105 protein-coding genes, 3 tRNA genes, 3 pseudogenes and 1 riboswitch (1 of these 112 cut by a window edge) are annotated in these 113,004 nt (G+C 57.6%); of the genes and pseudogenes, 51 read left to right on the top strand and 60 right to left on the bottom strand.

Features of this window, described 5'->3' with window-relative positions; all coding sequences use genetic code 11:
• Positions 1-147: 147 nt before the first annotated feature.
• Genes ACXAGD_RS13665 through ACXAGD_RS13645 form a run of 5 tightly spaced genes read right to left on the bottom strand, consistent with a single transcriptional unit; the run spans position 148 to position 3,522 of the window.
• Positions 148-792, bottom strand: a complete 645-nt coding sequence (locus ACXAGD_RS13665; protein WP_475211399.1) for an energy-coupling factor ABC transporter ATP-binding protein — start codon at positions 790-792, stop codon at positions 148-150.
• Entirely contained in the window at positions 789-1,568 is a 780-nt protein-coding gene (gene cbiQ, locus ACXAGD_RS13660; protein WP_475211398.1) for a cobalt ECF transporter T component CbiQ, read from the bottom strand. Before cbiQ ends, ACXAGD_RS13665 begins: the two co-directional genes overlap by 4 nt.
• On the bottom strand, positions 1,568-2,125 hold the full coding sequence (locus tag ACXAGD_RS13655) for a cobalt ABC transporter permease (RefSeq protein WP_475211397.1): 558 nt from the start codon (positions 2,123-2,125) through the stop codon (positions 1,568-1,570). Before ACXAGD_RS13655 ends, cbiQ begins: the two co-directional genes overlap by 1 nt.
• Entirely contained in the window at positions 2,122-2,733 is a 612-nt protein-coding gene (gene cbiM / locus ACXAGD_RS13650) for a cobalt transporter CbiM (RefSeq protein ID WP_475211396.1), read from the bottom strand. The genes ACXAGD_RS13655 and cbiM overlap by 4 nt, the downstream gene beginning before the upstream one ends.
• Positions 2,734-2,736: 3 nt before the next feature.
• Positions 2,737-3,522: a DUF4198 domain-containing protein gene (locus tag ACXAGD_RS13645; RefSeq protein ID WP_475211395.1), complete on the bottom strand. Its 786-nt coding sequence runs from the start codon at positions 3,520-3,522 to the stop codon at positions 2,737-2,739.
• Positions 3,523-3,652: 130 nt separating this feature from the next.
• A riboswitch (cobalamin riboswitch) is annotated at positions 3,653-3,859 on the bottom strand.
• A gap of 511 nt (positions 3,860-4,370) precedes the next feature.
• Between ACXAGD_RS13645 and ACXAGD_RS13640 the strand changes: the two genes are divergently transcribed.
• The gene (locus tag ACXAGD_RS13640; protein WP_475211394.1) at positions 4,371-4,577 is read left to right on the top strand and encodes a hypothetical protein; all 207 of its coding nucleotides are present in this window, start codon (positions 4,371-4,373) and stop codon (positions 4,575-4,577) included.
• A 909-nt stretch (positions 4,578-5,486) separates the two neighbouring features.
• On the opposite strand, the gene ACXAGD_RS13635 is transcribed toward ACXAGD_RS13640, so the two are convergent.
• Positions 5,487-7,406: a DUF3604 domain-containing protein gene (locus tag ACXAGD_RS13635; protein ID WP_475211393.1), complete on the bottom strand. Its 1,920-nt coding sequence runs from the start codon at positions 7,404-7,406 to the stop codon at positions 5,487-5,489.
• A gap of 128 nt (positions 7,407-7,534) precedes the next feature.
• Entirely contained in the window at positions 7,535-8,971 is a 1,437-nt protein-coding gene (gene pdxR / locus ACXAGD_RS13630; protein WP_475211392.1) for a MocR-like pyridoxine biosynthesis transcription factor PdxR, read from the bottom strand.
• A 60-nt stretch (positions 8,972-9,031) separates the two neighbouring features.
• Between pdxR and ACXAGD_RS13625 the strand changes: the two genes are divergently transcribed.
• Both ACXAGD_RS13625 and ACXAGD_RS13620 read left to right on the top strand, forming a co-directional pair.
• On the top strand, positions 9,032-9,682 hold the full coding sequence (locus ACXAGD_RS13625) for a pyridoxamine 5'-phosphate oxidase family protein (RefSeq protein WP_475211391.1): 651 nt from the start codon (positions 9,032-9,034) through the stop codon (positions 9,680-9,682).
• A 9-nt stretch (positions 9,683-9,691) separates the two neighbouring features.
• Positions 9,692-10,438: a pyridoxine 5'-phosphate synthase gene (locus ACXAGD_RS13620; protein WP_475211390.1), complete on the top strand. Its 747-nt coding sequence runs from the start codon at positions 9,692-9,694 to the stop codon at positions 10,436-10,438.
• A 101-nt stretch (positions 10,439-10,539) separates the two neighbouring features.
• Here the strand turns inward: ACXAGD_RS13620 and ACXAGD_RS13615 are convergent, their stop codons facing one another.
• Positions 10,540-12,792, bottom strand: a complete 2,253-nt coding sequence (locus ACXAGD_RS13615) for a CHASE2 domain-containing protein (RefSeq protein ID WP_475211389.1) — start codon at positions 12,790-12,792, stop codon at positions 10,540-10,542.
• Positions 12,793-12,883: 91 nt separating this feature from the next.
• On the bottom strand, positions 12,884-13,699 hold the full coding sequence (locus ACXAGD_RS13610; protein WP_475211388.1) for a FecR domain-containing protein: 816 nt from the start codon (positions 13,697-13,699) through the stop codon (positions 12,884-12,886).
• Positions 13,700-13,736: 37 nt separating this feature from the next.
• On the opposite strand from ACXAGD_RS13610, the gene ACXAGD_RS13605 reads away from it, so the two are divergent.
• Positions 13,737-14,024 carry a hypothetical protein gene (locus ACXAGD_RS13605; protein ID WP_475211387.1) on the top strand — a complete coding sequence of 96 codons (288 nt, stop codon included), beginning with the start codon at positions 13,737-13,739 and terminating at the stop codon, positions 14,022-14,024.
• A gap of 137 nt (positions 14,025-14,161) precedes the next feature.
• Here the strand turns inward: ACXAGD_RS13605 and ACXAGD_RS13600 are convergent.
• The 3 genes and pseudogenes from ACXAGD_RS13600 to ACXAGD_RS13590 all read right to left on the bottom strand — a co-directional run.
• A pseudogene (locus ACXAGD_RS13600) lies at positions 14,162-14,425 on the bottom strand (GMC family oxidoreductase N-terminal domain-containing protein); the annotation flags it as partial.
• Positions 14,426-14,454: 29 nt separating this feature from the next.
• Positions 14,455-16,077, bottom strand: coding sequence for an AMP-binding protein (locus tag ACXAGD_RS13595; RefSeq protein ID WP_475211386.1), 1,623 nt, complete (start codon positions 16,075-16,077; stop codon positions 14,455-14,457).
• A 35-nt stretch (positions 16,078-16,112) separates the two neighbouring features.
• Complete coding sequence (locus tag ACXAGD_RS13590) at positions 16,113-17,288, bottom strand: acyl-CoA dehydrogenase family protein (protein ID WP_475211385.1); 1,176 nt, start codon at positions 17,286-17,288, stop codon at positions 16,113-16,115.
• A gap of 103 nt (positions 17,289-17,391) precedes the next feature.
• Here ACXAGD_RS13590 and ACXAGD_RS13585 point away from each other — a divergent pair, with 103 nt between their 5' ends.
• Both ACXAGD_RS13585 and ACXAGD_RS13580 read left to right on the top strand, forming a co-directional pair.
• Positions 17,392-18,273: a LysR family transcriptional regulator gene (locus ACXAGD_RS13585; protein WP_475211384.1), complete on the top strand. Its 882-nt coding sequence runs from the start codon at positions 17,392-17,394 to the stop codon at positions 18,271-18,273.
• A 246-nt stretch (positions 18,274-18,519) separates the two neighbouring features.
• Positions 18,520-18,609 (top strand) — tRNA-Ser (locus ACXAGD_RS13580).
• 127 nt (positions 18,610-18,736) lie between these two features.
• On the opposite strand, the gene ACXAGD_RS13575 is transcribed toward ACXAGD_RS13580, so the two are convergent.
• The 20 genes from ACXAGD_RS13575 to ACXAGD_RS13480 form a co-directional block, all read right to left on the bottom strand.
• Entirely contained in the window at positions 18,737-19,639 is a 903-nt protein-coding gene (locus ACXAGD_RS13575) for an FAD:protein FMN transferase (protein ID WP_475211383.1), read from the bottom strand.
• Positions 19,636-20,151: a nitrous oxide reductase accessory protein NosL gene (locus tag ACXAGD_RS13570; RefSeq protein ID WP_475211382.1), complete on the bottom strand. Its 516-nt coding sequence runs from the start codon at positions 20,149-20,151 to the stop codon at positions 19,636-19,638. Before ACXAGD_RS13570 ends, ACXAGD_RS13575 begins: the two co-directional genes overlap by 4 nt.
• On the bottom strand, positions 20,148-20,969 hold the full coding sequence (locus tag ACXAGD_RS13565) for an ABC transporter permease (RefSeq protein ID WP_475211381.1): 822 nt from the start codon (positions 20,967-20,969) through the stop codon (positions 20,148-20,150). Before ACXAGD_RS13565 ends, ACXAGD_RS13570 begins: the two co-directional genes overlap by 4 nt.
• Complete coding sequence (locus ACXAGD_RS13560; RefSeq protein WP_475211380.1) at positions 20,966-21,859, bottom strand: ABC transporter ATP-binding protein; 894 nt, start codon at positions 21,857-21,859, stop codon at positions 20,966-20,968. Before ACXAGD_RS13560 ends, ACXAGD_RS13565 begins: the two co-directional genes overlap by 4 nt.
• Complete coding sequence (locus ACXAGD_RS13555) at positions 21,849-23,105, bottom strand: nitrous oxide reductase family maturation protein NosD (protein WP_475211379.1); 1,257 nt, start codon at positions 23,103-23,105, stop codon at positions 21,849-21,851. Before ACXAGD_RS13555 ends, ACXAGD_RS13560 begins: the two co-directional genes overlap by 11 nt.
• Positions 23,106-23,108: 3 nt before the next feature.
• On the bottom strand, positions 23,109-25,016 hold the full coding sequence (gene nosZ / locus ACXAGD_RS13550) for a TAT-dependent nitrous-oxide reductase (RefSeq protein ID WP_475211378.1): 1,908 nt from the start codon (positions 25,014-25,016) through the stop codon (positions 23,109-23,111).
• A 15-nt stretch (positions 25,017-25,031) separates the two neighbouring features.
• Positions 25,032-27,155 carry a 4Fe-4S binding protein gene (locus ACXAGD_RS13545; RefSeq protein ID WP_475212594.1) on the bottom strand — a complete coding sequence of 708 codons (2,124 nt, stop codon included), beginning with the start codon at positions 27,153-27,155 and terminating at the stop codon, positions 25,032-25,034.
• 44 nt (positions 27,156-27,199) lie between these two features.
• Entirely contained in the window at positions 27,200-27,664 is a 465-nt protein-coding gene (locus ACXAGD_RS13540) for a DUF2946 family protein (RefSeq protein WP_475211377.1), read from the bottom strand.
• Between the two features lie 142 nt (positions 27,665-27,806).
• A complete protein-coding gene (locus ACXAGD_RS13535; protein ID WP_475211376.1) occupies positions 27,807-28,070 on the bottom strand; it encodes a hypothetical protein in 264 nt (87 codons plus the stop codon).
• Positions 28,027-29,580, bottom strand: coding sequence for a cytochrome D1 domain-containing protein (locus ACXAGD_RS13530; protein ID WP_475211375.1), 1,554 nt, complete (start codon positions 29,578-29,580; stop codon positions 28,027-28,029). The genes ACXAGD_RS13535 and ACXAGD_RS13530 overlap by 44 nt, the downstream gene beginning before the upstream one ends.
• Positions 29,555-30,769, bottom strand: coding sequence for a heme d1 biosynthesis radical SAM protein NirJ (gene nirJ, locus ACXAGD_RS13525; protein ID WP_475211374.1), 1,215 nt, complete (start codon positions 30,767-30,769; stop codon positions 29,555-29,557). Before nirJ ends, ACXAGD_RS13530 begins: the two co-directional genes overlap by 26 nt.
• A 3-nt stretch (positions 30,770-30,772) precedes the next feature.
• The gene (gene ahbB / locus ACXAGD_RS13520) at positions 30,773-31,255 is read right to left on the bottom strand and encodes a siroheme decarboxylase subunit beta (RefSeq protein ID WP_475211373.1); all 483 of its coding nucleotides are present in this window, start codon (positions 31,253-31,255) and stop codon (positions 30,773-30,775) included.
• A complete protein-coding gene (locus ACXAGD_RS13515) occupies positions 31,252-31,701 on the bottom strand; it encodes an Lrp/AsnC family transcriptional regulator (RefSeq protein WP_475211371.1) in 450 nt (149 codons plus the stop codon). Before ACXAGD_RS13515 ends, ahbB (ACXAGD_RS13520) begins: the two co-directional genes overlap by 4 nt.
• Positions 31,698-32,687 carry a siroheme decarboxylase subunit beta gene (gene ahbB / locus ACXAGD_RS13510; RefSeq protein ID WP_475211370.1) on the bottom strand — a complete coding sequence of 330 codons (990 nt, stop codon included), beginning with the start codon at positions 32,685-32,687 and terminating at the stop codon, positions 31,698-31,700. The genes ACXAGD_RS13515 and ahbB (ACXAGD_RS13510) overlap by 4 nt, the downstream gene beginning before the upstream one ends.
• 3 nt (positions 32,688-32,690) lie before the next feature.
• Positions 32,691-33,836: a cytochrome D1 domain-containing protein gene (locus ACXAGD_RS13505; protein WP_475211368.1), complete on the bottom strand. Its 1,146-nt coding sequence runs from the start codon at positions 33,834-33,836 to the stop codon at positions 32,691-32,693.
• Positions 33,833-34,129, bottom strand: a complete 297-nt coding sequence (locus ACXAGD_RS13500; RefSeq protein ID WP_475212592.1) for a c-type cytochrome — start codon at positions 34,127-34,129, stop codon at positions 33,833-33,835. The genes ACXAGD_RS13505 and ACXAGD_RS13500 overlap by 4 nt, the downstream gene beginning before the upstream one ends.
• A 121-nt stretch (positions 34,130-34,250) precedes the next feature.
• Positions 34,251-35,012 (bottom strand): uroporphyrinogen-III C-methyltransferase, encoded by a 762-nt coding sequence (gene cobA, locus ACXAGD_RS13495; protein ID WP_475211366.1) that lies wholly within the window; start codon positions 35,010-35,012, stop codon positions 34,251-34,253.
• A 201-nt stretch (positions 35,013-35,213) separates the two neighbouring features.
• Positions 35,214-35,615, bottom strand: coding sequence for a cupredoxin domain-containing protein (locus tag ACXAGD_RS13490; RefSeq protein ID WP_475211363.1), 402 nt, complete (start codon positions 35,613-35,615; stop codon positions 35,214-35,216).
• Positions 35,616-35,670: 55 nt separating this feature from the next.
• Positions 35,671-37,458 carry a NapC/NirT family cytochrome c gene (locus ACXAGD_RS13485; protein ID WP_475211361.1) on the bottom strand — a complete coding sequence of 596 codons (1,788 nt, stop codon included), beginning with the start codon at positions 37,456-37,458 and terminating at the stop codon, positions 35,671-35,673.
• 124 nt (positions 37,459-37,582) lie between these two features.
• Entirely contained in the window at positions 37,583-39,259 is a 1,677-nt protein-coding gene (locus ACXAGD_RS13480) for a cytochrome D1 domain-containing protein (RefSeq protein ID WP_475211360.1), read from the bottom strand.
• Between the two features lie 234 nt (positions 39,260-39,493).
• On the opposite strand from ACXAGD_RS13480, the gene ACXAGD_RS13475 reads away from it, so the two are divergent.
• The 7 genes from ACXAGD_RS13475 (at position 39,494) to ACXAGD_RS13445 (ending at position 46,154) form a co-directional block, all read left to right on the top strand.
• Entirely contained in the window at positions 39,494-40,675 is a 1,182-nt protein-coding gene (locus ACXAGD_RS13475) for an NnrS family protein (protein WP_475211358.1), read from the top strand.
• A gap of 99 nt (positions 40,676-40,774) precedes the next feature.
• Positions 40,775-41,224 (top strand): c-type cytochrome, encoded by a 450-nt coding sequence (locus tag ACXAGD_RS13470; RefSeq protein WP_170332381.1) that lies wholly within the window; start codon positions 40,775-40,777, stop codon positions 41,222-41,224.
• Positions 41,225-41,240: 16 nt separating this feature from the next.
• A complete protein-coding gene (locus tag ACXAGD_RS13465; RefSeq protein WP_475211357.1) occupies positions 41,241-42,608 on the top strand; it encodes a cbb3-type cytochrome c oxidase subunit I in 1,368 nt (455 codons plus the stop codon).
• 5 nt (positions 42,609-42,613) lie between these two features.
• On the top strand, positions 42,614-43,423 hold the full coding sequence (locus ACXAGD_RS13460; RefSeq protein WP_475211355.1) for an AAA family ATPase: 810 nt from the start codon (positions 42,614-42,616) through the stop codon (positions 43,421-43,423).
• A gap of 9 nt (positions 43,424-43,432) precedes the next feature.
• Positions 43,433-45,355, top strand: a complete 1,923-nt coding sequence (locus ACXAGD_RS13455; RefSeq protein ID WP_475211352.1) for a nitric oxide reductase activation protein NorD — start codon at positions 43,433-43,435, stop codon at positions 45,353-45,355.
• On the top strand, positions 45,352-45,900 hold the full coding sequence (locus ACXAGD_RS13450; RefSeq protein ID WP_475211351.1) for a cytochrome c oxidase subunit 3: 549 nt from the start codon (positions 45,352-45,354) through the stop codon (positions 45,898-45,900). Before ACXAGD_RS13455 ends, ACXAGD_RS13450 begins: the two co-directional genes overlap by 4 nt.
• Before the next feature lie 5 nt (positions 45,901-45,905).
• The gene (locus tag ACXAGD_RS13445) at positions 45,906-46,154 is read left to right on the top strand and encodes a cytochrome C oxidase subunit IV family protein (RefSeq protein ID WP_475211348.1); all 249 of its coding nucleotides are present in this window, start codon (positions 45,906-45,908) and stop codon (positions 46,152-46,154) included.
• 56 nt (positions 46,155-46,210) lie between these two features.
• Here the strand turns inward: ACXAGD_RS13445 and hemA are convergent, their stop codons facing one another.
• Entirely contained in the window at positions 46,211-47,434 is a 1,224-nt protein-coding gene (gene hemA / locus ACXAGD_RS13440) for a 5-aminolevulinate synthase (protein WP_475211345.1), read from the bottom strand.
• A 176-nt stretch (positions 47,435-47,610) separates the two neighbouring features.
• Between hemA and ACXAGD_RS13435 the strand changes: the two genes are divergently transcribed.
• Positions 47,611-48,303 carry a Crp/Fnr family transcriptional regulator gene (locus tag ACXAGD_RS13435; protein WP_475211343.1) on the top strand — a complete coding sequence of 231 codons (693 nt, stop codon included), beginning with the start codon at positions 47,611-47,613 and terminating at the stop codon, positions 48,301-48,303.
• A gap of 283 nt (positions 48,304-48,586) precedes the next feature.
• Here the strand turns inward: ACXAGD_RS13435 and ACXAGD_RS13430 are convergent.
• Positions 48,587-48,661 (bottom strand) — tRNA-Thr (locus ACXAGD_RS13430).
• A gap of 83 nt (positions 48,662-48,744) precedes the next feature.
• On the opposite strand from ACXAGD_RS13430, the gene ACXAGD_RS13425 reads away from it, so the two are divergent.
• From ACXAGD_RS13425 to ACXAGD_RS13380, 10 genes are all read left to right on the top strand, one after another.
• Positions 48,745-48,900 carry a hypothetical protein gene (locus ACXAGD_RS13425; protein WP_475211340.1) on the top strand — a complete coding sequence of 52 codons (156 nt, stop codon included), beginning with the start codon at positions 48,745-48,747 and terminating at the stop codon, positions 48,898-48,900.
• A gap of 6 nt (positions 48,901-48,906) precedes the next feature.
• Positions 48,907-50,175, top strand: coding sequence for a UDP-N-acetylglucosamine 1-carboxyvinyltransferase (gene murA / locus ACXAGD_RS13420; RefSeq protein WP_475211338.1), 1,269 nt, complete (start codon positions 48,907-48,909; stop codon positions 50,173-50,175).
• Positions 50,172-50,648, top strand: a complete 477-nt coding sequence (locus tag ACXAGD_RS13415; protein WP_475211336.1) for a DUF2948 family protein — start codon at positions 50,172-50,174, stop codon at positions 50,646-50,648. Before murA ends, ACXAGD_RS13415 begins: the two co-directional genes overlap by 4 nt.
• Before the next feature lie 46 nt (positions 50,649-50,694).
• Positions 50,695-51,162, top strand: coding sequence for a GNAT family N-acetyltransferase (locus ACXAGD_RS13410; RefSeq protein WP_475211335.1), 468 nt, complete (start codon positions 50,695-50,697; stop codon positions 51,160-51,162).
• A 53-nt stretch (positions 51,163-51,215) separates the two neighbouring features.
• A complete protein-coding gene (gene hisD / locus ACXAGD_RS13405; RefSeq protein ID WP_475211333.1) occupies positions 51,216-52,517 on the top strand; it encodes a histidinol dehydrogenase in 1,302 nt (433 codons plus the stop codon).
• Between the two features lie 122 nt (positions 52,518-52,639).
• Positions 52,640-53,440, top strand: coding sequence for a glycosyltransferase family 32 protein (locus ACXAGD_RS13400; RefSeq protein WP_475211331.1), 801 nt, complete (start codon positions 52,640-52,642; stop codon positions 53,438-53,440).
• A gap of 69 nt (positions 53,441-53,509) precedes the next feature.
• The gene (locus ACXAGD_RS13395) at positions 53,510-53,989 is read left to right on the top strand and encodes a UPF0262 family protein (protein WP_475211329.1); all 480 of its coding nucleotides are present in this window, start codon (positions 53,510-53,512) and stop codon (positions 53,987-53,989) included.
• Positions 53,990-53,992: 3 nt separating this feature from the next.
• On the top strand, positions 53,993-54,445 hold the full coding sequence (locus ACXAGD_RS13390; protein ID WP_475211327.1) for an arsenate-mycothiol transferase ArsC: 453 nt from the start codon (positions 53,993-53,995) through the stop codon (positions 54,443-54,445).
• Positions 54,446-54,447: 2 nt separating this feature from the next.
• Positions 54,448-54,846 (top strand): ketosteroid isomerase-related protein, encoded by a 399-nt coding sequence (locus ACXAGD_RS13385; RefSeq protein ID WP_170403287.1) that lies wholly within the window; start codon positions 54,448-54,450, stop codon positions 54,844-54,846.
• A complete protein-coding gene (locus ACXAGD_RS13380) occupies positions 54,839-55,438 on the top strand; it encodes a GNAT family N-acetyltransferase (RefSeq protein WP_475211325.1) in 600 nt (199 codons plus the stop codon). The genes ACXAGD_RS13385 and ACXAGD_RS13380 overlap by 8 nt, the downstream gene beginning before the upstream one ends.
• Here the strand turns inward: ACXAGD_RS13380 and ACXAGD_RS13375 are convergent.
• Positions 55,435-55,668 carry a hypothetical protein gene (locus tag ACXAGD_RS13375; RefSeq protein WP_475211322.1) on the bottom strand — a complete coding sequence of 78 codons (234 nt, stop codon included), beginning with the start codon at positions 55,666-55,668 and terminating at the stop codon, positions 55,435-55,437. The two genes, ACXAGD_RS13380 and ACXAGD_RS13375, sit on opposite strands and share 4 nt — an antisense overlap.
• Before the next feature lie 149 nt (positions 55,669-55,817).
• Between ACXAGD_RS13375 and ACXAGD_RS13370 the strand changes: the two genes are divergently transcribed.
• The 7 genes from ACXAGD_RS13370 (at position 55,818) to ACXAGD_RS13340 (ending at position 60,233) form a co-directional block, all read left to right on the top strand.
• A complete protein-coding gene (locus ACXAGD_RS13370) occupies positions 55,818-56,693 on the top strand; it encodes a carbon-nitrogen hydrolase family protein (RefSeq protein ID WP_475211320.1) in 876 nt (291 codons plus the stop codon).
• Positions 56,694-56,784: 91 nt separating this feature from the next.
• Positions 56,785-57,003, top strand: coding sequence for a translation initiation factor IF-1 (infA, locus tag ACXAGD_RS13365; protein WP_005978431.1), 219 nt, complete (start codon positions 56,785-56,787; stop codon positions 57,001-57,003).
• Between the two features lie 11 nt (positions 57,004-57,014).
• Positions 57,015-57,593 carry a Maf family protein gene (locus ACXAGD_RS13360; protein ID WP_475211317.1) on the top strand — a complete coding sequence of 193 codons (579 nt, stop codon included), beginning with the start codon at positions 57,015-57,017 and terminating at the stop codon, positions 57,591-57,593.
• On the top strand, positions 57,590-58,612 hold the full coding sequence (locus tag ACXAGD_RS13355; protein ID WP_475211315.1) for a ribonuclease E/G: 1,023 nt from the start codon (positions 57,590-57,592) through the stop codon (positions 58,610-58,612). Before ACXAGD_RS13360 ends, ACXAGD_RS13355 begins: the two co-directional genes overlap by 4 nt.
• Positions 58,609-58,791, top strand: a complete 183-nt coding sequence (locus ACXAGD_RS13350) for a DNA gyrase inhibitor YacG (protein ID WP_475211312.1) — start codon at positions 58,609-58,611, stop codon at positions 58,789-58,791. Before ACXAGD_RS13355 ends, ACXAGD_RS13350 begins: the two co-directional genes overlap by 4 nt.
• A gap of 79 nt (positions 58,792-58,870) precedes the next feature.
• Positions 58,871-58,945 (top strand) — tRNA-Phe (locus ACXAGD_RS13345).
• A 61-nt stretch (positions 58,946-59,006) separates the two neighbouring features.
• On the top strand, positions 59,007-60,233 hold the full coding sequence (locus tag ACXAGD_RS13340; RefSeq protein ID WP_475211310.1) for a DUF6538 domain-containing protein: 1,227 nt from the start codon (positions 59,007-59,009) through the stop codon (positions 60,231-60,233).
• A gap of 181 nt (positions 60,234-60,414) precedes the next feature.
• Here ACXAGD_RS13340 and ACXAGD_RS13335 read toward each other — a convergent pair whose 3' ends face one another.
• On the bottom strand, positions 60,415-61,500 hold the full coding sequence (locus ACXAGD_RS13335) for an endonuclease/exonuclease/phosphatase family protein (RefSeq protein ID WP_475211308.1): 1,086 nt from the start codon (positions 61,498-61,500) through the stop codon (positions 60,415-60,417).
• 520 nt (positions 61,501-62,020) lie between these two features.
• On the opposite strand from ACXAGD_RS13335, the gene ACXAGD_RS13330 reads away from it, so the two are divergent.
• The 5 genes from ACXAGD_RS13330 (at position 62,021) to ACXAGD_RS13310 (ending at position 67,255) form a co-directional block, all read left to right on the top strand.
• Complete coding sequence (locus ACXAGD_RS13330; RefSeq protein WP_475211307.1) at positions 62,021-62,980, top strand: helix-turn-helix domain-containing protein; 960 nt, start codon at positions 62,021-62,023, stop codon at positions 62,978-62,980.
• Positions 62,981-63,046: 66 nt separating this feature from the next.
• The gene (locus tag ACXAGD_RS13325) at positions 63,047-64,198 is read left to right on the top strand and encodes an efflux RND transporter periplasmic adaptor subunit (RefSeq protein WP_475211305.1); all 1,152 of its coding nucleotides are present in this window, start codon (positions 63,047-63,049) and stop codon (positions 64,196-64,198) included.
• Complete coding sequence (locus ACXAGD_RS13320; protein WP_475211304.1) at positions 64,198-64,908, top strand: ABC transporter ATP-binding protein; 711 nt, start codon at positions 64,198-64,200, stop codon at positions 64,906-64,908. The genes ACXAGD_RS13325 and ACXAGD_RS13320 overlap by 1 nt, the downstream gene beginning before the upstream one ends.
• Entirely contained in the window at positions 64,905-66,047 is a 1,143-nt protein-coding gene (locus ACXAGD_RS13315; protein ID WP_475211302.1) for an ABC transporter permease, read from the top strand. The genes ACXAGD_RS13320 and ACXAGD_RS13315 overlap by 4 nt, the downstream gene beginning before the upstream one ends.
• Positions 66,048-66,052: 5 nt before the next feature.
• Entirely contained in the window at positions 66,053-67,255 is a 1,203-nt protein-coding gene (locus ACXAGD_RS13310) for an ABC transporter permease (protein ID WP_475211300.1), read from the top strand.
• 247 nt (positions 67,256-67,502) lie between these two features.
• Here ACXAGD_RS13310 and ACXAGD_RS13305 read toward each other — a convergent pair.
• Both ACXAGD_RS13305 and ACXAGD_RS13300 read right to left on the bottom strand, forming a co-directional pair.
• A pseudogene (locus ACXAGD_RS13305) lies at positions 67,503-68,134 on the bottom strand (tyrosine-type recombinase/integrase).
• Positions 68,135-68,394: 260 nt separating this feature from the next.
• Entirely contained in the window at positions 68,395-69,312 is a 918-nt protein-coding gene (locus ACXAGD_RS13300) for a DMT family transporter (protein WP_475211299.1), read from the bottom strand.
• 75 nt (positions 69,313-69,387) lie between these two features.
• Between ACXAGD_RS13300 and ACXAGD_RS13295 the strand changes: the two genes are divergently transcribed.
• The 3 genes from ACXAGD_RS13295 to ACXAGD_RS13285 all read left to right on the top strand — a co-directional run bounded on the left by ACXAGD_RS13295 (position 69,388) and on the right by ACXAGD_RS13285 (position 72,748).
• Positions 69,388-70,266, top strand: a complete 879-nt coding sequence (locus ACXAGD_RS13295) for a LysR family transcriptional regulator (RefSeq protein ID WP_475211297.1) — start codon at positions 69,388-69,390, stop codon at positions 70,264-70,266.
• A 267-nt stretch (positions 70,267-70,533) separates the two neighbouring features.
• Positions 70,534-71,856 (top strand): DUF3300 domain-containing protein, encoded by a 1,323-nt coding sequence (locus ACXAGD_RS13290; protein WP_475211295.1) that lies wholly within the window; start codon positions 70,534-70,536, stop codon positions 71,854-71,856.
• Position 71,857: 1 nt separating this feature from the next.
• Positions 71,858-72,748, top strand: coding sequence for a DUF2950 family protein (locus tag ACXAGD_RS13285; protein WP_475211294.1), 891 nt, complete (start codon positions 71,858-71,860; stop codon positions 72,746-72,748).
• Positions 72,749-73,119: 371 nt separating this feature from the next.
• Here ACXAGD_RS13285 and ACXAGD_RS13280 read toward each other — a convergent pair whose 3' ends face one another.
• Positions 73,120-73,425 carry a winged helix-turn-helix transcriptional regulator gene (locus ACXAGD_RS13280; RefSeq protein WP_475211293.1) on the bottom strand — a complete coding sequence of 102 codons (306 nt, stop codon included), beginning with the start codon at positions 73,423-73,425 and terminating at the stop codon, positions 73,120-73,122.
• Positions 73,426-73,551: 126 nt separating this feature from the next.
• Between ACXAGD_RS13280 and ACXAGD_RS13275 the strand changes: the two genes are divergently transcribed.
• Together ACXAGD_RS13275 and ACXAGD_RS13270 are read left to right on the top strand one after the other, a co-directional pair.
• Positions 73,552-74,472 (top strand): SMP-30/gluconolactonase/LRE family protein, encoded by a 921-nt coding sequence (locus ACXAGD_RS13275; protein WP_475211291.1) that lies wholly within the window; start codon positions 73,552-73,554, stop codon positions 74,470-74,472.
• Positions 74,472-74,624, top strand: a complete 153-nt coding sequence (locus ACXAGD_RS13270) for a DUF1989 domain-containing protein (RefSeq protein ID WP_475211290.1) — start codon at positions 74,472-74,474, stop codon at positions 74,622-74,624. Before ACXAGD_RS13275 ends, ACXAGD_RS13270 begins: the two co-directional genes overlap by 1 nt.
• A gap of 96 nt (positions 74,625-74,720) precedes the next feature.
• On the opposite strand, the gene ACXAGD_RS13265 is transcribed toward ACXAGD_RS13270, so the two are convergent.
• From ACXAGD_RS13265 to gcvA, 7 genes are all read right to left on the bottom strand, one after another.
• Complete coding sequence (locus ACXAGD_RS13265; RefSeq protein ID WP_475211289.1) at positions 74,721-74,858, bottom strand: hypothetical protein; 138 nt, start codon at positions 74,856-74,858, stop codon at positions 74,721-74,723.
• Positions 74,859-75,291: 433 nt separating this feature from the next.
• Complete coding sequence (locus ACXAGD_RS13260; RefSeq protein WP_475211288.1) at positions 75,292-75,951, bottom strand: FMN-dependent NADH-azoreductase; 660 nt, start codon at positions 75,949-75,951, stop codon at positions 75,292-75,294.
• 95 nt (positions 75,952-76,046) lie between these two features.
• Positions 76,047-77,318 (bottom strand): amidase family protein, encoded by a 1,272-nt coding sequence (locus ACXAGD_RS13255; protein WP_475211286.1) that lies wholly within the window; start codon positions 77,316-77,318, stop codon positions 76,047-76,049.
• Positions 77,315-78,202 carry a polysaccharide deacetylase family protein gene (locus tag ACXAGD_RS13250; protein WP_475211284.1) on the bottom strand — a complete coding sequence of 296 codons (888 nt, stop codon included), beginning with the start codon at positions 78,200-78,202 and terminating at the stop codon, positions 77,315-77,317. The genes ACXAGD_RS13255 and ACXAGD_RS13250 overlap by 4 nt, the downstream gene beginning before the upstream one ends.
• Positions 78,203-78,217: 15 nt before the next feature.
• Positions 78,218-79,729 carry an amidohydrolase family protein gene (locus tag ACXAGD_RS13245; protein ID WP_475211282.1) on the bottom strand — a complete coding sequence of 504 codons (1,512 nt, stop codon included), beginning with the start codon at positions 79,727-79,729 and terminating at the stop codon, positions 78,218-78,220.
• Positions 79,719-80,402, bottom strand: coding sequence for a DUF1989 domain-containing protein (locus ACXAGD_RS13240; protein ID WP_475211281.1), 684 nt, complete (start codon positions 80,400-80,402; stop codon positions 79,719-79,721). The genes ACXAGD_RS13245 and ACXAGD_RS13240 overlap by 11 nt, the downstream gene beginning before the upstream one ends.
• A gap of 97 nt (positions 80,403-80,499) precedes the next feature.
• On the bottom strand, positions 80,500-81,426 hold the full coding sequence (gcvA, locus tag ACXAGD_RS13235; RefSeq protein ID WP_475211279.1) for a transcriptional regulator GcvA: 927 nt from the start codon (positions 81,424-81,426) through the stop codon (positions 80,500-80,502).
• A 133-nt stretch (positions 81,427-81,559) separates the two neighbouring features.
• Here gcvA and ACXAGD_RS13230 point away from each other — a divergent pair, with 133 nt between their 5' ends.
• From ACXAGD_RS13230 to ACXAGD_RS13215, 4 genes are all read left to right on the top strand, one after another.
• Positions 81,560-83,119: an ABC transporter ATP-binding protein gene (locus ACXAGD_RS13230; RefSeq protein ID WP_475211277.1), complete on the top strand. Its 1,560-nt coding sequence runs from the start codon at positions 81,560-81,562 to the stop codon at positions 83,117-83,119.
• A complete protein-coding gene (locus tag ACXAGD_RS13225; protein WP_475211275.1) occupies positions 83,116-84,201 on the top strand; it encodes an ABC transporter permease in 1,086 nt (361 codons plus the stop codon). The genes ACXAGD_RS13230 and ACXAGD_RS13225 overlap by 4 nt, the downstream gene beginning before the upstream one ends.
• A gap of 3 nt (positions 84,202-84,204) precedes the next feature.
• Positions 84,205-85,137 carry an ABC transporter permease gene (locus ACXAGD_RS13220; protein ID WP_475211274.1) on the top strand — a complete coding sequence of 311 codons (933 nt, stop codon included), beginning with the start codon at positions 84,205-84,207 and terminating at the stop codon, positions 85,135-85,137.
• Between the two features lie 89 nt (positions 85,138-85,226).
• Positions 85,227-86,180: a BMP family protein gene (locus tag ACXAGD_RS13215; protein WP_475211272.1), complete on the top strand. Its 954-nt coding sequence runs from the start codon at positions 85,227-85,229 to the stop codon at positions 86,178-86,180.
• 742 nt (positions 86,181-86,922) lie between these two features.
• Here ACXAGD_RS13215 and ACXAGD_RS13210 read toward each other — a convergent pair.
• From ACXAGD_RS13210 to ACXAGD_RS13190, 5 genes are read right to left on the bottom strand one after another with little or no spacing between them, the layout of a single operon-like run.
• Complete coding sequence (locus tag ACXAGD_RS13210; RefSeq protein WP_475211271.1) at positions 86,923-87,297, bottom strand: nuclear transport factor 2 family protein; 375 nt, start codon at positions 87,295-87,297, stop codon at positions 86,923-86,925.
• A complete protein-coding gene (locus ACXAGD_RS13205) occupies positions 87,294-88,190 on the bottom strand; it encodes an alpha/beta hydrolase (RefSeq protein ID WP_475211270.1) in 897 nt (298 codons plus the stop codon). Before ACXAGD_RS13205 ends, ACXAGD_RS13210 begins: the two co-directional genes overlap by 4 nt.
• Entirely contained in the window at positions 88,187-88,669 is a 483-nt protein-coding gene (locus ACXAGD_RS13200; RefSeq protein ID WP_475211268.1) for a flavin reductase family protein, read from the bottom strand. Before ACXAGD_RS13200 ends, ACXAGD_RS13205 begins: the two co-directional genes overlap by 4 nt.
• Positions 88,669-89,346 carry a glutathione S-transferase family protein gene (locus tag ACXAGD_RS13195; RefSeq protein ID WP_475211267.1) on the bottom strand — a complete coding sequence of 226 codons (678 nt, stop codon included), beginning with the start codon at positions 89,344-89,346 and terminating at the stop codon, positions 88,669-88,671. Before ACXAGD_RS13195 ends, ACXAGD_RS13200 begins: the two co-directional genes overlap by 1 nt.
• Entirely contained in the window at positions 89,339-90,529 is a 1,191-nt protein-coding gene (locus ACXAGD_RS13190) for an LLM class flavin-dependent oxidoreductase (protein ID WP_475211266.1), read from the bottom strand. The genes ACXAGD_RS13195 and ACXAGD_RS13190 overlap by 8 nt, the downstream gene beginning before the upstream one ends.
• A 102-nt stretch (positions 90,530-90,631) precedes the next feature.
• On the opposite strand from ACXAGD_RS13190, the gene ACXAGD_RS13185 reads away from it, so the two are divergent.
• Positions 90,632-91,249, top strand: a complete 618-nt coding sequence (locus ACXAGD_RS13185) for a helix-turn-helix domain-containing protein (RefSeq protein ID WP_475211265.1) — start codon at positions 90,632-90,634, stop codon at positions 91,247-91,249.
• Between the two features lie 385 nt (positions 91,250-91,634).
• Here the strand turns inward: ACXAGD_RS13185 and ACXAGD_RS13180 are convergent, their stop codons facing one another.
• The 3 genes and pseudogenes from ACXAGD_RS13180 to trhA form a co-directional block, all read right to left on the bottom strand.
• On the bottom strand, positions 91,635-94,169 hold the full coding sequence (locus ACXAGD_RS13180) for a cation:proton antiporter (protein ID WP_475211263.1): 2,535 nt from the start codon (positions 94,167-94,169) through the stop codon (positions 91,635-91,637).
• 483 nt (positions 94,170-94,652) lie between these two features.
• A pseudogene (locus ACXAGD_RS13175) lies at positions 94,653-95,286 on the bottom strand (tyrosine-type recombinase/integrase).
• Between the two features lie 199 nt (positions 95,287-95,485).
• Positions 95,486-96,133 carry a PAQR family membrane homeostasis protein TrhA gene (gene trhA / locus ACXAGD_RS13170; RefSeq protein ID WP_475211262.1) on the bottom strand — a complete coding sequence of 216 codons (648 nt, stop codon included), beginning with the start codon at positions 96,131-96,133 and terminating at the stop codon, positions 95,486-95,488.
• A gap of 321 nt (positions 96,134-96,454) precedes the next feature.
• On the opposite strand from trhA, the gene ACXAGD_RS13165 reads away from it, so the two are divergent.
• Positions 96,455-96,790 carry a hypothetical protein gene (locus ACXAGD_RS13165; RefSeq protein WP_475211261.1) on the top strand — a complete coding sequence of 112 codons (336 nt, stop codon included), beginning with the start codon at positions 96,455-96,457 and terminating at the stop codon, positions 96,788-96,790.
• Positions 96,791-97,060: 270 nt separating this feature from the next.
• On the opposite strand, the gene ACXAGD_RS13160 is transcribed toward ACXAGD_RS13165, so the two are convergent.
• The 4 genes from ACXAGD_RS13160 to ACXAGD_RS13145 form a co-directional block, all read right to left on the bottom strand.
• Entirely contained in the window at positions 97,061-98,341 is a 1,281-nt protein-coding gene (locus ACXAGD_RS13160) for a serine hydrolase domain-containing protein (RefSeq protein WP_475211259.1), read from the bottom strand.
• Between the two features lie 750 nt (positions 98,342-99,091).
• Positions 99,092-101,008 (bottom strand): reverse transcriptase family protein, encoded by a 1,917-nt coding sequence (locus tag ACXAGD_RS13155; protein WP_475211258.1) that lies wholly within the window; start codon positions 101,006-101,008, stop codon positions 99,092-99,094.
• Positions 101,009-101,324: 316 nt separating this feature from the next.
• Positions 101,325-102,977, bottom strand: coding sequence for a hypothetical protein (locus tag ACXAGD_RS13150; RefSeq protein WP_475211257.1), 1,653 nt, complete (start codon positions 102,975-102,977; stop codon positions 101,325-101,327).
• On the bottom strand, positions 102,974-105,817 hold the full coding sequence (locus tag ACXAGD_RS13145; RefSeq protein WP_475211256.1) for a hypothetical protein: 2,844 nt from the start codon (positions 105,815-105,817) through the stop codon (positions 102,974-102,976). The genes ACXAGD_RS13150 and ACXAGD_RS13145 overlap by 4 nt, the downstream gene beginning before the upstream one ends.
• 613 nt (positions 105,818-106,430) lie before the next feature.
• Here ACXAGD_RS13145 and ACXAGD_RS13140 point away from each other — a divergent pair.
• The 4 genes from ACXAGD_RS13140 (at position 106,431) to ACXAGD_RS13125 (ending at position 111,106) form a co-directional block, all read left to right on the top strand.
• Complete coding sequence (locus ACXAGD_RS13140; RefSeq protein ID WP_475211254.1) at positions 106,431-107,381, top strand: ABC transporter substrate-binding protein; 951 nt, start codon at positions 106,431-106,433, stop codon at positions 107,379-107,381.
• A 77-nt stretch (positions 107,382-107,458) separates the two neighbouring features.
• A complete protein-coding gene (locus ACXAGD_RS13135) occupies positions 107,459-108,496 on the top strand; it encodes a quaternary amine ABC transporter ATP-binding protein (protein ID WP_475211252.1) in 1,038 nt (345 codons plus the stop codon).
• Entirely contained in the window at positions 108,489-110,078 is a 1,590-nt protein-coding gene (locus ACXAGD_RS13130) for an ABC transporter permease (protein WP_475211250.1), read from the top strand. Before ACXAGD_RS13135 ends, ACXAGD_RS13130 begins: the two co-directional genes overlap by 8 nt.
• Positions 110,079-110,131: 53 nt before the next feature.
• Positions 110,132-111,106, top strand: coding sequence for an arginase family protein (locus ACXAGD_RS13125; RefSeq protein WP_475211249.1), 975 nt, complete (start codon positions 110,132-110,134; stop codon positions 111,104-111,106).
• Here the strand turns inward: ACXAGD_RS13125 and speB are convergent.
• The gene (speB, locus tag ACXAGD_RS13120) at positions 111,103-112,071 is read right to left on the bottom strand and encodes an agmatinase (protein ID WP_475211248.1); all 969 of its coding nucleotides are present in this window, start codon (positions 112,069-112,071) and stop codon (positions 111,103-111,105) included. The genes ACXAGD_RS13125 and speB overlap by 4 nt on opposite strands.
• 69 nt (positions 112,072-112,140) lie before the next feature.
• Positions 112,141-113,004, bottom strand: the 3' portion of a protein-coding gene (locus ACXAGD_RS13115; protein WP_475211246.1) for a trimethylamine methyltransferase family protein. It continues 657 nt past the right edge of the window; only the last 864 of its 1,521 coding nucleotides appear in the window; its start codon lies off the right edge, out of view; the stop codon is at positions 112,141-112,143.

Here is a 113,004-nt window from a genome sequence, read left to right as displayed (position 1 = left end):
GGAACTCCTTGCCGCTTGGCCATCGGCGAAGAGCGCTAGGATGCGGCTGTCCTAATGGCCGTTGTAGTGTGGCCTTACAGGTGTTTCCAATCTGCGGAGCAGCCGATTTGTTGACGCCTTCGGGAGTGGGGGTGCGTCACGCTTGATCTAAACAAGCTGGCCGTTTTGTAAGTCCAACTCGTCCGGTGTCAGCGCGGAGCGGAAAGCGGGGGAGTGGCTGACCAAAAGGATGGCCTGTGGCAGCGATTTCAGGATTTCCAGCAGACGCGCTTCGTTCTTGGTGTCCAGCGCGTTGGTGGGTTCGTCCAGCAACAGCACTTCAGGCTGCATCGCCAGAACCGTGGCCAGTGTCACCAGCCGTTTTTCCCCTCCCGAGAGTTTATGTGTGATGCGGTCTTTCAAGTGCATCAGGTCCAGATCACCCAGAACCGAGTCGACTATAGCCAGCGCTTCGTCCCGCGTCTTGCCTAGGTTCAAAGGACCAAAAGCGATATCTTCGGCCACCGTGGGGCAGAACAGCTGATCGTCGGCATCCTGAAACACAAGGCCCACCCGGCGGCGCACTTCGTGAAAATCGGCCTCGGCTTTGCGCTGTTGCCCAAAGACAGTAACCGTGCCCGAGGTCTGGCGTTGCAGCCCCAGCGTGATGCGCAACAGGGTCGATTTGCCGGCACCGTTCGGACCTGTCAGCGATAAGCGTTGTCCGGCGCTCAGCGTTAGGCTGGCCCCGTTCAGAACGGGGGCCTGGCCGGGATACGCAAAGCAGATGTTTTCAAGCGCGATCAGGGTCATGCGAAATCCAATATAACCAGGCCAAGGCAAAGGATACCCATACCCACTGTAAAAACGATGTCCCTGCGGGTCAGGGTAAAATCCTGCAGCAGCAGCATACGCCCCGAAAAACCCCGGCACTTCATTGCGCCGAGGATGCGTTCCGACCGTTCGATTGCGCGCACAAGCATCATGCCAACCAGATAGCCAAAACTGCGATAGGTGTGCCAGTTCGTTCCCGGTCGAAAGCCGCGCACTTTCATTGCAGAACGCAGGCGCAGGTATTCTTCTCGCAGAACTTCGATGTAGCGGATGGTGAACATCAGCAGGTGCACAAGTTTCTCGGGGCAGCGCAGCTGGTGCAGGGCGTGGCCAAGCGTGACGGGCTCCATCGTACCGACCAGCACCATTAAGGACAGGATCACTGTATTTGCGGTCAAGGCGATCTCAATTGCTTTCCACAGACCCTGCCAACTGGCGGGAAAGCCCCAGACAGTAAATATGGGATCACCGGGCATGGAAAAGGGCAGAAGGACCAGCATGAATATGATGAACCCGTCCATCATGGCCATGCGTTTCAGCGTTTTCCGCCAGGGTAGGCGTGACATCAACAATAGGGAAAGCGACACTGTCAGCGCAGCACAGAGTGCGGGGATGGACGACAGCGAAACGGTCACGATGCCAAAAATCACCGCGGTCACGATCCGAACGCGCGGATCCAGCGGGCTGATCAGGCCTTCGCGCTGGACACCTGCCTCGGAGAGTGTCTTTTCACGAGGTCCCAGCGCGTGTGCCATCAGGCAGCCAACTTCCGGCGCGCGGCCAGATAAAAGCCCAGCCCGAACAGCCCGACAATATAGCCGATCCCGCCGAGGATGGTCTGAAGATCGTTCTGTTCGCGATAGGCCGCAATTTCTCGGCGAAGCGGGCGCATCTCGTCGCGGACGACTTTGGCAATCACCTGTTGCTGTTCGGCGTTGAAAGACGCTGCATCACCTGTGGTGGTCGCGGCAGGCGTTTCAATGGCTTCGACACCCATGATTTCGGCCACTTCCGCGGCAGGCATGGTAATTTCAGCGATGTGGCCCGCGCCGAGATCCGCGAAGAATGTATGCGTAACGGCTGAAGTTGGTGTGTAGATAAAGAACCCGTCCGCGTCTGTGACCACGCGACCCAACTCGGTCCCGTCCGGCCCGGTTACGACAACCTCGGTATCGCTTGCCATATCGCCGTTTGAAAACCCAAGTTCACCTTCAATGGCGTCGCCCGATGCAAAGACACCTGCGATGACCTTATGGGCCAGCGCGGGCAAAGGCGCGCAGCAAAAGGCCAGAATTAGAACCAGATGCTTCATGTGGTTGCCCCTTTGACAAAGAGTTCCGGCTTAACCTTGCGAGCTAGTAAAACGGCGAACCCGGTCAACACCGCTTCGATCACCATGACGGGGATATGCGCGAAAAAGACAAGCTTGGCGGCGGGCAGGAATTCATCGCCGGACAAAGCCAGCGATATGGCAACCATCCCGGTTGTGGCGGCGATAGCGAAAGCGCCCCCAACACCACCCCAGATCGCGCCGTGCAGGGGTGAGCCACTTGCGATCAGGCGGCCAAACACCATACCTGCCAGAACGGCAGGCAGTGCGATATTAAGGGTATTTATCCCCAAAACCGTCAGCCCGCCAAAGCCAAAGAAAACAGATTGCAGCAAAAGCCCGACGAACAACGCCGGGAAGGCGGCCCAGCCGAGCAACAGCCCGGCCAAGCCATTCAGGATCAAATGCACCGACGACGGACCAATGGGGACGTGGATCAGCGAGGCCACAAAAAACGTGGCCGAAAGCACCCCCGCAGTGGGGATGCGATCAAGGTCCAGCGACCTGAGACCCATTGCTATCCCACCCGCGGCAGCAACTGCGCCGCCAATGACAACCGGGTTGGACAGGGCTCCGTCGACGATGTGCATTTCTTACTCCATGTCCCAGGCGCGGATCCAGATGACCGCATCCTGGCTGAGTTCTTTGCCCTCATGCTCTGTTGCCCGGCCTGCACCAAGTGCGGCAAAGCCCCAGTAGCCGGCCTTTGGTACGCCGAACGAGAAATAGCCGTTGTCGTCAGAAATGGCGACCACAGCACCGCCGGGCATCGGCGAAACGGACGGAGTGGAGGACGCAGCGCTGTCCATGTCCGGCTCGGCGGCCATGTACTCGATCTCGATCTCGGCACCTGCAACCGGCTGGCCATCGGCCAGAACGCGTCCGGTGAAGGTCGAGCCCGCGATGACGTTGGTCGGCTTGTTCAGCGGAATGATCTCGGTCGGTAGTCCAACCGGGTTCATCCAGTCGGTCGGCAGCTCGTTGCGGTTCAGGAACGCTTTGGTGAGCTGCTGGATGTAGATATCCTCGGATTCTTCATAGTAAGGCTGAGGAACGGTAACCAACACGTAGTCGCCGGAACGTTTCACAGGAACCGAGCCCTTGAACGCCGCCCCTTCGTTTTCACCACCGGTGAAGCGAACGGGTTCCAGTGTGCCCAGCAGGTCGGTTTTTTCACCGTTGTGGATCACATAGAACTCTTGCGGCTTTTCCAGATCCATGACGTGGCCGTTTTCGAACGGGTGCCAAAAGATCAGTTTGACCGGCACATCGCCCGGTTTCTCGATCATGGTGTTGGTGGTGTATTCCAAAAGGAAATGCGCCTGCGCCATGGCAGGAATTGCCAGCGCAGCGGCAGCCGTGCAGAGCAGCTTTTTCATAAGGTCTTGTCCTTGTCCCGTTGTGCCAACCCCGGCACATAAATTTTGTTTGACGACGGGATAAACGGGACCTTGTGCCCTTTTGTGGGCACCGGCCCGACGCGCACCCCGGCATCGGTGACGCACCCCTTCCGGGGGTGCATGTCTGGCAGGTCTCCTGACTTGCAGGTCAAAGCATCGGACTGGCCTTCCCGGGAAAAAATCCCAGTGGCATATCAGCCTTGCTCGCCGCTCACAGTTGCGGGGGCAGTTGCGGCATTGGGTTGTCGTTTGACAGAACCCGCACCGCATTCCCTTTTATCCGGGCGAACCCGGAACCAAACATGCAAAAGCGCATGCCAGACTCATCCGTCGTCAGTCAACTCAAATTTTGCGGCACCTCAACGATTGCTATCTTGCACACTTTCGCGTTGCCCCTCTACCGCGAAGCCTCGCGTTCCGGTCTGGGGGCCTTGAGGATGCTGTTGGTTTTTTAGGGAGCGGGCGGAATTCAGCCGCCTTACAAGCAGCGCGACTATCTATGCCCTCTAAGAAACGCCTGACGCTTTCGTTCAGAGCCTCACTCTTTTGCGCCTGCGTCATGTTGTTCGAAGACAAAGTGGCCCGTGCCTCAGGCGCGCTATTCCCGCATTTTCTCACTCTTTTAACCCGGCTCATGGGAGTGCCAACAAATGGCGCATCCAGCGGCTGATGCTTGGGATACAACCTCGCATCCCGGGGAACGGAGAATAGCCAGATAGGGCAGAATTACATGCAGATCGAGCTAAGAGATTGTGCGTTCGAGCGCGGGGGCAAGTGGAAAGGTAGAGTAGCGAGTATTGCGCCTTCGCTCTTGCTGGGTTTTGTCGGTGGTAGCCGTCACGGCAACGACGGGGCATGCCGAGGTGATCGATAGCGCGCGGACGTCTCCGTTCATCAATGTGGTGGATGAAGACCTGGTTATCAGAGACGCCGGATCGATCGAGGCGAAACCATTGGCCGGACTGGGTTTGGTCGTCTTTGCCCTTCCGGATTGCACAAGCACCCTGACCAACACCGGCGCAGTCCAGGTTTAGGTCAGGGGCAACACCAATGCCGGCAGAGACGTCATCGAGTTGCTGGGCCTGTCTGACAGCTTCGAGAATAGTGACGCGCTGAAGATAGACGTGAATACTGCGAACGGCAGCGCGTTTTTTAACGTGGTTGAAGTTTCAGGCGCGGGTGGGATCACTGGCAGCGCGAGCAGCTCCGGGGCAGTCTTTGGGCGTGCGACAGGCAACAACGCATTCGTAGACGGGGCTATTCGACTGACGTGGGCGGCGGCAGCCTGACCGCCTCCTTGGTAGCGGTACCAATACAGTCGGCGAGGTTGGTTTGAGCTATGAGAAAGCCTTTAATCACGGGGGCAACCTTCGCCTTAAGGCGAGATCGACCCTTGGTGCCGACATATCCACACGGGCTTTGTAGGCCTCCTACGAGTGGCAGTTCTAACCCCGCGCGGGTCCCTGAAGCCGTGTGAAGGCGCACTGGCGGAATTGAGGCAGGTACGCCCCAGAAAACCTCAAGACCGCATCGTTAGCTGTTTGGACCAGTACTGCCGTGCAGACTTTTCGATTGATGGGATCCCAATGAGAAAACCAAAAAGTAATGCAATACTGCTTGGCCTCAAACCCGCTAGTGACGCCAGCTTACTTATGGACCCCGAGTTCTGCGCCCCACGTGTTGCCACGTTACAAAATCCGGACGGTCGAGGTTTTGAAGATCCGGGCCTGAAAGCGGTTCGCGACGCAAAACGTGCCGCGGACTGGTAAGCTTCTACCGGGCGTAGTCCTTGGCGCTGCTTTTTGCGGGTGGTGATCGTGGCGGTGATCTGAGGTCGATTGGAACTCTGCGGAGCATGCGCGCGGGTATTGGGCCTACGGCGTGGGCGCCTGCCCCGAGGGACAGGCTAACACATCGCTCGGACAGTCTAGCTTTACTGCGGTTTAGCCGGGGGTGTACCAGATCGGCGAGGAATAGGCGCGTTCCTGATGGATCAACTGTGCCTCTTTTGGCAGATCGATGCCAAAGCGCAGCTTGTCATACAGCACCCAGCGCGGGGTGGGAATTTCAAGAACCCGCACATAGTAGAAAGCTCGCTCGTTCGGATCGAAGTCAGGATCGGTCCAGACCGTGACCAGTTCGGATGCGCCGATTGTGTTGCTCCAGCTTGCGGTGTCCAGATTTACGGTGTTGCCGACCTCGGGCAGGTTGCCATCCGCGTCCATCTCACGATCATCAGACCAGACCACATTATAGACTTTTTCCTGCAGCGCTCCCTCGGCGTCCAGCCAGCCCTTGACCACCTGAACCCGGTCCAGATTTGCGCCAATCGGGTCGCGCAGAGCGCCGATCAAGAATTTTGGGGCACCATCCCCTTCGCGCGGGCGCAGGTCGCTGCCCATTGGGACGCCTTTAGTGTAGCCGACATCAGCAACAAGCCGGGTCAACAAGTCTTCTTCAGTGAAATCCCAACCGCCAAAGAACCGCAGTCCGATGCGGGGGCCGGTGGTTGCATAAGTTTCCCGGCGTTTGAACGCATCGAAAATGGCCGCACGTGTGTTATCGGCCGCCCAAACAGCAGTGTAACCCGACGCAACCAGCGTATGACCTTCAAATGCCCCCAGATCGCTTTCCACAAACGGGTGCAAGACCCGCGTGGCCGAAGGTTCCGCGCTGACGGACTTGCCGAAATAGTTCTCTTCCTCGGCGGTGGCCAGTGACGTATGGCTGTCGGTCGCTCCACCCATCCCGAACTTATAAGGGTTCACGCCGAACTTTTCTTCCAGCGCCAGACCGCGTTTCAGGGCCTCGCGTGCGTATTCCCCGGCCAGCATGTCTTCGGTTTTCAATTCGGTGATATCCAGATTGCCGACATCCCAGTTTTCATAGTCGGCAAAGGCATCATCGGGGCTAAGGAACGGGTGCGCCTCGCCATCGCCTTTGATTTGTGTGACTTCGTAGTGAGGCTCCCACTTGGCGCGGTTCTGAACATATTCCTCGTCGACCTTGCCACCGTGATAGGTGTCTTCGGTCGGGAACATCCATCCGTTCGACAGGTTGCCGTTATGGGCAAAAGCAACGGCGCGGCCGCCCGTTTTCGACTGATACTCCTCAAGCCAGGCATAGAGCGCTTTGGGATCGGTATCCCCATAAGGCGGTTGCGTCACCGGTGGCACCATCTGCAGCGCCCGGATTGGTCCATCCCTCAGCATCACGTTGCGATGCAAGTTGAACCCCTTAGGAACCGAGGTCCATTCAAACCCGATAAAGGCCGTGAAATTGCCGGGGTCGTTGTGGCGCTCCGCGGCCAGAACGATCTGTTCCCAGGTAAAGGCAAAGGCATCCGCACCGGGGCTGTAGGATTCAAGCAAAAGCTCGGGCAGGGTCATCTGCGAAAAGTTGGTGATGATATCAAACGCCGCTTTCGCCGCGTCTTCGCCACCGGCTTTGTAACCCTCATACCACTCCAATCCCTTCGGTTCGGCCAGAACACCGGGTTTGCCCGCCTGCAGATCGGGGGCAAAACCCATCAAATCGGTGTGGTCGGTTAGCACCATCCAGTCCAGCGGCCGGGCCAGCCTGACGGGTTGGCCAGTCGAGGAAATGACCTGCTCACCTTTGGCGAACCGCCACGCATCATCGGGCAGCAAAGTGTTGCCAAACGCACCGGCGTCTAAGGACAGCCCGGTGTGCAAATGGGTATCGCCCCACAGCGGACGTTCCGGGAAGGACCGATTGGCATAGGGTGAAAATGGTCGTTCAGCAAAGGTCCCCTCGGCGGCTTCCTTGCTGGGGACAGCGTCAGCCATCACACTTGCTGGCAGGAATACCAAAGTGAAAAAGCAGAAAGACAGTCGAAGCATGTGAACCTCCCCCTCACAGACACCGCGATTAGAGTTAAGAAAATATATATCTTGTTTTTACGATATCATGTTGCTTGGCGCATTTGTAAAAAACTTCGAGGGGCGTACGCGCTGCTTTGCGAGGCAGTTCAGGCTTGTGTGCGAAGGATGGTGATCAATCGTTCTGCTGCGTCCGAAAGTATCTCCTCGTCGAAGGCTGCGTATCCCAGCAAGAGCCCTTGCAGTTTTTTAGGAAGTACGCAGTGGTCCGACAAGGCACTGACGCGCAGACCGTTTTGGTCGGCCTGTTTGCTGATCTCAAGATCGGACATCCGAGCAATAAGAGGATCCTTTGCCGACACGCATAAGTGCATTCCGGAGGAATCGGGTTGAAGGTCCAGTAGGTCCGCAGCAGGGGATAGTGCATCAAGAAGGTGGCTCTGACGCTTGGCATAGACGCGTCGCATTCGACGCAGGTGCATTGCAAACTCACCACTGTTCATGAACGCCGCCAATGCGGGCTGCGGGATCAGTGAGGCGCGGGGACCGACGCGGCCAAGATAGGCCAATGTGCTGGGCAGAAGGCGTTTGGGGACCACCAGATAGCCGATCCTAAGCGCTGGGCTGACCAGTTTCGAAAAACTGCCCAGGTAAATCGTGTTGTCCAGACCGTCCAGCCCCGAGAGTGAGGGCAGGGGTTGCCCGCGATAACGGAATTCACTGTCATAGTCGTCCTCGATTACGACGGTTCCGGTCTGCTGAGCACGCTCAAGCAAGGCGACCCGGCGGGACAGGGGAAGGCTCACCCCCGTTGGATAATGCCGCGAGGGGGTGACGATCGTGGCATGTATTCCGTTCGGAATGCGCTCAATATTCATTCCGTCTTGGTCAATGCGGACGGGATGGGCGTTGTTGCCTGTGTCAGCAAGAATTGTGTGCAGTTTGGGCCAGCAGGGGTCCTCAACCGCGACCTGCTTGCCCACGCCCAGCAGGCCATGGAAAATCACCTCGAAAGCCTCTCGTGCGCCAGAGGTGATCACCACCTGACCGGGATCACAGGACAGGTGACGCCACGCAGTAAGGTGGTCCGAGATCGCTTCACGCAGCGGATACCAGCCCAGCGGGTCCGGGCGGGCCAAAAGCGCTGGCGTTGGGGTTCGCCATGCGCGTTCAAGATGACGCGCCCATTGTCGGTGTGGCAACAAGGTTTGATCGGGCAGTCCGGTTTGAAAGGTGCGCCATTCCGCGGTCATCGGACCGGCCGGACGCGGGATAGGCCGTGGGTGTGACAGGTGCGTGATCTCGCTGGCGATAAAGGTTCCGCTGCCTTGCCGGGTGACCAGATATCCTTCGCTGATCATCTGGTCATAGACCGCCTGAACCGTCGTGCGAGAAATTGACAGCTCGGACGCAAGAGCCCGGCTGGCGGGCAGACGTGCGCCGGCCAGATCCGGAGACTTTGAGACGACGGACCGCAGCGCCTCCAGCAACTGGGCCTGCAACGGTGCCTTCAGCGACGCATCCAGCGAGATCGCAAACAGGTCACGGTGCAAATTGGCCTTAGAAAAAGTTTCAAAATTGGACATTTGAAAACATCCAATACCCGTGCACTACGGGCATAGCAAGAACTAACCCGAGCTATGACTATGAACGAGACACTGGAAGTAACCGACAGAACACGCTTGCGCAGATCGCATGAGCGGGGGCATTTCGACCGTGCTACGATCAACCAAATTCTGGACGCGCAGCCCATGTGCAGCGTGGGATACGTGATTGATGGCAAGCCCTTTGTCACGCCAACCCTGCAATGGCGCGAAGGGAATCACGTTTATTGGCACGGCTCTTCGGCCAGTCGCGCCTTGCGCAACGCACGCGACGCGCAGGTGTGCCTGTCAGTCGCAATCCTTGACGGCTTTGTGCTGGCGCGGTCGGGGATGCACCATTCAGTCAACTCGCGCTCAGTCACGCTCTTTGGGACCGCTGTCAAAGTCGAAGATCCAGAGGAGAAGCTGGCAAAGCTCGGCCGGTTCGTGAATGGCCTTTTCCCCGGGCGCTATGAAAGCCTGCGGCCGGATCACGCGCAGGATCTGAAGGCGACCATGGTTCTTGGCATGGAGATTTCCGAAGGCAGCGCCAAGACCCGCGCCGGCGGCCCCAATGATGAAGAAGAAGATTATAGTTTGCCGATTTGGGCCGGGGTCATTCCCGTCAGAACCACGGTTGGCGATCCGATCGCCGATCCCCGGAATATCGATGGGGTCCAGGTACCCGAGCATGTGCAGTCTTTTCGGTTGTAGGGCGGCGGCATGACGGACCTTTCGGTAAATCTGAATGTTGCGGCCTTGCTTCGGAACCGGCGCGAGCACCCGTGGCCGGATATCCTGGATCTGGCCCGGATCGCCCTTGCAGCCGGGGCGGCGGGGGTGACGGTGCACCCACGGCCAGATGAACGCCACACCCGACCCGGCGATGTGCGGGCGCTGCGTGCATTGCTTGATGCCGAGTTTCCGGATCGGGAGCTGAATGTCGAAGGTTATCCCGACGCGCACTTCTTGTCGCTTGCTCATGAGGTTCGTGCGGATCAGGTAACGCTTGTGCCGGATGATCCGGCGCAGGCGACAAGTGACCATGGCTGGGAATTCGAAGCACAGGGCGCGATGCTTGCAGACGTGGTGGGTGGACTGAAGAAAAAGGGTCATCGCGTGTCGCTGTTCAGCGACCCGGAGGCGCTGTACATGACCAGCGCAGCGCAGACAGGGACGGATCGGGTCGAGTTCTATACTGGCCCCTTCGGTGGTGCCTACAACGATCCGATCACCGAAGAACGCGAACTAGAGCGGCTGGCCGATGCGACTGCCGAAGCCGAGGCGCAGGGCTTGCAGGTCAACGCGGGGCATGACCTTACGGTCGGCGGCACGCGCAAGCTGATCACCCGCATCCCCTCGATCTCAGAGGTTTCTATCGGTCATGCGCTGTTCTGCGATGCGCTGACATTCGGGATGGCCGAAACCGTTCGTCGCTATCTCGAGTCCTGCGCGCCGTCCGAGGGATGATGACTGTCGGGAAAAGAGTTTGGCAAAAAGGGCAATGCTGACAACAAGATCGTGCCCCACCTTGTACATCTAAACGCTCCATACGCTGTGTACGGGCATGATCATCTGTTCGAAACACCTCGGACGGATGGAGTTGTTTTGCGTTTGTGGTGGCTGAAAATTAATTGATTGGACTGGAACTCCGACCTGAAGTCCGCCGCCCGGCCGGACAATGCGCCATAGAATGTCAGCAAGCCGGGTTCGATATGGCGCGCCTGTGCTATACAATCCTCGCATATCGCTTCGACACGTTCCGCAGGCTGGCGATCACGAATGGCTGCAATCAGCACCTTGTGAGTTGCTTCCAACTTTTGAAACGCGGGTGTGCCTAGCATGGTCTTGTTACCAACCAGAACAAAGACTGGTTCCAGATCGGTTCTCCCTTTTAGATCGACATACCCGGCTTCGAGCATGGCCATGTCATACCTGGTTTTCTCGTAAACCGAATATGAAACCAGAATGTCATAGTCGACGTGACGGCAGCTCTGCTCGATTCGCGCGGCGACGTTCACCACATCCCCGATCACGGTATAGTTGAACCGGCGCTTGGACCCTATATTGCCGACACAGGCACGACCGGTGGCGCAGCCGGTGGCCAGCGCAATCGGTGGCCGACCCTTCATAACGTCCGAGGCATTGAAGTCGATCAGCGCTTGCCGCATCAGCAACGCTGCCTGTGCCGCGCGGCAGGGGTGATCCTCGACCGGTACCGGCGCATTCCAGAAAGCCATAACCGCATCACCGATGAACTTGTCGATGGTGCCGCGTTCCAGCAGGATCTGATCGCCGATCTGCGAAAACAACTGGTTCAACAGGGCGACCAGATCAGTGGCCGATACCGACTCGGACAACGGGGTGAACCCCCGGATATCGGAAAACATGACGGTGATTTCCTGCGTTTCGCCACCCAGTTGCAGCTGATGGCCTGTTCCTTCCATTTCGTCCAGAATTTCGGGAGCAACATAGTGGGAAAAGACCTGCCGGATCACCCGCTTTTCCCGCTCGGTCGAAATAAACAGATAGCCCGCCAGCAAGCCGAAATTGGCCATTCCGCCCATCAACGGAAAGGTGACATCGAACAGGATCAACTGGTTTTGGAAAGCAAGCCAACTGATGCCAAGCACGACCGCTGCTGAGGCACCTCCTGCCACGAATGAGGCCACCGCGCCGAACCGGGCCATGACTGCGATGACAACGAGGCCGAGGGTGACGAAAGAAAGCAACTCAAGCGCCGCGGTCACATCCGAGCGGCTCATCATTTCACCAGTCAGAATCTGTTCGAGGACTTGCGCGTGGATCGATACACCGGGAACAGATTCACCCAACGCCGTCTGGTGCATGTCGAACAGACCGGCGGCCGAAGTGCCGACCAGGATAATCCGACCCTCAATTTCGGCGCGCAAAGCGGGGTTGTCCGGTTCCTGCATGATATCGGCCGCCGATAGATACAGATCTGGATTGTCGCGCCTGTACCGGACCCAAACCTCGCCGTTTTCGGTGGTCGGCAGCCGGAACTCTCCGATCTCGACGGCCAGCATGATGCCAGCTTCGTCCGGCGTGCCCTCGGCAATGATGATGGTTTCGCCCAACGCGACCCTAAGCGTTTCGATGCCCAATCCCGGAAGTGCCCCGTCCGGGCCGCCCCACAGGACGGGAACACGGCGTATGATCCCCATGCCGCCCAGAGGCGAAACGTTGACCCCACCGATACCCGCTGCGCTGCGATCTAATGGCGGAGCAGGGGGCGTCCAATGCGGGACTGTTACCAATCCGGCGGTTGGCGCTTCGCCGATTTCAACGATGCCAGCGTGGGGAGTGACGGCCCTGCCATCTCCGGATTGCCGGGCAGCGGCGCCCAAAACGACCGGCCAGTTGGCGATTTCGAGCGCGAACAGCACATCGTTGTCGAGTTTTGTGGCATGACGATCCACCGAGACCACACCGGAAAGGGCAGGGTCGTTCAAAAGCCGCGCTGGCGAGAACCTGTCGGGCTCGACGAACAATATGTCGAAAGCGATCGCGGCAGCGCCGTATTCGCCCAGGTTTTTGACCATCTGTGCAAGCAGGGTTCTGGGCCAGGGCCATTGCCCCCAATTTGCCAGCGACTGCTCGTCGATATCCACCACACGTATGGGAAGCTCGGGGTTGTACTCTCGCGGTGAAATGCGTTGCAGAAGGTCAAAGTAGATCAGCCGCGTCATCCGCACCGGGTAGGGGTCAAGAACTCGGATGAAACATCCAAGCAGGATCAGGCCGAGCCCTACAAGCTGAAAGGCACGTCGCCGCCCTGTTCTTTCCCTGGGCTTTCCGATCACGTTAGCCTCCGACTGCCGAGGTTGTCCCTGCGCGTGCAGGTGTCACCACGCCATCGCCTGAACTGGTGTCATCAAATGGCGCCCGTTTGTTTTAGCCGCCGCTGTTACCGCCATTCCCGCCAGCGCCACCGCCGTCAGGAGAGCCCCCGAATCCATCCGTATCCCCGCCGCCGATTGTGCCGCCGCTTCCAGGGCCGCCGCTGCCAGAGCCGCCACCAATCGAGCCGCCACGTCCATCCCCGCTGCCGCTGTTGGCACCGATATTGCCCCCGGTGCCGTTGTCGCTGCCGGTTGTGCTGCCGATGTTGCCTCCATTCCCCTGACCGACGCTTTGCGCCGAAGGGGGATCACTGCGCGGTGCCGAGGCTGCGGTGCTTTGAACCTCACTGCGTTGGGTGGGCTCCGACCTTGTTTCCCGCGGCTCGGATCTTGGTGGTGGCGGCAAGGGGTCCGTTCCGCAGCCCCTGAAATCAATTTGCAGAGGGGTCAGCAACTGTTCCTGCGATTGAGCAAAAGGAAACCCGTTTGCAAGTGCGTTGTCGTAGCTTTCCTGGTCGACAGGGCGCCCAACGTTACCGGCTTGAGTCGTTGCCAGAAGACTGCATTGAAGCCCGGCTTCACGGCAGTTGCCGCTTTGGCCGCACATTTCCACACGACCTTGAAGAACAAGCATGGCGCTTTGCGTGCCGGGCACGACCCAAAGATCGAAGGTTGTGCCCCGCACGGCCATGGTTGCGGTCGGTGTTTTGATGGAATAGGCGCGCTTTTTGCTTTTGCCAGAGATGAACCGGAAACTTCCACCCAAGGCCTGAACCGCAAAGTTCTTGGCCTTTCGGTTTCCGCGCAGCATCGTCACATCCAGCATCATGCGCGCGTTTGGTCCGATGGCGATCTTGGTTTCGTCCACGAAAACAAGCTGCACCACACCGCTGCGGTCGGTCGATATGGAATCGCCAGAGGCCACCCCCATACCAGTCCGCAACGGCTGGGTTATTCCCGCGCGCGTGATTTCTGCGCCTTGTTTAACGCCTATGACTTTCCCGATTTCAGCTAAAGCCTGCGATGCCGGCAGAAAAAAACAGCAAATAAAAAGTAACGATCTCAACCAAGCAAAAACCAACATACTTCCCCCACAGGTGGTTCAGGGCGCGGAGCGCCCGCTGCTCGGCTTTGCCTCTATAAATTCGATTGTATTAATCTGTTTTTATAAAATATATACAAATATGCCTTAAAACCTGCTCTTCTTGCAAGTTTTCTGTGTTAGACGTGTCGATGCCTGCGTGAAAAGACATCGACCCTGCCATGTCAGAAGGTCAGTTGGGTGGATTGCCGACCCCGGAATACAGCGCGCGGCTTTTTCTGCGATCATCAGGGTCATGGCGCCATCCACTTTGAACACAGTACGAATCTGCAGGTGGTCTTGCAGGTTTTCACCAACAGCGGGTTGGTCCAGCACCACATCGATGCCATGGGACTTCTGGAACTCGCCGTTGCCAATACCTGACAGCTGCAGGATTTGCGGCGAGTTGATGGCACCGGCCGACAGAATAACCTTGGCCGAGGCCTTCACGGTCACCGGCTGTCCTGCACGACGCACGACGGCGCCGGAACAGCGCGTCGCGCCATCGGCGGTGGTGATCGAACGACTAGAGGTCGGGTTCTTCAGGACTCTGCCGTCTTCATCTTTTCCCTGAGTTGGAATTTCTGGATTTTCCCGGTCGAGGTCTTGGGCAATTCAGAAAAAACAATAGCCTTGGGGGCTTTGAACCCGGCCAGGTGTTCGCGGCAGAAGGCTATGATCTCATCGCCTTCTGCCTCATGACCGGGGCGCAGTTCGACGAAGGCACAGGGCACCTCGCCCCATTTGGGATCGGGCTTAGCCACGACTGCGGCGGCCTGTACGGCAGGGTGGCGGTAGAGAACGGCCTCGACTTCGACCGATGAGATGTTTTCACCGCCCGAGATGATGACGTCCTTCAACCGGTCCCGGATCTGTATGTAGCCATCCGGGCTGACCACGGCAGCGTCTCCGGACCAAAAGTGCCCGTCTTCAAAAGCCTCGGCAGTGGCGGCGGCGTCCTTATAATAGCCTTTCATGACCGTGTTGCCGCGAATGGCGATCTCACCTTGCGTTTCGCCATCCCGGGGGACGGTTGCCCCGCTGTCGCGATCAACAACCGCAACAGATTCAACCATTGGAAATGCGATGCCTTGCTGAGCTTGCAGGCGCGCCTGTTCGGCCGGGATTTCGTTGGCCCAATCCTCTTGCCACAGGCACTGAGAGATGTGGCCATATGTTTCCGTCAGGCCATAAACCTGCATGACGTCCAGACCCATCGCCTTGGTCTTTTCCAAAACCGAAGGTGGCGGTGGGGCACCGGCGGTCATCACTTTGATGGCCGGGTCGAAGGGCTCTGCTCCGGTGTTGTCCAGTTCGGCCAGCATCTGCAGCACGATGGGCGCCGCGCCTAAATGGGTTACGCCATGTTCGTGGATCGAAGCCATGATCTTGTCTGCTGCGGGCACTCGGGTGAATACCATGGTGCCGCCTTGCATCGCCATCACCCATGGGTGCCCCCAGCCGTTGCAGTGGAACATCGGCACAACGGAAAGGTAGACCGGATAGCTGGGCATCTGCCACGCGGCAACGGTGCCAAGCGCCATCAGGTAGGCTCCGCGATGATGATACACCACACCTTTCGGGCGCCCGGACGTGCCCGAGGTATAGTTCAGCGCGATCGCATCCCACTCGTCGTCGGGCAGGGCGGGGCCAACGTGATCGCCAGTGTTCAGAAGCTCGGAATAGTCCTTTCCACCAAGGCTGTCCTGAGCGGCTGCGTTTGGATCGGAGATTTCCATAACCGGGATGTCACGACCCAGCAAGGCAAAGGCCTTTGACAAAAGCGGCACCAGTTCACGGTCGACAATCACCAACCTGGTGTCAGCGTGGTCCAGAATATAGGCAATCGTTTCAGGCTCTAGCCGTGTGTTCAGCGTGTTCAGAACAGCACCAGACAAGGGCACGGCAAAGTGGAGCTCGAACAGTTCGGGAATGTTCGGGCAGAGAACAGAGACCGTGTCGCCCTTGGAGATACCCATTTCAACCAGCCCACGCGCGACCGCGCGCGACCGCCGGACAACTTCGGTCCAATCGCGCCGAAGGTCTCCGTAGATAACCGCCGTGCGGTCACCGTGCAGCGCTGCCGCACGGTACAGAAAAGACAGTGGGGACAGCGGTACATTGTTTGCCGCTGTCTTCTCCATTGCTTCAAAGTGCTTTTGCATGGTCAATCCTCCCCAATAGACCTGCGTGACCGAGTTTAGGTTTCACCGAAACCCTTGGGAACAGGTAAGTCCGGAAGGGTTTTTGCCCGCTTGGCCAAACTACGCCCGATCACCACCCGGCTGATTTCTGTCGTGCCGTCCACGATACGGAGCATCTGGCTAAGCCGCGACAGGCGATCCAGACCGTAAGGTTTGAGCAACCCCATCCCCCCAAGAACCTGCGTGCAAGTATTGGCTGCCTTGACCGCCGCATCCGGAACAAACCGCTTGGCGTGGGCCGCCATAACCGGCCCTTCAGGCGTTCCCAGCGCATGAGCCGCGGCGCGGTACAGCAGGCGCGAGGCTTCCAGTTCGGTCGCGACATCGCCCAGCATCCACTGAATGCCGTCCAGATCCAGGTTCTTGCCGCCAAACATCTTGCGATTCTTGGAATAGCTCAGCGCCGTGTCCAACGCGGCCTGCATCAATCCGCAGCAGCCCGAGGCGATGGATACACGGGCGATGTCGATCGCCATTAGCGACCCTTGCAGCCCTTGCCCGACCGGCAGGATGATATTGTCTTCCGAGACCACGACGTCTTTCATGTACATCTCGGACAGGGGCAGGAAGTTATAGCTGGGCGTTTCATAGCGCGGCCCAAAGCTTAGGCCCGGTGTGTCGGCAGGAATGGCGATCATCGCCATATCCTGGTGCCCGGGTTGGTCGGTCGTCTTCACGACGGTGAAATAGATATCGGCCTCGCCTGCAAGGCTGACCCAGGCTTTGGCACCATTGATTGTCCAGGTTCCATCCGAATTGATCACGGCGCGGCTGTACATGTTGGTCGCGTCAGAGCCCGATTGAGGTTCCGTCAGTGCGAAATTCGCCAGCTTTCGACCGGATGTCAGATCGCGCGCCCACTGTTTCTTGAACGACTCGGTGCCGTAACCGCATCCGGCGAAGGTGCAGATATTGTGCATCGACAGCGCAAACGCATAAGCCCCATCGGCGGTTCCCAGTTCCTCATAAACCCGGATGCCGTCGCCCAGGGAAAGTCCTTGTCCGCCGTATTCTTCGGGCGCATAGAGGCCCGTAAGCCCCTCAGCCCCTGCTTTGTCCGATGTGGCACGCGGCCAAACCCCTGCTTGGTTCCAGGCATCAACGTTTGGGGCGACTTCAGTAGCGGCATGTTCACGCGCCACATTCAAAATTTTTTCAATATCGGTAGACAAGCAGGACCTCCCAAATTCCGGCGTTTGAATTATTTTGCCTGTTTAAACGAGTTTTTTCTTCTACAATATGTCGAAAATTCTGAGCAAGGGATTGAATATTTCAATGGCTGACAGTCTGCCGACACTCAAGGGCCTGAGAGCTTTCGAAGAAGCCTACTGGCATGGCAGCTTCACGCTAGCCGCCAAGGCGCTGAACGTGCAACAGCCTGCAATAAGCTATCAGATCAAACAGCTTGAGCAGGATTTGGGTGCCGTTCTTTTCGAGAAAACGCATGGGCGTCTGGTACCGACCCCCGACGCCAGTGAGCTGTATGAAACAGTATCGCGAGCTTTTCGAAACATACGAACGACGGCGGCCCGGATTCGCGCGAAGGAGGGCGATGGGGTCTTCACAATCGCTACCTATCCGGGAATCGGCACGTATTGGCTATCGTCGCGTTTACCGGAACTGTCGGATCAAATGGGAGCTCAGGTGAAGGTAGTCACTCTGGTCAAGGATGCGGACCTGTTTGTGGAACCAGCTGATTGCTGGATTCTCTTCGGTCAGGGTCAATGGCCTGGGTTCGAGGCCCGAAAGCTGATTGATGAAAGCGTTTGCCCTGTCGCGTCTCCCAACCTTATCGAACGATACCGGCAACCGGACGGCAGCATTGATGTGTCCAACATCCCGCTGATCGAACAAGAAGATCCTGAGAGACGCTGGCTGAGCTGGGAGGCATGGCTGGATCGTTCTCAGGATGACTGGCGTCTGTCCGACAATCGTGTCGTGGTCAATGATCACGGAATGGCGCTGCATCTGGCCCTGACCGGGGCTGGCGTTGCGCTTGGCTGGACCGGCATTATTCAGGACCTGATCGACGGGAAAAGCCTGATCCCCATGTCGACCCACCATGCGCGGTCGGATTTCGGGTATTGGGTTCTGGGCCGCGAAGGGTTTTGGGAAACGACCCAGGGCCGGTTGGTCATCGACCTTTTGAAAGGCTGACAGTGAAATCCAGAATTTCAGTCGCTGTCCGGCTAGGGTTGGCGTGAAGCGTCCGCGTGTTTCGCGAATCCAGTGCCCGTTCTGTTTCCTTGTCGATGGATTTGGTCGATCAAAAACTGCCCGAAACCGTTGCAAAACAGCACGATTTGGTGCGATTTCAAGAAGTTCCGGGGTTTCTAAGAAATCTGCCAAACTGTTGTGAATTGGCCTTGTATTTCCAGCGTTTGCAAGGATATACCCGTCGGCGGAGACGTGGCCGAGTGGTCGAAGGCGCTCCCCTGCTAAGGGAGTAGGCGGGAAACCGTCTCGAGGGTTCGAATCCCTTCGTCTCCGCCACCTACCATTTCTGTAGATTTGGCGCGATCAAAGGCTTGCCTTGCGCGTCTTTGGCAAGCCCTTGTTTTAGTTTCGTTGTTCTAGATACGCCTATAGTGCGGACTACGGGCAGAGTTGGCCTGTACGATCAGATCAACATTTCCAGCCGCACTTCCGGGAAAGATCCGAGCGCTGTTTCAAATTCTGTTTTGGGCATAGCACACAGGGCTGTTGATAGCCCGTCGGCGATGGCCGCGCTGGGCGCGGAAACCGAGACGACATGCGACGGGCGCACATCGCCCGCAGGGTTCAGGATGTGCCCCTGATCACCATTCAACATGAAGCTGCGCGCGTCCGACGTTGCCACGGCGCGGTCCCGCAGTTCGATGGACTTTTGCACCTGACCTCCAGGCCCGGCCAGTCCGACTTGCCAGGCCCGTCCGTCTTTGCGTTCGCCCAGGGCGGAGATTTCTCCCATGTTCACCAGCACGTTCCGCAGGCCGTGTGCAGTCAAAAGCGCACTGATACGGTCGGTGATGGCACCCTGCGCGATACCGTTCAGGGTCAGTGCAGAAATGCCGGGTTGTGGCAAACGGATCACGTCCGCCTGAACAATCACGCTTGCCCATCCGACAGAGCGTCGAGCTGCGTCGATCTTCTCGGGGCTGGCGCTGATTGCCAGAGCGGACCAGAGCGGTTGAACACTTGGGTCGAAAGCACCGTCTGTGGCCTCGTGCAGCGCTGTGCACAGGCTGAGAACGTTCAGCAATTCGTGCGAAGGAGCCCTCAGGTGCCCGTCACGGTTCAGACGATTGAGTTCAGACTGAGGGCGGTACAGGCTGAAGATGTTCTCCAAGCGGTCCATCTCGGCCTCAACTGTGGCGATGATCGGCGCGGCCTGGGCATCGGTCAGCCCCTCCAGCCGCAAACTGGCCGCAGCGCCCAGAGCAGCCCCACGCCAATGGGCCGTCGGGGACGGTTTCGCACCGGCTGGAAAAGCCGCACATGCGGCGGACATGGTCAGGAACCGGCGGCGGGAGAGGAGAGTCATGAGGGGGTCTCCAATTTCAGGTCCAGATCAACGGGGCCTAGAACCTCGGCCGCGGGAATGTCGGACAGTGACATCTGCGCGCCGCCATATTGGGTGATAAAGACATCGGCGTCCGTGGCGTTAGCAAAGGGCACAACTTCGGGTGCACCCATGCCGCCAGCAACCTTGGAGCCAACAACAAAGATTGCACCATCCGCTGCGATCCAGTTTGAAATACCCGGTTGCCGCCAGTTCGGGGCGACGCCCATATCACTGACGTACACGGCGGTGATCTCGGCATCACGTTCGGGGCTTTTTAGATAGGCCACCATGTCGCGTACCTGAGCAAAGAATAGCGGCGCGGGATAGCCTTCAAGATGAATCTGCCCCTTTGGCCCGCCATGTTCGGCGATGTTCATCTGACAGAAAAAACTGAGCGCATCCGGCGTCAGGTCAACCGGATCTGGGGCGTCGGCAACTTCTTCCTTGCAGGCCGCCAGCGCGACCAATGCGATCAGGGCAAGTCGTTTCATGGCTCAACCCTCCGGAAAGCGAGCCGCGCAAGGACAAAGCCCAGCACCGGCCAGATCAACAGCGAGGCGGGCGCGGCCCAGACGGGCAGGGCCTGCGCGGCTCCGGTCATGCCGGATGCCATGGCGACGCCTTCGGTTGCGGCGATGTTCCACAAACGGAATGCGTCGGCCGGGTTGGCTACCATCACCCATGGAAAGACGGATTGGGTGAAGGTGCCGCCCTTGTCCATGACGACGGCTCCCAACAAGCCCAGATCATAGAGGACGACAAAAACCAGCCAGAGCCCGGCCGACAGACCTGCCGCCGCCGTAGCGCCCCGTGCCAGGGCGGACAGCAGGTAACCCAGCGCCAGAAAAACAGCGCCCAACAGGATGGACGTGAGAATGAGGCGGGCCAGAGCCATCAGGCTTTCCGGCCCGGCACCGCCAAAGAAGGCGGCGACGGCACCTGCGGTGCCGAAGCCCACGGTCATGGCAAAAGCCAGCGCTGCCAGATGGGCGGTGAACTTGCCCAGCAGGATTTCTCCGCGCCCGGCTGGGTAGGACAGCAGCAGTGACAGGCTGCCCCGGTCCACGTCTCCGGCGATGGCGTCGAAGGAGATCATCAGCGCCAGCAAAGGCGCGAGATAGACCGACAGGGTGGTCATCGAAGCGACCGAGACGGTCAACATATCGACGCCCAGCGTGCCAGTCGGTGCGCTGCCTGCAAAGGTCAGCGCCAGCGCGAACAGCACCATGATCAGCGTGGCGACCAGCAGCCAGCGGTTGCGGCGCAAGATCAGCATTTCTGTGCGGGTGATGGCGAGGAAGCGGGTCATTGCATCTCCTCCTGTGCGTAGTGGCGATAGAGGTCTTCCAGCTTGGGTGGAGTCATTTCCACATCCGCCACGGCCTCGCCCAACCCGGCGATCCGGCGCAGGGCCTCCATCTTGTCATCGGGGGTGCAGAGCAGTTCCACGGATGCCCCGTTGATCCGGTTGCCACCCAATTCGGCGGCCAGCGCGTCAGGGTTGGCACTGGCACGGACTTTCAGGCGGATCGGCAGACCGGCCAGCGCCGATAGATTGTTCAGCGTGTCGTCGGCGACCATCCGACCCTTGCGCATGATTGCGATCCGGTCGGTGCGGGCTTCGACCTCGGTCAAAGCGTGCGAGGCGATCAGAACAGCGGTGCCCTGTGCGGCCAACTCGTCGATGATCGCATAAAGATCCTGCCGGGAAATCGGATCCAGCCCGGACGTTGGTTCATCCAGAAGGGCCACCTTAGGCTGACCCAGTAAAACCTGTGCTAGACCCAGACGTTGCCGCATCCCTTTGGAATAGGTTCCGATCCGACGGTCTAGTGCGTCGCTCAGACCAACTCGATCCAACAGGCCGGGCACATCCGCCTTGGCCCCGGACAGTTTTGCAAACAGGGTCAGTTGTTCGCGACCAGTCAGAGCCGGGTGGAACGAAACCGCCTCAGGCAGATAGGCCGTCTCGCGCCGGGCCTGCGCGCTGCCGGGGGTGGCGTCTCCGATCCGAATGGCTCCGCCATGGATCGGTGTCAGGCCGAGGATGGATTTGATCAGGGTCGACTTGCCCGCACCGTTATGGCCCAGCAGCGCCACGCGCTGACCGGGGGCAAGAGATAGAGGGATATCGTCGAGAACGCGGGTTTTGCCGCGGTCTTTGCTGACATGGTCGATAGTCAGGGCCTTATCCGTCATGAGGTACCTTTTTCATAGCTGGGGGTTCAGGGGCTTGCATCAATGGGTTGCTGTCCATCACACCCCCCGGCAACAGGGCCGGGAAGGCAGATTGCGACCAGCGCACCAGCTGCACGGCAGGCGAGCCGAGCAGCAATTTGGCTGCGGGTTGGGTCCACAGCACATGGTCCATACTGTCATTGGGGCGGTATGGGGCATCGGCGATACCGTTGCCGTCCACATCATAAGCGGCAAAGTCGGACCAGTAATTGCCGCGCCCGTCTTCCGACCACTCGACCCATTTGGTCGAGACGTATTTCACCTGCGTCCGGTTCCCGATGAAAGTATTGCCAACGATGCGGTTGCGTTCGCTGCCGGCGGTAAAGTGGATGCCGATGCCGCATCCCTGGAACCAGTTGTCGGTGAATTCGTTCTTGTTCGAGTTATAGAGGAAGGTGCATTTCTCTTTCGCACCTTTCACCACGTTGCCGGTAATGGTGCTCTTGTTGGCGTAATTCAGCATCACGCCATGTTCGCGGTCACCGATTGAGACATTGTTGGCCACGGTCACATTGGTCGTGAACATCACCGCATAGCCCAGATCGTTGCCGATCGAGACATTGTCACTGACTACCGAATTGTCCGCATACATGTAGTGCACGGCAAAGCGCAGATCACGGAACAGGTTGCCGGTGAAAATGTTCTTTTTCGACGAGTTCACAAAGATCCCATCTCGGCCGTACCGGATGTCGTTGTCTTCGACCCGCGCGCCCGGCGCGTTCCAGACATAGACGCCATTGCCGCGGTCATTCATCCGCTGGTCCAACCGACCTTCGATCCGGTTGCCACGCACGACACTGTCCTTGGCCCCGTGAATGTCGATGCCGTAGAGGTTGCCCAGCAGTACATTATCTTCAATCAACGGCGCGTGGGCCGTTTTGGTCAATTGGATACCGCTGTCGATCCCGTCATGGCTGGAGCCCGAGCCAATCACAGTCACACCGCGCACGGTTACGCCCGGCCCTGTCACGGTAATGACACTGCCGTTTCCTTGTCCGTCGATGGTGGCCTGGCCCAGTCCGTCGATGGTGACGGGCCGGTCCAGAACCAGTGTTTCGGCGTAGATGCCGGGGCTCAGGCGGAGAGTGTCCCCATCCGCCGCCTGTGCCAGTATTTCATTGATGGCCCCCGCCCGGTTGGGCACATCCCAGTCCGCCGCCCAAAGGGGCGAGCCGAGCAGGAGCGGTATCAGCAGGGGCCAACGCATGGGTTACGCTCCCGCCGGTTCGACCAGCATCCGGCCGCGCATTTCCATGTGCAGCGCGTGGCAGAACCACTGGCAATAGAACCAGTGCACGCCCGGACGGTCAGCGGTGAAGGTGACCGAAGCGGTTGCCATCGGTGCGACTTCCATCGCGATGCCGTAGTTGCCCAGGCAGAAGCCATGAGTCACGTCGTCCACGTCATCCAGGTTGGTGATGTAAACCGTCACCTCGTCACCTTGTTTGACGGTGAACTTCTCAAGGCTGAAGGTCGGGGCCTGCGAAGTCATGTAGACCCGCACCTTGTTGCCGTCCCGGATCGGTTCTTCCGCGCCTTCTTCCAGATCGATGCCATCGGCTTCGGCCTGTTTGCGGGCGTCTTCCCAGGTGACATCGGCACGGTCCCAGACATTGACTGGGTTGACGATGTCGGCGCGAACGATGATCGAGTCATGGGGTTCCGCAAAAGTCGGACCGTCGTGTACCACCTTCATCTCGTTGGACGAAATGTCGATCAACTGCTCGTTCTCGGGCTTCAGTGGGCCTACGTTCAGGAAGCGGTCTTTCGAGAATTTGTTCATCGAAATCAGCCACTTGCCATCGGCATCTTTGGTTTCGCCCATTGAGGTCGAGTTGTGGCCAGGCTGATAGTGAACGTCGACCTTCGAGATGATCGGGTCCACATCTGCACCACCGTAGGCTTCGATTGCCTTGTCGATGTTCCATTTCACGATCTGGCTGTCCAGGAACAGCGTGGTGAACGCGTTGCCCTGACCGTCATAGGCGGTGTGAAGCGGGCCAAGACCCAGCTGCGGCTCACCCACGATGCAAGACCGCGGATCGGCATCGCTTTCGAACAGGGCGTCCAGTTTGGTCACATCCATGATGGATACGGTCGGCGACAGCTTACCGTTGATACAGACGTGCTTGCCGTCGGGCGCTGTGTTGATACCGTGCGGTGAGTTCGGGATCGGGATGTAGCGGGTGTATTTCTTGTTCTGACCCTTACGGCCGTCCAGAACCTTGACACCTTTCAGCTCTTGGTAGTCACCGGCTTCGATGCCTTTTTCGATCTCAGCGAGGTTGAAGACAACGACGTGGTCCAGCTCGTTCTCGGTCATCTCCGCCAGGTTCATACCCATTTCCGAGTTGTATGAGGTCGAATAGGCGTACTTACCCTGATAGTCGCAGTCGGTGTTGTCGAGGTTACCCGAAACGATCACCTGCCATGCCACTTCCATGGTGTCGCCGTCCAGCGCGGTGAAGATGTTCACGTATTGCGACGGATCGTCCAGCACGCTTCCGTCGTTGACCAGCGGTGTTTCATCTTCGCCATTGGCAAAGACATATCCGGTGCGCGGGAACTTCTGCGGACGCAGGCCGTGGATCGCCTTAGCGTTCGGGATCTCGGTGATCTTGTCGCATTTCATCACATCGCAGCGCACACGCGCGACGCGGGTGTTGGCCTTGTCGTTCATGAACAGATAGCGGCCATCATAGGTGCCGTCGGTGAACGACATGTGCGGGTGGTGAAGGTCGCCGTTGTCGTAGGTTTTCAGGCCGCGCTTGGCGAGAAACTCTTTGGTTTCGGGCAGTAGGCCATCGGTCATGATCTTCAGCGATTCATTGGTCTGACCCCAACCGGTGGCCGAGCAGCGGTTGAAGACAGGCACCCTCATCAATTCGCGCATGGACGGGAAGCCCAGGATGCGCAATTCACCGGTCTGACCCGATGACCAGAAGCCGTAGTATTCGTCCAGCTCCCCGGGCTGCAGATTGGCGTTAGCCGCAGCGCTGGCCTCTTTCGCGGTCATCAGGGTCGAGCCCAGACCGGTCCCGGCCAGTACAGCGCCGGTTGCGGTTGCACCCAGCATCCCGCGGCGTGTGATGTTCAGTTTGTTTTCGTTGTCCGACATGATCGTTCCTCCTTTTTAGGAAACGGATTGCGGTTTGGCGTTCGGATGGTTCGCCGGTGGTTGTCCGAGGGGGGTCTTAGGTGTGACCGACCCTGTCTTGGCCCGCCGTTTGAGCTGGCGGATAACGACGGGACATTTGTCCTCGGACTGGTAGAGCACCTGACAATGCAGGCAGGTGACGCACTCGTTCGGGTTGATCTCACCAGTGGGGTGGATTGCCTGAACGGGGCATTCGTTGGCGCAGGTCTGACAGGGGGTGCCGCAATCCTTGTAGCGGCGCAGCCAGTCGAACATGCGAATACGGGCGGGGATCGCCAGCGCTCCGCCCAGCGGGCAGAGATAGCGGCAGTAGAACCGTTCGATGAACAGCCCGATCCCCAGCAAGAGCAGCGCAAAGACCACAAACGGCCAGTCGCGCATGAATTTCAGGATGATCGCGGTCTTGAACGGTTCGATCTCGGCGTATTTTTCGGCCAGCGGGATCGAGACAAAGCTGATGCCGAAGAGCACGAGGAAGATCATGTATTTCGCAGGCCAAAGCCGTTCGTTCAGACCCCAGGGCAGGGTCCATTGCGGCACCTTCAGCGCGCGGGCGATCTTGTTGGTCAGTTCCTGCAGGGCGCCGAACGGGCAAAGCCAACCGCAATAGGCGCCCCGTCCCCAGAACAGCAGTGCGGCAGCGACGGCAAACCACTGAATGAAGACCAGCGGATCAAGCAGGAAGGCGTCCCAGCTGAACCCGGAGCGCAGGCTGCCTGCCAGCGCCATCAGGTTCACGACGCTCAGCTGCGCATTGGCGTACCAGCCGATGAAGAACAGGGTCATCGTCAGGTAGCCAATGCGGAACCAGTAGAAGACCCGCGCATTCATCGTCGCGTGAAACTGGAAGAAGAACGTGGCGGTCAGCACCAGCAACATGACGCCCAGAACGCCGATCTCGACGGTGCGGTCCTTCCAGATACGCTGCCACAAGGCGGCCTTGGCGGCGGCTTCACCGGTGGCGTCATCGACTACCGAGGGGGCAGCAACAGGCAGCAGGTATTGTTCCGGCAACTTGTATCCCAGATCGAAGGTCAGGAAGGTTTTCTCGACCGCACCCACGGCTCGTTGCACTAGCAATTGTAGGCGGAAGGGTTCGGCCGGGTCGAACTCGGCATCAGCAGGGATTTTGAAGATGTCCAGCTCGGTAAAGCTGGGCGCGTCGGACGCTGCAACCTGACCCAGACGGCGTTGTTGCTTATCGAAGAAGCGTACCGAGCTGTCTCCATGGATCAATTGGATGCGGTCAAAAATACCGCCCCTCACATAGCCCGAGCCCTTGAAGCTGTACGCCCCGCGGCCCAGCACCAGAATGGCCTGCTCACCTTCGTCCAGCCAGTTGGTCAGGTTCTGATATTCGGCGTCACCCAGCAGCGATTTGCCGATCGAAGGAACCGAGACCAGTGCCACGTGCATGTCGATGAAGGTGTCATCAGGCTCGCCCGGTTCGGGCCGTTTGATGGCGCGCTGATCGCCTGTGGCCTCAAATGCCGCGTTGACCTGGCCGACATCCAGCGTCAGCCGCCGGATCGAACCGTCGCCAGACAGGGTGGTCCAGTCATGGACCGCATCCTGCGCCATATCAACTTCGCGTTTAGGCCCATCAGCCTGCAGCGGAGACAACCCACCCAGACCCAGCGCACGAGCGACCTTGATACCGCCGCGCACAAGGCTGTCGTCGATCACCATGATCGTGACCGTCGCACCCGAGATGATGTCGAGGTCATGCCCCTCGCCACCCGTCGCGGCCTCATGCTTGAGGTCAAGACCGGTGTAGCCCTCGGTTAGTTCAACCATGCGCGCGTTGGGAATGCCGATCAGAACGATGGGTTCTGAGTGCTTGACCAGTTTCACGCCAGTCAACACCGCATCATCATCGATGGCAGCAACCACGTGGATGGGTTTGCCGGAATAACCGGTGGTGCCCACGAAATCGGATGTCAGAAAGGCCCAGGCGATGGTTTCCCCGCCCTTCAATACGGGGGCGACGGGTACGTCATCGCGCACCGGACCAAAGGCATCGGCACCGGGGGCCAGATCGGCGGGCTCGATTTCAGGCAGGAAGCTGGCGAGGCTGTCGGCATGAGCGCTGATCGCCATCAGACAGGACAGGGCAAAGGCCAGCAGGAAATGGATTGCGCGACTTACGACCACGGCGCACCTCCGATGACTTGGGTGGACGCCACGGACGCGCGCGGGGCGCGTTCAGCTATTTCTTGGGTCGCGCGCGGGGGGCCGCGGGTTTCAGGCCACAGGCGTTTTATGCTGGTGACATTGACCAGATCGCGTGTTTCGCAATGTGCGGCGTGAACAAGGCCCTCCCGTTGCAACACAGGCAGATTGGGCACCGGGGCCGCTGAGGTGACGGCGCACAAAGCGCAGTCGGCGCATTTCGGACAGGGCGCGGTTGGGTCTGTGGTGTCCTCCTCAAGGTCCACCTGAACCCAGACCGCCCCTGCCTCCGAGCAGATCTCCACCCACATGCTTTCCCCGGGACTCGCCAGCGCCGGGCCAAGCAGCTGCAACAGCAGAAGGAAAATGCCCGCCACAGCACAAGCCGCGCGGGACGCGCAAACAGCTGACATGTGCAGAGGGTTGAGGGCGGGCATGGAGAATCCAACTCGGCAATCTTTCCTGAGTCGTAGAACCGTGGCCCGATTCGATACTTGACTTATGTCATTTGTTTTCAATCTGCTCAAAAATTAATCTTGGGAGATTTTCGGTTAAATCACAAAGCACTAGAGTCTCAGTTCAACTGTCAGCTTCATCCATCAACCCGCGTACCCAGCGCCCGGCCAGCCAGGATGTGGGCACGCCCAGGGGGACCGACCACAGGATCGCGGTGACCGGTTCGATAATGCCAAAACCGGCGCTGTTGGCGATCAGGCCGGCCAGAAACAGGTTGATGGCCACGGTCAATGCCGTGGCCGGATAAAGCAGAATGGCCAGCTTCCAGACCGGCCATTTGCCTTCAGTGGCTGGTGCCTTCCGAGAAGGTAATTTTGTTCCAGACATTGTATTTTCCCGAAGGTTTACGCATCGGCAGGCGGCGGACCTCTTCCAGCGTCTGTGCATCATAGACAATCACCGCGCCGTCATCTTCCCAGATCGAAACCAGTGCGTGCCTGCCGTCTTTGGTGAATTCCACATGGGCCACGGTCTTGCCGGGGGCTGGACGCAGAGTTTTTACGATCTCAAGGCTTTGCTTGTCGATCACATGCATCGCGTCCTTGTTCGGTCCAAAGAACACATCGGCCCAGACGTAGGGTGAGTTTTCATGGCTGCGCATGAAAAACCCCGGCCCTTCGGTCTTGATCCGCTTGACGGTCTCCCAGGTTTCCATGTCGATCACCGACACGGTGCCATCGGTCAGGTGCGGCGTGGCCATTACGGTTGTATCGCCGTGCTGCCAGGTGATGCCTGATCCCAGATGCGGCATCCCCGGCAGGTCCAGATCGGCGACTTTCTGACCGATGACCAGATCGATCACCTGACCGCCCTTGCCATCGCGCGAAGCGCCCATGACGTACTCATAGCTCTGGTCGAAAAAGAAATCGTCCAGATAGTCGGGCGTGGTAATCTTGCGCACCGGGAAAGGGTCGGGGTTCTTGAACTGGCCCTCGATGCGGAAATCATGACCCAGCCCGGATTGTGGTGGGTTAGCGCCGTAGAAGACCTCCCAGATCTCGGGTACGTCTTTGAGAGCCAGTACAAAGCTTTCGCGCGGCGGGGCCTGATAGACGGCCGAGACACGGCTGGGGACGCCCTTCTTGCTTTTGACATCGACGACCTTGGCGACCGAGAGGTCTTCGGTCGACAGCAAAGTCAGGCTGTTGGGCAGATAGTTCGCCACCGCCACCCATTTGCCGTCGCCCGACATGGCGATGTTGCGGCTGTTCAGGCCTGCGCGCACGCGGCCTACCTGTTTCAGCGCCCAAATGTCGTATTTCTGCACCCAGCCATCGCGGGACATGATGAACACGTAGCGGCCATCGGGGCTGAATTTCGGGCCACCGTGCACGGCAAAGGGGGTTTCGAACCGGTCCAGAACCTCGAACGTGTCACCGTCCAGCACGCTGACATGGTGGTCACCGGTTTCAACCGCCAGCGTGATGTTCATCGGATCGCTGTCCCAGACGGGTGCGTCGACCGGGGTATAGTCCTCGTCCAACGTGCGGCTGGCCATGATATCGGCCTCACCCCATTCGGGGTCGGTCTCCAGCGGGGATTTCAGCCAGCCGGCCAGTTCCTCGATCTGCAACGCGTCGAGTTCGTGCGAGAATGCAGGCATCTGGGTGGCTGTGCGCCCCTCGGCGATCACGGCGGCCACGCGCGGACCGCGCATCCGTTTCAGCGTTTCGGGGATCAAAGCAGGGCCAACCCCGCCCAGACGGTTTTCGCCGTGGCAGGAGGCGCAGTGTTCAGCATAGTCGGCTGGGGCGTCGGCCCATGCGGTGCCTGCCAGCAGAAGCGAACAGAAGGTACCGATTTTCAGAGTATCAAAAGAACTGATGCGCCGGGTCATGGCTTTTTCCTCGGAACGGCGTCACCTGCAGGCGCTCACCCGCATCCTCGACGCCGATTTCTTGATTTGTCAGATAACAGGCCGGATCTTCGGCCCAGGGGTCGCCGGTCAATTGCAACGCTCGAATCCGGGTATTGCCACCGCAGACTTCTTTGAGCTGACAGGCCCCGCAGCGCCCCTTCAGCGGACGCGGGCGGGTGCGCAGCATGGCAAGCATCGGATCGGCGCTGGTCCAGAGCTCGGAAAACGGTTTGGTCTTCACATTGCCGACCGTGTAGTCCGACCAGTAGGTGTCGGGATGGACCCGACCCAGATTGTCGATATTCGCAACGCCCAAACCACTGGAGTTCCCACCCCACGCGGCCAGATGTTCGCGCACATGCATGGCTTTTTCGGCCTCGAAACGCGCGCGGACCCAGTTCAGGAAGTACCCGGCATCCGCGTCATTGTTACCAGTCACGATATCCAGCGGACGACCGCCCGAGGCGGCCTCCCACGCGCGGTCTAGCAAAAGGTCCAGCCCATTGCGCGTGCGCAGGTGTTCGGCATCCTCGCCCCGGTTCTTGTCGCCACGCCCGGCGTAAACCAAGTGAGACAGATAAAACTTATCGACGCCCTCGTCATCGCACAGTTGAAGCAGGTCGGGCAGGTGATGCTGGGTTCCTTCGGTCAGGCAGAAACGGAGGCCAACCTTGATGCCGCGTTTCTTGCATTCGCGCACGCCGCGCAGGGCATCGGCAAAGGCGCCCTCGACACCTCGGAACCAGTCATTCGTCGCCCCGATCCCGTCCAAGGAGATGCCCACGTAGTTGAACCCAACGTCAGCAATCATATCAGCGGTTTCGTCGTAAATCCGCGTGCCATTCGTAGACAGCGCCAGCATCGGAACCAGGTCGCGCGCGCGTTTGGCGATATCGAAAAAATCGAACCGATCCAGCGGCTCCCCACCCGAGAGGATCAGGGCCGGGACGCGAAACTGGCCCAGATCCTCAAGGGTTACCATGGCTTGCTCATGGCTGAGCTCACCCGGGAAGGCCACATCCGCCGAAACGGTGTAGCAATGGCGGCATTTCAGGTTGCAGCGTCGCGTCAGGTTCCAGATCACCACCGGTTTTACCGGTCCGGGGCGGCGTTTGCGCACCGGGGTCGGGGTGACGAGTTGATGCATGTATTCGGTAAGGCGGAACATGTCTCAGCCTTTCGTTTTCAGGCGCAGCCCGGTCTTTTTGAGGATGCGCGTGGAATAGAGGATATCTTTAGCCCGGCAGGCATCGCCTAGTATGGCAGTAATCTCGGCGCGCTTTTCTTCGACCTCGTCGCGGTCTGTGCCATGGACCATGGCGAACAGGTTATACGGCCAATCTGGCAGGGCGCGCGGGCGTTCATAGCAGTGGGTCACAAAGGGCAACAGACCGATCTGAGTGCCCAGTTCAGACACGCGATCGTCTTCGACGTCCCACACGGTCATGCCGTTCGAAGTCATGCCCAGTTTGTAGTGGTTGGGAGCAGCAGCGATGCGCCGGATCACGCCGCGTGACTTCAAGTCGGCGAGACGAAACAGAAGCGCGTCTTCGTCCATGCCCAGATCCGCAGCCACCTGCGCATAGGGCGCGGGCACCAAGGGCAGGCCGCCTTGCAGCGCCTTGATAATCTCTCTGTCTTTCGCGTCGATCATGCCGCTACCCGGAAGCCGATGAAAAATTCCTGCAGTTTGGGGAAACGGAGAACCTGAATCCCCGTTTCCCGTTCGATGGCATCGGCGGCGGCCTCGATCCCCTCGGGCGTTTCAGTGGCCAGCACGAACCACATGTTCAGCCGGTGCGTACGTTCATAATTATGGGCAACCTCGGCGTGCGCATTGACTTTGGTCAGGACGGTTTCGAAATTCTCGGGCGGAACGGCCATTGCGCACAGACAGAACGCGCCACCCATCGCAGCGGCGTCGAAGAAGGGACCAAAACGGGTGATGATGCGCTCGTCTTTCAGACGTGTGAGACGGTTCAGGAGCTCGCGTTCCGATAAGCCCAGTTCGGTGGCAATGTCGGCGTAGGGATGGGTGGTCAGCGGCAGGTCATCCTGCATCCGGTTCAGGATTGCGCGGTCGGTTGCGTCCAGCGTCATGCTGCAGCCTCCTTCGGTTGGATCAGCGCTCCGGTCTGTTTGAAGCAGCGTGTCGAGAACAGCACCTTGTGGCGCGCACCGGCCAGTTCAGGCAGGGTGGCAGCCGCTGAAAGGGTCTCCAGCGCTTCGCTGCGAGACCGGGCGTGGATCATGGAATAGAGGCGATAGGGCCAGATATCCTCGACCGGGTTGCGTTCATAGCACAGTGTCACGCCGGGATGTGCGGCTAGGGCCGGGCCGGCAGTACTAACCTGATCAGCGGGCATGTCCCAGACCACCATCGCATTGGCCGACCAGCCAAGCGCCCGGTGCCGCACGATGACCCCCAGACGCGAGATGATGCCCGCATCGTGTAGGATCTCGACCCGTGTCATCACCTCCTGCGTGGGCCGATTCAGTGATTGTGCCAATTCCGCGAAAGGATCGATGACCAGCGGCAGGCCCGAACTGAGTGCTTGTAGCAAGGCGCGGTCTCCGTCCCGCATGGCCGAGCAATCCACTTTGCGCGGGCCCGGCACGTTGCGGTTTTTGCCCGACATGCGGAAGCCGAGATCGACGTTGAACGGGCGCACCAGCCGCAGGTCCAGCACCCGCAGCCCGGTGCGATGACTGATCCGCGCTAGCGTGTCATTAACATGCGCGCGGTCCGGGCCGGTGGCGACAAACCACAGGTTCCAGTCATCCTCGCGCTGGTAATTGTGGTTCACGCCGGGTTCCGCATCGATTATCGCGGCGACCTCTTCCAGTCGCTCATCGGGCGCGGCGACGGCGGCTAGAGTGCTGGCCGAAACCGCGCCGGGGGCAATCGTTGCGCCCACGCGCGTGATCCGTCCGGTTGCGCGCATCCGGGTCAGACGGTCGATGACCTCGGCCTCATCCAGGCCCAGCAGGTATCCCAGAACCTGAAACGGGCGGTCGGTGATGGGGAAATCGCGCTGGAACTCATCCAGCAGGCGGCGGTCGATCGGGTCGGTGATATGATCCATCGGTCACAGCCCCGTTCTGTGTGCACGAGCAGTAAAGAAAATGCCCGAGGGGCTGTCCGCATCAATCTCGCGCAGTTTTTCAAAGGTTTGCGTGTCGTAGACCATAACCTTGTTGGCATCGCGCACGCTGATCCAGACCTCATGCCCTCGGGGCGTGAACTCCATGTGCAGCACGGCCGGTCCCGGTTTGAATTCGTGGATGATCTCTTTGCTGACGCTGTCGATCACCTGAATCGTGTCGTTCAGCGGATGGGCGAAGTTCACCCAGACCTGCCGCCCGTCGGGCCGGGCCATAGCAAAGACCGGCTGACCGTGGGTTTTGGTGCGCCCAGTCTCAGACAGGGTGTCAGAGTCGATCCACAGAACTTCGTGATGGCCAACGGCGGGCAGGACGAACTCGCGCCCTGTCAGCGCCCAGCCTTCTAGGTGAGGCATCTTGTAGACAGGCATCTCTTCCTGCCCACGCCCGTAGTCAGGCAGCACGCGGATCGGTTCCGGGTTTTCAGCCCACAGGTCCAGAGCGGTCAGGCCGTCCTCGCCGAACAGGCCAGTGATATAGGTGCGGCCATTGGCGGTGATCAGCGCATCATATGGGTTTTTGCCCATGTCGGTGATCTTTGTGATCTCAGGCTCGCCCTTGGCGAAATCGGCAATCCAGGTCTCGCCTGTGTCCCACATTGTAAAGACGAACCGACGACCGGGCGCATCGACCAGACCGATGGTTTTGCTGTCGGTGGGAATGTCAGCAACCATCTCGAGCGTGTCGGCGTCAAAGACTCGCACGCCGCCGGGCTCATAGTTCGACACGGCGACCAGCTTGCCATCATCCGAGATCGCGCCTCCGATGGCGTTGCCCGCCTGCACGACGCGGTTCACGATCTGGCGGGTGACGATGTCGACCTTGGTCAGGCCGCCATCGCGTCCGAACACATAGGCAAAACGTTCATCCGGAGAATAGACCAGCGAGGCATGGGACAGATCGCCCAGCCCCTCGATCCGGGCCAGCGCGGCGCGATCGGATTGATCTACCAAAAGGACAGAACCTTTGGCCCGTTCGATCACCAGGCCCAGATCGCCGGTTGCGGTGAGTTCGGCATTAGCCGTGGTCATCATCAGTGTGGCTGCAATGCCGAGGATGAGATGTTTCATTGTTCCTCCTGTTCCAGCAGGTAACGGGCGATCCATTCGGCCTCTTCTTCGCTGATAAGGGGCCGCCATGGAGGCATCGCGGTATCGGGAATGCCATCGAGGATGACGCCGCTCAGAACCTCGGGGTCATAGTGTTCCAGCGTCTCGGACCGCAGATCGGGGCCGAGGCCGCCTTTCAGTGACAGCCCGTGGCACGAGCCGCAATCTTGATGGACAAGTCGTTTAAGGGCGTTTGGATCGATGACATCAGCGGCAAAAGCGGACGTGGCCAGAACCACGGCGGATGTCAGCAGGGTATGCACCGCCCAGCCCGGACGTTTTACAGACTTGCGAGGCTGCGCCCGACCCACCCCCCGGTAGGGCGTCTGGCGCCCCGCCGGGGCCGGGCGCTGCCTCAGGCTCTTTTGACCAAGCTTAGCCATGAGCCTGTTCCAGCAAATCTGCCAGCGGCCGTTCTGCATAAAGCGACACCACCTTGCCAATGATGAACAAGGTTGGTGCTTTCAGATCGGCTTTACGGACGTCTGCCGCCAGTTGATCCAAGCGAGAAATCAGGCGGCTTTCATCGGGTGTGGTGGCTTTGCCCACTGCCAGAACGGGGGTCGATCCGGGAAGGTTCTCGGTCATCAGGCCCATAGCGATCTGGCCGATATTGGCCACGCCCATATAGACCACCAAGGTCGAGTCTGGATCGGCCAGGCGTTTCCAGTCCAGATCCAGCACCTTGTCGGCCTGCCGGTGCCCGGTGACATATTGAACCGAGGTCGCCAGACCGCGATGGGTCAGCGGCACACCGGTCGAACAGGATGCCCCTTGTGCTGCCGTGATGCCCGGCGCGTATTCAACGGCGACACCGTGTGCCATCAGATAGGCGGCCTCTTCCGAGCCGCGGCCAAAGATCATCGGGTCGCCGCCCTTCAAGCGCGCGACAGTGTGACCGGCCAAGGCCTCTTCTTTCAGGATTTCGTTAATGCGATCCTGCGGAACGGTGTGGCATTTGGGGGCCTTGCCGACCGGGATCAGCCGCGCGCCTTCGGCATGGAGTTCGAGGATGTCGTCCGAGACCAGCCGGTCGTAGACAACCACGTCGGCCTCTTGCAACATACGCAGGGCGCGCAGGGTCATCAGCTCGGGGTCGCCGGGACCAGCGCCAATCAGAAAAACCTTACCGCTCATGTGCAAACTCGCTTGTTCTGAATGTCTTCGGAACCCGGACTCGTCGGCAGCTTCCACGCGCGAATGGGGGACGTTGCTGGGTGAACCGGGCGTGTCATGAAGGCAAGTTGGCGCAATCCTAAACCAACCTCCTTGACATAAGTTAAGGAGCGCGGGATTTGCTCCCGCGCTCCTTTGATTTGCCTGTATTTTTGCCTCGGCTCAGGGTTCAACGGTGATCATGCCGATCATGTCCTGCGTTTCCCAATGCGGCCCGCACAGATATTCCTGCGGGCCGGGCGTGAGGAAGGTCAAATCGACCGATTCCTCGGGGAACAACCGGTCGCTTTCAGGCTCGCTGCCGTCTTTCAGCAAAACCGAATGGCTGGTGCGTTTGTCCACGTTCACCCAGCGCACGGTGGTGCCTGCCTTTACGGTCAACTCACCGGGGCAGAAATTGTATTTGTACATCAGTACCACCTCGGCGTCCTCGACAGCGGAAGACGGCTGGCCGAACATCTCGACGTAGCGCCTTTCAGCCTCGGTGCAGATATCGGCGGTTTCATCGGCCCAGGCGGGCGCAGCCAGAAGCAGCAGCGCGGGAAGAAGGCGGTGGGGTTTCATTATCCATGTCTCCTTTCCATAAGGAAAAGGGGCCGGATGATCCGGCCCCTTTCATTTATTGTTTTACCACATTGATGTTCGCTGCATCGTCGTCCAACGCAAGGCTGGTGTTCAGCGTCACATGGTGGAACCGAGCGGCGGCAAAGTCGTCGTGGATTGCAAAGCCGACCGTGTAGGTCTTGCCAGCCTCCAGCGGTACGTCTCCGGGCGCGCCAGAGTTCAGCGGGCGGCTAAAGACCACCGTCCACATGCCTCCGGACAGCTCGGCCGAAGCGGCGATCTCACCGTCATTGACCACACGCTGTTCCAGCAGGTAGCCGTTGGTGGCGCTGCCATCCGCATAGACACGCATCAGATCAAGATAGGTGCCGTCGGCCAGATACTGTTCGATCTGCTCAGCGGCCTGCAGCTTGTCCCAACCACCCAGAGCCTTGCCGCGGCGGCCTTTGACTTCGACCTCGGTCCGGCTTTCGCTGATGTACTTGGTCACCGTGTCCTGCGTGGCCAGACGGTCCGATACATCACCGTTGGCGGCAATCGCCTCTGCGCCCGGATCAAAGGGCATATAGGAGTTGTCGGCGTGGCACGAGGCCCAGCAGCCCACCTGATCGCCCAGTTCGATGCCGGTGCCGGTGATCATCATGGCAACCTTGATCTGGTTGTCGGGGTCCATCTTGCCACCGTCCACAAACGGTGCAGGGTTGTGGCCCGCATCCGGCCATTGCATGCGGATATACAGGTTCTCGTCGTCATGCGCGGCTTGCACGGTTGCGTCGATCACACCACGCTTGCCGGGGATCGGCGTCGGTTCCAGATCACCACCGGCCACAATCTTGTTGCCGATCGTATCCAGTTCCTTGGCATGGCAGGTCGAGCACTGATCGCCGCCCTTGGTCAGCGGACGGGCACCACCGTGGAACTTGCCGTTCTGCACCCATTCAAACGAAGCCTGACCGGGGTAGAACAGTTTCAGATCTGCACTAGCGACGGCATTCCAGTCGACGTTGCCCGGGACTTCGCCGCCACCGCCACCCGTGGGTGCTGCGGCTTCTTCACCGTTTGACTTGGCGCGCTCTTCGGCAACGGCTGCGTCTACAGCGGCTGCGATCTGGGCCTGAACGGCCTCTTGTTGCGCGGTTTTGGCCGCTTTCTCAGCTTCTGCGTCGGCGGCTTCCTGCGCTTCGATCTTGGCAAGGCTGGCCAGATATTCCGCTGGGATCGGGCGGATGAAGTCCGGATTCGGGGCTTCAAGCTCTTCCAGATACTCTTCGTCGGCCCGGTCACGGGCGTCCGAGTGCGCAATACCCTTGTGACAGTCGATACAGGTCTGACCGATCTCCATCGCGTTCAGGTGTTGCTGACGCGCGCGCGGTTTCTGGAACTCGGGCATCATCGATTCAAAATCGTGACAGTTGCGGCATTCGCGTGAGTCGGTGGCTTTCATCCGTTCCCACTCGTTCATGGCCAGGTGCACGCGCTTGGCCTCGAACTTTTCGCGGGTGTTGATGGTGCCAACCATCTTGCCGTACAGCTCTTTGGACGCTTTGATCTTGCGGATGATCTTATGAGTCCAGTCCTTGGGCACGTGGCAGTCGGAACAGACCGCACCCACGCCGGACCGGTTCACGTCGTGGATCGTGCCGGTGTATTCCTCATAGACGAAATCGCGCATCTCGTGGCACGAGATGCAGAAATCCTTGGTGTTTGTAGCTTCCATGGCGGTGTTGAACCCGCCCCAGAAGATGATGCCGGCGACAAAGGCCGCGGCGATGCCGGCCACGGGCATTCCCCACAGGAAATACCGGCGCCAGATCGGTGGTTTTTTATCCGGTTCGGAGGTCATATCCGGGCTCCGTTATGGCTTTATTGACTGGCCCGGTGTGTCGGGCGGGCGTGTTTGGCTGAACTGTCAAACGAGGAAAGGGCGGGCGAGGGGCCCGCCCTTTCAGGTTTTGGTCTCAAACCCGTCAGGTGACGTGGTTCGAGCGGTTGTAGACATTGAACTTGCCGGTCGGAGCAAACAGTCCGTCGATGCGGCCGATTTCTTCCAGCGTCTTGGCATCAAAGATCACGATCTGGCCGTTGGGTTCTTTCGAGTCCGAAAGATTCCACTTGGAAACCCAGACCTCGGTGCCATCCGCGTTGAACTCGAAGTGTACAGCAGCGCTGCCTTCATCTTCGGTGATCTGGATGGTTTTCACGATCTCGCCGGTCTCTTTCGAGATGACCTGCACCGATTGCTGAATTTCAGGCTCGGGGTGCTTGGTCTGGTCCGCCCAGATGTAATCCGAGTTCGGGTGGGTCCGAACAAACAGGCCGGGGCCGTCGGTTTCGGTCTCGTAGCAGACTTTCCACGCCTGATCCGGGTGACCTTCCGGATCGTTACCCCAGACCGTTACGGTGCCCACGCCGAGGTGAGTTGTACCGGCCACAGGGCCACAATTCGGGTCGATCCAGTTCGCACCTGGACCGGGGTGCGGCAGGGCAGCGGTGTCGATCATCGCTTCGAGCTTGTGCGTCTCGGTGTCGACAACGACCATCTTGTTCGACGCGTTTGCGGCGATCTGGAAGAACCGGCCAGTCGGGTCAAAGAACCCGTCATGCAGGAACTTAGCGCTGTCGATCTTGTCGATCCGCAGGTTGTCGAGGTCGGTATAGTCGACCTGCCACAGCTGGCCGAGCTCTTTGACGGCGACAATCCAGGTCGGCTCGTTCGGGGTGGTGTAGATAGCGGCCACACGGGCTTCTTCCACATAGTCCCCGTCGACGTTCACACCGCGTGTGGACACGACTTTGACCGGTTCCATAGTCTGCGAGTCGACGATCGCAAAGTGCGGCGGCCAGTAACCACCACCAATGACGTACTTACCATCACCGGATACGGCCACGTCGCGGGCGTCATAGGCGATCTTGACCTCGGCCACGAGCATGTTCTCGGGGTTCTGCCACAGGTCGATCTTGGTCATCTTGCCGTCGCGGCCCATGGTGTACCAGAAGCGGCCCGGGTTTTCCGGCTCTTCCAGTTTGTGGTGCTCGGACGCTTTCAGAACGTGCACCGCGTAACCGGTCGGGATGTGCGCCAGCACTTCTTTGGTGTCGCCGTCGATCACGGCCACCTTGCCTACGTCACGTTCGATGACGACAAAGAAGTTCTCCCAGTTGCGGCCGTGCAGCGGCTCGGTCGGGTAGTCGGCTTCTTCGACATAGACCTTACGGGTGGCCTTCATCTGTTCCAAAGACATTTCTGGCGGTTTCGGCGGCTCCATCATGATGTAAGTCGCCATGTCTTTGATTTCCTGCTCGGTCATGATGTCCGAGAAGTTGTTCATACCGCCTTCGGTCCCCCAGGCGATGATCTTTTCTAGGCGTTCCTGCCCCAGTTTCAGGGTGCCGGATTCGGTCACGGTACCATCGTCGCTCTTTGTTTTGACCACCGGTTCAAGACTTTTCCCGGTGGCACCTTTACGCAGAACGCCGTGACAACCTGCGCATTGTTCGAAATAAAGCTGTTTGGATGATTCAAACGCTTCCTCGCTGAGGGTTGGCTCTTCGGCGAAGGCTGGTGCAGCGACGCTGCCCAGCAGCATCGCCAAACCGGCCCCAAAGGCGCGGCCAGTTTTGTTGTAGCTGATTCCAAGTGACATGATCACTCTCCATTTGCGTGGTGAGGCGGGTCCAAGGGTGAGATATCGCGCGTTGGTGTTCCTTGACGAAAGTCAACACAAGGGGCGCAATTCGGGTGGGCAACTGGAAAAAACGCCAAAAAAACCTCGGGAAAATCTGAGTATTAGGCACATGTTTTCCGCGGTTTTGATTTTGGTTAAGTCGCCGGTCCGGTTGCGCTGCTACGACTTGGAAAACCGTCAAGGAGAGCAGCCATGCCCGCAATCGTCACCCGTGTTCTTGGTGAGGGTTTTCGTGTTTTCTTTCTGTCCGCCGGTCTTTACGGCCTGTTTGTTGGCCTGGTCTGGGGGCTATGGCTGGCCGTGCCCTATATGGCGCCGGATTACGGCATGACGCCACCGATGTGGCACGCGCATGAAATGATCTTTGGTTATGCCACCGCCGCGCTGGGCGGGTTCTTTCTGACGGCCGTGCCCAACTGGACCGGTGCCCCCGAGGCGCGTGCGCGCTTCATTACTCTGGCCGCCGGACTGTGGCTGGCGGGGCGAATGGCCATGTGGTTTTCAGGAATGCTGCCGCCTGCGTTTGTTGCAGTGGTCGATCTGGCGTTTGTTCCTGTTCTGGCAGCCAAGATACTGACTCAGCTGATCCGTCGCCCGAAACCGCAGAACATGATTTTCCTGCTGTTGCTGAGCCTGATCTGGGTCGCGGATCTGCTTACTCATCTGGAATGGATGGGGATCACGGCGGATACGTTGCAAACCGGGCTGCGCGCTGGGCTGCTGAGCCTGTGTGCGATGATCTCCATTCTTGGAGGGCGCATCACTCCTGCCTTTACTCGCAATGCGATGAAGCGCGAGGGCGTGCCCGAGGCGGATTGGCCGGTGTCGGTCGCTGCCCTGGATAAGGCAGGAATGATTCTGGCCTTGATTCTGCCGCTTTGCTCTTTGGTGTTTGGTGTCGGGCCTGTGGTCGGTCTGGCGGCGCTGGTGTTGGGCGTGGTGCAGGTATTGCGCATGGCCCGCTGGCGCGCGCGCTGGGCCGCACGGCAGCCGATTCTGCTGGCGTTGCATCTTGGGCTTGGGATGCTGGCAGCGGGATTGGTTCTCTGGGGTCTGTCAGTACTGGGTCTGGGCAATGAGGTCGCCGCCCTACACGTTCTGGGCATCGGGTGTGTAGGTGGCATGACTCTGGCGGTCATGAGCCGCGCCGCGCTGGGCCACAGTGGTCACGCGTTAATCGCGCCTGCGCCGATGGTGGTTGCCTACGGGCTGATGGCCGTGGCTGCTTTGTCGCGCTGGGTCGGGGCCGAATTGAACGCAGGCTACATGGTGGCGATGCTGCTGTCCGACGGTCTGTGGGTCTGTGCCTTTGCTCTGTACCTGATCGCCATGTGGCCCGCCCTGACAGGTCCCCGCGCGGCGCGGGCGGGATGAATTCCAATTACTTCCGCCAGTCTTGACTTTCGTTAAGGAGACCCCACGGCCCAGCCGCCATGGTGTTCAGACTAGCTAATCTGCGCAAAGGAGAGCGCAATGCGAGAAGTCATGACCAAGAGCATGGCCCGCAACATATTCTATGGCGGGTCACTGTTCTTTATCCTCATCTTCCTGGCCCTGTCGGCCCATTCCCACTGGTATATCGTGAATTCCGAGAACTCGGCAAAGCTCGATGAAAGTGTGGTCCGGGGCAAACACGTCTGGGAAAAACACGCCTGTATCAACTGTCATACGATCATGGGTGAAGGTGCCTACTTTGCGCCCGAAGTCGCGAATGTAATGACCCGCTGGGGCGTCCTCGACGACCCGGAATCGGCCTTTGAATCCCTTAAAGGCTGGATGGAGGCGCAGCCGACCGGCATTCCCGGTCGTCGGCAGATGCCACAATTCAACCTCAGCGACGAAGAACTCCGCGACCTGACCAACTTCCTGATTTGGACGGACAACATCGACGCTCAGGGCTGGCCGCCCAACGAGGCAGGCTGAGAAAGGGAACGGAGCAATGAAATACGAATCCCAAAAAATAGCCTACGCCTACTTTGCGGTGGCAATGGCCCTCTTTGCGATACAGGTGATCGGCGGTCTGCTGGCCGGTCTGATCTATGTATTCCCAAACTTCCTGAGTGAGCTTCTACCGTTCAACATCGTGCGGATGCTGCACACCAATTCGCTGATCGTCTGGCTGATCCTGGGCTTCTTCGGCGCCGCTTACTTCCTGATCCCGGAAGAGGCCGAACGCGAGATTCATTCGACGAAGCTGGCCTATCTGCAGCTAATCATTCTGGTGGTCGGTACTTTGGGCGTGGTTGTGACTTATGTGTTCAACCTGTTTGAAGGCAACTGGCTGCTGGGTAAAGAGGGGCGCGAGTTCCTTGAGCAGCCGAAATGGGTCAAGGCGGGTATCGTCGTGGCTGCGCTGATCTTCCTTTACAACGTGTCGATGACTGTTCTGAAGGGCAAGAAGACTGCGATCACCAACATCCTTCTGTTGGGGTTGTGGGGCTTGGCGCTGCTGTTCCTGTTTGCCTTCTACAACCCGGGCAACCTGGCCCTGGACAAGCAATACTGGTGGTATGTCGTCCACCTTTGGGTTGAAGGCGTGTGGGAACTGATCATGGCCTCGATCCTGGCCTATCTGATGCTGAAGTTGACCGGTGTTGACCGTGAGATCGTCGAAAAATGGCTCTATGTCATCGTCGCCGCCGCGCTGTTCTCGGGCATCCTAGGTACAGGTCACCACTATTACTGGATCGGTACGCCTGCGTACTGGCAGTGGATCGGTTCGATCTTCTCGAGCCTCGAAGTGATCCCGTTCTTCGCGATGATGGCCTTTGCCTTCGTCATGGTCTGGAAAGGTCGTCGTGACCACCCCAACAAGGCCGCGCTGCTGTGGTCGCTGGGCTGTGCCACGCTTGCCTTCTTTGGTGCCGGTGTCTGGGGCTTCCTGCACACGCTGCACGGGGTGAACTACTATACCCATGGCACGCAGATCACCGCGGCGCACGGACACCTGGCCTTCTACGGTGCCTATGTCTGCCTCAATCTGGCGATTTTCAGCTATGCGATGCCGATCCTGAAAAACCGTGATCCGTACAATCAGGTGCTGAACATGGGTTCCTTCTGGCTGATGACCAGCGGCATGGTCTTCATGACCTTCGTACTGACCTTCGGCGGAACCGTGCAAACGCACATGCAACGTGTGGTCGGTGACTATTTCATGGACGTGCAAGACCAGATCGCGATCTTCTACTGGATGCGTCTCGGCTCTGGTGTTGTCGTAGTCCTCGGTGCGCTGCTGTTCATCTACTCGATCTGGGTTCCCCGGAAAGAGGTTATTGAATCCGGCGCTGCTGAAACCCCTGCGGAGTAATGGATATGGACGGCTCCATAAAACTAAACGAGGGGGCGGCAAACGCCCCCTTCTACCTGCCCCAGAGCGATGAATGCGATGTGTTCACCGCCGCCTTTAACAACGATCTGCCGGTTCTGCTGAAAGGGCCGACAGGCTGCGGCAAGACCCGCTTTGTCGCCCATATGGCCGCCAAACTCGGTCGCCCGCTTTATACCGTGGCCTGTCACGACGATCTGGCCGCTGCCGACCTGATCGGGCGCTACCTGCTGAAAGGCGGAGAAACTGTCTGGGTCGATGGCCCGCTGACCCGCGCGGTCCGGGAGGGCGCGATCTGCTACCTTGATGAGGTTGTCGAGGCCCGCAAGGACGTCACTGTCGTTCTGCACCCGCTGACCGACGACCGGCGCATCCTGCCGATCGACCGCACCGGCGAAGAGCTTGAGGCCGCGCCCGGTTTCATGCTGGTCGCCTCGTACAACCCCGGATACCAGAACATCCTGAAAACCCTTAAACCCTCGACCCGGCAGCGCTTTATTTCGCTGGAGTTCGATTTTCCGTCGCCCGAGATGGAAGCCGAAGTTGTCGCCCAGGAAAGCGGACTGGCGCTGGAGCGCTGCAAGCCGCTGATCCGGTTGGCGAACAAGCTGCGCGGGCTCAAGGGTCAGGATCTTGAGGAAGGCGTTTCCACCCGTCTTGTTGTCTATGCCGCGACACTAATCGCACAGGGCATGTCGACCGAACGCGCCATCCTTGCCGCAATGATCGAACCTCTGACTGATGACGAGGATATCAAACGCGGGCTCCTCGATCTTGTCACGGCTGTCTTTGGGTGAGGCCCGCCGATGGTCAGGATCGATTTTGAGCCATGGGAACCCGAAGAAACGATCGGGAAACTGTGGCACACCCTTGCCAGCCGCCTCGATGCACCTGAGGTGCATGTTGGAGCCGCGGTCGACCTCTCAGAGGTCGCGGGGCGGCTGGCAGTCCTCTTTAGGGGGCTTGGGGGTAGTCCGGGCGTTGAATTGCGCCCGGTCTCGCCCGAGGTTTCATGCCACCGCCTGAGTTGGCGTCGTAAGTTGGCGACCGAGGTCGAACTGATGCCGCGTGCCTCATTTGATGGTGAGGTTTTGCGCCTGCCGGACCGGTTGGCCGTTTTTCCCGCGCGCGAAGCAAACGGCGCACTTTTTGTCTGGCTGGCTGCGGCGGCAGCGCATGCCGGAACCCGAATTGACGACGATGACCCGTTGCATGCCGACCTGCGCGCGCTGACTGCGGCTCAGGCGATGGTCGATGCCACGCTGGAAGACGCCCCGGGTCTGCGCCCGTTGTATGTAGAGTTGTGCAAGGGGCTGCTGCACCAGCGCAGCGTCCCTGATCTGCCCCCGGCTGAGGCGGCGGTGGAAGGTATTGTCCGGCATATGCTGGGAGATCCCGATCCGTTGTCCGACCGTGCCAAATTGCTCCTTGAAATGGATGCCGAGATTTCGGCCCCGCGCGGCTATCAGCATTTCCGCCCGGTTTCCCTGTGGCCGGAATTGCGCGCCGTGGGCTTCTCCGAACATACCGAGGTTGAGAATCCCGACACCGAAGGCGAGCCTGAGGAGTCAGGCGAGAAAACCCACCGCGCCCGCCGCCGCAAGTCCGATCAGGCCGAGCGCAGTGACAGTTTCATCCTGCACAAGTTCGAAGCGATCCTCAGCTGGGCCGAGTTCCTGAACCTCAACCGCCGGGTTGACGACGACGACCCCGACAACGCCAAAAAGGCTGCAGACGATCAGGAAGAGATCGGGTTGGGTCAGATCTCCAAAGCGCCGCCCACCAAGCTGAAGCTGCATCTGGACCTTGCGCCAGAGGATGTGAACCGAGAGCGTCTTTCTGGCCGCATCCTCTATCCCGAATGGGATGTGCGCACCGGGCAATATCTGCCGGACCACGTGAATGTTCTGCTGTCGGATGCTGATATCCGCGAAGATGCCGCCGAGTTCGGCAAAGACCCCGCCACCGCCCGCCGTATCCGTGCAGTCAAGCGCCAGTTCGAGGCCTTGCGCCCCGGCCGTGTCATGACACGCGGCCATCTGGATGGTGATCAGCTGGATATCGAAGCCGCCGTACGCGCCGAGACCGACAGGATGGCGAACGGCGAAGGCAACGAGCGTGTCTGGATGCAATCCCGCCCCGTGGCGCGTGATCTGGCTGTTTCGATCGTGCTGGATGTCAGCCGGTCCACTGAAAGCGCCGTAACGGGCCGCGCTGTGATCGACATTGAACGTGAGGCCTTGGCCGCACTGGCTTGGGGCCTGAACGCCTGTGGAGACGATTTCGCGATCCACGCCTTCAGCTCGCTGAAACGTCAGCGGGTCTATGTGCAGCGTTGCAAACGATTTGATGAGCCGATGGGCGGCACGGTCGAACAGCGTATCGCCTCGCTGCGTCCCGGACATTACACACGACTGGGGGCCGCAATCCGCCATTGCTCTGCTGATCTGGCCAAGCAATCCCGCAAACGTCGTTTGTTGTTGGTGATCACCGACGGTAAACCCAACGATCTGGACCACTACGAGGGTCGACACGGCATCGAAGACACACGGCAAGCCGTTCTCGAAGCCCGTCGGGCCGGGCAATCGGTATTTGGCGTCACCATCGACAAGACCGGCAAAAGCTGGTTCCCGCGCATGTTCGGGCAGGGTGGGTTCGCCGTTATCCCAGACCCGCATCGCCTAACGATGGCTCTGCCGCAGATCTATCGCCAACTGGTCGGCGCATGAGCGATACCTCTCTCATCGACGAGCTTCCGGGCGAGTTGCTGATGTGGGTTCTGATTATCTCGGAGCTGCTGGTGTTCGGCGCCGGGATGATCGCCTTTGTGGGCGTGCGCCTAACGGACCCAGCAGGCTTTGCCGAGGCGCAGTCGCATCTGCACCGCACGGGGGCTGCCTTCAATACCGCCGTTCTGGTTACGTCTGGCTATCTGGCCGCGCAGGCACTGCACTGGCGGCAGACAGCGCAGCGCGGAACGGCACGTCTGGCCTTAATCGGAGCAGCCCTGCTGGGTGTGATGTTTCTGATCATCAAGGGAACGGAATATGCAGATAAAGCGGCGCAGGGGATCAGCTACGAAACACATCCGTTTTTTCTGTTCTACTACCTGCTGACGGGCTTTCACGCGGCACACGTGTTGGCCGGTGTGGGCATCCTGCTGCTGGTCGCGTGGCGGGATGAGCCCCGCAATATCGAAGCGGGTGCCCAGTTCTGGCACATGGTCGATCTGGTCTGGATCATGCTGTTTCCCGTGATCTACTTGTTGGGATGAGGGGAATGACCAATAATACTCTCACGCGGGCTTGGCTCGCCCTATTGGCGCTTAGCCTAGGATCGGCGGGGCTGACGATGATGCCGTTGCCCCCAGAGCTTTTGGGCGGAGGGATTCTGAGCCTCGCATTGGCCAAATCCCGGATAATCCTTGCCCGGTATTTGGACCTAGCGCACAGCCCGTCCTGGCTGCGTGGTTTCACCATGGTACTGACCGGGTTTGCCGTGGTGATTTTTGGCCTCTACTTGATCTGAAAAGAAAAAAAGCCGCCCTGTACGGGCGGCAGTTTTCCAAGCGAGGGGCGCTTAGGTTATTGGGCGGCCATCGGCATCCGCGCAATCTGGCACCGTTGCCAAAGAGCCGAAAGCGCATTTACCAGATGGTCGACATCGGCATCGGTGTGAACCGGGGACGGCGTGATCCGCAGACGTTCAGTCCCTTTGGGAACGGTGGGGTAGTTGATCGGCTGGATGTAGATGCCGAATTCCTCCAACAGCGTGTCCGAGATGAATTTGCACTTCACCGGATCGCCGACCATCACCGGAATAATGTGGCTGGGGTTGGGCAGATGCGGAATGCCTTCGGCGTCTAGCCGGGCACGAACCTGCGCCACGCGGGCCTTTTGCAAATCGCGTTCTGCGTTCGACTGTTTCAGATGCCGGATCGAGGCCGCAGCGCCAGCGGCAATCGATGGGGGCAGGGCGGTGGTAAAGATGAACCCGCTGGCAAAGCTGCGCACGAAATCACATAGCGCTGCCGAAGCAGCGATATAGCCACCAACCACACCGAATGCTTTGCCCAGCGTGCCTTCGATAACGGTCAGCCGGTCCATCAAACCTTCGCGTTCGGCAATGCCGCCGCCGCGCGGGCCATAAAGGCCAACGGCGTGAACCTCGTCCAGATAGGTCATGGCGCCGTATTTGTCGGCCAGATCGCAAATCTCTTTGATCGGGGCGATGTCGCCGTCCATGGAATAGACCGACTCAAAAGCGATCATCTTTGGCGCATTGGGATCGGCGGCGGCCAGTTTCGCCTCAAGATCCTCAAGATCGTTGTGTTTCCAGATGACCTTTTGGGCGCGTGAGTGGCGGATGCCTTCGATCATCGAGGCGTGGTTCAGAGCATCTGAAAACACAATCAATCCCGGGATTTTCGACGCGAGCGTGCCGAGGGCTGCCCAGTTCGAAACATATCCCGAGGTAAACAACAGCGCGGCTTCTTTGCCGTGCAAATCGGCTAGTTCAGCCTCAAGCAGTACGTGATCATGGGTGGTGCCCGAGATATTCCGCGTGCCACCTGCGCCTGCGCCGCAGCGGTCCAGCGCATCGTGCATGGCCGAGATCACAGCAGGGTGCTGCCCCATTCCCAGATAGTCGTTCGAGCACCAGATGCGCACGTCCCGCTGCACTTGACCATCGGTTTGGCGCGCGTTTGGGAAGGACCCGCATCGGCGTTGCAGGTCGATGAAGACACGATAGTTTCCTTCTTCCCGCAAACTATCGAGGCTGTGGCTGAAAAATCGCTCGTAGTCCATCTTTCTGGCTCCCCGGAATACTGGCTTTGGAGTGAAGTTATGCGTGTCGCGGCTGTCGCAACATGACAATTGTCAAGTTGACCCGAAAAGACTGGTGCGTTGGGCAGAGCTTTGGCATAGCCTGAGATTGAAGGATGTACCGGTCAGAAGATCGACTAGGGAAAAGGGGAACCTTCTTGGCTCACGAAGCGCAAAAAGCAATCGCACGGCAATCGCTCCTGCTCAAAAGCTTGCCGGAGCAGCATGTCGATACTCTGCTCAGCCATGCAATCTGGCGCAGCTATGATCGCGGCGAGACGATCTTCCTGCAGGAAGAAGAGGCCAAGGCCGTGCATGTTGTGCTGGCGGGGTGGGTCAAGTTGTTCCGCATGTCGCCGACCGGGGCAGAGGCCGTGGTGAGTGTCTTTACCCGCGGCGAAAGTTTTGGCGAGGCGGTCGCGCTGCGGAATGTCCCATACCCCGTATCTGCCGAGGCCGTGTCGGCCTGCGAGATCATGCATATCCCCAGTCCTGTATTGCTTTCGCTGATGAAGGAAGATCCCGAGATTGGCGTGTCGATCTTGGCCTCGACCTTTACCCATCTGCATGCGCTGGTGGCGCAGTTGGAGCAGCTTAAGGCGCAGACGGGTGCGCAACGGGTGGCAGAATTCTTGTTGGGCCTATGCGATACCGAGGCCGATGCCTGCGACGTGGAACTGCCCTATGACAAGATGCTGATCGCAGGGCGTCTGGGGATGAAACCAGAAAGTCTGAGCCGCGCCTTTTCGCGACTCAAAACCGTCGGTGTAAAGATCAACCGCAACCACGCGGTGATCGCCAATGTCGAGCGCTTGCGGGATTATGCCGAAAGCGATCCGTCGGAAAAGTGATCCTGGTGTTCACGTTTCGGGGCCCATCTGGGTGATCTGAAAACAAGGCTCGTGGTCTGAGGCAGATTTTTTGTAGCCCTGACGTTTTATATCAGTTGCGGCAATTTTGCTGCGGGCAATATCCCCACCAGATTCTTAAAAAGGCAAATCTGAAGGCCTTTAGCACTGCATTTAGTCAGCGACTGACCTGTGTGCAGCCCTAATAGCTCATTGGGTTTTCATCAAACGAGCTAAAAACGCAAACGGGCGAGTTGAGGTCGAACTGGAGCGTGCGGGTGAAACCTGGTGCTGCTGGAGAGAATTGAACTCTCGACCTCTCCCTTACCAAGGGAGTGCTCTACCTCTGAGCTACAGCAGCACTGTGGGCGGGTGATTAGACTCAAACGAAACGGGGCGCAAGGGTGTCTGGACGGTTTTTTTCGCCTCCTGTAGAGAAAGATTATGGCAGACAGAAATACACCAAAAAAACACGGCAGATCTGGTGATGAGCGCGAAGAGCGGCTGAAGGCGGCGCTGAAAGCGAATATGGCGCGGCGCAAGGCGCAGGCCAAGGCGCGCGCGACCCAAACCGACAAAGCCGATAAGGATGAGGGATAAGAGCAGATGGATTCGATTCTGGTTACGGGCAACGGGCCGCTGAACGGTCAAATACCGATTGCGGGGGCCAAGAACGCGTGTCTGACGCTGATGCCCGCAACCTTGTTAAGCGAAGAACCGCTGACGCTGACCAACGCGCCACGGCTGAGCGACATCAAGACCATGACCGCCCTGCTGCAATCTCTGGGCGCTGAAGTGTCTTCGTTGCAGGATGGGCAGGTGCTGGCGATGTCCAGTCACGACCTGACCAGCCATACTGCGGATTATGAGATCGTGCGTAAAATGCGCGCCTCCAACCTGGTGCTTGGTCCGTTGTTGGCCCGGTTTGGAGAGGCCGTCGTCTCGTTGCCCGGTGGCTGTGCGATTGGTGCGCGACCGATGGACCTGCACGTTGAGGGGCTAGAGGCGCTGGGCGCTGAGATTGAGCTTAAAGACGGCTACCTGCACGCCAAGGCGCCGGGTGGATTGAAGGGCGCGGTGCATGAGATGCGCTTTGCTTCCGTCGGTGCAACTGAAAACATCGTTATGGCGGCCACGTTGGCCAAGGGCACCACGGTTCTGAAGAACGCCGCGCGCGAGCCCGAGATCGTCGATCTGGTCGAATGCCTGCGCAAGATGGGCGCGCAGATTTCGGGCGAGGGAACTTCGACTATCGAAATTCAGGGCGTTGATCGTCTGCATGGTGCGACCCATCAGGTTGTGACCGACCGGATCGAGTTGGGTACATACATGCTGGCTCCAGCCATCTGTGGAGGTGAGGTTGAGCTGCTGGGCGGGCGGATGCGCCTTGTCGAATCCTTCGCTGAAAAACTGGATGCGGCAGGGATCAGCGTTTCTGAAACCAAGGAAGGGCTGAAAGTCGCCCGCAAGAATGGGCGCGTACGCGCGGTGGACGTAATCACCGAACCGTTCCCGGGTTTTCCGACCGACCTGCAGGCGCAGATGATGGCGCTGATGTGTACGGCAGAGGGCACCTCGGTTCTGGAAGAGCGTATTTTTGAGAATCGCTTCATGCACGCACCGGAACTGGTGCGCATGGGTGCGGATATCGAAGTGCACGGTGGCACGGCTACGGTCACCGGTGTAGAGCAATTGAAGGGTGCGCCGGTGATGGCGACAGATCTGCGAGCCTCGGTCTCGCTGATTCTGGCGGGGCTGGCAGCCGAAGGGGAAACCACGGTCAGCCGGGTCTATCATTTGGATCGCGGATATGAACATGTGGTACGCAAGCTGGAAGGCGTGGGTGCTAAAATCGAACGGATCAAGGGCCAATGACAGACGCAAGTTTTCACGACGGGCGCGAGGCCCCGCTGAACCTGGGTGCCGAGGACGGAGATGACCTGCAGGTGATCTCGACCCTGACGCAGGATGCCGTATTTCCGGCGACCGAGATCACATGGCAACCATCGCAGCGCCGGTTCGGCCTGCTGCTGAACCGCTTCCGCTGGGAAGACAAAGACGCCGCCACTCAACGGGGGCGTGCGTTCGAGCGGGTGCAATCGGTTCTGGTGTTCGATTCGGTGCTATCGGTGGCCAGTCAGGGTGTCGACCGCAGCGAAAAGGACATGGTGATGTCCTTGCTGTCGGTCGATTTCGAATCGGGCGAAGACGGCGCTGGTCAAATTATCCTGACGTTGGCAGGGGACGGCGCGATCCGTCTGACGGTCGAGGCGATTGACGCCACGCTTAAGGATGTGACCCGCCCCTATCAGGCCCCGTCGGGCCAGGCCCCACACCATCCAGAATAAGCGCGGCATATCGCAGGCTTTCTCTGGACCTTCGGCGGGTCTGGAGTTGCGCCGTGCAACTGTGTTTGACGTGTTCGATTTGAGCCGAGTTCTGATCCGGTCGATCACCCAGCTCTGTCATGCGGATCATAAGGGTGACCCGAAGGCCGTTGCGAAATGGACGGCGAACAAAGATCCGGAAACGATCCGCGGCTGGATCAAGGGCGGTGCGCAGATATGGATTGCCGAACGTTCGGGTCAGGTGGCCGCCGTGGGTGGGCTGCGCGACAATGAGATCACGCTGCTCTACCTCGATCCGGATTATACCGGGCATGGCATCGGGTCGGCCTTGTTGCATCGGCTGGAACAGGAACTGACCGCTTCGGGCCATACAGAAGCCCAGCTTGAGGCGACGCAAACGGCGCAAGCCTTCTACCGTCGGCACGGCTGGCAGCCCACCGGGCAATGCGGGGCACGCGGTGACGTTTCCTGTTATGCCATGCGCAAATCGCTGCACCCTGCCGAGAAGGGTTGAGGCCAGCCCATCCCGGCGATATGTCCCGATGAAACGCCCCGGAGAGCCAGACCATGCCCGTTTTCCTTGATTCTTCATCGCCCGAGTTTGAAGCCGCCTTTCAGACGCTGTTGTCGGCAAAGCGCGAAGACAGCCCGGATGTCGATGCCGTCGTCGCAGAGATCATCGAGGATGTGCGTGCCCGGGGCGATGCCGCAGTCATTGAGCTGACGGCCAAGTTCGACCGGATGGAATTGACGCCTGACACGTTAGCCTTTTCCGCCGATGAAATTGCTGAGGCGGTCGCACAGGTCTCTGACGCTGACCGTGCCGCGCTGGAACTGGCTGCGGAACGCATCCGCGCCTATCACGAAAAGCAGATGCCCGAGGATCAACAGTGGACCGAAGTCACCGGGGCAAAGCTGGGCTGGCGTTGGTCGGCAGTCTCGGCGGCGGGGCTTTACGTGCCGGGCGGCCTGGCCTCATACCCGTCTTCGGTTCTAATGAATGCGATTCCGGCGAAGGTGGCGGGGGTCGAGCGGCTGGCCATTGCGGTGCCCACGCCGGACGGGCAAGCGAACCCTCTAGTCCTGCTGGCGGCGCAATTGTCGGGCGTGGATACGATCTATCGCATTGGCGGCGCTCAGGCGATTGCGGCGCTGGCTTACGGAACCGAGACCGTCGCGCCAGTGGACAAGATTACTGGTCCCGGCAACGCTTTTGTGGCCGCCGCTAAACGTCGGGTGTTTGGCAAGGTTGGAATCGACATGATTGCCGGACCGTCCGAAATCCTTGTGATTGCGGACAAGGACAACGATCCCGACTGGATCGCGCTGGACCTGCTTAGCCAGGCCGAGCATGACGAAAGCGCGCAGTCGATCCTGATCACCGATGATGCCGGTTTCGGTCAAGCGGTGGCAGAGGCCGTCGAGAAACGTCTGGAAACCTTGCAACGCCGTGCCATTGCCGGGGCCAGCTGGCGCGATTTCGGCGCGGTGATCACCGTGCTGGATCTGGATGAAGCCGCGGCGCTGTCGAACCGCATCGCCCCGGAACACTTGGAACTGTGCGTCGCTGACCCGGTGGCGCTGAGCCAGAAAACTGTCCATGCCGGAGCGATCTTTTTGGGCCAGTACACGCCCGAGGCCATTGGTGATTATGTCGGCGGCCCCAACCATGTGCTGCCCACAGCGCGGTCGGCCCGGTTTTCTTCCGGCCTCAGCGTCATGGATTTTCTCAAACGCACCACGCTCAGCCAGATGACGCCCGAAGCGCTGCGCGCCATTGGCCCTGCGGCCGAGCAACTGGCGCAATCCGAAAGCCTCGAGGCGCACGGACTGTCCGTTACAGCACGGCTTAAACGGTTGAACGAGTGAGTTTTCTATGTCCTGCCGGCCACAACTTCAGCCAATCTGATATCTGGCAAGCCGATCAGGCTTGAACACAATAGCAGACCTGAGGCGCAGTCACACAGTCAAACGGCTGGAAGGAGCTTTATTTGGAACGCGTGGCAACCCTTTGGATCGGCAAAAGGTTCAGTTTTCTTGAGCATCTGTGCCTGAAGTCTTTTGCGGATGTCGATCAGAAGCCGATTGTCTACCACTATGGCGATCTCGAGGATATTCCGGACTACGTCGAAGCCCGTGACGCGCGCGAGATTTTTGACTCGCCCGAGATTTACCGGGACCCGATTACCCGATCCGTGGCCGTTCACGCAGATCTGTTCCGCCTGAAGCTTATGCAGCAAACCGGCTATATCTGGGTGGACGCTGATGCCTATGCGCTCAGGCCATTCGAAACCCGCGACGGGTACCTTTTCCCATTGGGTAATCGAAAGAAGAAACGCTTGATGAACGGCGTGCTGGCTTTTCCGTCGGACAGCCCGGCGCTACGGGAAATGTGCAAGTTTGCCTTTGAAAGCGACCTTGTTCCCCCTTGGTGGCCAGAGGACAAAAAGCAAACCTATCTGCGAATATTCGGTAAATCCACCTATTGGAGCCTGCCTCTGTTCAGTCTGGGTCCCCCTATGCTCTATCACTTCGTCTTTCAGTCAGACGAACGTGGGAAGGCGGTGCCGCGAACCGAACTTTATTCGATCCCGCCCCGTTTTCGCGCTTTGTGGAACGACCCGAATATCTCAAAACTCGATTTTCTTGATTGGCAGAACAAGATGTCGATTCACTTTTACGGGTCTTGGTTTCGACAGATGTTTGCGGGTGTGAACAGTTTCAACCCGGGTTCGCTTTTGGATCATCTTCTTACGAAGCATGGAATTGAGCCTGCAGAGCATCCGATCTGACAGATTCCCTCGTTGTTCAGAGATTTTAGTTGGGATAAGTCTGGGCCGATCTGAACGGACCTGAGAAGCATGACCCGCATTTCGCATATCGAACTGGATGACCGTAACCTGCCGCCGCCGACCCCTGAGATCGAGCAGGAACGCAAGGTTGCCATCTATGACCTGCTGGAAGACAACAGCTTTGTGCTGCCTCAGCGGGACGAGCGCGTGGTGCCCGAAGGGCCTTACCACGTCCAGCTGTCGATCCGGGACAAAAGGCTGGTGTTTGATGTCGCCACCGAGGCCGAAGAAAAAGCGGCAGAATTTCATCTTTCGCTGGGCCCGTTCAAACAGGTGGTCAAAGACTATTTTCAGATCTGTGAGAGCTATTTCAACGCGGTCAAAACCCTGCCGCCCAGCCAGATCGAAACCATCGACATGGCCCGGCGCGGCATCCACAACGAAGGCAGCCGCGTGCTGCAGGAGCGGCTGGAAGGAAAAGCGGATATCGACACCGACACTGCCCGCCGTCTGTTCACGCTGATCTGCGTGCTGCACTTCGGGGGCTGACGGGTGAAGCCTCTGCCGCAGTCGGTTTTGTTTTGTTGCGACCATAACTCGGTCCGGTCTCCGATGGCCGAAGGCATCATGAAAAAGTTCTATGGCACTGGGACCTATGTGCAATCTGCCGGGGTGCGCAACGACTTTGAGATCGACGGCTTCTGCATTTCAGTCTGCCAAGAAATCGGGGTTGAGCTTTCCCGCCATCGGACACGCTCCTTCGACGAGATGCAGGAATGGGGCGACGACCTCAGCTCATTTGATCTGGTGGTTGCCCTGTCGCCTGCCAGTCAGCGAAAAGCGCTGGAACTGACTCGGATTTTTCATCTGGATGTCGATTATTGGCCAATAATGGACCCTACCGGGCTGGGCGAGAATCGCGAAGAAAAGTTACATCACTACCGACAGACCCGTGATCAGATCATTGGGCATCTGAAAGAACGCTGGGGCGAACCTACGGAGTGACTATGAACCAGACCGTCAAAACCTATTTCGAAGCTTTCAATGCGGGCGATGTGGACGGCATGTTGGCCTGCCTGTCCGACGACGTGGCTCATCACGTGAACGAGGGCCAGATTCGCGTGGGTAAAGAGAAGTTCGCGGCATTCTGTGATCACATGAATCGCTGCTACCGTGAGAACCTGACCGATATTGTGGTGTTCGACGCCGAAGGCGGTACCCGCGCCGCGGCCGAGTTCATCGTAAACGGTACCTATCTGGAAACCGATGAGGGCCTGCCCGAGGCGCATGGCCAAACCTATCGTCTGCCCGCAGGATCGTTCTTTGATCTCAAAGATGGCAAGATCACTCGCGTCACCACTTTCTACAACCTTGCTGACTGGACCAAGCAGGTTTCGAATGGCTGAGGTCACCGACGTCCGCCCCCTGACCGGAGCGGCACTTGAGGCCGCTCTGGACGACGTGGCGCGGTTGCGGATCGAAGTGTTCCGGGCGTGGCCGTACCTGTATGACGGTGATCTGGATTACGAACGCAAATACCTGCAATCCTACCGCGACAGCGACAAGGCGATTGTGGTCGGAGCCTTCGACGGCAACCGGTTGATCGGGGCTTCGACCGGGGCGCCTCTGAATGAACACGCCGACGATTTCGCCGCAGCTTTCGAAGGGTCCGGGCTGGACCTGTCCGAAATCTTCTATTGCGCCGAGTCCGTACTGCTGTCTGACTATCGGGGGCAGGGTGTAGGCCACAAATTCTTTGACCTGCGCGAGGCTCATGCCCGAGCGCTAGGATTCAAAAAGTGTGCCTTCTGCAGCGTGCAGCGCCCGGAAGATCATCCGATGCGACCGGAAAGCTACCGCCCACTGGATGGCTTCTGGCGCGCGCGGGGATATGAGCCGCTGCCTGGCGCGGTGGCTCAGTTTTCGTGGAAGGATGTCGGCCAAGGGGATGAAACTCAGAAACCCTTGCAGTTCTGGATCAGGGATTTGCCGTCTTAGTTCGCGCTAGCGTTTCGAGCCTGACGTTTTCTGCTGAGCAGACCGTATTTGACGGCCCACCCTCTAAGAGACCAGCTTTTGCGGTTTTTCGGCTTTAATGCCTTTTTCGCCTGTGCGCCGCCCTTTCGATTGAATTCGAAAACATCGATAACGCGTTCCGCGCAGCCGCAGGCTTCGCCCATACCTACTTTGGCAAAATAGAACTTCTCGAAGCTTTCCGGGTTTTGCATGGTCTTCCTCCCAGTCACATTGAAGCATCTCGGGTGCCTTCTGCCAATTCACTTTCCCGTCGATTGCGACTGGGACACACAATACGTCTGTACACATTGAGATACGCCCTACTAGTGTCTCGCCAAATCAGGCCTGAGGAGCCCGCGCAATGAAAGTCGCAACCGCCGCTTATAACCTCGACTGGCTCGACAGCTGGGCGCAATACGAGGACAAGCTGAACCGCTGGGTCTCGGACGCCGCCGGGCAGGGGGCTGAGCTTCTTGTGTTCCCCGAATACGGCGCAATGGAGTTGTCGACGCTTGATGGCGCTGAGGTGGCGGGTGATCTGGAACGCTCAATCCGTGCTGTTTCGGATCGAATGGAAGAGGCTGAGGCCCTGCATCAGCGTCTCGCGCGCGAGTACAATACATACATTCTGGGCGCATCGGCCCCAATCGTGGATGGCCCCGGTCGCCCGGTAAACCGCGCTGCGTTCTATGCGCCCGATGGCCAGCAGGATCATCAGGACAAACAGATCATGACCCGGTTCGAGCGCGAAGACTGGGACATTGCGCCCGGCGGTCCTCTCAAGCTGTTTGACACCGCTTTGGGCAAGATCGGCGTTTTGATCTGCTATGACAGTGAGTTCCCCCTGTTGGGTCGCGCCCTGCAGGAGGCCGACCTGATCCTCGTCCCTTCGTGCACCGAGGCGCTGGCCGGCTATTGGCGTGTGCGTATAGGTGCGATGTCTCGGGCGCTGGAAAACCAGTGTGTTACGGTGATGGCGTCGCTGGTTGGTGACAATGACTGGTCCGAGGCTGTGGACATGAACACCGGCACCGGTGGCGTTTTCGGCCCGCCGGACAAGGGTTTTCCGGCGACTGGCGTGCTGTCCGAGGGTACCTTGAATCAGTCCGGCTGGACTTATGCGGATGTCGACCTGTCGGCCATTGCCGGGGTCCGCGCTGACGGAAACGTACTGAACCGGATGCACTGGGCTGAGCAGGTGCCTCGAGTCGATTCAGTCATAATATCGCGCCTGTAGGCGATTCCGCCCTTGAAATAAGCCCGAAATAGGCTCATTTAAGCCCACATCCCCGTAGATTCTGCGGGTGCAACGTAATGATGGAGACAACATGGCCAAGGAAGATACGCTCGAATTTCCCGGTGTCGTGAAGGAACTCCTGCCTAATGCGACGTTTCGGGTCGAGCTGGAAAACGGCCATGAGATCATCGCACATACGGCAGGCAAGATGCGCAAGAACCGCATCCGCGTTCTGGCCGGCGACAAGGTTCAGGTCGAGATGACCCCGTATGATCTGACCAAGGGTCGGATCAACTACCGCTTCAAGTAACGCCTGCCGCAATGGCGTTTATCTTAGGATCGGGCAGCCCAAGGCGGCTGGACCTGCTGGCCCAGCTTGGCGTGCAGCCCGATGCCATCCGCGCCCCCGACATCGACGAAACGCCTTTGAAGGGCGAGTTGCCTGTTCCTTATTGCAGCCGTATCACGCGCGCAAAAGTGCAGGCAGTTCAGGCCGATAGTGACGATGTAACCCTCTGTGCAGATACCACCGTTGCACTGGGTCGCCGCATTCTGGGCAAACCCCAAGATGTGGGGCAAGCGGCTGAATTCCTGCATGCTTTGTCTGGACGTCGGCACCGTGTGATCACTTCGGTCGCCGTGCGGCGTGGGGACCGTGTGTTGCAGCGCGATGTGGTTTCCCAAGTCAAGGTAAAGCGCCTGTCGGACGTTGAGATCAACGCCTATCTCGCCACTGAAGATTGGCAAGGCAAGGCAGGCGCTTACGCTATTCAAGGCCCTGCGGGTGCATTTATACCGTGGATTTCGGGCTCGTTCACCGGCATTGTCGGTCTACCTCTGTCTGAGACCGCCGCCCTTTTGCAAGGCATCGGCTATCCCCTGTATCGTGAGGCATCATGAAGGGTCGCACCATCATTCTGGATCACATCGACAACCGTGAAGCCGCTGCCTTGATGGTAGATGGCAAGCTGGAAGATTTCCTGATCGCCACAGATGCGCCCGCGCCTGGCACGATTTATCGCGCCCGTGCTGACCGTCCGGTAAAAGGGCAGGGCGGCATGTTCCTGACAACCCCCGACGGCCCGGCCTTTCTGCGGCAGGTCAAAGGATTGGCGCCCGGTGCGCTGATGCTGGTGCAAGTCACCGGCTATGCAGAACCGGGCAAAGCGCTGCCGGTCACTGACCGCGTCCTTTTCAAAAGCCGCTATGCGATTGTCACGCCCCATGCGCCGGGCCTGAATATCTCGCGGTCTATCCGTGATGAGGATGAACGCGACCGTCTGCTCGAGATTGCCCATGAGAGCATGGAGGGCAGCGACTATGGTTTGATCCTGCGGTCGTGTTGCGCGGGCGAGGACGCGGGCGAGATTGCCGAAGATATCAGCGCCATGTTGGCCCATGCCGATCAGGTTCTGAAAGATACGGGTGCCGAGCCCGAGCTTCTGCTCGAAGGCGACGGCCCGCATGTTCTGGCCTGGCGAGACTGGACCGACCCGGCTGAGATCATGACGCAGGCGGGCGGGTTCGAGGCGCAGGGCGTACTCGATGCGTTGGACGTAGTGCGCGGGATTGCCGAGCCGCTGCCGGGTGGTGGGCACCTCTATATCCAGCCCACACGCGCGCTGGTCGCCGTGGATGTGAATACCGGGTCCGATACGTCTCTGGCCGCCGGTACCAAGGCAAATTTCGCTTGCGCTAAGGCCTTGGCCCGCGCGCTGCGTGTGCGAGGTTTGGGTGGGCAAATCACTCTGGATCTGGCACCCATGCCCAAGAAGGATCGCCGTGGGTTCGAATCGACTCTGCGCGCTGCATTCAAGGCAGACGGGATCGAGACCACTCTGGCTGGCTGGACCCCTCTGGGGCATTACGAATTACAGCGGAAACGTGGCCGAGTCCCGTTGTCGGAGGTGCTGAAATGAGCTGTCCGATCTGTGGTGACGATACGGTTGCTAAATTTCGCCCGTTCTGTTCCAAACGCTGCGCCGACATCGATTTGGCCAAGTGGTTGAACGGGTCTTATGCCGTTCCGTCCCAGCGCGAAGAGGACCAAGATGCGGATGCTGCCGAAGTTGAATCAGAGCAATCGCGCCCACATTGAAAAAATGTAAAAAAGCCTCTGGACACTGCCAGTAGCAAGTCATAGAAGGCCTCCACCCAACGATAAACATCGTTCCCGTGCCCGGGTAGCTCAGGGGTAGAGCAGTGGATTGAAAATCCTCGTGTCGGTGGTTCGATTCCGCCCCCGGGCACCATCACTTCAGCTAAGCCTATGTTTTTGCTCCAGCTTTTAGCAACTGCTTGGAGCCGTAGACCATGTCGGAGACCATTTCGCGCCCTTTCACCTTCGTAAAAGACGGTGTTTTCTACTTCAGCCGCCGCATCCCGAAAGAACTTAGAGATTACTACACATCTCCTCGGATCGCTTATTCGCTGCGAACTAAGTCATCAAAGGTCGCTGAAGTGCGAGCCAGACGAGCTGCAGATCAGCTTGATGAGTACTGGTATCACCTGAGATGTCAGGATGCAGAGCTTCCCGGCAAGCACATGCTCAGGATGAAACTGACGAGAGAAACAGGGGTTATTGATGGTCCGCCTGCTTCTTCATTTGTGCTTTTGTCGGAGGCTGTTGGGATTTACCTCCAACTCAAAGGGAATGGCCGTCCGGTGACTTTCCATAGAGCCGTTGAGAGGGCCTGTGGCTACGTTATCGATGCCTGTGGAGACAAACACCTCGACGCCTACACGAAGGCTGACGCGAACACTTTCAGAGACGCCTTGATCGCACGAGGTCTCGCTGGAAGCAGCATGACGCGGGTCTTTGGCACAGTCCGGGCAGTCACGAACTTCGCCGCAAGCGAACAAGGCCTTACCCTGAATAACCCTTTCTCTGGCGTCTACTATGATCGTTCAGCTGGTGTCTCCAGTCGAACTTCGGTTCCTGCTCATGCCCTCGCGACCATCAAAGGTAAGTGCCGCGAAGTTGATGATGATCTACGGTGGCTGGTTGCCCTCGTGTCCGACACAGGGCTGCGCCTTGTTGAAGCAGCAGGGATGATCAGAGAAGACTTCGTTATTGAAGAAGACGGCTCCCTCGTCGCCCATATCCGCCCTCACCCATGGCGACGGCTCAAAACCACCGGGAGCGAACGACTGGTACCACTCGAAGGAGCGGCGAAATGGGCAGCAGAGCGCATCATTAGCCAGAAATCCACCTCTCCCCACGCCTTCCCGCGATACAACAAGACTGACACGACCAACGCCAACGCAGCAAGCGCCGCACTAAACAAATGGATGAAGGGGCACGTGCCAGACGGATGCTCAATGCACAGCTTCCGTCACGCTATGAGAGATCGCCTCAGGGCCGTTGAGTGTCCTGCCGACATCGTGGACCAGATAGGAGGGTGGCAGACCGACGGAGTGGGCCACGGGTACGGTTCAGGTTATCCGCTTGAAGTCCTGAGAAAGTGGATGAAGGAGGTCACGCGAGCCGACATGGTCTACGGCTCCAAGCAGTCGCTAAAAGCTGGAGCAAAAACATAGGCTTAGCTGAAGTGATGGTGCCCGGGGGCTGCTGGGTTTTCCCTTCAGCTCCCGTTACAGGCACTTCTTCAGCCGGTCTCTGATATTGCACTTACAGCGAATGGCAGGAAAGCGGGCTGCAAACGCAACATTCGAACGTAGTACTCAAGGTCCGCTAAGGGCCGCGGTCCGACGCTTTGATTCAGGCGCCGACGTTAGGCGGTGTGATCTCGGCAATGACAGGAAAGTGGTCGGAAATTTTCCAATACTCGGTGCCAGCCGCCGTCTCGCGTGGAACCTCACCTGCAGCCACCCAGCCAGGAGTGTTTCGGGAATAGAGTATGTGGTCGATCATCACCCGATGGTAGGTGTCGTTGAAAATAGGATCAGCGAAGCGCGTGGTTGTCACGTCATTGAAATCAAGCCGCGCGCGGTCACGGTCATTCAAAGCATCGAAGAGAGCATTGCCGAGGCTCAGACCTGGTTTCCAAACAGAACCCATCAAAGTCTCGACCCCGCTGGCATTAAGCCGCATTTCGGACGTGTCAAAGCCGGGGCCATCATTGATGTCACCGGCTACGATCAACGGGAGCGCCGCCGGGTCGGAGAGGTAGACGTCCAAGAACGCTTCACGAATATGACGGCATTGCGCGAGCAAACGCATTCGGTTGGCATCTGCTAGTTGCCACCAGCGAGACCACTCATGTGCCGCAAAGATGCCCTTCGATTTCAAGTGAAGGCCCATGATATTGAAATCCGATCCCTGTGCCGGGTGGATCGTAACCCAGAGGGGGCGGCGTTCGTAGCGGAACCATTCAGGCACTTTGTCAGCGCCGAGGTCGAGGAAGAAAGGCTCAGTTGCCGTGTGGATCAGCCCAGCAGCGGGGTCCTCGGAATCCATGATGGTCATTGGCATATCTGCAAAAATTCCACGATCTGTTCTGAGGGCGATGCCGACACATTGAGTGGAGGTGTTTTGACGTGGGTTGTCAGGGGCGGATGGAAAGCGTGAACGCTGGATGTAGATGGCCCATTCTGCATCTGAGATGGAGGCCATAAGGATCTCCATATCCTCAGTCCGATCAGGACCTTCGACAACAAGCAGGATGTCTGGGTCTAAGTCGGCAAGCCCCTCGCGCAGCAGCGCGACGCGTTCTGCGACCGTCGGCCCTTCATTTTCCCAAGGTGGACGAGGTCCGCGGACATTACGGTCACCTGGTTTGAGCTCGCCTGAATCGCTATCGACCAAGTCGTTGAGCCATTCCATGTTCCAAACAGCGAGTTTCATTCGCGCAGCCTCCGTTCAGTCCTTTGTCCAGAATGCGCACAACTTAGCACCGTTTTATGACAGGAATGACAGAGAGTACGTGCGTAATGATATTCCACAAATTTCAAATCTGAGATGGAAGTTAGCCGTTTGACTTAATCATCGTATAGTCTCGCACAACTCATCTATGATGGATGAACCATTCAAATAGTATATGAACGACCGAAATGCGGAAGCTATGCTGCAGCGTTGGTAGCTGGGGTTAGCGGTAGCAAAGGGCCGGCAATAGAAAGACAAAAGCTAGAAGCAATGGGCATCGAAGCTCGAACTAGAGTCCGCTTATCTGAGCGCCATTAGCGCGAAAAAGCAAACACCAACCTTAGAAACATCCACTTGAGCTCTAGACCATTGGCCGTAGGTGTCCCATCTTTCGTCGCGATACCTGTCCTCACGCCGACCGAGCTGCCCCTGCACTATGATCTTTGTACCGCTGCCTTTCGTTGTCACGCTGCTATTGGGGCTGCTATTCACGCGCGTGGTCTTGCGAGACGATGAGCGACCCAATAACCCGGCGTTTGTGCTTTTGATTGCGTGTGCTGCGCTCCAGTCCCTGCTGATCGGGTTGCGTTTTGGATACGGGATCGAGTGGGCCAGGTTTCTTTCCCCACCGCTTGCGAGTGTGATGGCACCTTTGGTGTATTTCGGATCGTTGCAACTGGTTGGCCCACGCCGCGTGGCTAAGCTCTATTCAATCTTTCCGCATGGCCTTCCGTTGTTCACGGTCTTGTTGTCCATGGTGTTCTGGCCAGCTGCGCTGGATGTCGTCCTTATCACAACGTTCCTTGTCTACGCGGTCCTGATCCTGTTTTTGCTGCGGTCTGGGGCGGATGCGCTCAAAGCAACGGCGTTGGATGCCGTAGGTCCAGTTCATCGTGCTCTGGTTTTTGCAGCGCTTGTATTAATCTTCTCCGCAGCGATTGACACGTTGATCACAATTGACATTGCGACCGCGGGTGCGAGCCATTTGCCTCAGCTCGTGTCCATCGGCAATGTCGCGACCTTGCTGTTTCTTTCTTTGGCTGCCGCAGTCGCAAGCCACGGTCGGACGGCCGGGGAGAGTGAGAGAGCGGACCCGGTGGCCGCTATCCCCCCCGACCTTAGCGACGCAGAAAATCCTGTGATCATGGTAAAAGTAGAGCGGTTGATGAAAGACACACAAATTTATCGGGACGCGGATCTTAACCTCTCAAGGCTAGCGCGCAGGGCAGTCATACCGTCCAGGCAAATTTCGAGGGCGATCAATCAGACGACGGGTAAAAACGTCTCGCAATACGTCAATGATTTTCGCATTGGCGCGGCTTGCGAGCTGCTGCAAAACAGCACACGGTCGGTCACAGAAATCATGTTGGACGTTGGTTTTGAAACGAAATCCAATTTCAATCGAGAGTTTCGGCGTGTCACGGGCATGACACCGCTGGAATGGCGCAAAGCCAAGGGATGAAGTCCACATCGGAGATCCTGACAAGGAACAAAACTGACTAAATCGCGATTTTGAACGTCCTAGATCGTGTTCAAGGTCGCGGTTTTTTTGTTCGCGACGGACTTTGGTGACATGAAAACAGTCACCGATAATAGCAGCAAAATGGCTGAGACTCTGAGAGAGCTTTCAGCATATCCGGTGCCCGCATCATCAGCGTTGGGCAAGCGGCCACAGATCTACAGGACAGTGCTGGCGGCACTGAGCGCTGTATTGCTGCTGGCGGCCGGCGCCGCCTTTGTCCTTCGATCTGAAACTTTGCCCTTCGATGTCGCGCCCACCAATACGGTGTCATTAGGTGCGCCATCAGAAGCCATGCAACAGAATGCCAGTCCGCAACTGTCGGTTTCTGCAACAGTGCCCGCTGCCCGGGAAATCACCGGATCGGGCTATGTCATCGCGCCGCGCAAGGCTGTCGTCTACGCGGAGCAGGGTGGGTTAATCGTCGATATTCTCGTTGCACCCGGAGATAGGGTCGCCAAGAGCCAACCCCTTTTGTTGATCCAGGACACACATGTCATTTTTGCGCTTGAAAACGCAAGGCTTGCGCTCGACGCGGCGAGGCTCTCGCTCACCGCCGCGCGCATTTCCGAGGCGCAGGCTGACGCGACACTGCAAAGGCGGGCCGAACTAGCCCGAAGGGGCGCTATCGCCAGTAACCAATTGGAAGATTCGCAGACCGCCGCGCGCATGGCAATCAACAGTGTCGAATATTCGAAAGCTGAGGTCGCGACCGCAGAGCTTGCTGTCCGAATTGCAGAAGATCGGGTCTCCGATCTGACTGTGCGCGCGCCGATCTCAGGGACGGTGACGCAGATATCTGCACATGTTGGCGATGCGGTGCTCGATCGGATCGACGCGATCCATGACGGAAGCGGGCTGATGACAATCGCCGATCTGGATCACTTGGTGATCGACGCGGATGTAACCGAAAAGGCAATCAGTTTATTGGGCGAGGATGTTTTCGGAGAGGTCGTTCTGGACGCTTCTCCCGATCACCCCTTTCCCTTCGTACTGCAACGCGTCGCGCCTGAGGTAAATGCCGCCAAAGGAACGGTCAGGCTGCGCTTAAGACCTATAGATCCGCCCTCTGGGTTGCGACCAGGCATGGCCGCACGTGTCAGGATCGATCTTCCTTCATCACCTTTAGTCGTTCACGCACAATCAGGAGTTAAACCTTGATGACGATCTCCGAAACCGACAATCCCTTCATTGCTCTAAGCGGTGTCAGCAAGACTTACCGAACCGGTGGTACAAGGGTAGAAATTTTCGATAACCTTGATCTTGCGATCAAAAAGGGTGAATTCGTCGCCGTTATGGGACCATCGGGGTCGGGAAAATCCACTCTTCTCAATCTGCTTGCCGGCCTGGACGCGCCAGATTCCGGCAACATCAGGATCGCGGGCCAGAGGCTGGACCATATGAGTGAGACTGCCCGTTCCGCGTGGCGTGCGCATCATCTTGGGATTGTATTTCAATTCTACAACCTGCTGCCGATGTTGACCGCAGAGGAAAACATAGAGCTTCCTCTGCTGTTGAAACCGATCCCAGCGCCTGTCCGGCGCGAGAGGGTTGCAAAAATCCTCGACCTTGTCGGTCTTGGCGGACGTGGTCGGCAAAACCCTGCACGAATGTCCGGCGGGCAGCAGCAGCGCGTCGGCATTGCCCGAGCGATTGTGTCTGATCCTGCCTTGCTGCTGTGTGATGAACCAACAGGTGACCTCGATCGCAAATCCGCTGATGAGGTTCTGACTATGCTGGGGTATCTGAACCGCGAGCTTGGCAAGACCATTGTCATGGTGACCCATGATCCCGAAGCCGCCGAGGCGGCTGACCGGACCCTGCACCTCGATAAGGGCGTCTTTGTCGAACGCGTGCAGGTGATGGCATGACGTTTCTGGGCCTCACCCGCAAAAGCGCGATGCGCAAACCGTTTCGTTGCGTTCTGCTGATTGTGTCTGTTGTCGTCGCCTTCTTCATTTACGGGCTCACAGCCAGTTTCATCGCCGGGTCACAGGGCACCGCCGCAGCCAGTGAGGATTTACTCGGTGTGATGAACGCGGCCGGTCGCAGCCAGCGCTTGCCAATGGCCTATCTGCCGCGCATCGCAGCGCTGCCAGGTGTTGCTGAGGTTAGTCCGGTCACCCGCCTGCGCGGCAGCGTCGGTGACGCGCGCAACGTCGTAGCGGTCAGCGCCGGAGAGCCGGGCAAACTGTTAGCTGTCAGCGGGGCGGAACTTGGGCTGACCCCGTCCATGATAGAAGCTCTCGGCTCAGGGCGGGACAAGGTTTTAGTGGGCCGTGCCCTTGCAGAGGCGCAGGGGTGGTCAATCGGCGACCGACTGACAGTTTCGGCCTTTCGGACGAAAAGAAGCGATGGAAGTCGGGACTGGACCTTCGAGATCGCCGAAATCTTCGATGGTAAAAACGCCAGCACAGACACTTACTTCATTCTTGCCCAGTACCGCTATATCAACGAAGGTCGCGCGCGGGGCAAAGATACCGTTTCCACTTTCGCGCTACGTCCGGCCCCGGGTGTCGCTGCGCAACAATTGGCACCACGAATTGACGCGCTTTTCGCCAATTCAGCAGCCCCAACGCGCACCCTGTCAGAGAAACAGTTTCTCAGCGCTTTTTTGAGCCAGTATGCCGACGTCAAACATGTTGTCACATTGGTCGTTGGTGTGTCTTTCTTGACCCTGTTGATGATCGTTATCAATACGATGGTCTTCGCCCTGCGCGAACGGCGTTTTGAGATCGGCGTGCTGAAGACCCTCGGGTTTTCCCGTTGGCGCATCCTGCTGATGGTTCTGTCCGAGGTCCTTTTTGTTTTCGCGCTAGGCGGCGCCATCGGCATCATTCTTGCAAAACTTGCCAGCCTCGCCCTGCCGCCCGCTCTGGGGTTGGTTTTCGACCAGAACATTGTGCTGCACTTAATTACGCTGGTGTTCCTTCTGGGCTTGGCCGCCGGAGCAATTCCTGCGCTGTCCGCAATGCGCACGCCGATCCTTTCAGCATTCAGAACGAGGTGACTTTGATGCCTTCAACCATTCGACAAATCATCGCGATGAGCCGCGCCACCCTACTCAGTCTACCCCGCAGGCTGGCCATTTCCCTGTCTATGGCCGGGTCGATCATGCTGGTCGTTTGTGTCCTGAGCGGATTTCTCGCAATGGCGCGCGGGTTCGAGATCACGCTGGAACGTGCGGGATCGCCGGATGTCGCGGTCATCCTTGGTGGTGGCACGCGGCAGGAAGGCAACTCTGAAATCCCCTCGGATGTTGTCCGGTCGCTTATGGCGATGCGCAGCGATATTGGGGTCATGCGCGACAATCGGGGCATGCCGATCCTGTCGCGCGAACTCGTGGTTCCTGTCGAGTTTCGCAGCCACGCCGACGATTTGGCTGAAACACTGGCATTGCGCGGTATGGACGATACGGGTCCGAGTATTCGCGCGGAGGTCACCCTGTCTTCCGGTCGCGCAATGCTGCCTGGTACGCGCGAGATCGTGGTGGGTAAACAACTTGCCACCCGATACCCTGGCTTGGACATTGGAGATCAGGTTCGGCTCGGTCCGGTCGATTGGACAGTGGTCGGTCATTTTGCAAGCTTCGGCAGCGCGCTGGAATCAGAGATTTGGGGCGATATTGATGCCGTCGCGGCCGCGTTCAATCGTGTAGGAGAGGTGCAAAGCCTGCGGTTGAGGCTGGCTGAAAACGATAAAATCGACGGGCTCAACCGGGCGGCTGCCGAATTCGCAGGGGCTCAGCTATTAGTGCTGACTGAGGCCCAACTCTACGCCGGCCAAGCTGCCGGAACATCGCAACTGATCAGATACTTTGGGTGGCCGATCGCGATTTTGATGGCTATTGGTGCAATCGCAGGGGCGCTGAACACAATGATGAGTTCGGTTTCGGACCGAACTGTCGAGATCGCCACTGTCCGTGCACTGGGTTTTAGCCGACTGTCCGCAAGCCTAGCGACATGGTCGGAGGCCGTCTTGCTTTCTATATTCGGGGTTGGCCTGGGCCTGACCGTTTCATGGTTGGTGATGAATGGCTGGCAGGCAAGCACAATAGGCGCAAACGATGCAGAATTAGCCTTCCAGCTGGTGGTCAGTACAGACGTAATGGTAAGCGCTGCGCTGGTTGGCCTGGCAATCGGAGCCATTGGCGGCGCTTTACCCGCGATCGTCGCGGCGCGGTTACCACTTACTGATGCATTGAGACGGCGCGGGTAGCGGCTTTGGTCGACTACACGATCAAAACTAAACTCACCGCTTTGCGCCAGTGAAACACTTACGTGTCAGTGAACTGCCACGCTGCGGTTCTGCCAGACTGTCAACAATGCACACCGGGAGCGGCGTAATTGTCACGTAAGAAGTCGAGAGGGCGCAGCGAACGGCAGCAATGCTGGCTGCCGATGTGGCGTCCGAGCGGTGCCCTGGATGTCTCCTTTGGTCCGCCCGCGAGAGCGACCCGTGAGCGTTAAATCTCAATGGCTTCGGCGAAGGCCAAGGCACCCTCGAGTTCGATGCCGAGATACCGGACTGTACTGTCCATCTTTGTATTGCCAAGAAGAAGCTGAACAGCGCGAAGGGTTTCGGTCTTCTTGTAGATCTGGGTGACCTTGGTTTTCCTCATTGAATGGGTTCAATAGGCGCTTGCTTCGAGGCCGATCAACGTGACCCAATCGCCGACAATCCGTGCATATTGGCGTGTCGAGATGTGCATGCGTTCGTGAAATTGGCCGGGCCAGAGGTACTCCGAACCGACCATCAGCTCATCTTCCATTCACTTCTCAACAGAGGCATGTGTGCCTTGGGATATCGCAAAGCGCACAGGTTTCTGTGTCTTGCTTTGCAATACTGAAGCCCCTTCCTTGATCTGACCCGATGACATGACATCGACAACCTTCATCTTCACCAAATCGCAGCCGCGGAGCTTGCTGTCGATTGACATGTTGAAGAGCGCAAGGTCGCAATGGTTTTCGGCAAGTTCGAGGTGCACTCTGATCGCCCAGACATGTTTTGGTCTCAGCGGGCGCCTCTGGCCGACGATGCGTCCTTTGTTCCAACTGGGCGAAGATCACGAATGGCAGGTAAGTTTGGGGCTTCCATGGTTGATCCTCCAATCCGCCATGCCCGCCCACAACGAAAACCCGACGTTGACCGGAAAATTTTATCACAGCATGCTGCGCTGTCTCCGAGGGCCGCGATGAGCGCAAAGTCATCGATGCTGCACGATGTATGAAGGTCGGTTTAGCATCGGTCTGCCTTTATTGCCCCGGGTATATTTGAAAACGTCGACGTCCGCAGCGAAAACCGGTAACTGATCAACAAACTACCCTGTCTTGCCGGCTGTTCCTTGGCATATGGCATCACACTCTGTTGGTGAGTGAAACTCCGGCAATCACCAACGTACCACCCACCAGCATGGAAGCCTCAACTGGTTCGTGCAGGATAGCAGCTCCAAGGGCCACCCCAAAGACGGGGACGAGATTGGTGAATACCGCGGTACGCTCAGGCCCAAGCGTCTGTACCCCCCGATAGTACCAAACAAATGGCACGACTGTTCCGCCAATGGCCAGATAGATGATGGCCAATGTGCAAGTCAACGTCGGTAATTGAGGCAGTTGCACTGGACCGGCCAGCTGCAACCCCAATGCCAACAACATAAACCCAATTAATGCAGCCCAAGTAGTTGCCGCGAGCGGTGAAATGCTTCCAAGTGCTTTGCGTCCAAGAAGCGTATAGCCCACCCAGCTGCCCACCGCAGCCAGCATGTACAGTTCTCCTTGTCCAAAGCTTTGCCGGACGTCAGTCATCAGTCCGGCAACGTCCCCCTCGCTAATCACGATCACGGCCCCGGTTAGTGCTACACACATCCCGGCAATTTGCCCAATCGGTAGGAGCTGCCGCGCGATCAGCCCCCCGGCTAGAGCCACGGCTATCGGATTGAAGGCAACAATTAGTGCTGTTCGCGAGGCTGGCATCTCAGCCAGAGCGGAAAAGAAGAACAGGTTGTAAAGGCAGACGCCGGACAGTCCAAGAAGTGCCATCAACACGCTTTGACGCCAGGTGAGGCGGGGCAAACCGCCTTCCGTTTTCCACACAAGATAAAGCAATATCAGCGATGCCAGACCAAACCGTGCCGTTGCAGCGACCAGCGGGGAAATCTCGGCCGAAACCATGCGACCAGCGACAAATGTACCGCCCCATAGGAAGGCTACCATTGTGAGCCGGACGTACAGCAGAGCATTCTGCGACGCTATGGGATATGACAGGGTATGAGACATGGAAACACCTAAAACATCGGATTGCCCATGTCGAATTTCAGTTATACTGTATTATAGTCAAATGAGTATTTACTTATGACTTTTGGACAACTTGAAATTTTCGCCAATCTTGCCGAAACGCGCGGGTTCACGGCTGCTGCATTGCGACTTGGGATCAGCCAGCCTGCAGTGTCTCATGCCCTCAAAAGTCTGGAGGATGAGCTTGGCGTCACGCTCTTTGATCGCACGGTATCACCAATCGAACTAACGCCGTTGGGTGAACGACTTCTATCCCGCGCACGTGAAATTCTTGGGCTGGCCGATGCTATGCATCAGGAGGCCTCGGAATATCGTGGAGTGCAGACCGGCAGACTGCGCATCGGATCTTTTGGTGCGACGTCGTCATTGCAGATATTGCCGCGCCTTCTCGAAGCATTTCACGCAGCCCATCCTGGTATCGAAGTGCTTATTGAAGAAGCGGCGGACGATGAGATTATCCGCTGGATTGAAGACCGGCGCATTGATCTAGGTTTTGTCGTGTTACCAGATGAACGCTTCCGGACATGGCCTGTTGCACAGGACCAGTTTGTTGCCTTGGTTGCTGCCGACAGTACTTTGGCCAAGCAATCCTCAATTCGATTGGAGCAGCTTTGCGATATGCCATTCATCATGCCGGAAACTGGTTCTGCCCGTTTCATTCGCCGTCTGTTCACGCAATCCCGTCTTAGCCCAAATGTTCGGTATCGGACGTCGCAGATGCTAAGTACTTTGACCATGGTGGCACGCAATCAAGGCGTCTCGGTGGTGGCCGAGATGGCCTTGCCGCCAACGAATGGCAAAGAGGGCTGGGTTAGCAAACCGCTTAGTTCCGTCAGGACGCGAAAAATTGGCCTTGCGATGCATCCGCACGCAACACCATCCCCTGCGGCGGTCGCTTTTGTTGAGGTCGTGGAGAAAAATAGAGACAATCTTTAGCGACATGCGCAAGGCAGAGAGGCGGCATCCCGATTTGAAGTTTTTGGGCTCGAACCGGACATTAGAATACACTACGTGAGCGGCTGGTTTATCCGCACTGCCGGCATTGAATTGCCTTGGCCGTCCCAACAATCGCTATAATGCGTCCGACGTAGGCTCTGAGCCGAAAGCGAACACTGGCTCAAACTTTGTTGGGCAGCCATTATTGTCCCAAAACCGTCTATTTGACGGATCGGTTGCCAGAATCGCAGTCTTAGGTGATCCTTCATGAAATCGAAGGATCGCAATATGTTCAGGTTTCTATTAATTGCATTCGGTATTTGCGTATCTACTTTCGCGCTAGCGCAAGAGGCGTCCGAAGATGTAGCGGTAAAAGATGATACCTCGGCGAACTCATCCAATCTGCTTACTGACGCCGAGTTGCAGACATTGGTCGCACCGGTTGCTCTTTATCCCGACACGCTGCTCATACAGATATTTGTCGCGGCCACCCAGCCATTGGAAATTGTTAAGGCTGAACGGTATTTACTGGATAACACCGACCGCGACCCTGCTGAGCTTGAGCCGGAAATCGAAGCGATGGGATGGGATCCTTCCGTCACTGTGTTGGCGACGGCGTTCCCCGAAATCGTTGGCCAGATGGCCACTCATATCGACTGGACCGAGACAGTCGGCACAGCCATGTTGGCCCAGTCCGATGATGTGATGGATGCGGTTCAGATCATGCGGGATCAAGCAATTGACAGCGGCGCTCTTGTTTCAGGGCCCGAGCAAACTGTCGAAGTGTCTGATGACGACACAGTGATAATTACACCGACAGAACCCGAAACAGTATATGTCCCACAATACAATCCCGAAACAGTTTATACTGGCCCGTCAACCGGAGACGTTGTGGGCGCCGCATTGCTGACTTTTGGCACTGTTGCCCTGATCGACGAAATTTTTGACGACGACGATGATTGGTACGACTATTGGGGGTGCCGAAATTGCGGTGGCTGGGGCGGTGGTCCGATTTATAGAAATCCAGACATCGACATTGACGTCGATGGCAACGTCAATATCGGCAATGATATAGATTTAGGTGACCGAACGGATATCGGATGGAACCCCGATCCTGACCGGCAACAGGAGGCCCGGAACAAAATAGCGGACCACAAAAGACCTGAAGGTGGCCGTGGCGACTTGCCGGTTAACCGTCCTGACGGTCGCACAGATGAACTGCGTGCAAAGCTAAGCCGAGAAGCTGGTGCTGAAGATATTAGCCGGGACCGCGGGGCAGCCGCGGCTGTGGTCGGTGCGGGTGCAGGTGCGGTAGCAGGCGGGGCTTTGGTGAACCGGGGCAACGCTGATCGGGATAAGGCTGCCGCAAAGCAACAGGCTATTGATCGCACCAAACGTCCAGATGCCGCGAAAAAGCCAGTCGCACAAAGACCGCAGACCGCGAAGAAGCCGCAGGCGAAGAAGGCCACATCGGCGCAGGGCAAGCCCAGGGCATCCAAAGGGCAAGCGATGAAGAAAAAAGCGTCCGGTAGCAGAACGCAAAGCGCGTCCAGGCGCGGACACGCAGCTAAAGGCAAGCGGAGACGGTAAGATGCGTAGATCAGTATTTACAGTTTTGTTGCTCGTCGGGACTGCTAGCCCCGCCCTCTCTGGCGGAGCCAAATTCGATACTCCGCAAACCGCACTGGATGCTTTTGTTGATGCGTTAAAGGCCAATGATCAGAGCAAATTGCTCGAAATTTTTGGTCCTGAAGCCGAGGATTTAGTGGGAACGGGCGATCCGGCGGAAGACCAGGAAAGAAGGCAGGAAGTGCTTGGCATGTACGCTGAGGGGTATCGCTTTCAGCCTGAGGATGAAGGGGTTGTACTTCTTCTGGGCGAAGACAGTTGGCCTTTTCCAATTCCAATTCTGCGTACAGATGACGGTTGGCACTTTGATCTGGAAGCAGGGATCGAGGAGCTTTCAGCCCGCGAAATAGGCTTGAATGAGTTGGAAGTGATCGAATTGCTTGAGGCCTATGTTGATCTGCAGGCTGCATTCCGGCTTGTCGACCATAACGGGAATGGCGTTATGGAATTCGCTCAGACGATCATTTCTGATCCGGAAGAGCAAAACGGACTCTTCTGGCCTGGAAAAGACAGCTTTGTCGGAGCAGCGCTTGCCCGCGCCGCAGCTTCGGGGTGGAGTGACGGTCAGGTTGATTATGAAGCTGAACCGTTTCTTGGCTATTATTACACAATCCTGCAAGAACAGGGGCCTAACGCTCCAGGGGGTGCGTACCCCTATTTTGTAGGGGATCACTTTGTTGCAGGACATGCCTTGCTGGCAATACCGGCAGACTACGGAGAAACTGGTATCCATTCCTTTCTGGTTGGCGAAAACGGCATAGTCTACGAGGCAGATTTTGGCCCGGAGACACTCAGTATTGCAGCTGAAATTTCAGCCTACGATCCAGGCACGAATTGGGCACCGGTCGAGTAGTATTTGGATTGATAGTGGCGCTTAAGCTCTGCGCTTTGCTGAGGCCACTATTTGCGGCTCGTGTGACAAGTTACAGTTTGATGGTTACGTGTACCCGAACAGTTTCATCCTAGATCGCTGTTGCAACACCCATTGCGACAGCGAGCAAATTGCCCATCTTACGATTTGATCCATTCTTCTGCCTTAACACGTTTCGACTGAATGACCGAAAAGTCCGCATTTCGGAGTTTGCAAAGCCCGACGATGAAGGTCCAGTTTAGGCCGACTGCGGTCCTTTGGAGTAATGCCGCGGAAGTCAGCTTTAACCGCATTGCGGTCGTTCGGTAAAACTTGCTTGAACGTCCACTTTACGGACAAATCGGACCTTCAATCTATGTTTCTGGATGTCCGCTTTCCTGTTCCTGAGCGTGTAAGTGTTTCGCCCATTCCTTACTGAAGTCTCCGAGAGGGCAAAGATGATCATAGAGGTGTTGTCCCAGATCAGTCGACGCATATCCTTCGGCAACGCGATGAATAAATCCCGCCGCTTGAAGCTCTTTCAGTCGGGTGTTGAGTGCCGCAGGTGAGATTGTTTCGCATTCTTCTTGCAGCTTTCGGAAGGTGCATGGGCCAGCCTCGCTCAGCGTCCAAAGCACTCCCATAGCCCAGTGCCGTCCAAGCAGGTCGAACAAAGCCATAATCGGCGCACCGCTTTTTGAACCACGGACAGGCTGACCTGGTATCGGTATCTTAGTCACTTGCTATACTTTCTGTAGCGCCCTATATTGCTATGTAATTTGTAGCAACCCGAGCCAGTATTGCCAATGACCAAGACAGACACTTACGAAATTCGTGATGATCGGTTCAAACGCAGCATCAAACTGGATGAGCCGATCGACCAAATCTGGACAGGCGGTAAATGGACTGAAGGACCAGTGTATTCTCCGACGTTCAGATGCCTGATCTGGAGCGACATTCCCAATGATCGACGGCTCCGCTGGGATGAACTGACCGGAGCAGTCGGAGACATCCGCTCAGGCCTCGGATGCTACACGAATGGCTCAACGCTGGACCGGCAAGGGCGGATCGTGGCTTGCGAGCATGGGACACGCAGTGTCACCCGGATTGAGCATGATGGTTCGGTTACGACTCTGGCCAGTCACTTCGAGGGAAAGCTGTTCAACAGCCCCAACGATGTTGTGGTACGATCAGATGGCACGATCTGGTTTAGTGACCCGGCTTACGGAATCGAGTCTGACTACGAAGGGTTTCAGGCAGACCCAGAGCTTGACGGTGAACATGTCTATCGTCTTGATCCGGCCACCGGCGATGTCACACAAGTGACTACTGACTTCGCCTGTCCAAATGGACTTGCATTTTCGCTAGACGAGCAAACGCTATATATCGCTGACAGTGGTGGCACGCGTTACGCAAGCGGAGAGCATCATATCCGCGCGTTCTCCGTTAGTGCAGACGGCAAGCTCTCAGGCGGGGACGTCTTTGCTGAATGCGAAGCAGGTGTCTTTGACGGGTTTCGTCTCGATACCCAAGGCCGTATCTGGACGAGCGCAAAGGACGGCGTTCATTGTTACCACCCGGATGGCACGCTGCTGGGCAAGATTTTCGCCCCAGAAGAGGTCTCGAATGTTTGCTTTGGTGGGCCGAAACGCAATCGCCTGTTCATCACCGCCTCCACAAGCGTTTATACGGTACTCCTGCCAACAACCGGCGCTTTGTTGCTCTGATGGCAGAAGCTTTTGTGCTGAAAGCCCGCACGGGCCGCGCGTTTCGTTTGGTGCAAGGCGCACACTTGAGAGTTACCGATACCTTCGGCTCTCAGGTGATCCACGCGTGGGCGTTCATGGCGGATGACATCGCAGATGTTCATGTCGATTGAACATACCCGCGTCCATTCAAACACTCCGACGCCAGTGAAGGGAACGATTTTTCGGTCTAACGTCGGTGTCCAATTCTGGAGTTTAACGAAGACACGTCACCTGGTGTCTACGATTAGTTCTTCGCCGCCTACGATCAGGCTCGCGATGAAATGCTGGGGTTCCAAGCGGCGCAAGGGAATTGCAGCGACAATCTCAGGCAGGCGATGGCGGGACTTGGGTACCCAATCGATCATGTGCCCTGTCCACTGAACCTGTTCGACAACGCGCCGCAGCTTGCAGCATCACGCACATTGGGCTCTACTGACACCTTCGCCGTGATTTGTACCAGGGGCCGGTCTGGTGTGAATCGATTTTCGCCGCACGCCGCATGGACAGTCAAGAAGCGGAACAAATCTGTCGTTAGAACGCAGCATAGCAAAGTACGCCTTCCAACCTGGAATTCGAATAGGGGGAAGTTGTCTCCAGAGATTGGTTCAAACTATCTGCCAATCCGAAATGAAGGTCTACAACTACATTCGCCGCCGTTTTGTATCTTTAGCGACGTGAACCACTCTAGTAAGGGCGCTGGACACAACCACCTGCCTCACACACCTTGTGCTGTGATCAGTTGGAAATGTAGAACCCGTCTATTTCATCAGGTTCTACTTTCCATAAACTGGCTAACGGTTAGGCAAGCTCACGCGCAATGTGACGCGCCTGGGCCTGAGCTGAGGCGACCGAAGCTTTGTGACGCTCATCGGCGAATTCCTGATACTCGGCCGCAGCTTCGAACATGCGTTCTGCGCCCAGGTATTTGCGCAATGTGCTGATATGCGCAGAAAGGTGACCCGAGTCATTGCGAATTCCACCCTCATCAAAACCGAATTCCCCAGCCGATGTCAGCAGCACCAGTGTTTTGCCGGACATGATCGGTTCCAGAGGGAAGTCGCCGCGCGCCAAATCAAACGTAAATGTCTTGTTGATCCGAATGATCTGATCAAACCAAGCCTTCAGAGCTGCGGGCATGCCGTAGTTGTACATGGGTGTCGAAATCAACAGGATGTCGGAGCGGTCGAGCTCGTCAATCAGCGTATCAGACAAGCTGACCAAAGCGCTCTGTTCAGGAGTGCGTTCTTCTTCTGCTGTGAAGACGGACGCGATCCAGTCGTTGGAAATGAAATCCGGCGGGGTCATTCCGACGTCACGCACAATAATTTCGACGTCCGGATCAACCGTTTTCCATTCTTCCACGAAACTGTCCGCCAAAGCGCGGGAAATGGAGTTATAGGCCGCAATAGTGTTGTCGGTGCGGCGGACGCTGGCGTCAATTCTCAGGATTGTGGTCATCTTGTCACCTAGTCAGTTTGCAATGAACCATTCAAAGGTGAAGCCAGAGACGCGCAGGTACAAATGAAGAGAATTCTGAAAAGAGTGAACTGACCTCAGCCATCTCTAATCGCTGAAAAAATCTTCTCCAGATGAGACGCCGTCGCAAGAACATCCGCGTCCGTGTTTACGCCGCCGCTCAAGGATAGGCTGCTCCCCGGTTTCCGTTTTCCAAGTGGAATCGAAATTGTTGGCGCATTAAGGAAAGCGGCTTTCATCGATACCGACAGGATAAGTGCGTTTTCCCGTGCAAAGACCCCTTTATCGCGGGTCACAGCCAGAACAGACGGCGGGTACGACGGCAATGTCGGGTAAAGCAGCATCTTCCCTTCCAGTTCTCTGCCAAAGTCCGGGATGAGGGCCCGCCGGATTTCCAGCAACGCTTGCAGATCTGTGCCATGGATTGAAGCGGCCTGAGCAAGGCGATCCTGCACATTTGGGTCCAGTCTGGCTTGCTGGTCTCCGACCAAACTTGGCAGAAAACGAAAGGCTTCGGCACCCACCAGCGTTCCATAGGTTTGGAAGATCTCCGTGACACGAGTGAAACTTTGGATATCAATCCTTTCCAATTCGATGCCATGCTCGGACAAATGCTGCTGGGCCTGTTCGTACATTGTCTTGATTTCCGGGGTAAATCCCTCTAGGGCATCTTCCCTCAGGCAAAGTATTTGACGGCAGACGTGCCCGGTTTCTTTGCAATCCGACAAAACGCGATCCACAGCGCAAATCTGACTGACCTTTAAGGCGAGTGAACCTGGCGTATCCAAGGAAGGCGCCAGAGGTAAAATCCCGGCGCTTTCATAGCGGTTCAACGTTGGGCGAAACCCCACAAGACCCTGACAGGCGGCCGGAATGCGCACGGAGCCAGAGGTATCTGTGCCCAACGCAATGTCGGCTAAGCCCAAGGCAACGGCTGACGCCGATCCGCTCGAGGACCCTCCAGGCACTATTGTGCTATCCAACGCATTCAGAGGGGTGCCGAAATGCGGATTAACTCCGAGCCCGGAGAAGGCGAACTCCGACATGTTCACATGGCCCAGAATGATCGCGCCTGCAGAACGGAGCTTGGCCACGATCGGGGCGTCATTGTTTGCTGGTTTTGGATCGATAGTCAAAGATCCCGCATGGCTTCGGAGCGCTTGCACGTCGATATTGGCCTTCACCGCAAGAAACTGGCCGTCCAACGGGCCAAGCAGCTTCCCTGCGGCCCGCCGCGCGGCGGCAGACCGGGCATCCTGCAACAGTCTATCTGGCGCAACGCCAAGGAATACCTCGCGCTGCGCGTCGAGCGAAGCCAGGAAGTCGCGCGCCCGTTGAAGGATACTCATGTCGTCAGGACCGGAGCCTTATAATAGGGCAGTTCTTCAACCCGTACGCTTTGCCGGTCTGCCTCATATTGCGCGCGCACGTGCTGCGCGATCTCTCCGAGAGTGGCGAACCAGACGTCACCCCTGTTCAAGACAGCTTCCATCCAGTCTTCCACTTGCCGCCATCGCGCCAAACGCCCGGTCAGGAAGGGATGCCAGATGCCGATCCAGAAGCCACCTTCTTCGTATTGGGCTTCGAATTCCTCCCAAAATGGGGTCAGCCCGGCGCGTGGCCCGGCGACGGGCATCATGTAGCCAATCTCCTCAAAATGGGCGAATTGCGGCCAGTCGTCGGTCCCCCAATGCGATGGAAGTTCGACCAAAGTCCGCCCGCCAGATCGCATGAGATATGGCACATCATCCGCCATCAGCGAACTGTCATAGTCGAATTCATGCTTGTTCAGCAGGTCGATGACCGCTTGCGTCACATTGTAAACCGGTGCGCGATAGCCTTTTGGCACATTGCCCAGAACTCGCTTATGCGACTCCAGCGCGCGTTCAAACCAATAGGCTTGTTCAGACGCGCTGTGGTTTGTCGGGTCTTCGTGCAAATAGCCATGATGGCCGATTTCATGACCATCCTTCAGGATGGCTTGCATAGCATCTGGATATTGCTCCACGACCCATCCGGGTGCGAAGAAGGACTGTTTCAGCCCGAAACGTTTGTAGGTTTCCAAAATCCGAGGGATGGCAACCGTCGGCCCGTAGCGCCCCATGGAGATTGGATAGAGGCGATCATGCCCGTCGACTGGCTTTGCGATATGGATCAGGCTGTCCGCATCAATATCAAAGGTGATCGCACAGGCGCATCGCGCGCCGTTTGGCCAGATTATCTTCTTCTGCATGGTCTTGCTCCTCTGTCACAGTGGCGGGGCGTTGTTCGTTAGCCAATCGTCATACCAGCGCTGCAATGCGGATTTGACGGCGGCATATTCACTGGCGCTCAGCCTTTGATCCGCGGCGCGCTGCATGCCGTCGGTGATGTTTTGAAGAATTTTCTTTTCGTCGCACTTCTTGGCTTCGCCGTGCGAAACGGCCAGTTGTCCGCCGGTGAAGACGCTTTGGATGTCCGTGGATTTTGCTGAGCTGACCAACAGCTCAACCGGATCAATGCCGGGGTCTAACCAGGGATCTTCAAGACGGTCCAGGCGCAGGATCACAAAGTCGGCGCGTTTGCCGACGGACAGGCTTCCGATGCTGTGATCCATTCCCATCAAACGCGCGCCACCCATAGTGGCCATGTCGAAAACATCCTTCGCGGTCAGGCTGGGGTTCGCCCGATCACTTGACCAATAAAGGCTTTGCGCCAGACGCATTTCGGCGAACATATCGTCATCGCCTGCTAGACTGGTCCCATCCATCCCCAGTGCGAGGTTGATGCCCATCCGCTTCATCAATGGCGCAGGCGCAATGCCGGACCGCAGCCGCAAATTGGAGCTGGGATTGCACACGATATGCGCGCGCACCTCGGCCACTTGCGCCAGATCTTTTTCGTCCGCCCAGACCATATGCGCCAAAGACAAGCCGTCAGTGAGCAGGCCAACTTTGCCCAATTCTGCGATAGCACCCTGAAAACTCCAGGCGGTAGCCGACAGGTGCTGCAGCCGAGACTCCTCGGCATGGGTGTGAATGCGCTGGCCGCATTCGCGAACCTCTCTGGCGATGTCGCACAGGGTCTCTCGGCCTGTCCAATGCGGTGCCGTGGGGCCAAACCAAACATCAGCGCATTCAGAATCCGCGTATTCGCCATGCATCCGAGACAGAAGCCGCACAAAGCTTTGCGGTTCAATACGTGCGCGCGCAACGTGCTGGCGTTGCAGTTTGCGTCGTAGAACCTCGGGCAAGGTGGTCAGAAACGACTGGCTTTGCCCATATGGATGCACAAGCTGGTTGTGCCATCTCTCGCCCGGTGCGATGGCGCAGGACAGGCCAAGCCCATTATATACGGCGGTTTTGTCCCTTATCTTCGCTTCGGCAATGACCGCTGTCTGACCCGCGGTGCAGGCATCCACAACAGCCGTTACCCCATTCTTCAGCAAGCGCATTGCCGCGTATTCGGTGGCGAGGCGCGGCGCAACGTCGGCTGCGCCAGCGGAGGCGAAAATCCAAGGTTCTAACAGGTCATCCCGTATCCCTTGGTTGATCAGGTTCACCCCATAGCAATGGTGATGCGCATTCACAAACCCGGGCAGGATCGCCGTGTTTGTGTCCGAGTACACCCTTGCGCTGGGATAACGCGACTTTAATACTTCCAGAGGCGCCAAGCCGCCTATTCTGCCGTCTAGAACATAAAGCGCGAAGTCGTTGTGACTGTGAAAGGCATCTTCGATGATCCAGCGGGCAGAAAATATGTCGCCGCCATCAGCCGTCATGAACAACAAATTCCAGCGCGCTGGGTTTGCCTTCGTCCCCGTTGACTGGAGTAATATCTTGCGGGCAGGCCGACATCACGGCGTAGACTGGCATCTCAGCTTTGAAGGTCATGCTATCCCCCGCTTTTGACACTGGCGCAGCCCAGGCAAGGCTGCCATCAGGGTGAACTGGGACGTTCATCCACAGATTGAAGGGCGCTGGCACATGCGGTGCTTTTGTCCCAATAGCAAGCAAGGCCTGCCTCAAATTGTCGGCGCAATTGTCGTGGTAATCAGTAACGCCCAATTGCTGGTACCGGTTGGCATCGCAAGCGGCGATCGTTGTGTCATGAACACCCGGCGATGTGTCTTGGGTCAGCGTCAAAAGAGGATTGCGCAGATTGCTGACCAACCTGTCACCGACCTTTGGGAAAACAGACAGAAGATCCGTATGCACATGCGGCATAGACAAATATTCATGCAGCTCTGACGAATTGAACGCCCAGAAATCGCAGACTTGCCAACCGGTCGGGTTGATGATGGTCAAAGTCTGCCCAGCTTTTAAACGCACCGCCACACCGCAACGTGCTGGCACTGTATACCGTTCTGCAATGACCGGGACGCCGTCGGCAGAGACCGTGCTATCCAGAGTTTGATTGAAACCGTCGGGTTGGGAAGGGTCAAAACTTTGCATGCGCAAGAACTCCTGTTTAGGAGTTCAGAAACGCATGCTTTTCGGCAATTTAGAAATGACAAATATTCAAGCGACGGATTAGATAGTTGCGGATGCGCTAATCTTCAAAAAACCTTTGACCGACGGCGCTGTCGCGAAACTCATCTGCTTGGTCCAATAGCCATTCCCGGAACACACGAACGCGTGCACGATTGGCGTAAGTTTCTGGACAGACCAGAAAATAGCTCTTGTTCTTCAATGCCGTGTCAAAGGGGGCGATCAGCATATTACGTTCCAGAAAACGCGCGGCGGCCAATAGGCTGACCAGGGCCACACCATGACCATCGCTAGCCGTCAGCAAACAGATGTGTTCCTCGGAGTAGGTGACATAGGGCTCGACATTACCATTCTGCAAGCCAGCCGCGTCCATCCAGCGCTCCCAACTCGGATCCGCATCGGAAAACCCGCTCCATTGGTATTCGATCAGACGAGACCTCAGAAGATCTTCGGGGGAACTCAGTGACTTCGCCTTTTCCACGCTGCACACAGGAGCCACCCAGTCATTCAGGACCCAAGCCACATTGCTGTCAGCATAATCGCCAAAGCCATACCGAATGGCCACATCCACATCGCTGGATTTGAAATCCACCAGTTGATCGCTGGACAGAACCCTTACTGAGATTTCCGGGTATTTCTCGTAAAAACCTCGCAGTCGCGGGCTAAGCCAATTGGCGGCAAAAGACCCGGTTGTTGAGATTGTCAATGTGCCCGCAAGGTCGTCTTCCTCCAGCGCGAGAGAGGCGGCTTCGATGTTTTTGAAGGCCTCAATGATGTGGGGCGCGTAGTTGGCCCCATCCTCTGTCAGTTTCAAGGCGCGGGTCAGCCGATGGAACAGGGGTACCCCAAGTTGATCCTCCAGCGATTTGATCTGATGGGAAATGGCAGTCGGAGTGACGCATAATTCATCGGCGGCATCCTTGAAACTCAGATGCCGGCAGGCTGCTTCGAAGGCCTGAATGCTTTTCAACGACGGTATCTTCGCCATGACGCGCGGCTTTGCTCTCCTGATGCGATGCTATTTCGTCGCTCCACTCTAACCCGATTGCCAGTTCACGTGTGGGCGAAATTCTCAGCTATGAGGTGAAAACATCTAATTTGAGAAGATAGGGCATTCTCTCTTGAATTTGCGTGAAAGTTGGGAGGTTGCCTTGGATCCATTTTTGAAAGTCACCGGGATAGACAAGTCGTTTGGCGCCGTTCGTGCATTGCACAACGTCAATCTGCTGGCTTCGAAGGGCGAGTGCATTGCGATTTTGGGCGAGAACGGAGCGGGGAAAACCACGTTCGCAAGTGTTCTGATCGGTCTGTATCAGCCCGATAGCGGTGAAATCAAACTGGGCGGAACACCTGTTTCGGTGACCAGCCCAGCAAAAGCTATTGAGCATGGGATCGGCATGATCCACCAGCATTTCAGCCTGGTCGGCGCAATGACCGCCGAAGAGAATATTCTGATCGGCTTGCCCAGCACAAAAAGGGGTGCCGAAGCGCGGGCGCGCATTCGGCAGCTTTGCAGCGACTTTGACTTTTTCGTCGATTTCGACATCCGCGTCACGGAAATGCCTGTGGGCATGAAGCAAAGGGTGGAGATCCTGAAGGCGCTGTTTCGCGATGTTTCGATCCTGATCCTGGATGAACCCACCAGCGTTCTTGCCCCGACTGAAGTCGCGCCGTTTCTCAAAGGGGTGCGCAAGCTGGTCGCCAACGGCTGCCTCGTCTTTTTCATCAGCCACAAGCTCGATGAAATCCGTGAAATTGCCGATCGCGTCATGATTATGCGCCATGGACGTGTCGAGGGAGTCCTTCCGGTTGCGACCACGCCCATGGTCCAGATGTCAGCGCTTATGATGGGAGAAAAGTCGACCGGCGAAACGGTCGAGGCACTCAAGGCCAAAAAGGCGCGCAACGACACCGGCTCAGCACCAGACGCTCTGGTTGTCTCTGATGTCTGCCTGACCGATCCAGGCGGCGCGGAAATCCTGCAGGATCTGACCCTCTCCGTGAAGGTTGGCGAAATCCTCGGAATCGCCGGGATCGACGGCAATGGCCAAACGGAGTTGAGCGAGGTGATCACCGGCCTCAAAAAGCAAACCAGCGGCGCCATCCACCTTAATGGCACGGAGATATCAAGCGCCTCCATCGCTTCGCGTATTGCAGATGGCATTGGCTTCGTGCCCGAGGATCGCCATGCCGAGGGCTTGGTCCTGTCGCTCAGTGTCGAAGAAAATATAGCCTTTCGATCCGTCGGCGATGACAGGTTCATGTCAGGCGGTCTGATTTCCCGGCGCGCGATGCACGAGATCGCAAGCGACGTGGTCGCGGCCTTTGACATTAGGCCCCCTGACCCAAAACTGAACGCCTCGGCTCTATCCGGTGGCAATCAACAAAAGATCGTTCTGGCCCGTGAAGTGGCCCGGGCGCGCAATCTTTTGGTCGTCGTACAGCCGACTAAAGGGCTTGATGTAGGCGCAACGGAATTCGTTCAGAACCAGATCCGTGCCGTCGCTCAAAGCGGCGTGGGGGTTCTCTATATCTCCACTGAACTTGAACATGTGCTCGACATCTCTGATCGCGTCGCCGTGATGGCCTTTGGCAGGATCACGGGTGTTGTCGATCCAGAAAACACAACTCTTCAAGACATCGGGCTCTTGATGACCGCAGCGCCGGAGGAGGTCCAATGAACAGATTTACCATGCAACGCCGGATTGCGATTGCTTTAGTTTTAGCGCTGAGCGTTGGCGGGGTGCTGATCCTGCTGGACGGGCACAACCCGTTTGAGGCCTATAAGGTTCTGTTTCTGGAATCCTTCCTGAATTACTGGGGTTTCTCTAGTACATTGGTCAAAGCCTCACCGATGCTTTTGGCCGGGCTAGCCGTGATCATTCCAATGCGCGCCGGTGTATTCAATATCGGTGGCGAGGGGCAGATCTATATTGGTGGGTTGTTCGGCGCCGTCTTTGCTTTGGCGATCCCCGATCTGCCCGGTCTATTGGGCGTGCCGCTGATATTTATCGCCGCCGCCGGCGGCGGGGCGTTCTGGGCGGCAATTCCTGCTTATCTCAAAGCCTATCGCGGCACGAATGAGGTCATTGTCACGCTGCTGATGAACTTCATTGCAATCCACATCGTCAGCTACGCCGTGGCGGGGCCGCTATTGGCTGAAGGCGCGCCATATCCTTATTCGGAGGAAGTGTCAGAACACTATCGCCTGCCTATTCTGATGCCGCAATCTGATACTCATGCTGGCTTTGTATTCGGGCTGGGCATGACGATCATCTTGTATTTCTGGCTACGCTTCACGCCATCGGGTTTCCAACTGGACCTTGTGGGGCGCAATGCGCGCGCTGCGGCCTATGCCGGTGTGGACCAGAAAAAGACCATCATTCGCGCCATGTTGATTGGCGGCAGCCTTGCCGGTATGGCCGGCGCAATCGAGGTGATCGGGTTGAAGTACCGCCTGTTCCACCTGTTTAGCGATGGCTACGGCTATGACGGAATTGTCGTCGCCTTCCTTGCGGCTCTTAACCCAATTGTCGCACCTTTGACCGCGCTGTTCCTTGCCGGGCTCTCTTCCGGGGCGGGAACGATGCAACGTGCCGTCGGGGTCGACAGTTCTGTCATCGAAGTAGTCGAGGGGCTCGTCGTGGTTTTTGTCGCTGCCGCCCTCGTGACACCGCGAACTAGGTCAAAATCCATTCTGAAACTCCTGGCAAAAAACCTGCGGCTGCGCCGCCAAACACAACGCCAAAAGAAAGAGGCATAGGCCATGATTGATCTTGTTTTTCTGGGCGACGTCCTTGCCGGAACCGCCCGATTGGGTACGCCAATTGCTTTTGCTGCCCTTGGCGGGGTGATCGCGGAACGTGGCGGGCTGTACAACATCGGCCTCGAAGGTCAGATACTTGCCGGAGCGCTTGGCGCTGCTGCTGGTTCTTTCGCAACGGGCTCCGCCGTGATCGGGCTCGGATGCGGGATCATTTGCGGCCTGATCTCTGGCCTGCTGCTTGGGTATATGTCGATCCGGCTGCGCATCAACCAGTTGGTTGGTGGTATCGCGCTCAACCTGCTGCTGGCCGGACTCACAGCTTTTCTGTCCCGTCGGATATTCGGGGCTCAGGCCGGTGGGGCGCGGGTAAACGGGTTCTCGCATATCAATATTCCCTTCTTGTCAGATATTCCCGTCGTTGGCCCGTCCCTGTTTTCCCAGGATCCGCTGTTCTACCTTTTGATCGGATTGGCAATAACAGCCTGGTTCTGGCTGATGAAATCCCACAAGGGTCTGGACCTGCGCGCCGTTGGCGAAAACCCGAAGGCCGCGGACTTGGCCGGGGTTCCTGTCTTTCGCATGCAATATCTCGCGATTGTAGTCAGCGGAGCCCTCGCAGCGCTGGCCGGAGTGCATCTGGTCTTGTCGCAAGTCTATGTGTTTGCGGAGGGCATGAGCGCGGGCAAAGGCTTCATTGCGCTTGCGGCAATCATCTTAGGACGTTGGTCGCCCATCGGCGCGATCTGCGCCGCGCTTTTCTTCGGCTTCTGTGATGCGGTGCAGCTCAAACTGCAATTCACCTCGCCAGAGATTCCCTATCAGCTTTTCCTGATCTTGCCATACCTCGCATCGCTCATTGCACTCGTGGTCCTCGGTGCCAAGGCCAGTGCACCTGCAAGCGTCGGACTACCCTACGACCGGGAGCATCGATAAATCTCAGCCGTGACGTGAGAAACCATCGTTTTTCACGCCGCGATCCTCCCGTCACCCTGACAACACATATCCAATATGGGAGAACAACAATGCAATTGAAGTCCAAACTATTGGCGGGGCTTGCGGCACTGATGTTGGTCGGACCTGCAGCCGCTGACGGGATCGAACGCGCCGCGATCGTTATGCCCGGATCGATTTCTGATAATGGCTGGAACCAAGCTGGATTCGAAGGTCTCACCAAGGCAGGTGAAGCGCTCGGCTTTGAAGCTGCCTTTTCTGAAAGTGTGCATCAACCGGAACAAATCGAAGTTCTGAGCGACTACGCACGCCGAGGATATGACCTTGTGATCGGTCACGGCGGCGAATTCCAGGACGCAGTGGAACGTGTCGCAGCACGCTTCCCGGAAACCATGTTCATGGTGAACAACGGACTGGGCACAAATGACAACATTGCCAACGCGGATTTCTATTTCAGCCAAATCGCTTATCTGATGGGCTACGTTGCAGGCTCCATGTCAGACACAGGCACCATCGGCATCATCGCAGCGCAGCAGTTCAAATTCACGACCGACACAGTCGCCGGCTACGAAGCGGGCGCCAAAGCGGCCAATCCGGAAGTCAGAGTTCTGGTTACCTGGACCGGCGACTGGGACGATATCGCCAAGGGCAAAGAAGCTGCCTTGAACCAAATTTCCCAAGGCGCCGATGTCGTCTGGCCGACAATGGACAGTGCGACGCTGGGCTCCATGCAGGCCGTTCAGGAAAAAGGCGTCTATGGCATCGGCATCTATCGAGATGCGATCAACGAATGGCCGGAAATCCTGCAGTCCGCTATTCTGGATGTCCGAGGCAACATGCGGTCCTACCTGGAACTGGCAGCTGTTGGAAAACTGGAAGGTGCACTCTACCGGGCGGATATGGGCAATGAACTGGCCATGCGGATCGGGTCGTTCCACCCAGATATCCCGGTGGACGTTGTGGATGAAGTCAACAAACTGATCGACGCCATGAAGTCAGGCACTTTGGTTGTAACTCCACAATAATGCATCCCTAATAATCGCTCCTCCTTTTACTCTCGCCCCCAAGCCTGGGGGCTTTTTTATTACCAGAGGAATCAATGATTGAAGCCTTTCGCCTGTACCGCTTAAGACTGAGTTACCCTCGATTTCGCTGGAGTTGCTAGGTTTTCTATTGCCGGTTTTCAATTCGACGATACCCGAAAATGAACAAATCTAGGACGACCAAAGACACTACCATGCAAACGCTAAATCAACACCATCCTTGCTAAACTTGTGACGAGACATCCAAGCACATTGCAGCATAGATCAAACTGAGCTCGATGCGTACCTTCGCTGCAGTGCATCCGAACGACCACTCTGCGGGACAAAGTTGCCGTAGGCTCAAAGGTTGCTGGTGACCGATCTCAGGTCAAAGCGGACATCGGAAAACTCCAATAAGGAACATTCTTGATGAAGAAGAACAGGATTCCCGGGAAGTGCAGTACGCTGTGAAAGGGTCGAACAAAATGAGCGGGACAGACAGTATCCTGTCTCTCTGTTTTCAATGCTATTGCACAGTCTCCGAAGTTGGTTTGGGGTCCGAAGCAACGAATGCGGCGCAACATATAAGAGGGCTCAAACCGCGTAATGCTTGCGCTGGCAGCGACAGTACCACTCTTGTTGATTGAAAATAGCGCGAAGCCCGCCCGTGATCCGGCTTGCCCAAGAGGCGACGCGGCCCTCCAACAAGCCTTCCGAAGCTCTGGCCGCGTCAGGGGTTAAACGATCAACTTGTCCGTTGCTTGTAATAGGTGTCCTTATGGACAATCAGTCCATCACGGTAGGTCAGGATGTCGACGCTCAGAAACTCTTCTTTCGAGCCATCCTTATGCGTCGCGGTGCGCCGGTATTCGCAGTAGGCTTTGTTGCCCGAGATCGCGCAGTCCAAAGTTTCCCAATGCACGTTTTTGACTTTTTCAAACAGCGCAGAAAAAGCACCGCGGATCGTTTCGGCGCCTTCCAGACGCACGCCATATTCGTCCGGGCCGACAGCGTGGTCAAATGTGGCGTCGTCTGCGAAATGCTTCATCACTGCATCGATGTCGTTAGCGTTAAATGCGTCGCCGACAGCGTCGACGAGGGCTCGGGTCAAAGCGGTCATGATTGCGGTCCTTTTCCTTGAAGCATATCGCAAGTGTGTTTGAAGAAGGGACTTGCCGGGTCGACAAGCACGTTCAATTCGTCAAAGTGATCGACGTCCGGGACGATGTAGAGGTCGATCTTGCGGTCTGCGTTCCCAAATTTTTCGACATACATCCGAGCTTGCCGGTGGAATTCGTCCGTTTCCGCGCCGCCGACGACGACCAGCTGCGGTGCGTTTGTAACCGGGGGATGCTTGGTCATCGGACTTTCGGCTTCGGCCTCTTCCGGGGTCATACGAATACCTGCATTAAGCGCCTCGGTCAGGCGCACCGGTTCAAGGTAGCTTAGTGGCGACACCGGGATGCCGGACTTGATCATGTCGGAAGGAAGATCCGCGCCAAACGCAGGCCAGTTGGTCGCCATCATCATCTGGGTGATATGGCCGCCAGCCGAGTGGCCCATCACGGTGATACGGTCTGCATTAATTCCCAAATCACGCGCATTACGCCAGACATAAGCCATCGCCTCGCGGGCTTCTTCAGAAATTCGCGCAATGGTCACGGATGGACAAAGATCATAGCCAACTACAACAGTATTGACCCCCGCCGCGACAAAGGGTGGCGCAATGAAGCTGTAGATCGACTTGTCGCCTCGCTGCCAGTAGCCACCGTGGAAATAGACCAATGTCGGTGCATCCGCGTTTTGACAGCGGAAGACATCCAGTTTTTGTTTTTCACCTTGCCCATAGCGGATATCAAGGCTGCAATCCGAGGTGGCGCGTGCCGTCTCGCTGTCGCTGCTCCAGCCGGGAATGACGGTGACCTCATAGTCCGGCCGCCCGGCCCGCAGATTGTATTGCGTGTCGAACTCATCAGGGTCGAAGCGGGTGTGAAATGTCAGATGATCGCTCATGATGAAGCCTCGGATTGGGGCGCGGAGAAGAACGCGCCGCGGCAAAAGACAAGTGGCGGAACGGGTGCGTGGGTGTAGTTGATGACGCGGCCCAAGAGGATCTCGTGATCGTCTGCGTCGACCCGGCTGTGCACCACGCATTCCAACTGCGCGGAGGCGCCGGGGATCAAGGGAGTCGCGGTTCCCGGGGTCCATTCGGTATCGGTAAAGCGGTTTTCGACGTCGCTGGCGAAATGCATCGCAAGGTTTTTTTGCTCGGCCGAAAGGATGTTGACCGCAAAATGATCCGACTTCGACAGGGTCGGAAAGACGCGCCCTGATTTCGCGATACAGACCGAGATCACCGGCGGCTCTAACGAGACCGAGGTGAACGAATTGGCGGTCAGACCCCAAGGTTCACCGTCCGCGTCATAGGTAGCGACAATGGTAACCCCCGTCGGAAAGGCGCCAAGTGCGCGGCGATAGTCTCGGACGGCCATCATAGCACCCCTTCGCTGGAGCAGGCTTTTTCCAGCGCAGCCCATTCATTGGGGTTGGTTCCGAAGTGCCGCATGACGTGATCCTGATAGGCGGGACGGGTCGCCAGCCGCTGATACCAGGCCTCGACATTGGGCAAGGGCGGGCGTTCAACCTCGACGTTGAAGTAACGATAGGCCACACATCCCAGCGGAATGTCCGCCATGGTAAAGCTGTCGCCGCAGACATAGGCGCGCTCCGCAAGGTGCCTATCCAGAATGGTCAGGGCTTCATGCGCTTCGTCGCGAAGCTTGGCGATCTTTTCCGGGTCGCGCTGATCGGGTTGCGTGCGAACTGTCGCGAAGAACAGGTAGATCACCGGCCCGAAGGCACGGCTGGCCGACCACTCCATCCATTGATCCGCAATCGCACGGGTCTGAATGTCGGACGGGCTGAGCGTTCCGGCGCCGTACCGGTCGCAGAGATAGCGCACGATGGCGAGGCTTTCCCACAGCGCAAAGTCTCCATCCCGGATCGCCGGGATCATCCTGTTGGGATTGATCTGCGCATACATTTCGGTGTCGAGCTTGCCAAAGCTGCCCCCGGCCAGTTGCAGGGTGTAGTCCAGCCCCAGCTCATTCGCTGTCCAGATCACCGGAATGACGTTCGATGAATAGGGACGCCCCCAAATCTCAAGCATGCTCCAGCATCCTTTTCTGGGCGATGGACTGCGTACCGAATTTCGGAACAACATGCTCGAACAGACGATGCCAACTGGCGAGGATCTTTTCGTAAGGCACGCCGGTATATTGCTGCATCAGCATGAGGTGATCGAGACCGATGATTTCCTGCCGCTCCGCAAACCGATCTGCAACATATTCGGCGTCGCCCACCACAATGATCCCGCGTTTGTTGAGGAAATCGAACCAGTCCATATCTTCATCCTCGGGCGTCATCTTTTCGCCTACGTCCAGATAGCCGTGCTTGGTCCATTCCCCCTTTGGGCGCGACCCGCCGAGGAATTCGTAATAGGCATTGATCGGGCCGCGGATCGTGTTCACCGCTTCTTCCATGCTTTCACCGACATAAAATGCCGTGCAGACACCAACGCCTTCACCAAGCTTCACCTCGCGCCCTTCGCGCTGCGACAGGGCATGACGATAAGGTTCCCAACAAGCCAGTGTCGCCTTGGGTCCAGCCGCCATCGAAATCACACCCCAGCCACGCTCGCCAGCCAGTTTGAATGTCGGCGGGGCATTCGACATCAGCCAGACCGGCGGATGCGGGTCGGAATATGGGCGCGGATGCACATACATCGCTTTGTATTCGCCATCCTCACCGTGATAACGCGGGTCCAGAGGGTCAAAGAACCGGTTGGTCTCTTTCCAGCCGGGGACGGGAAACTGATAGAATTCGCCGCGATGGGTGAATGCCTCGTTGGTCCAGGCTTTCAGGATAATCTCAAGGCTCTCCTGATACAGCCGCATGACCTTGGCGTTGTCCCGCCGGTCCGCATCCTTGTTGAACTGGAGGGTCGAGCGTTCGTTGATGCCCTTGGCAACGCCGAAATCGAACCGGCCTTGGGTCATATTGTCCAGCATTGCGGCATCTTCGGCCACGCGCAAAGGATGCCAGTCCGGCAGAATGACAGGGGCTGTTCCGACCCGCAGTTTCTTGCAATGTGCGGCGACATGGGTGCCCATCTGGATCGGGTTGGGCGGCGCATTCATGTACCCGTTATGGGCAAAGTGATGCTCGGTAAACCACGCGGTTGTGAAACCCGCCTCTTCGGCCAGCGAACACTGTTCGAGGATCATTTCCAGCGTGCGCGCCCAAGGAATTGTTTCACCAGGGCTAAAATTGGCAATCAAATCGAAGCGCATAACGTTCTCCCGGCCGGTAGAAGGCTAGTTGATTTTTTCTATTCTTTTCAACTAAGTTGATTTGCGCTCGAAAAGTCAACTAAAATCATTTATTCTGAAGTCATGAAAAATGACGTGTCCCAGACCCATGCTCAAAGGCTTGGAAGTGAAATTCGCGAAGTGCGCAAAGCACGTGGGCTGACCCTGCAGCACTTGTCCGAGGTGGTGTCGTGTTCAAAAGCCTATCTCAGCCGGATTGAGCTTGGGACAGCTAAGGTGTCAGACGACCTGCTTGGCGAAATCAGCGATGCGCTTTCGGTTGACTCGGGCTGGTTCTTTCCCAAGCAGGCAGGAGAAGGTCCGCTGGAACGCAAGCACGTCGTGCGACGCGAAAACCGCAGGGCGTTGTCAGCGATGTATACGCGGTCAACAGATGAACTGGGCTTTGAGGACGAATTGCTGTCAAGCACGTTGTCCGGCGATTGTTATTTGATCCTGTCACGATTTCGACCCGGCGCAGGCGAGCCGCCCGAACCGCTGGAAGGGTATTCCTTTGAGGGTGAGCAACACGCCATCGTTCTAAGCGGTGAAGTCGAGCTGCGCCTCGGGGACGAGGTCATTTCATTGCGCGAAGGAGATAGCTTTTCCTATCCGTCCATGATCGCGCACCGCTTTCGCAACAAGACCGAAAAAGAAGCGACAATGGTCTGGGCAATGTCGCCAATACGCATCACCTGGTGATTGTTGGTCTGCAATTGCAAATGCATGAAGTGCTTTTGTGTGTGGTGCGCTGAAACGACTCGTCATGTGCGCTTCAGCGGGGGTCTTACGCATTTTTCCGTCTTCAAGAGCGTCCCCGGCGTCCAGTAGTATTCGGGGATTGAGGCGCCAGTACGGAAAACCAGAGACGCGATGGTTTATCGATTGAAGATGCATCTTCAGAGGGCGATGTGGACCAACTGGTGCAAGGCAACCCATTTTGGCCGGTTGGCCTAATGAAGTCGTTTTCGATCATCAAAGTGCAACAGGTTTATGCGGACGGCTTGAAGCGGACCCAATCAGACAGAAGTATAGGCGTGCGCGAAAATGCGCCATTGCTGACGGGACTTTTCTAAATGATGGCGCCTCAAGAACCGGACCCTTTTTCAGAGGTGTCGGCAGGCTCATCCAATTCCAACACCGCAGGGTCAATCATGCGGTTTTTTGCGCTCATTTTGACGGAGTTTCGCATGGCTTCACTTCGCCGGAGCAACCGCCGGAAACGTGCTTCGTCTAGCTCAAGCAATGTCGACGGTGCCAACGCCCGAACATTTACGCGACGGGGCCGTTTCAATAGCATGGCCAATTGCCCAAACATTTCGCCACGACCTAACCGCGTAGTATGTCTGCCGAGTTCCACCTCGACTGCCCCGGAAGCAATGAAGAACACGCTCCGGGCGAGTTCTTCTTGGGCAATGATGGTGTCACCCGCGTTGGCATGACGTGTACGCAGTGCTCTGCTGAGTTTCCTGAGTGAAGCTTTGTCCAGATCAGAGAAGAGCGGAAATTGCCTGACCAGATCCCGCCCTTTAAGAGCGATGTCCAGTACGGGACGTCCTTCAGATAAAGCACGTCTGGCCGCCACTTCCTGCATCAATACCGAATAAAGCTCTTCACCGACCAGGCCGTCTTCTCGCATGACCGTGTATTCGCGCTCTTCCAGTCGTAACGCCGTCCGCCGGATGAACCTCCGCTCCAGCTTTTCAGCATAACCGGGATACTGGAGCCGCAGACCGTCAAGCGCCGTCTCAACCGCTTCGGATCGGCGCGCCAACAGATCATCAAGCAATTCCGCAACCCGGCGACCGTGGATACGGCGTATGCGGCCACGGACGAACCCGTCAAGATCTCGAAGGATCAGGCGTTGCATGAGCAACCTTTCAAACCGATCTGTCGTTATACGTGTGAGAGGGAACGAGATTCGAAGACGGTTGTGCAAAAACACGGCGACCCGAAATGACTTGCCGTAAACGACGGACCGGTTTGATGCTCGCTGATACCCGATCCGCCCTCCGGTCCGTGCGCCTTCGATCAGCCGATCAGCGTCGGAAAGAATCTTCTCACTCAGAACCGATGACATGGTGCGCTCTCGCATCCGGGACAACACAACGTCCCGCTCTGCACCGGCCAGCGCAATAAGGCCAAGCGTGATCCGGTCACGATCAAGGATCTCCGCGCTGTCTTCGGCGGCCTTTACAGCCTCGTCGAGGCGTTCACTGAACTTTTTGGCTTCGTTTCTGACGATATCGTGGGTCAAGTCGTAGTTTTCTGCGGTGCGGGACACATCCTCGCGAACAGATTGCAAAGCCACCGCGACCACCTGGCGCGATAGCGCCGTATCAAGCGGAGAGAGCTTGTCGAGCCCCAGTTTTGTGATCACCGAGCGTAAGGTTGTTCCCTGAACAATCAGTGTAAATAGCGTAAAGCCTGTGGCTAGGATGCCGACCAGACGCTTGGTCTCGAGCGGCACCTGCGTGCTTTCGGTGACTGCCAGCGCCAGCGCCAATGTCACAGCACCCCGAAGGCCGCCCCACAACATCGCGGTGCGATAAGGGCGTTCCACGGCTGGCGACAGGCCAATTTTCGTAAGAATGGGCAACAAGCCGAACAGAACCGCCGCCCTTGCGAATGTCGCGGCAAGAACCACCACAACCAATAGGCCAAGGTCAGACGGCCGCACCCCTTCCAACAGTCTCGGTATCAACAATGCGGCAAGAATAAAGATCAGCGCCCCTGCCCAATGCGCCAGAAGGTCCCATACTTCCTGCAGATTTGCCCAAGCAACTGGCGACAATCGGCCGGGGCCTGTCAGGTTGAGCGTAAGACCTGCGGCTACCACAGCAATGACACCCGAAGCTCCAACGCTTTGTTCTGCAACGATATAGGCAAGATACGGCAGTGCAACCGAGATTGAAATCTGCGCCATTTCCCAGCGTCCTACAAAAGCCATCAGCCAAACGGCCACGCGCGCTGTGAGCCAACCGGTGAGTGCTCCACCTACGATCAACAGCGGGAACTGCCCCAAGGCTTCACTCAGTATAGGATCGGGTCTTCCGAGCATGACAAAACTCATGAACAGCCCGAAAAGAGCGATGGCTGCAGCATCGTTAAGAAGGCTTTCGCCCTCAATGATTCGCGAAAGCCTGCGTGGTGCGGAAATCGATCGAAATATGCTGACAACCGCCGAAGGATCAGTTGTCGACACAATAGCCCCGATCAAGAGACACGCGGCCAGCGGTAACGCGCTTACCCAACTGAGTGCATAGCCAATGGAAAGTGTTGCCACAATCACTGCGACAATGGCCATCATCAGGATGGGCATCCAGTCGTCCAGCATCCTGCGAAGGTTCATGCCGAGTGTCGCCTGAAAGAGCAGCGTAGGCAGGAAAACGTAGAGGAATACGTCAGATCGTATCGGCAGATCAATGATCGCCTGTGCCCCCGGATTCAGCGCATCCGTCAGGTCAGTGTCGAGAAAGAAAATTGCTCCAAGCCCGATCACTATCCCCAGGACGGCGAGAATAACGCTGAAGGGCAAGCGCAACCGCGCAGCCAGTGGCTCCGCCACGCCGATAACAACAAAAAGAGAAGTGATGATGGTCGTAATGACGACTATATCCATCAGTACGTCATACTTGAGAACTCGGGGTAATGGAATCCACTCCTGAAGCCAGGTCGACCAAAAGGGATCATTGCGTGAATTTGCACTCTGCCAGACTGTGCAACGACAGCGAATGGCGGTAATGAATGCTGCAATCGCAGCATCGCGCCCTGCTGATGGATGTCTGGATTAGGCCGTCCATTCCAAGCCGAGTGTCGGCTTTCTGCGGTTCACAGTTGTTCGTACAAGACGCAGCAATCGTATCTTGGGCTCGAAGTGGACATTCGCCGCACTTTACTGGAGTGACTGCTTACTTGTCACAAGCATTCACATGGCAATGATGCCACCCCAGCTGCTGATCTGAGCCCGGCGATCCGGGCGGGAGATTTAACTCAATTGGCGAAGGTGACGCTCGTCTCGGCTCGGAAGTCCAGTGGAAGGTCAGCACTGATGCGACAATTGCCAGAAACGAAAAGCGGGCGACTCTTGCCGCCCGCTCAATCTTCATACGTCGATCTTTTCTGCGATACTCAGCGCGTCTTCCAGTTCAACGTCAAGATATCGAACTGTGCTGTCGATCTAGGTGTGGCCAAGCAAGAGCTGCGCCGTGCGTAGATTGCCCTATTTTCAGGTAGATCAGTGCCGCTTTGGTGCGTCTCAGTGAATGCGTGCCGTAACCGCTTGGCTCCAAACCAATCGCCGACACCCAATCGCGGACCAGACGCGCGTACTGTCGTGTCGAAATATGCGGCCTTTCGTGTAAGCGGCCTGGGAAAAGGAAAGTGCATCCAAGCATCTCCGGGCGGCATACCCAGGTCCAGATGGACTGGCGGGTGTTTTCCGAAACCTGGAATTGGACCGGCCGCTTTGTTTTACTCTGGAAAACTGTCACACGTTCGCGGACACGATCACCAGTAACAAGATCGGCTACGTTCAAGCGAACGAGATCGCAGCCTCGCAGCTTGCCATCGATCGCAAGATTGAAGGGTGCCAAATCCCTGAGATTGTCTGAGAGTTCAAGCCGGACGTTGATGTCCCTGACATTTTTCGCGAGAAGCGGGCGTTTTTGGCCTACAAGGCGACCTTTGTTCCGCGGCGGGCGTTTTGGTGGGATGGCAGGAAGTGGAAAAATGGACATCAATTGCCCTCCCACTCCAGGCAGCGACACCCTGTCGGCCTACTGAAACTATCAAGAAGCCAAGTGGCAGGTTCATCAGCCTATCCGACGTTGGTGAGCAGCGCAGCGTGTGACCGCAATGAGCCCAAAACAGACCCATCGTTCTACTGCAATATCCAAAATCCCGTTTTCGAAGCGGTTAGTCCTACCTCTGAAAAATCTACCATTGAGTAGATAGTGCTATCCATATGCCCGCAAACATCAGGGCTCCGCCAATGTTTACCCATGAATGCCAAACAGCATACCGGAAAGGCATTGTTTTTTGGGTGTAAAATACCGTTCCAATGACGTACGCGGCTGAGCCCGCCAAGATGCACCACAATGTCGTGATAGGTAAATGCGTTAAGTCAGGAACCGCACTTAACCCAATTGCGCCCAGCCCAAGGTAGGATGCAGTTGACCATCGCGACTTGACCGTTTTGTTCGTGACTTTGTTCCAGACGGCCAAGGCTGTGAGCCCCCAACAAATCCATAGCAAGGCCATCGTCCATGTCGTATCTGCCAAGACGAAAAAGGGTGTGAAAGTTCCCGAAATGCTGGGGTAGATCGCGGCGTGATCAATGCGTCGCAATAGTGTGCGCCTGTGGTGAACCGTAGAAAAGTGATAGGCGACAGATGCTAGATTGGACGACAGCGCACAGAGCACGTAAACCACGACTGCAAGTACAAGTTTAAGCTCGAGGCCGAGGATTGACTTAAAGAGTAACAATCCACCGGCTGCCAGAATCGCTACCAGCCCGATCGCGTGCACAGCCATGTCAGCATGGCGGTGCGGTTGGGCAGGGCTTGGATATGTCGTTTCCGTCATCTTCGTTCCGGGAAAAGGTTTGTCTGGCGCTACATCCAGACACGCGGGGTGTCCATACTTCCGGCGCGTCAAGCCGCGGCGCTGCAGCGAATGACCGCTTCGAGCCCAAAGCCGACTTTGATCATGCTTCGGTTTATCGCGGGTGCAGCAAGCCGCGAACCGCAAATTTCAGACATTCAGGACTATATTGCGAAGGGTTGATGTGCAGACGAAGACGCCATTCGCAATAACCAACACCTCTGCCTCTGAGATGCGTGATATCAACGCTACAACGGCTCTAGCCATTCGCTCCAAGCATTCATAGAAGCGTAGTGTTCAAACATGACCGAGAAAGGCTTAGTCGCCTTGAAGGATGGCAAGTTCACGACGAAAAGTGAACTTGTGTTGCCTGGCCAAATGGAGACTTTCCAGCTTGTAACTGAACGTTCCGGCAAAGCAGCTGACACGGCTAGCGTGGTTTACACAGGAAAAGCAACTGCATTTGAGTTTCTGCAAGAAAGGATGCAAGCATGTGAAGGAACTCGCCACCATTCTGCGAAACAAAATGCTAGCATCGCTCACGCATTCCTCGATGAGATAGCAAAGTTCAAAGTTGGAACAATCGTCGAAGTGATCAAATCGTCAGATGTGTTCCAGCTCAAGAAACTCGGAACTTAGCTGATCCCTCGCTTGTTTGTAGCGGTCCAGGCGCGTCCGCTTCGGGGCTCGTACTACCCGCCTATGCTTGCCGCGGCGAACGTCGACTACGAGCCCTAAATTCAAATTTCTGCACCGTTCATCAATGCCCGAAGTGCATACAAAAGCTGCCGTTGATTTTTCAATACCATTGGCAATTTAACGATCAAGTCGCAGCGTTCTCTGAGAAAGCTAATAATATATCTTCTTCACTTTTCGAGTTGTGCTTTAGAGACTAAGGCGCTTTGAAATTCACTTGCTCAAAGTCTCTGCAATTCCTTTCATCGCAACCATCGAGTCAAGGTACATAGGTGTGTTTTGAACTTCCGGTTGGCTTGATAGCTTCACCATAACCACATTGTCTTCCTGGTTCACATACAATAGCTGCCCATAGACACCGATACCGTAGAACGCACCTTTTTTTCTATCTTTCACCCAAACTTGATTACGGTAGTGGAAACCTGCAAACACCTCCGCATATGCGCTTTTCTCATAAGCTGCGATCACATCGTCATTTGCTTGAATCGTGTCAGCTATCCAATCCGGAGGAATAACTTGAGTGTCGTTAACCTTTCCGTTGTCCAGCATCATTATGCCAAATCGTAATAGGTCACGAGAGCTGGTAAATAACCCACCACTCGTTTGCACAATCCTTTTGGGCCCTAGTTCGCTGTATGCGGGGTCCTGAGCACCGATATCCTGCCACAACTCGGCCAGTACATCCAGATAGCTTTCTCCAGTTGCCGACTCGATAACCATGCCCAGCAGCGCAGATAGCACTGAACGGTAGCTATAAACTTCACCGTCTTCTACCAAGGTCTCGCGATTACTCAGAGAGATCATGTACTCCTTAACGCCGGCCTCCGTATCACAAATTTCAACTTTTTCAGAGAGGTCCTGACCAAACGCACAGAACAGATCACCGGCATCGTCTAAGTAGCCGCTAGAAGCATCTTTCCAATCAACAGCAGCGGTCATATCAAGTAGGTGTCTAACCGTTGTATTTTTGAATGCTGGGCCTTCCAACTCTGGCAGGTATTCGGTGATCAGCCTTTTGGGATCTAATTCTCCCGCCTCAACCGCCAGCCCTGCTGCCATACCCAACACTGTCTTGGTGATCGAGTGAATGCGGTGAGGCGTATCAGCTCTCATGCCATTGAAGTACTTTTCAGCGACCAATTTGCCATCGTGATAAATCAAAAAGCTATCGGTATGCGTTTGATGCAACCAATCGTTGATGTTCTGTTCTTCATCATTGCTAGCTGTGAAAACAAAAGTCTCAAGCTCAGTTGGGTATGCCGCTTTTTCCAAAGTACGTACCCAATCTGACGGTGGAACTCGTGCTAATTCGCCAAAAACATTTGTGCCTTCAAATATCCAAGGGCTTCTATCTACAGACTCAACGGTTTCATCCCAGAAATAACCAGCCTCTGCGCTTGCTGGTTGTGTAGAAGCCGTAAATACCGCACCGAAGACCAAAAGAGCGATAGCAATAGCTGAGGTCACTAACAGCTTGTTTGCATTACTTTTCATTTTCGGGGATCTCCGTCCGACTAGCTAATTTCTAAGCTATCCAGTCATGCTTCAGCTCTGGTGTCTAGCCCGTTGTGTTTGGGCCGGTACTGTCAGGCGACCGCGAACTAGGCTCTGGTAGGACAGCTTAGTAGTTGCAAGCGACGGATGGCAGAAACTGTGCGTTAGTCGCCTTGAGCAGTGACCGCTTCGTTCGCATCTCGGAGGATGTAAAGCTCGTAGTGAAGGTCCGCTTCGGTGTGAGACCAGTCATCAGAAAGCGATGGGCATAAGGCGGCTTTGTCCGCAAAGCGGTCACCAAAGCATGCATCAGCGAATGTTTAGATGACTGCCTTCAATGTTCAAACCTTTAGAGCTGGCTCGTCGCCACATTGATCGCAATGCGCGCATCATGCGAGCAACTAGTTTTTGAGTACGTAGTTATGTTCGAGGTCATAATTGGCCTCTACATGGTAATTCGTCGTGCTAAATACACTGCAAATGTAGGCGGGGTAATTTCGCCACTGGGGGTACCATTCGGGGTATCGCGTGGTATGCATCTATTTTTTGTACTTTAAAAATATACACTTAATTTGTTTATGTGTTCCGCCCCGGCACCACTTAACTTCGTAGTTGTGAAGCTAAACTTCTGAAACCACAGAACTACCGATCAAGTGTTGTGTAAACGTTTGTTCGCACTCACGTTTAGACCCATTGGGAAACTGTAGCAGCCATGCCTGATTGAAACGCGCGACACGTTTCAATCAGAGGTCAGCGGAAGGCCAGTACCAGAAATATCGCGACGTCGAAACCCAACAGGATGAACAGATACTTCGCGGCCAGCTGCGCTTTGTGCCAGAAGGTAGTGGCGCCGGGATAACCTCCCCGCGGTTTCCAGATGTAGTAGAGCGCGCAAACGGCAAACGGTACGCCAAAATATGGCACAACCTGCAGGAAAAACGCGAAGAAGGACATGATCCATTGGGACAGCGTCGACTGTTCGCTTTGGGGCGAGTGCGTTGGCTGGCCACCCCACACGCGGTTCGAGCGGGCCAGGGCTGCGCGTGAGCGAGCCTCCTGTCCCGGCCGTTCAGCAGGCGTTGGGCGCATGACGCGGGCACCTGCCTTGGGGATCGAACTTTGAACGTCGCGTGTCTCTTGATCCTTTCTGTCGAAGGCAGGCAGGGGGATCGGCTTGAAAGGCGCTGGATCGGCAGGTTGCCACCAATCCGGCTTTGGCAAGCGCCCTTCGGCGCTGGCCATACGGAAGGCCTTGGCGTTTTCTATATCGTCTGAGCTGGCACCGGTTTGTCGTCCAAGCAGCATCCAGGCCCGCTCGGCCAGAGCCAGCCCTTCGGATCCTCCGATCATGTACAGGAACGATGCATAGCCCTGTCCGGTTGTCACCGGATTGCCGGTGCGGAACGCACGCTGGGGGGCTCCGTTCTGTTCGGCCTGGTGCAGCCACGCGCGAAATTTCCGACGTTCGGTCCGGGGGACTGATACTTTGTCGTTCACCGTCAGGCCCGTCACCTCCTGACGCCCGCCACGCCGCATGAAACGGGTTTTGTCGCGGTGCAGGGTGAACCCTTCCTCGGTCGTGATAGCCCGCACTGCGGCGTGGAAAGTTTTCAACCCCTGATCACCGGGGAAGGGGCCGGAAAAGGTCATGTCGTCGGCATAACGTGTGTAAGAAAAGCCGAACCGCCGCGCGAGCCCGGACAGCCGCCGATCCAGCTTGCGCGCCACGAGATTGGCGATTGCCGGGCTGGTAGGTGCGCCCTGCGGGGTTGCTCGGGGGCCGGTGGCCACGTGCCATGTGGTGCCGTCCACCTCGATCTGGTCGCGTGGGGCTTCGGTCGTGATCAACGCAAGCACGGCGGCATCGGCCTCGGCATAACCCATGGCGGCAAACAACCCCTTAACGCGCCCATATGTGATCGAGGGAAAAAAGTCCTGCAGGTCCATGTTGATAACAAGGTCCTGACCCACATGCGGGGTTGCATTGGTCACGATTGAGCGACCCGCCCGGAAACCATGCGCGGCGTCATGGGGTTCGATGCGCGTCAGAATATTTTCAAGTACCCAGTATTGCGCCCGTTTCATGCGCGGCTTAGGGGCAGAAATCAAGCGAACGCCGCCCGTTTTCTTGGGGATCTCAAAGCTTTGGTAATGCGTGACCCGGGCAACCTTGCGGTCATGGGCAAGGAATTTCAGCTCGGGCAGGCCGATACCCATGGCTTCGGACAAGGATATCGCGCCCTCGATCACCGGCAGCCCTTGAGCTGTCAACCTGTCGTTGTTCGCGTCGCGAGACTGCAGCGGGGCCGAAGAAACATCGCCCAGAGAGATCACCTCGGCCCGTTTGCGGGCATCGAATGCGGCGGCGCGGGCGTTGCGGGCTTCGATTGCCTTGCGTTTGGTTTCAACCCGCTTGAGGCGCGCTTGGCGCATCCTCTCTTTCATCACCGCCTGCAGCGCCTTGTCGGGGTCGGACAATCGCCGGTCTCGCCTAAGGATATCTGCAATCTCGGCCTGCAGCGCGGCGCGGCGTTCGAAAAACTCGGCCGGCATTTCGCCAACTTCGGTTTCCCGGTCCCAAAAGCCGTGGCGGATCATTTCTTCAAGTACCACCTGATCTAGTGAACTGTTGGAAATGCGGGACCGGAGGGTCGAAACGGTGCTCATTGAACGGCACCTCGCGCGGGATTGGAGGAAAGCAAGAGGAATGGGGCCTTCGAACAGCTCTCAGGGCTGGATCGATCAACTCCCAGCGATCCCGCCACCCCTATGCGCCTTGAGTTCTGCGAACTCAAACGGCAAGCGCATAGGGGTGGCTGGGATCGCGTTGTGAAGATTGAGCCAGCGATGCATGTGCAGTCGGTTGGCGCGGACGGCGAAACACCGCCCAGGTTGCAAGGCTCCCAGCCTCTTGCTTTGGAGGGCAGGCTAGGCGCGTTGCAAAACGCGCGCAAGCCTGAATTCAGCTCAGAGGGCCACAGGTTCATGATGGGCCTCCCGGAAATTGGATCAGTTTGGCGTTGTACTTTTTGGCTTCAGCCGCGCGCCGCAGCGCGATCATATGCGGGCAGGGTCCTTTGCGAAGCGCGTTCTGACGGAAATGCCAGCAAGTGCAGGTCCCGCCCGTGATCCGCTCATCCGCGTTTATGGTCAGGGACACCTCATGCTGCCGTCCGTCCTCGGTCACGCGACCTGCGATGCGGTCAGGGGTGAGTGTTTCCAGTTCCACCAGATCGGCAGCGAAAAGCCGGTCGGCCAGCCGCTCGGTTTCATCGGTAAAGCGCAGGTCAGAAATCGAAAGAGGTTCCTGCGTCAGTTCGCGCAAGCGCCAGAACCCCTTGTCGAGATCGAACATGACCCGGCCAGCTTGTGCCAGTGCCGTCAGTGACGAGGCCGTGTCGCTTACATCCGCGCCAATGGCGCGCGCGATTTCATCGCCGGTCCCGATCCAACTGCTCCTTAGATGATCAAGGATGCTGCGCCCAAGGCTCGACGGCACTCGACGACGCGGAGCAAGCAGATCGAAGTGTCCGGCCTGCGCCCAATCATTCGACGTCCAGCCCGACAGCCCGAGTGTGAATCGCATCGGGCCCAGATCGGCGATCACAAAGCTCGGCATACCCGAGCCGAATAGATAAAGATCGAAATGGCGCGCGACCGGAACCAAACGTTCAAGAATGCGCAGGCGACGACGCCCCCACATGCGAATTTCGTCTTCTTGTTCGACGTGGCAAATGGACCGCGGGCAGGTCAGCACCTCGTTCCAGGGTTCGAAAACCACTTCGACTGGCGCGCCGGGGCGCAGGCGAAACCGAAGGGAGCGGGGGCCGTGCGTTTCCTTGCGGGCCCGTAGCCGGGCGCAGATGTTGTGCATGTCCATCGGGTGCAGCCGCACCTTGGACATCGGTAATGTCATCGCAGCGCTAACCTGCAGAAACCCACGCATCCAGCTGTCCGGCAGATCGATCTTGGCTTCGAAAACCTCCCGTCCGGCCTGGATATCAGCGGTGAAGCCTTCAGGGTTCACGCGCAGTTCGGCCGTATTGTGACTGCGCATTTGCTGGAAGGCATCGTACAGGTTTTGGCTGTAGTCGATATTGGTCACGCCGACCTGAAACTCCGAGATGTCGTCGAACATTTCCAAATCAACGCCGAGGCGGCCATAAACACTCTCGTCCGCCGAAAAGCACTCGAACGACAGCTCGTCGGGATGAACGGCGATCACCGGGTCCAGCACGTACCAAGCGGCGCGATCGACTTTGTAGAGCCAGTCGAAATAGGTTTGCTCGGCCTTCCGGTAGGTGCCAAGAACCTGCCGTTCCTGTTTGCGCAGTTCGGACAATTCCGCGCGCAGGTCGGTCAGACGCGCGGTGTCTCTCTCGCGTTGCGTTTTGGCCTCGGCCAGAAGTTCGGCGCGTTGCCCCTCGAGCCAGCGGAAATAGCTTTCCTTGTTGGTGGGTTTAGGGCGCAGGTCGTGGGTGACGACATTATGTAGGACCGAGATCGCCTCGCGGAAGGCGACAGTGTTGCCAAGCGTACCGACGAAATAAGTGGGATCACGACCAAGATCCGGTGCAAAGCTGAGAGTGCCGTTGGCCGCCGAAGACTGACCGGCATAGCGGTGGGTGACTTTCATGATGCGGTCTCCACAAGGCCGTGGGCGCGCAGACGCAGCAAGGCGGTGATGGCCCGCTCGCGGTCAGCCCGAATGACCGAGGCCGCCATGTCATTGACTAGCGGGACAAGAGCGTCGCGGGTGGCGTCGGTTCCGTACTCGATCCGGTCTTCGATATAGCGCCAGATTTGCTCCTTGGCGGCCCGGCTGGCATGGACCCGCTGCAGCATCCGCCGCATGGCGGGGATCAGGGTCCGCAGGCGGTTCGGATCGTCGCCCGCGTGGTCGCGGATCAGCCGCGCGATGGTCAGCCGGAATGTCGGTGATGGGTGTTCGGCAAGGCGCATCAGAAAGCCCGGCGCGGCCTCGGCGGTCATGCGTTGCGCCAACAGCTCGCGCCCAAACCCTTGGGCCGCCGCTGTAGTGCAGTCACACAAGGCCAGCACGGCTTCGTCTGGCCATGACTCCGCCCCGGTTTCACGGATTAGGCCATAGGTGGCATTTCGGCTATCGTCCCATTCGCCATCAAGTAGCGCAAAGGTATCCTGCGGCGTGCGCGCGACCTCATCCATGCGAGCGCGCAGGGCGCCAACCGCCCAGTCCCGCGCAACCTTTTGGTCTGCGCAGCCGATACGGGCAATCTTGCGTAATGAGAAAGCCAGAGGGGAAAGTTCCGACACCACCGCGGCACCCAATCGCCGCGCCAGTTCCACACGGGCACGAATAAGGCTCCAGATCACATCGGGCCCCATATCGCGGACCCCGTGGCGCAGGGCTGTGGCAGTTGGTGTGTCGGTCGCGGGTACCGTGAGACCCCAAAGATCGGCCAGCGTGTCATGCACCCCTTCGTGGGGCTCTTCGTGATAGGTGGCATCAAGCAACGATGCTAGAAGCGCGGGGCGACCTTCGTCATCCGATGCCAAGCGCTGCACGGCCAAAGACGCATCGCGGCGCGCATCGGGGTTCGGCCCCAGAAGTAAGGCGCACAGCAAATCGACCGAGCGGATCAAAACCTCTCGGCTGGACCCTGCGACGAGCGCGGCGGCGCTGGCTTGCAGGTCGTTGTCCTCAGACCCAGCCAGGGCAAGTGCGTCAAACAAAGTGGCCCCGTCGGGACGCAGCGCTGCCAACCGGATGGCCATCAGCCGATGCATGGGTGCGGGATGCTCGGACAGAGCGGCAAACGCTTCGGGCGGAAGGCCAGCGAAAGCGTCTTGCAAGGTCACATGCAGTCGTCCTGGCAACTCCATCGCCTGTGTTCGCGTCAAGGCCATCGGCGGGTCTGTCAACTGCAGCCGGTCCAGCAGTGCTTTAGCCGTGCCGTCGGCATCCAGGGGCGCGCCGGGCAGAAATGTTTCAAGCCACGGATAATGATCAGGGTGCAATGCGAGCAACAGCCGGGCTGCCTCGTCTGGGTCGCGCAGCCATGTCTCGGGCGCGAGGTTCAGCGCGGTCCGCACCATGGTCTGCGCGGCCTCCAGCGGCTGGGTAGCCAGAATGCATAGCAGGTCGATCTCCATCAGCCCGGACGCAGCACGACGTTCGGCCACCCAAAGCGCCAGTTCTTGCGCCTCGATCAGCGGATGCGAGAAGAGATCTGCCAGGATCGGCAGGCGAATGCGTGCGGTATAGTCGGGGCTGTTGCGCAACAAACGCGCAGCGAACCGGACGGTGGGCTGATGGTGGCTGTTGCGGACGATCTCAAGCAGATGCCCCGGAGCCTCGGCCCACAGCTCCGCAAAGCGCCCATCTGGTCCGGACAGCAACATGTCACGCACCGGGAAGGTTGCACTGGATGCGGGCAAGCCGAAACGCTGATCCATGAGGCAGGACGCGGCCATGTCCACAAAATTCTCGCGCGCGAAGCCGCCAAGGCTGCGCAGATGGCGAGCGACACGGCGATTCAGATAGCTTTTGGTCGCGCCTTTGAAAGTGGGTCTTCTGCCATAATATGGTTTTTGTACAGCTTCTGCCGAAAAGCGTTGCGCCAGCAGGCCAAAGACAGGGGCGTCATCAAAGGCCTCCGCCGCCTTGAAGATACGCCGGACCGTGCGAAAGCTGCCCGTCTCAAACGGAAGTTTGGCCAGTACCTTTATGCAGAACGCCGCCGCGTTAGGATCGTGCAGCCCGGCGGCATATAGCGCCAGCGTTTGCGCATGAAACCTGTCGTCGCCCTGAGTGCGCATTGCGATCCAGTCTTCGGCGGACCCTGAAACCAACAATGCGCGCGCGTCCGGTTCGAGTTCAAGGAGAGGTACCCCCTGAATTTTTCCCAGAACCAGTTGCGCAGCCTCTGACGAGGCCGCGTCCGACGCACGGGTAAGAAGGCGCAGCGTGTCCGCGATATCGCTGTCCCATTGCGGATCGTGCAACCGCCAGATTACGTAAGGCAGCAGACGGCAGGTCGCCCGGTGCTGTTTGGCCGAAAAACCGCCCGCTGCATCCAAAACAGGAGGCAGGGCGGCTTGCAGACGGCGCAGAGCCAGCGACCACAGCAATTTCGCGGCGTGCGCGTCATCCAGACCGGGCAATCGTTGTACGCGGGCCAATAGCGCCAACTCGTATGGGCCTTGCATACCGCCCTCAACCTCGACCGGTGCGGCCGGGTGAATTTCTGGTGCTGCAGCGCCCTGTTCGAAATATCCACGCTCTGTACAGGACAAAACAAGGCTGTTTACGATCCGGTCGGCGTCTTCCCGCGACACGGGGTCAGGTGTGCGCGTACCATCTTCGAGCGCAGATCCTTCCCAACCATAGCGATAGTTGACCAGGTATAGCCCGTCCGTCTCAATCAGCTCGATTTCATAGATCCGGTTGCGTCCAGCCGGTTTGATCAGGGTTTTCTTGTAAACAAGGCGCATTAAGCTGGGGTTCTAAAAAGTTTGTTGTGCTCGACTTTCCAAGCACTGTTTCGATCTTGGTCCACGAGGTCAAGCAGTGTATCCGATCCGAATTGCAGAGAGCATTAAGCTTGTGCAATTGAACGGTAAAATCTGCATTCATCGCCGGAATAAGCCCTTGGTTTCTTGCCTGTAGCTTTTTCTGCAACAGTTAGTGGAGTCAGCGTGATCTGGTTTGTTGTCGCTTTGACGAAGGTGGTTCGCACAATCCACAGCAGTCTTGTGTAAGCTCACTTGCTGGCTGTGGCGTCAAGTCAACAAACTACCGTATAAAGAGATCTCGGGGTGTTTGGAGGCGCTGTCAGAGCACACTGTTGGTGTGAGGCTGGACACGCCTTAATTTGCAAAAAAGCGAAACTAATCTACGATAATGTCGCATGGAGCGGATTGTCGAATGTAGTTCTTGAAGGGCGGCGTTCCGACATGGTTCAATTTTCTGGCCAACCCGGCGCTGCAAGCCGTTGGCCCAAAAACAGGGAAGCTCTGCCTTCCCGCTACTGTTCGCAAGGTGCGTCAGTGTCCCACAGGGTCGCTAGAGAAAAAGCACCACGGACGACCAACATGGAGATATCAAATGAAAAAACTTGCAACGCTATTAGGGGGTGTATCGATGGCGGTCGCGGGACCAGCAATGGCCGCGGATATCGTGATCGGTGTGCCAAACTGGCCGTCAGTGAATGCTACGGCCCATATCCTGAAGGTGGCGATCGAACAGAACCTCGGGCTTGAGGTCGAACTGCAGAACGGAACCAACCCGATCGTGTTTGAGGCGATGGATTCCGGTGCAATGCATGTTCACCCCGAGGTTTGGATGCCAAACCAGAAGAACCTGCATGATACCTATGTCACCGACAAAGGCACTGTTGCATTCAATCCTAACGGCGTTGAGGCGTTTCAGGGTATGTGCGTCGATAAAGCGACTGCGGATGCCAACGATATCCGATCAATCGATGACCTAACCAACCCCGATATTGCAGCGCTGTTTGACAGCAATGGTGACGGTCAGGGTGAAGTGTGGATCGGTGCGCCGGGCTGGGCCTCGACAAATGTCGAGAAAATCCGAGCCAAGTCCTACGGCTATGATCAGGTGATGGAGCTGACTGAGATCGACGAGACTGTGGCCTATGCCAACCTCGACAACGCGATCAAGGCAGGCGACCCGTGGGTCGGGTTCTGTTATACGCCGCACTATGTCTTTGCGCTGCATGACATGCAGATCTTGGAAGAGCCTGCCTATGACGCGTCCAAGTGGAATGTGCTACAGCCCACCGACGATCCGGACTGGCTTGAGAAATCCGATGCCGGTGTGGCTTGGGATCTGGCCTATCTGCACCTGCATTATGCAAAATCCCTTGAGGACGAGTTCCCCGAAGTTGCCCAAATGCTGGCCAACATGCAGCTGGACACCGACACGGTCTCGGCCATGACCTATGCGCTGGTGATCGAAGGCAAAGAGCCGATGGCCTATGCCGAAGAATGGGTGGCCGCCAATGAGGATGCCGTTCTGAACTGGATGTCTCAGTGATAGACGCCAACCGGAACTGAAAACCGGACAGGCCGTCGGACATGTCCGGCGGCCTGTTTTGCATCAAAGGGACAAGTATGACCGAAACAGTCGTAAAACTGACGGATGTGTGGAAGATCTTTGGCGCTCGAGCCGAAGAAGCCATGGAAGCCGTACGGAACGAGGGCATTGGAAAACCCGAAGTTCTCGAAAGATTCAATTGCGTCGTGGGTGTACAAGGGGCCACCTTCGAGGTGCCGCGGGGCGAGATATTCTGCATCATGGGTCTGTCTGGCTCTGGCAAATCAACGCTGGTGCGGCACGTGAACCGCCTGATCGAACCAACCTCGGGCAAGATCGAGATTTTGGGCCATGACGTGTCCAAGATTTCCGAGGCCGAGTTGCGCCGCATTCGGGCGCAGCAGATCGGGATGGTGTTTCAGCACATGGCGCTGATGCCGCACCGCTCGGTGCGCGATAACGTGGCCTATCCGTTGGAAATTCGAAAAGTGTCCAAATCCAAGCGCTGGGCGGTTTCGGATCACGCGCTGGGTCTGGTAGACCTGACCGGCTACGAAGACCGTTTGCCCAAAGAACTGTCGGGTGGGATGCAACAGCGGGTAGGGATTGCGCGAGCGCTGGCCTCGGACCCGGAAATCCTGCTGATGGACGAACCGTTCTCGGCCCTAGACCCACTGATCCGTCTGCAATTGCAGGATCAGTTCAAGGCGCTGGTGGCGCAGTTGCAGAAGACGACGCTGTTCATCACGCACGATCTGGACGAGGCTATTCGCATAGGTCACCGCATCGCCATCATGAAAGATGGGGTGATCGTGCAGATTGGTACACCGGAAGACATCGTTATGAACCCGGCAGATGATTACGTGCGCGAGTTTGTGCAGGGTATTTCGAAGCTGAAACTGGTTAAGGCGCATTCGATTATGGAGCCGATGGGTAGCTATTCCGGGCCTTTGGAAGGCGCGCCACGCGCGGATGAAGGCGCGGACCTGGATCAGCTGATTGATCTAGCGGTGAACACCGATATGCCGGTTGTCATCACCGATGCGGGCAGTGACATCGGTATCGTGACCAAGCCGCGTCTGCTGCGCGGAATTCAAGGGGGCAAAAATGACTGATGCAGCGATGGAAATGAAAGTCACGGCCGCCTCTGATATCGAGGTTGACCGCGAGGCACTGGATCAATCCATTCACGAATTTGCCGGTCCGAACGGTGACTATTACGTCACCGCATTCCACAAAATCCACGATGCCACCAGCGCCTTGCCCAACACGTTCAACATCTGGGCGGCGGTGCTGGGGCCGTTCTGGTCGGCATCACGGGCCATCTGGGGGATGTTCTGGACCTTCCTGATCCTTGAAATCATTGCCTGGGTGCAGATCGGGCGCGGCGCCTGGGGCAATCCGGGTGCCGACCTGGCCGAACGGGCCGAACGCCAGCAGGCCCGCGCGAATGAGTTGCTGGAGCGCGCGACAGCCGCGACGGAACAGGCCGATATCGACCGGTTCAACCGTCTGGCCGAGAACATCCAGAAGGCGGCGGACAGCAGTCTGGCACAAGCGCAGGCGGCTCAGGCCGAAGCATCAGGGATCATGATCACCGGGCTTTTGATGCTGCTGGTGTTCAAGTTGGCTCAGGGGTTCTACGCGGACCGGGTCTATGAAAAGCAGTATTCAAAATGGCGGATAGATCCGACCAGTACGGAAAGCGGTCGGTCGACACGCAATACGGTTCTGGGCGCGATTCTAGTGGCCGCGATCGCGCCGTTGATCATCTACAAGTTCACGGTGAACGCGTCGCTTGCGATGCTGGATGCCTTCCCGGAAGAACAAGTGTCAGCGCTGATACTGGGCGAAGGGGAGGGCACGATCTTCTCGAACCTGGCCAGTTGGATGGAGGCGCAGATCGACGCCGCCGCCGCCGCTGGGGGCGATGTCTTTGACGGCATTGTCGCTGGTGTCCGCTCGGTTCTGGATGCTTTGACGATCGCTCTGATCGGGTCGCCGTGGCCGGTGGTGATGCTGGTCATCTGCGTGACCGCGTGGCGTGCGGCGGGTCCGCGCGTGGCGATCTTCACGGCGTCTTCGCTCGCCTACATCGCCCTGCTGGGCTATTGGGATGTGGCGATGGAGACAGTGGCCTTGGTCGGCGCAGCGGTGTTGCTGTGCGTAGTGTTCGGTATCCCGCTGGGCATCTGGTTCGGTAAATCCAAGCGCGCCTATCGTGCGGCGGAACCAGTGCTGGACTTAATGCAGACGCTGCCTGCCTTCGTCTATCTGATCCCGATCATCGCCTTCTTTGGCACGGGTAACCCGCCAGGCATTCTGGCCACGATCATCTTTGGCATGCCACCGGTGATCCGTCTGACCGCGTTGGGGATGCGCGGGGTTCCAGAAAGCATCAAAGAAGCGGCGGTCGCCTTTGGCGCGTCCAAGTGGCAGTTGCTGAAGGATGTGGAGATCCCGCTGGCCTTGCCATCGATCATGACCGGCGTGAACCAGACCATCCTGATGTGTCTGTCGATGGTTGTGATCATCTCGCTGATCGGCGGCGGCGGTCTGGGCAAGGAAATCCTAGAGGCGCTGCAATATGCGGCCAAGGGTCCGGGCCTGCTGGGCGGGTTCGCCATCCTGTTCCTCGCCATGGTGATGGACCGGATCGTGCAGGGCGCCTTCCGGCGAGAAGACGAGAAAATCTAAAGCACACGCCCCCGGTTGTCGCCGGGGGCGTTTTTCTTTGAACGGGGAAGACCATGTCCGATCGTTATGAACAGTCCATGATGGACAATCTCTATTGGTGGGGTGTGCCCACCTTGTTCCGCTGCCCTAATGAGGGGCCCGAGGGGAAAGACATCGCGCTGGTGGGTGTTCCGCATTCCACGGGCAATGGCACAACCGAGCGGGATCAGCATCTGGGTCCACGTGCCTTGCGTCATGTCTCGGCGGTACAGCGCAGGGTGCACTCGGTGTTTGGGATCGACCCGTGGAACAGCGCGCGGATTGCCGATGTAGGTGACGTGCCGTTTCCGCGTGCTAATGACAACGAAGACTGCATTGAACGTATTACGGCGTTTTACAAGGATATCGATGCGGCAGGCGCGCGGCCGGTGTCTGTCGGTGGTGATCACTCAATCACCGGCGGGATCGTGCAGGCGCTGGGCGGCGGCAAGCTGGCAGGTGGAGAGCCAGTCAGCTTTCTACATCTGGACGCGCATACGGATGTTTTCACCAAGGTCGATCACTTTCTGGGCGCTAAAAAATCAGCGGCCCATTGGGGAGCTTATCTGGCCGATCAGGGACAGGTCGATCCGACACGGTCGATGCAGATCGGGCTACGGGGCCATCCGCGCAGTTTGGACTGGCTACAGCCCTCCTATGACTATGGATACAACATCGTCACCATGCGCGAGTTCCGTCAACGCGGGCTGGAAGATGTTGTTGCGCAGACACGCGAGGTTCTGGGCGATCGCCCGGTCTATATCACCTTCGATCTGGATTGCCTCGACCCGACGGTCGCGCCCGCCGTGTCCAATCTGGAGCCCGGCGAAAAGGGGTTCGACATTGACGAGGCGGTCGGCATTCTGCGGGCCGCGCGGGGTTTGAATATCGTGGGCGGGGATGTCGTCTGCATGATGCCCACAAAGGACAGCCCCAACAACATCACCGCGCTGACGGCAGCGGCGGTGATGTTCGAGATGATCTCGATGATCGCGGAAAACGTGAGCTAGCGCCGCGCGTCCACTGCTTGCGCCAAAACGCAGAGCAGTTCGAACATCAGCGAGATGCCAAGCCAGGCCGTGCCGCCCTCGGGATCGAAGGGCGGCGCGACCTCGACCAGATCCGCGCCGACCAGATTGACACCCGCCATCTGGCGAATGACCTGCTGCGCCTGAAAGCTGTTCGGGCCGCCTATTTCGGGCGTACCGGTGCCGGGGGCATAGGTCGGATCAACGAAGTCGATGTCATATGTGCAATAGGTGGGCGCGGTGCCTACGATGCTGCGCACTTCGGCCATCACGTCGTTAATGCCGCGGTCGAACAGTTCCTCAATCCGGATGATGCGAATGCCCTGCGCCTCACCCCATTCGATATCCTCAGTGTTGTAAGCGGTGCCGCGAATACCGACCTGCACAAAGCGTCTGGGATCCACCAACCCTTCCTCGACCGCGCGGCGGAAAGGGGTGCCGTGGGTGAATTTGTGGCCTCCGAAATAGGTGTCGAACAGATCGGTGTGGCTGTCGAACTGGATCAACCCCAGCGGGCCGGATTTGGCCAATGCGCGTAGGACGGGCAAAGTTGTTAGGTGGTCGCCCCCAGCGGTCAGCGGAGTGATGCCGCGCGCCGTCAAGTCAGTGTAGAAGCTGGTCACCCGCTCCAACGTATCCTGAATATCCACCGGGTTCGGCGGGACATCCCCCAGATCGGCGCAATTGACCATCGAAAAAGGCGCAACCCCGGTCACCGGGTTCGTCGCCCGGATCATCGTCGAATAGTCCCTCAACTGACGCGGCCCGTGTCGGGCGCCGGGGCGGTTGGTGGTGCCGCCGTCCCACGGGATGCCGACCAGCGCCAACTCAACTTCGGCAATACGGTCGTGATCCAGCGTGATGCTGGGCAACCGCATGAACGTGGGGATGCCAGCGAACCGGGCAAGCTCCATCGCCGAAACCGGCTGAAAAAACGAATTGGTCATGTGCTCCCCCAAACTTGTTCTGGCGCGAGCCTAGCGGCAGATCTGTGACTTGGAAATGGGGCGTTGCGTTTAGGACAGAATGCGAAAGCGCTTGCGGATTTCAGCGTCTTGTTCAGGTGTCAGGTATGCCGGGTGATGGGTGGCCAGAACCTCTTTGGCCTTTTCACGCGCGGCAGACCAGGCGTCAGTTGCGCCTTCTTCCTGCCAAGTGCGTGGCTCGTTTCGGTCGGCCAGGGAGGGGTAGAAGTAATCCCGCTCCATCGCCTCATAGGTATGCGTGCTGCCAAGGAAGTGACCATCGCCCAAAACCGACTGGCAAATCGCGTCAAAGCCCAGGTTTTCTTCGGTCACCTCGATCCCGCGCAAGGCCCGATAGGTGTGAGAGTGCATTTCATCGTCCAGAACAAATGCCTCGAAACTTGCTCCCAGCAGCGACGCTGTCATGCCCGAACTTTCATAGATCAAGTTACCTCCGGCCAGCGCAGCGGCCAGAGAGGTCATCCCTTTTTCGGCCCCGTATTGTGCGTCGATGGCTTTCGCGTCGGTCATCGACGCGGCTACGCCCGAGGGCAGGCCTAGCCAATTGGTAATTTGCGCTGAGGCCGCGTTCAGAATGGTGGTCTCACCGCTGCCGCCGGCGAAGGAGCCGGTGCGCAGGTCTACAATCAACGGCCAGTTGGAAAACACCATCGGAAAACCGGGTTGGATCGTGTTGACCATGACAAGGCTGGCCAGCGTTTCGGCCAGTGATTGCGCCAGAAACCCGGCCAGTGTGGCGGGGGCCGTGGCACCGGCCTGAGCGGCTGTGATACAGGACATAGGGATGTTGTGGGCAACGCATTCGTACACCACGTCAACCGCATCCTCGCCATAGCGCAGCGGAGAGATCACCGGGCTGATATGCGCCTTTAGAAAGGGTCGCTTGGCGAATTC

It is taken from the genome of Ruegeria sp. ABF4_144 (assembly GCF_056160045.1).
This window is presented reverse-complemented; position numbering and strand designations above follow the sequence as displayed.

Excerpts from the sequence above, each read along its gene's own strand:
- ACXAGD_RS13665 (WP_475211399.1), bottom strand. The coding sequence starts at position 792 with ATGACCCTGATCGCGCTTGAAAACATCTGCTTTGCGTATCCCGGCCAG.
- cbiQ (WP_475211398.1), bottom strand. The coding sequence starts at position 1,568 with ATGGCACACGCGCTGGGACCTCGTGAAAAGACACTCTCCGAGGCAGGT.
- ACXAGD_RS13655 (WP_475211397.1), bottom strand. The coding sequence starts at position 2,125 with ATGAAGCATCTGGTTCTAATTCTGGCCTTTTGCTGCGCGCCTTTGCCC.
- cbiM (WP_475211396.1), bottom strand. The coding sequence starts at position 2,733 with ATGCACATCGTCGACGGAGCCCTGTCCAACCCGGTTGTCATTGGCGGC.
- ACXAGD_RS13645 (WP_475211395.1), bottom strand. The coding sequence starts at position 3,522 with ATGAAAAAGCTGCTCTGCACGGCTGCCGCTGCGCTGGCAATTCCTGCC.
- ACXAGD_RS13635 (WP_475211393.1), bottom strand. The coding sequence starts at position 7,406 with ATGCTTCGACTGTCTTTCTGCTTTTTCACTTTGGTATTCCTGCCAGCA.
- pdxR (WP_475211392.1), bottom strand. The coding sequence starts at position 8,971 with ATGTCCAATTTTGAAACTTTTTCTAAGGCCAATTTGCACCGTGACCTG.
- ACXAGD_RS13625 (WP_475211391.1), top strand. The coding sequence starts at position 9,032 with ATGAACGAGACACTGGAAGTAACCGACAGAACACGCTTGCGCAGATCG.
- ACXAGD_RS13620 (WP_475211390.1), top strand. The coding sequence starts at position 9,692 with ATGACGGACCTTTCGGTAAATCTGAATGTTGCGGCCTTGCTTCGGAAC.
- ACXAGD_RS13605 (WP_475211387.1), top strand. The coding sequence starts at position 13,737 with ATGGAATCGCCAGAGGCCACCCCCATACCAGTCCGCAACGGCTGGGTT.
- ACXAGD_RS13595 (WP_475211386.1), bottom strand. The coding sequence starts at position 16,077 with ATGCAAAAGCACTTTGAAGCAATGGAGAAGACAGCGGCAAACAATGTA.
- ACXAGD_RS13585 (WP_475211384.1), top strand. The coding sequence starts at position 17,392 with ATGGCTGACAGTCTGCCGACACTCAAGGGCCTGAGAGCTTTCGAAGAA.
- ACXAGD_RS13575 (WP_475211383.1), bottom strand. The coding sequence starts at position 19,639 with ATGACTCTCCTCTCCCGCCGCCGGTTCCTGACCATGTCCGCCGCATGT.
- ACXAGD_RS13570 (WP_475211382.1), bottom strand. The coding sequence starts at position 20,151 with ATGAAACGACTTGCCCTGATCGCATTGGTCGCGCTGGCGGCCTGCAAG.
- ACXAGD_RS13565 (WP_475211381.1), bottom strand. The coding sequence starts at position 20,969 with ATGACCCGCTTCCTCGCCATCACCCGCACAGAAATGCTGATCTTGCGC.
- ACXAGD_RS13560 (WP_475211380.1), bottom strand. The coding sequence starts at position 21,859 with ATGACGGATAAGGCCCTGACTATCGACCATGTCAGCAAAGACCGCGGC.
- ACXAGD_RS13555 (WP_475211379.1), bottom strand. The coding sequence starts at position 23,105 with ATGCGTTGGCCCCTGCTGATACCGCTCCTGCTCGGCTCGCCCCTTTGG.
- nosZ (WP_475211378.1), bottom strand. The coding sequence starts at position 25,016 with ATGTCGGACAACGAAAACAAACTGAACATCACACGCCGCGGGATGCTG.
- ACXAGD_RS13545 (WP_475212594.1), bottom strand. The coding sequence starts at position 27,155 with ATGGCGATCAGCGCTCATGCCGACAGCCTCGCCAGCTTCCTGCCTGAA.
- ACXAGD_RS13540 (WP_475211377.1), bottom strand. The coding sequence starts at position 27,664 with ATGCCCGCCCTCAACCCTCTGCACATGTCAGCTGTTTGCGCGTCCCGC.
- ACXAGD_RS13535 (WP_475211376.1), bottom strand. The coding sequence starts at position 28,070 with ATGTCTGGAACAAAATTACCTTCTCGGAAGGCACCAGCCACTGAAGGC.
- ACXAGD_RS13530 (WP_475211375.1), bottom strand. The coding sequence starts at position 29,580 with ATGACCCGGCGCATCAGTTCTTTTGATACTCTGAAAATCGGTACCTTC.
- nirJ (WP_475211374.1), bottom strand. The coding sequence starts at position 30,769 with ATGTTCCGCCTTACCGAATACATGCATCAACTCGTCACCCCGACCCCG.
- ahbB (WP_475211373.1), bottom strand. The coding sequence starts at position 31,255 with ATGATCGACGCGAAAGACAGAGAGATTATCAAGGCGCTGCAAGGCGGC.
- ACXAGD_RS13515 (WP_475211371.1), bottom strand. The coding sequence starts at position 31,701 with ATGACGCTGGACGCAACCGACCGCGCAATCCTGAACCGGATGCAGGAT.
- ahbB (WP_475211370.1), bottom strand. The coding sequence starts at position 32,687 with ATGGATCATATCACCGACCCGATCGACCGCCGCCTGCTGGATGAGTTC.
- ACXAGD_RS13505 (WP_475211368.1), bottom strand. The coding sequence starts at position 33,836 with ATGAAACATCTCATCCTCGGCATTGCAGCCACACTGATGATGACCACG.
- cobA (WP_475211366.1), bottom strand. The coding sequence starts at position 35,012 with ATGAGCGGTAAGGTTTTTCTGATTGGCGCTGGTCCCGGCGACCCCGAG.
- ACXAGD_RS13490 (WP_475211363.1), bottom strand. The coding sequence starts at position 35,615 with ATGAAACCCCACCGCCTTCTTCCCGCGCTGCTGCTTCTGGCTGCGCCC.
- ACXAGD_RS13485 (WP_475211361.1), bottom strand. The coding sequence starts at position 37,458 with ATGACCTCCGAACCGGATAAAAAACCACCGATCTGGCGCCGGTATTTC.
- ACXAGD_RS13480 (WP_475211360.1), bottom strand. The coding sequence starts at position 39,259 with ATGTCACTTGGAATCAGCTACAACAAAACTGGCCGCGCCTTTGGGGCC.
- ACXAGD_RS13475 (WP_475211358.1), top strand. The coding sequence starts at position 39,494 with ATGCCCGCAATCGTCACCCGTGTTCTTGGTGAGGGTTTTCGTGTTTTC.
- ACXAGD_RS13470 (WP_170332381.1), top strand. The coding sequence starts at position 40,775 with ATGCGAGAAGTCATGACCAAGAGCATGGCCCGCAACATATTCTATGGC.
- ACXAGD_RS13465 (WP_475211357.1), top strand. The coding sequence starts at position 41,241 with ATGAAATACGAATCCCAAAAAATAGCCTACGCCTACTTTGCGGTGGCA.
- ACXAGD_RS13460 (WP_475211355.1), top strand. The coding sequence starts at position 42,614 with ATGGACGGCTCCATAAAACTAAACGAGGGGGCGGCAAACGCCCCCTTC.
- ACXAGD_RS13455 (WP_475211352.1), top strand. The coding sequence starts at position 43,433 with ATGGTCAGGATCGATTTTGAGCCATGGGAACCCGAAGAAACGATCGGG.
- ACXAGD_RS13450 (WP_475211351.1), top strand. The coding sequence starts at position 45,352 with ATGAGCGATACCTCTCTCATCGACGAGCTTCCGGGCGAGTTGCTGATG.
- ACXAGD_RS13445 (WP_475211348.1), top strand. The coding sequence starts at position 45,906 with ATGACCAATAATACTCTCACGCGGGCTTGGCTCGCCCTATTGGCGCTT.
- hemA (WP_475211345.1), bottom strand. The coding sequence starts at position 47,434 with ATGGACTACGAGCGATTTTTCAGCCACAGCCTCGATAGTTTGCGGGAA.
- ACXAGD_RS13425 (WP_475211340.1), top strand. The coding sequence starts at position 48,745 with ATGGCAGACAGAAATACACCAAAAAAACACGGCAGATCTGGTGATGAG.
- murA (WP_475211338.1), top strand. The coding sequence starts at position 48,907 with ATGGATTCGATTCTGGTTACGGGCAACGGGCCGCTGAACGGTCAAATA.
- ACXAGD_RS13415 (WP_475211336.1), top strand. The coding sequence starts at position 50,172 with ATGACAGACGCAAGTTTTCACGACGGGCGCGAGGCCCCGCTGAACCTG.
- hisD (WP_475211333.1), top strand. The coding sequence starts at position 51,216 with ATGCCCGTTTTCCTTGATTCTTCATCGCCCGAGTTTGAAGCCGCCTTT.
- ACXAGD_RS13395 (WP_475211329.1), top strand. The coding sequence starts at position 53,510 with ATGACCCGCATTTCGCATATCGAACTGGATGACCGTAACCTGCCGCCG.
- ACXAGD_RS13385 (WP_170403287.1), top strand. The coding sequence starts at position 54,448 with ATGAACCAGACCGTCAAAACCTATTTCGAAGCTTTCAATGCGGGCGAT.
- ACXAGD_RS13380 (WP_475211325.1), top strand. The coding sequence starts at position 54,839 with ATGGCTGAGGTCACCGACGTCCGCCCCCTGACCGGAGCGGCACTTGAG.
- ACXAGD_RS13375 (WP_475211322.1), bottom strand. The coding sequence starts at position 55,668 with ATGCAAAACCCGGAAAGCTTCGAGAAGTTCTATTTTGCCAAAGTAGGT.
- ACXAGD_RS13370 (WP_475211320.1), top strand. The coding sequence starts at position 55,818 with ATGAAAGTCGCAACCGCCGCTTATAACCTCGACTGGCTCGACAGCTGG.
- infA (WP_005978431.1), top strand. The coding sequence starts at position 56,785 with ATGGCCAAGGAAGATACGCTCGAATTTCCCGGTGTCGTGAAGGAACTC.
- ACXAGD_RS13360 (WP_475211317.1), top strand. The coding sequence starts at position 57,015 with ATGGCGTTTATCTTAGGATCGGGCAGCCCAAGGCGGCTGGACCTGCTG.
- ACXAGD_RS13355 (WP_475211315.1), top strand. The coding sequence starts at position 57,590 with ATGAAGGGTCGCACCATCATTCTGGATCACATCGACAACCGTGAAGCC.
- ACXAGD_RS13350 (WP_475211312.1), top strand. The coding sequence starts at position 58,609 with ATGAGCTGTCCGATCTGTGGTGACGATACGGTTGCTAAATTTCGCCCG.
- ACXAGD_RS13340 (WP_475211310.1), top strand. The coding sequence starts at position 59,007 with ATGTCGGAGACCATTTCGCGCCCTTTCACCTTCGTAAAAGACGGTGTT.
- ACXAGD_RS13335 (WP_475211308.1), bottom strand. The coding sequence starts at position 61,500 with ATGAAACTCGCTGTTTGGAACATGGAATGGCTCAACGACTTGGTCGAT.
- ACXAGD_RS13320 (WP_475211304.1), top strand. The coding sequence starts at position 64,198 with ATGACGATCTCCGAAACCGACAATCCCTTCATTGCTCTAAGCGGTGTC.
- ACXAGD_RS13315 (WP_475211302.1), top strand. The coding sequence starts at position 64,905 with ATGACGTTTCTGGGCCTCACCCGCAAAAGCGCGATGCGCAAACCGTTT.
- ACXAGD_RS13310 (WP_475211300.1), top strand. The coding sequence starts at position 66,053 with ATGCCTTCAACCATTCGACAAATCATCGCGATGAGCCGCGCCACCCTA.
- ACXAGD_RS13300 (WP_475211299.1), bottom strand. The coding sequence starts at position 69,312 with ATGTCTCATACCCTGTCATATCCCATAGCGTCGCAGAATGCTCTGCTG.
- ACXAGD_RS13295 (WP_475211297.1), top strand. The coding sequence starts at position 69,388 with ATGACTTTTGGACAACTTGAAATTTTCGCCAATCTTGCCGAAACGCGC.
- ACXAGD_RS13290 (WP_475211295.1), top strand. The coding sequence starts at position 70,534 with ATGAAATCGAAGGATCGCAATATGTTCAGGTTTCTATTAATTGCATTC.
- ACXAGD_RS13285 (WP_475211294.1), top strand. The coding sequence starts at position 71,858 with ATGCGTAGATCAGTATTTACAGTTTTGTTGCTCGTCGGGACTGCTAGC.
- ACXAGD_RS13280 (WP_475211293.1), bottom strand. The coding sequence starts at position 73,425 with ATGGCTTTGTTCGACCTGCTTGGACGGCACTGGGCTATGGGAGTGCTT.
- ACXAGD_RS13275 (WP_475211291.1), top strand. The coding sequence starts at position 73,552 with ATGACCAAGACAGACACTTACGAAATTCGTGATGATCGGTTCAAACGC.
- ACXAGD_RS13270 (WP_475211290.1), top strand. The coding sequence starts at position 74,472 with ATGGCAGAAGCTTTTGTGCTGAAAGCCCGCACGGGCCGCGCGTTTCGT.
- ACXAGD_RS13265 (WP_475211289.1), bottom strand. The coding sequence starts at position 74,858 with ATGATCGATTGGGTACCCAAGTCCCGCCATCGCCTGCCTGAGATTGTC.
- ACXAGD_RS13260 (WP_475211288.1), bottom strand. The coding sequence starts at position 75,951 with ATGACCACAATCCTGAGAATTGACGCCAGCGTCCGCCGCACCGACAAC.
- ACXAGD_RS13255 (WP_475211286.1), bottom strand. The coding sequence starts at position 77,318 with ATGAGTATCCTTCAACGGGCGCGCGACTTCCTGGCTTCGCTCGACGCG.
- ACXAGD_RS13250 (WP_475211284.1), bottom strand. The coding sequence starts at position 78,202 with ATGCAGAAGAAGATAATCTGGCCAAACGGCGCGCGATGCGCCTGTGCG.
- ACXAGD_RS13245 (WP_475211282.1), bottom strand. The coding sequence starts at position 79,729 with ATGACGGCTGATGGCGGCGACATATTTTCTGCCCGCTGGATCATCGAA.
- ACXAGD_RS13240 (WP_475211281.1), bottom strand. The coding sequence starts at position 80,402 with ATGCAAAGTTTTGACCCTTCCCAACCCGACGGTTTCAATCAAACTCTG.
- gcvA (WP_475211279.1), bottom strand. The coding sequence starts at position 81,426 with ATGGCGAAGATACCGTCGTTGAAAAGCATTCAGGCCTTCGAAGCAGCC.
- ACXAGD_RS13225 (WP_475211275.1), top strand. The coding sequence starts at position 83,116 with ATGAACAGATTTACCATGCAACGCCGGATTGCGATTGCTTTAGTTTTA.
- ACXAGD_RS13220 (WP_475211274.1), top strand. The coding sequence starts at position 84,205 with ATGATTGATCTTGTTTTTCTGGGCGACGTCCTTGCCGGAACCGCCCGA.
- ACXAGD_RS13215 (WP_475211272.1), top strand. The coding sequence starts at position 85,227 with ATGCAATTGAAGTCCAAACTATTGGCGGGGCTTGCGGCACTGATGTTG.
- ACXAGD_RS13210 (WP_475211271.1), bottom strand. The coding sequence starts at position 87,297 with ATGACCGCTTTGACCCGAGCCCTCGTCGACGCTGTCGGCGACGCATTT.
- ACXAGD_RS13205 (WP_475211270.1), bottom strand. The coding sequence starts at position 88,190 with ATGAGCGATCATCTGACATTTCACACCCGCTTCGACCCTGATGAGTTC.
- ACXAGD_RS13200 (WP_475211268.1), bottom strand. The coding sequence starts at position 88,669 with ATGGCCGTCCGAGACTATCGCCGCGCACTTGGCGCCTTTCCGACGGGG.
- ACXAGD_RS13195 (WP_475211267.1), bottom strand. The coding sequence starts at position 89,346 with ATGCTTGAGATTTGGGGGCGTCCCTATTCATCGAACGTCATTCCGGTG.
- ACXAGD_RS13190 (WP_475211266.1), bottom strand. The coding sequence starts at position 90,529 with ATGCGCTTCGATTTGATTGCCAATTTTAGCCCTGGTGAAACAATTCCT.
- ACXAGD_RS13185 (WP_475211265.1), top strand. The coding sequence starts at position 90,632 with ATGAAAAATGACGTGTCCCAGACCCATGCTCAAAGGCTTGGAAGTGAA.
- ACXAGD_RS13180 (WP_475211263.1), bottom strand. The coding sequence starts at position 94,169 with ATGGATATAGTCGTCATTACGACCATCATCACTTCTCTTTTTGTTGTT.
- trhA (WP_475211262.1), bottom strand. The coding sequence starts at position 96,133 with ATGACGGAAACGACATATCCAAGCCCTGCCCAACCGCACCGCCATGCT.
- ACXAGD_RS13165 (WP_475211261.1), top strand. The coding sequence starts at position 96,455 with ATGACCGAGAAAGGCTTAGTCGCCTTGAAGGATGGCAAGTTCACGACG.
- ACXAGD_RS13160 (WP_475211259.1), bottom strand. The coding sequence starts at position 98,341 with ATGAAAAGTAATGCAAACAAGCTGTTAGTGACCTCAGCTATTGCTATC.
- ACXAGD_RS13155 (WP_475211258.1), bottom strand. The coding sequence starts at position 101,008 with ATGAGCACCGTTTCGACCCTCCGGTCCCGCATTTCCAACAGTTCACTA.
- ACXAGD_RS13150 (WP_475211257.1), bottom strand. The coding sequence starts at position 102,977 with ATGAAAGTCACCCACCGCTATGCCGGTCAGTCTTCGGCGGCCAACGGC.
- ACXAGD_RS13145 (WP_475211256.1), bottom strand. The coding sequence starts at position 105,817 with ATGCGCCTTGTTTACAAGAAAACCCTGATCAAACCGGCTGGACGCAAC.
- ACXAGD_RS13140 (WP_475211254.1), top strand. The coding sequence starts at position 106,431 with ATGAAAAAACTTGCAACGCTATTAGGGGGTGTATCGATGGCGGTCGCG.
- ACXAGD_RS13135 (WP_475211252.1), top strand. The coding sequence starts at position 107,459 with ATGACCGAAACAGTCGTAAAACTGACGGATGTGTGGAAGATCTTTGGC.
- ACXAGD_RS13130 (WP_475211250.1), top strand. The coding sequence starts at position 108,489 with ATGACTGATGCAGCGATGGAAATGAAAGTCACGGCCGCCTCTGATATC.
- ACXAGD_RS13125 (WP_475211249.1), top strand. The coding sequence starts at position 110,132 with ATGTCCGATCGTTATGAACAGTCCATGATGGACAATCTCTATTGGTGG.
- speB (WP_475211248.1), bottom strand. The coding sequence starts at position 112,071 with ATGACCAATTCGTTTTTTCAGCCGGTTTCGGCGATGGAGCTTGCCCGG.